Source organism: Mycolicibacterium elephantis DSM 44368, from assembly GCF_004014805.1.
GTDB lineage: Bacteria > Actinomycetota > Actinomycetes > Mycobacteriales > Mycobacteriaceae > Mycobacterium > Mycobacterium elephantis.
In genome coordinates, this window is sequence record NZ_ATDN01000003.1 from 1 (window position 1) to 112,387 (window position 112,387).

108 protein-coding genes, 5 tRNA genes, 1 other RNA gene and 2 pseudogenes (1 of these 116 cut by a window edge) are annotated in these 112,387 nt (G+C 68.3%); 48 read left to right on the plus strand and 68 right to left on the minus strand.

Annotated features, from left to right (window positions below; all coding sequences use genetic code 11):
* Window positions 1–882: 882 nt before the first annotated feature.
* From MELE44368_RS03325 to ffs, 3 genes are all read right to left on the minus strand, one after another.
* The gene (locus MELE44368_RS03325; RefSeq protein WP_128107194.1) at window positions 883–2,712 is read right to left on the minus strand and encodes a DNA polymerase III subunits gamma/tau; all 1,830 of its coding nucleotides are present in this window, start codon (window positions 2,710–2,712) and stop codon (window positions 883–885) included.
* A 10-nt stretch (window positions 2,713–2,722) separates the two neighbouring features.
* Window positions 2,723–4,012, minus strand: a complete 1,290-nt coding sequence (locus MELE44368_RS03330; protein WP_128107195.1) for an aspartate aminotransferase type Ic — start codon at window positions 4,010–4,012, stop codon at window positions 2,723–2,725.
* A gap of 30 nt (window positions 4,013–4,042) precedes the next feature.
* Window positions 4,043–4,137, minus strand: an RNA gene (ffs, locus tag MELE44368_RS03335) — signal recognition particle sRNA small type.
* Between the two features lie 69 nt (window positions 4,138–4,206).
* On the opposite strand from ffs, the gene MELE44368_RS03340 reads away from it, so the two are divergent.
* From MELE44368_RS03340 to MELE44368_RS03350, 3 genes are all read left to right on the plus strand, one after another.
* Window positions 4,207–4,292, plus strand: a tRNA-Ser gene (locus tag MELE44368_RS03340).
* Window positions 4,293–4,382: 90 nt separating this feature from the next.
* The gene (locus tag MELE44368_RS03345; RefSeq protein WP_128107196.1) at window positions 4,383–5,201 is read left to right on the plus strand and encodes a lipid uptake coordinator LucA; all 819 of its coding nucleotides are present in this window, start codon (window positions 4,383–4,385) and stop codon (window positions 5,199–5,201) included.
* Between the two features lie 28 nt (window positions 5,202–5,229).
* Window positions 5,230–6,255 (plus strand): S1C family serine protease, encoded by a 1,026-nt coding sequence (locus MELE44368_RS03350; protein WP_128107197.1) that lies wholly within the window; start codon window positions 5,230–5,232, stop codon window positions 6,253–6,255.
* A gap of 12 nt (window positions 6,256–6,267) precedes the next feature.
* Here MELE44368_RS03350 and MELE44368_RS03355 read toward each other — a convergent pair whose 3' ends face one another.
* A complete protein-coding gene (locus MELE44368_RS03355) occupies window positions 6,268–6,930 on the minus strand; it encodes a TetR/AcrR family transcriptional regulator C-terminal domain-containing protein (protein WP_128107198.1) in 663 nt (220 codons plus the stop codon).
* Window positions 6,931–7,017: 87 nt separating this feature from the next.
* Here MELE44368_RS03355 and MELE44368_RS03360 point away from each other — a divergent pair, with 87 nt between their 5' ends.
* Window positions 7,018–8,085 (plus strand): NAD(P)H-dependent amine dehydrogenase family protein, encoded by a 1,068-nt coding sequence (locus MELE44368_RS03360; RefSeq protein WP_128107199.1) that lies wholly within the window; start codon window positions 7,018–7,020, stop codon window positions 8,083–8,085.
* Window positions 8,086–8,091: 6 nt separating this feature from the next.
* Here MELE44368_RS03360 and lipL read toward each other — a convergent pair whose 3' ends face one another.
* Genes lipL through MELE44368_RS03385 form a run of 5 tightly spaced genes read right to left on the minus strand, consistent with a single transcriptional unit; the run spans window position 8,092 to window position 12,700 of the window.
* Window positions 8,092–9,369: an esterase/beta-lactamase LipL gene (lipL, locus tag MELE44368_RS03365; RefSeq protein ID WP_128107200.1), complete on the minus strand. Its 1,278-nt coding sequence runs from the start codon at window positions 9,367–9,369 to the stop codon at window positions 8,092–8,094.
* Between the two features lie 51 nt (window positions 9,370–9,420).
* Entirely contained in the window at window positions 9,421–9,867 is a 447-nt protein-coding gene (locus MELE44368_RS03370) for a hypothetical protein (protein ID WP_128107201.1), read from the minus strand.
* A gap of 33 nt (window positions 9,868–9,900) precedes the next feature.
* Complete coding sequence (ligD, locus tag MELE44368_RS03375) at window positions 9,901–10,965, minus strand: non-homologous end-joining DNA ligase (protein ID WP_128107202.1); 1,065 nt, start codon at window positions 10,963–10,965, stop codon at window positions 9,901–9,903.
* Between the two features lies 1 nt (window position 10,966).
* The gene (locus tag MELE44368_RS03380; protein ID WP_164890018.1) at window positions 10,967–12,019 is read right to left on the minus strand and encodes an ATP-dependent DNA ligase; all 1,053 of its coding nucleotides are present in this window, start codon (window positions 12,017–12,019) and stop codon (window positions 10,967–10,969) included.
* A gap of 42 nt (window positions 12,020–12,061) precedes the next feature.
* Entirely contained in the window at window positions 12,062–12,700 is a 639-nt protein-coding gene (locus tag MELE44368_RS03385) for a TetR/AcrR family transcriptional regulator (protein WP_206613668.1), read from the minus strand.
* A gap of 80 nt (window positions 12,701–12,780) precedes the next feature.
* On the opposite strand from MELE44368_RS03385, the gene MELE44368_RS03390 reads away from it, so the two are divergent.
* Genes MELE44368_RS03390 through MELE44368_RS03405 form a run of 4 tightly spaced genes read left to right on the plus strand, consistent with a single transcriptional unit; the run spans window position 12,781 to window position 15,376 of the window.
* Entirely contained in the window at window positions 12,781–13,386 is a 606-nt protein-coding gene (locus tag MELE44368_RS03390) for a VOC family protein (RefSeq protein WP_128107204.1), read from the plus strand.
* Window positions 13,383–13,799 carry a DUF1801 domain-containing protein gene (locus MELE44368_RS03395; protein ID WP_128107205.1) on the plus strand — a complete coding sequence of 139 codons (417 nt, stop codon included), beginning with the start codon at window positions 13,383–13,385 and terminating at the stop codon, window positions 13,797–13,799. The genes MELE44368_RS03390 and MELE44368_RS03395 overlap by 4 nt, the downstream gene beginning before the upstream one ends.
* 28 nt (window positions 13,800–13,827) lie before the next feature.
* Window positions 13,828–14,892 carry an ATP-dependent DNA ligase gene (locus MELE44368_RS03400; protein WP_128107206.1) on the plus strand — a complete coding sequence of 355 codons (1,065 nt, stop codon included), beginning with the start codon at window positions 13,828–13,830 and terminating at the stop codon, window positions 14,890–14,892.
* A gap of 58 nt (window positions 14,893–14,950) precedes the next feature.
* Window positions 14,951–15,376 carry a hypothetical protein gene (locus tag MELE44368_RS03405; RefSeq protein WP_128107207.1) on the plus strand — a complete coding sequence of 142 codons (426 nt, stop codon included), beginning with the start codon at window positions 14,951–14,953 and terminating at the stop codon, window positions 15,374–15,376.
* Window positions 15,377–15,460: 84 nt separating this feature from the next.
* On the opposite strand, the gene MELE44368_RS03410 is transcribed toward MELE44368_RS03405, so the two are convergent.
* The 3 genes from MELE44368_RS03410 to MELE44368_RS03420 are packed head-to-tail and all read right to left on the minus strand — an operon-like array spanning window position 15,461 to window position 18,350.
* Complete coding sequence (locus MELE44368_RS03410) at window positions 15,461–15,955, minus strand: DUF3830 family protein (protein WP_128107208.1); 495 nt, start codon at window positions 15,953–15,955, stop codon at window positions 15,461–15,463.
* Window positions 15,952–17,355, minus strand: coding sequence for an amidase (locus MELE44368_RS03415; protein WP_128107209.1), 1,404 nt, complete (start codon window positions 17,353–17,355; stop codon window positions 15,952–15,954). The genes MELE44368_RS03410 and MELE44368_RS03415 overlap by 4 nt, the downstream gene beginning before the upstream one ends.
* Window positions 17,352–18,350 (minus strand): D-2-hydroxyacid dehydrogenase, encoded by a 999-nt coding sequence (locus tag MELE44368_RS03420; protein WP_128107210.1) that lies wholly within the window; start codon window positions 18,348–18,350, stop codon window positions 17,352–17,354. The genes MELE44368_RS03415 and MELE44368_RS03420 overlap by 4 nt, the downstream gene beginning before the upstream one ends.
* 158 nt (window positions 18,351–18,508) lie before the next feature.
* Between MELE44368_RS03420 and MELE44368_RS03425 the strand changes: the two genes are divergently transcribed.
* The 3 genes from MELE44368_RS03425 to MELE44368_RS03435 all read left to right on the plus strand — a co-directional run bounded on the left by MELE44368_RS03425 (window position 18,509) and on the right by MELE44368_RS03435 (window position 20,706).
* Window positions 18,509–19,246, plus strand: coding sequence for a maleate cis-trans isomerase family protein (locus MELE44368_RS03425; protein ID WP_206613669.1), 738 nt, complete (start codon window positions 18,509–18,511; stop codon window positions 19,244–19,246).
* Between the two features lie 90 nt (window positions 19,247–19,336).
* Window positions 19,337–20,056, plus strand: coding sequence for a maleate cis-trans isomerase family protein (locus MELE44368_RS03430; RefSeq protein WP_206613670.1), 720 nt, complete (start codon window positions 19,337–19,339; stop codon window positions 20,054–20,056).
* Window positions 20,053–20,706 (plus strand): GntR family transcriptional regulator, encoded by a 654-nt coding sequence (locus tag MELE44368_RS03435; RefSeq protein WP_128107211.1) that lies wholly within the window; start codon window positions 20,053–20,055, stop codon window positions 20,704–20,706. Before MELE44368_RS03430 ends, MELE44368_RS03435 begins: the two co-directional genes overlap by 4 nt.
* 7 nt (window positions 20,707–20,713) lie before the next feature.
* Here the strand turns inward: MELE44368_RS03435 and MELE44368_RS03440 are convergent, their stop codons facing one another.
* The gene (locus MELE44368_RS03440) at window positions 20,714–22,174 is read right to left on the minus strand and encodes an NAD-dependent succinate-semialdehyde dehydrogenase (protein ID WP_128107212.1); all 1,461 of its coding nucleotides are present in this window, start codon (window positions 22,172–22,174) and stop codon (window positions 20,714–20,716) included.
* An 80-nt stretch (window positions 22,175–22,254) separates the two neighbouring features.
* Here MELE44368_RS03440 and MELE44368_RS03445 point away from each other — a divergent pair, with 80 nt between their 5' ends.
* The gene (locus MELE44368_RS03445) at window positions 22,255–23,505 is read left to right on the plus strand and encodes an aspartate aminotransferase family protein (protein WP_128107213.1); all 1,251 of its coding nucleotides are present in this window, start codon (window positions 22,255–22,257) and stop codon (window positions 23,503–23,505) included.
* A 1-nt stretch (window position 23,506) separates the two neighbouring features.
* Here MELE44368_RS03445 and MELE44368_RS03450 read toward each other — a convergent pair whose 3' ends face one another.
* The 11 genes from MELE44368_RS03450 to MELE44368_RS26535 all read right to left on the minus strand — a co-directional run bounded on the left by MELE44368_RS03450 (window position 23,507) and on the right by MELE44368_RS26535 (window position 30,258).
* Window positions 23,507–24,898, minus strand: coding sequence for an MFS transporter (locus MELE44368_RS03450; protein WP_128107214.1), 1,392 nt, complete (start codon window positions 24,896–24,898; stop codon window positions 23,507–23,509).
* A 189-nt stretch (window positions 24,899–25,087) separates the two neighbouring features.
* Window positions 25,088–25,411: a gas vesicle protein K gene (locus MELE44368_RS03455; protein ID WP_128107215.1), complete on the minus strand. Its 324-nt coding sequence runs from the start codon at window positions 25,409–25,411 to the stop codon at window positions 25,088–25,090.
* Complete coding sequence (locus MELE44368_RS03460; protein WP_128107216.1) at window positions 25,392–25,607, minus strand: gas vesicle protein; 216 nt, start codon at window positions 25,605–25,607, stop codon at window positions 25,392–25,394. The genes MELE44368_RS03455 and MELE44368_RS03460 overlap by 20 nt, the downstream gene beginning before the upstream one ends.
* Window positions 25,604–26,359, minus strand: coding sequence for a GvpL/GvpF family gas vesicle protein (locus MELE44368_RS03465; RefSeq protein ID WP_241566460.1), 756 nt, complete (start codon window positions 26,357–26,359; stop codon window positions 25,604–25,606). The genes MELE44368_RS03460 and MELE44368_RS03465 overlap by 4 nt, the downstream gene beginning before the upstream one ends.
* Before the next feature lie 10 nt (window positions 26,360–26,369).
* On the minus strand, window positions 26,370–26,753 hold the full coding sequence (gene gvpJ, locus MELE44368_RS03470) for a gas vesicle protein GvpJ (RefSeq protein WP_128107218.1): 384 nt from the start codon (window positions 26,751–26,753) through the stop codon (window positions 26,370–26,372).
* The gene (gvpO, locus tag MELE44368_RS03475) at window positions 26,750–27,073 is read right to left on the minus strand and encodes a gas vesicle protein GvpO (protein ID WP_128107219.1); all 324 of its coding nucleotides are present in this window, start codon (window positions 27,071–27,073) and stop codon (window positions 26,750–26,752) included. Before gvpO ends, gvpJ (MELE44368_RS03470) begins: the two co-directional genes overlap by 4 nt.
* Window positions 26,973–27,434, minus strand: a complete 462-nt coding sequence (locus MELE44368_RS27465) for a gas vesicle protein GvpG (protein ID WP_409366095.1) — start codon at window positions 27,432–27,434, stop codon at window positions 26,973–26,975. The genes gvpO and MELE44368_RS27465 overlap by 101 nt, the downstream gene beginning before the upstream one ends.
* Window positions 27,337–28,125: a GvpL/GvpF family gas vesicle protein gene (locus MELE44368_RS03485; protein ID WP_128107221.1), complete on the minus strand. Its 789-nt coding sequence runs from the start codon at window positions 28,123–28,125 to the stop codon at window positions 27,337–27,339. Before MELE44368_RS03485 ends, MELE44368_RS27465 begins: the two co-directional genes overlap by 98 nt.
* On the minus strand, window positions 28,122–28,529 hold the full coding sequence (gvpJ, locus tag MELE44368_RS03490; protein ID WP_128107222.1) for a gas vesicle protein GvpJ: 408 nt from the start codon (window positions 28,527–28,529) through the stop codon (window positions 28,122–28,124). The genes MELE44368_RS03485 and gvpJ (MELE44368_RS03490) overlap by 4 nt, the downstream gene beginning before the upstream one ends.
* The gene (locus MELE44368_RS03495; protein ID WP_128107328.1) at window positions 28,526–29,572 is read right to left on the minus strand and encodes an SRPBCC family protein; all 1,047 of its coding nucleotides are present in this window, start codon (window positions 29,570–29,572) and stop codon (window positions 28,526–28,528) included. The genes gvpJ (MELE44368_RS03490) and MELE44368_RS03495 overlap by 4 nt, the downstream gene beginning before the upstream one ends.
* 5 nt (window positions 29,573–29,577) lie before the next feature.
* The gene (locus tag MELE44368_RS26535; RefSeq protein ID WP_164890019.1) at window positions 29,578–30,258 is read right to left on the minus strand and encodes a hypothetical protein; all 681 of its coding nucleotides are present in this window, start codon (window positions 30,256–30,258) and stop codon (window positions 29,578–29,580) included.
* Window positions 30,259–30,738: 480 nt separating this feature from the next.
* Between MELE44368_RS26535 and MELE44368_RS03505 the strand changes: the two genes are divergently transcribed.
* Genes MELE44368_RS03505 through gluQRS form a run of 3 tightly spaced genes read left to right on the plus strand, consistent with a single transcriptional unit; the run spans window position 30,739 to window position 32,193 of the window.
* Window positions 30,739–30,948 (plus strand): hypothetical protein, encoded by a 210-nt coding sequence (locus tag MELE44368_RS03505; RefSeq protein ID WP_128107223.1) that lies wholly within the window; start codon window positions 30,739–30,741, stop codon window positions 30,946–30,948.
* A gap of 1 nt (window position 30,949) precedes the next feature.
* Entirely contained in the window at window positions 30,950–31,264 is a 315-nt protein-coding gene (locus MELE44368_RS03510; RefSeq protein WP_128107224.1) for a hypothetical protein, read from the plus strand.
* Window positions 31,265–31,317: 53 nt separating this feature from the next.
* A complete protein-coding gene (gene gluQRS, locus MELE44368_RS03515) occupies window positions 31,318–32,193 on the plus strand; it encodes a tRNA glutamyl-Q(34) synthetase GluQRS (RefSeq protein ID WP_206613672.1) in 876 nt (291 codons plus the stop codon).
* Window positions 32,194–32,314: 121 nt separating this feature from the next.
* Here gluQRS and MELE44368_RS03520 read toward each other — a convergent pair whose 3' ends face one another.
* On the minus strand, window positions 32,315–33,532 hold the full coding sequence (locus MELE44368_RS03520; protein WP_128107226.1) for a saccharopine dehydrogenase family protein: 1,218 nt from the start codon (window positions 33,530–33,532) through the stop codon (window positions 32,315–32,317).
* A gap of 113 nt (window positions 33,533–33,645) precedes the next feature.
* Window positions 33,646–34,905 (minus strand): tRNA guanosine(34) transglycosylase Tgt, encoded by a 1,260-nt coding sequence (gene tgt / locus MELE44368_RS03525; protein ID WP_128107227.1) that lies wholly within the window; start codon window positions 34,903–34,905, stop codon window positions 33,646–33,648.
* A 26-nt stretch (window positions 34,906–34,931) separates the two neighbouring features.
* Here tgt and MELE44368_RS03530 point away from each other — a divergent pair, with 26 nt between their 5' ends.
* Both MELE44368_RS03530 and MELE44368_RS03535 read left to right on the plus strand, forming a co-directional pair.
* Entirely contained in the window at window positions 34,932–35,351 is a 420-nt protein-coding gene (locus MELE44368_RS03530) for a lipoprotein LpqH (protein ID WP_128107329.1), read from the plus strand.
* Between the two features lie 147 nt (window positions 35,352–35,498).
* Window positions 35,499–35,963 (plus strand): lipoprotein LpqH, encoded by a 465-nt coding sequence (locus MELE44368_RS03535; RefSeq protein WP_128107228.1) that lies wholly within the window; start codon window positions 35,499–35,501, stop codon window positions 35,961–35,963.
* A 51-nt stretch (window positions 35,964–36,014) separates the two neighbouring features.
* On the opposite strand, the gene MELE44368_RS03540 is transcribed toward MELE44368_RS03535, so the two are convergent.
* Window positions 36,015–36,359: a DUF732 domain-containing protein gene (locus tag MELE44368_RS03540; RefSeq protein WP_128107229.1), complete on the minus strand. Its 345-nt coding sequence runs from the start codon at window positions 36,357–36,359 to the stop codon at window positions 36,015–36,017.
* A gap of 56 nt (window positions 36,360–36,415) precedes the next feature.
* Between MELE44368_RS03540 and MELE44368_RS03545 the strand changes: the two genes are divergently transcribed.
* Entirely contained in the window at window positions 36,416–36,787 is a 372-nt protein-coding gene (locus tag MELE44368_RS03545) for a hypothetical protein (protein WP_206613673.1), read from the plus strand.
* A gap of 129 nt (window positions 36,788–36,916) precedes the next feature.
* Window positions 36,917–37,378 carry an ATP-binding protein gene (locus MELE44368_RS03550; RefSeq protein WP_241566461.1) on the plus strand — a complete coding sequence of 154 codons (462 nt, stop codon included), beginning with the start codon at window positions 36,917–36,919 and terminating at the stop codon, window positions 37,376–37,378.
* Here MELE44368_RS03550 and MELE44368_RS03555 read toward each other — a convergent pair.
* The 6 genes and pseudogenes from MELE44368_RS03555 to MELE44368_RS03580 all read right to left on the minus strand — a co-directional run.
* Window positions 37,351–37,500: pseudogene (locus MELE44368_RS03555) on the minus strand (response regulator); the annotation flags it as partial. The gene MELE44368_RS03550 and the pseudogene MELE44368_RS03555 sit on opposite strands and share 28 nt — an antisense overlap.
* 51 nt (window positions 37,501–37,551) lie before the next feature.
* Window positions 37,552–39,123 (minus strand): sensor histidine kinase, encoded by a 1,572-nt coding sequence (locus MELE44368_RS03560; RefSeq protein ID WP_128107230.1) that lies wholly within the window; start codon window positions 39,121–39,123, stop codon window positions 37,552–37,554.
* Window positions 39,123–40,337 carry a PP2C family protein-serine/threonine phosphatase gene (locus MELE44368_RS03565; RefSeq protein WP_206613674.1) on the minus strand — a complete coding sequence of 405 codons (1,215 nt, stop codon included), beginning with the start codon at window positions 40,335–40,337 and terminating at the stop codon, window positions 39,123–39,125. The genes MELE44368_RS03560 and MELE44368_RS03565 overlap by 1 nt, the downstream gene beginning before the upstream one ends.
* A gap of 164 nt (window positions 40,338–40,501) precedes the next feature.
* Window positions 40,502–40,592 (minus strand) — tRNA-Ser (locus MELE44368_RS03570).
* 105 nt (window positions 40,593–40,697) lie between these two features.
* Window positions 40,698–41,150 carry a nucleoside deaminase gene (locus tag MELE44368_RS03575; RefSeq protein ID WP_128107231.1) on the minus strand — a complete coding sequence of 151 codons (453 nt, stop codon included), beginning with the start codon at window positions 41,148–41,150 and terminating at the stop codon, window positions 40,698–40,700.
* Between the two features lie 51 nt (window positions 41,151–41,201).
* The gene (locus MELE44368_RS03580; protein ID WP_128107232.1) at window positions 41,202–41,720 is read right to left on the minus strand and encodes a tRNA adenosine deaminase-associated protein; all 519 of its coding nucleotides are present in this window, start codon (window positions 41,718–41,720) and stop codon (window positions 41,202–41,204) included.
* Here MELE44368_RS03580 and MELE44368_RS03585 point away from each other — a divergent pair.
* Entirely contained in the window at window positions 41,719–42,795 is a 1,077-nt protein-coding gene (locus tag MELE44368_RS03585) for a prephenate dehydrogenase (protein WP_264032580.1), read from the plus strand. The genes MELE44368_RS03580 and MELE44368_RS03585 overlap by 2 nt on opposite strands.
* Here the strand turns inward: MELE44368_RS03585 and MELE44368_RS03590 are convergent.
* From MELE44368_RS03590 to MELE44368_RS03610, 5 genes are read right to left on the minus strand one after another with little or no spacing between them, the layout of a single operon-like run.
* Entirely contained in the window at window positions 42,737–43,336 is a 600-nt protein-coding gene (locus tag MELE44368_RS03590; protein WP_128107234.1) for a putative glycolipid-binding domain-containing protein, read from the minus strand. The genes MELE44368_RS03585 and MELE44368_RS03590 overlap by 59 nt on opposite strands.
* A gap of 4 nt (window positions 43,337–43,340) precedes the next feature.
* Window positions 43,341–44,147, minus strand: a complete 807-nt coding sequence (locus MELE44368_RS03595) for an ABC transporter permease (protein WP_409366096.1) — start codon at window positions 44,145–44,147, stop codon at window positions 43,341–43,343.
* Window positions 44,144–44,818 carry an ABC transporter permease gene (locus tag MELE44368_RS03600; protein WP_128107235.1) on the minus strand — a complete coding sequence of 225 codons (675 nt, stop codon included), beginning with the start codon at window positions 44,816–44,818 and terminating at the stop codon, window positions 44,144–44,146. Before MELE44368_RS03600 ends, MELE44368_RS03595 begins: the two co-directional genes overlap by 4 nt.
* Complete coding sequence (locus tag MELE44368_RS03605) at window positions 44,818–45,915, minus strand: ABC transporter ATP-binding protein (RefSeq protein WP_128107236.1); 1,098 nt, start codon at window positions 45,913–45,915, stop codon at window positions 44,818–44,820. Before MELE44368_RS03605 ends, MELE44368_RS03600 begins: the two co-directional genes overlap by 1 nt.
* Window positions 45,912–46,862: an ABC transporter substrate-binding protein gene (locus tag MELE44368_RS03610; protein WP_128107237.1), complete on the minus strand. Its 951-nt coding sequence runs from the start codon at window positions 46,860–46,862 to the stop codon at window positions 45,912–45,914. Before MELE44368_RS03610 ends, MELE44368_RS03605 begins: the two co-directional genes overlap by 4 nt.
* Window positions 46,863–46,947: 85 nt before the next feature.
* On the opposite strand from MELE44368_RS03610, the gene MELE44368_RS03615 reads away from it, so the two are divergent.
* Window positions 46,948–47,319, plus strand: coding sequence for a LapA family protein (locus MELE44368_RS03615; protein ID WP_128107238.1), 372 nt, complete (start codon window positions 46,948–46,950; stop codon window positions 47,317–47,319).
* Here the strand turns inward: MELE44368_RS03615 and MELE44368_RS03620 are convergent.
* From MELE44368_RS03620 to MELE44368_RS03630, 3 genes are all read right to left on the minus strand, one after another.
* A complete protein-coding gene (locus MELE44368_RS03620) occupies window positions 47,302–48,198 on the minus strand; it encodes an alpha/beta fold hydrolase (protein ID WP_241566463.1) in 897 nt (298 codons plus the stop codon). The two genes, MELE44368_RS03615 and MELE44368_RS03620, sit on opposite strands and share 18 nt — an antisense overlap.
* Window positions 48,199–48,263: 65 nt before the next feature.
* Window positions 48,264–49,301 (minus strand): phosphotransferase family protein, encoded by a 1,038-nt coding sequence (locus tag MELE44368_RS03625; RefSeq protein ID WP_128107240.1) that lies wholly within the window; start codon window positions 49,299–49,301, stop codon window positions 48,264–48,266.
* Window positions 49,302–49,346: 45 nt separating this feature from the next.
* Complete coding sequence (locus tag MELE44368_RS03630; protein WP_128107241.1) at window positions 49,347–49,955, minus strand: histidine phosphatase family protein; 609 nt, start codon at window positions 49,953–49,955, stop codon at window positions 49,347–49,349.
* Between the two features lie 17 nt (window positions 49,956–49,972).
* Between MELE44368_RS03630 and MELE44368_RS03635 the strand changes: the two genes are divergently transcribed.
* Window positions 49,973–50,743: an SDR family NAD(P)-dependent oxidoreductase gene (locus MELE44368_RS03635; protein ID WP_128107242.1), complete on the plus strand. Its 771-nt coding sequence runs from the start codon at window positions 49,973–49,975 to the stop codon at window positions 50,741–50,743.
* An 87-nt stretch (window positions 50,744–50,830) separates the two neighbouring features.
* Here MELE44368_RS03635 and MELE44368_RS03640 read toward each other — a convergent pair whose 3' ends face one another.
* On the minus strand, window positions 50,831–52,708 hold the full coding sequence (locus MELE44368_RS03640) for an alkyl/aryl-sulfatase (RefSeq protein ID WP_128107243.1): 1,878 nt from the start codon (window positions 52,706–52,708) through the stop codon (window positions 50,831–50,833).
* 51 nt (window positions 52,709–52,759) lie between these two features.
* Between MELE44368_RS03640 and MELE44368_RS03645 the strand changes: the two genes are divergently transcribed.
* On the plus strand, window positions 52,760–53,308 hold the full coding sequence (locus MELE44368_RS03645; protein ID WP_128107244.1) for a cupin domain-containing protein: 549 nt from the start codon (window positions 52,760–52,762) through the stop codon (window positions 53,306–53,308).
* Here MELE44368_RS03645 and MELE44368_RS03650 read toward each other — a convergent pair.
* The 5 genes from MELE44368_RS03650 to MELE44368_RS03670 all read right to left on the minus strand — a co-directional run bounded on the left by MELE44368_RS03650 (window position 53,305) and on the right by MELE44368_RS03670 (window position 55,498).
* On the minus strand, window positions 53,305–53,712 hold the full coding sequence (locus MELE44368_RS03650; RefSeq protein ID WP_046750734.1) for an MmcQ/YjbR family DNA-binding protein: 408 nt from the start codon (window positions 53,710–53,712) through the stop codon (window positions 53,305–53,307). The two genes, MELE44368_RS03645 and MELE44368_RS03650, sit on opposite strands and share 4 nt — an antisense overlap.
* Entirely contained in the window at window positions 53,705–54,208 is a 504-nt protein-coding gene (locus tag MELE44368_RS03655; RefSeq protein WP_064891253.1) for a metallophosphoesterase family protein, read from the minus strand. Before MELE44368_RS03655 ends, MELE44368_RS03650 begins: the two co-directional genes overlap by 8 nt.
* A 9-nt stretch (window positions 54,209–54,217) precedes the next feature.
* Entirely contained in the window at window positions 54,218–55,228 is a 1,011-nt protein-coding gene (locus tag MELE44368_RS03660) for a prenyltransferase (RefSeq protein WP_128107245.1), read from the minus strand.
* A gap of 90 nt (window positions 55,229–55,318) precedes the next feature.
* Window positions 55,319–55,391 (minus strand) — tRNA-Arg (locus MELE44368_RS03665).
* An 18-nt stretch (window positions 55,392–55,409) separates the two neighbouring features.
* Window positions 55,410–55,498 (minus strand) — tRNA-Ser (locus tag MELE44368_RS03670).
* An 83-nt stretch (window positions 55,499–55,581) separates the two neighbouring features.
* Between MELE44368_RS03670 and MELE44368_RS03675 the strand changes: the two genes are divergently transcribed.
* Window positions 55,582–56,637: a pyridoxal phosphate-dependent aminotransferase gene (locus MELE44368_RS03675; RefSeq protein WP_128107246.1), complete on the plus strand. Its 1,056-nt coding sequence runs from the start codon at window positions 55,582–55,584 to the stop codon at window positions 56,635–56,637.
* 69 nt (window positions 56,638–56,706) lie between these two features.
* Here the strand turns inward: MELE44368_RS03675 and MELE44368_RS03680 are convergent, their stop codons facing one another.
* Window positions 56,707–57,288, minus strand: a complete 582-nt coding sequence (locus tag MELE44368_RS03680) for a TIGR03086 family metal-binding protein (RefSeq protein WP_128107247.1) — start codon at window positions 57,286–57,288, stop codon at window positions 56,707–56,709.
* Between the two features lie 41 nt (window positions 57,289–57,329).
* Here MELE44368_RS03680 and MELE44368_RS03685 point away from each other — a divergent pair, with 41 nt between their 5' ends.
* Window positions 57,330–57,767, plus strand: coding sequence for a hypothetical protein (locus MELE44368_RS03685; RefSeq protein WP_128107248.1), 438 nt, complete (start codon window positions 57,330–57,332; stop codon window positions 57,765–57,767).
* Window positions 57,768–57,815: 48 nt separating this feature from the next.
* A complete protein-coding gene (locus MELE44368_RS03690) occupies window positions 57,816–58,643 on the plus strand; it encodes a crotonase/enoyl-CoA hydratase family protein (RefSeq protein WP_128107249.1) in 828 nt (275 codons plus the stop codon).
* A 160-nt stretch (window positions 58,644–58,803) separates the two neighbouring features.
* Here the strand turns inward: MELE44368_RS03690 and MELE44368_RS03695 are convergent, their stop codons facing one another.
* The 3 genes from MELE44368_RS03695 to MELE44368_RS03705 form a co-directional block, all read right to left on the minus strand.
* The gene (locus tag MELE44368_RS03695) at window positions 58,804–59,100 is read right to left on the minus strand and encodes a hypothetical protein (RefSeq protein ID WP_241566464.1); all 297 of its coding nucleotides are present in this window, start codon (window positions 59,098–59,100) and stop codon (window positions 58,804–58,806) included.
* A gap of 38 nt (window positions 59,101–59,138) precedes the next feature.
* Window positions 59,139–59,225 (minus strand) — tRNA-Ser (locus MELE44368_RS03700).
* A gap of 31 nt (window positions 59,226–59,256) precedes the next feature.
* Entirely contained in the window at window positions 59,257–59,769 is a 513-nt protein-coding gene (locus MELE44368_RS03705) for a MarR family winged helix-turn-helix transcriptional regulator (protein ID WP_128107250.1), read from the minus strand.
* A gap of 78 nt (window positions 59,770–59,847) precedes the next feature.
* Between MELE44368_RS03705 and MELE44368_RS03710 the strand changes: the two genes are divergently transcribed.
* Entirely contained in the window at window positions 59,848–60,834 is a 987-nt protein-coding gene (locus MELE44368_RS03710; protein ID WP_128107251.1) for an NAD(P)H-quinone oxidoreductase, read from the plus strand.
* Here MELE44368_RS03710 and MELE44368_RS03715 read toward each other — a convergent pair.
* The gene (locus MELE44368_RS03715) at window positions 60,826–62,022 is read right to left on the minus strand and encodes a cysteine desulfurase-like protein (protein ID WP_128107252.1); all 1,197 of its coding nucleotides are present in this window, start codon (window positions 62,020–62,022) and stop codon (window positions 60,826–60,828) included. The genes MELE44368_RS03710 and MELE44368_RS03715 overlap by 9 nt on opposite strands.
* A 385-nt stretch (window positions 62,023–62,407) precedes the next feature.
* Between MELE44368_RS03715 and MELE44368_RS03720 the strand changes: the two genes are divergently transcribed.
* From MELE44368_RS03720 to wzm, 4 genes are read left to right on the plus strand one after another with little or no spacing between them, the layout of a single operon-like run.
* A complete protein-coding gene (locus MELE44368_RS03720) occupies window positions 62,408–62,914 on the plus strand; it encodes a bacterial proteasome activator family protein (protein WP_128107253.1) in 507 nt (168 codons plus the stop codon).
* A 9-nt stretch (window positions 62,915–62,923) separates the two neighbouring features.
* Window positions 62,924–63,715 carry a galactan export ABC transporter ATP-binding subunit Wzt/RfbE gene (gene wzt, locus MELE44368_RS03725; protein WP_128107254.1) on the plus strand — a complete coding sequence of 264 codons (792 nt, stop codon included), beginning with the start codon at window positions 62,924–62,926 and terminating at the stop codon, window positions 63,713–63,715.
* A complete protein-coding gene (gene glfT1, locus MELE44368_RS03730; protein WP_128107255.1) occupies window positions 63,712–64,632 on the plus strand; it encodes a galactofuranosyltransferase GlfT1 in 921 nt (306 codons plus the stop codon). Before wzt ends, glfT1 begins: the two co-directional genes overlap by 4 nt.
* Window positions 64,629–65,459, plus strand: coding sequence for a galactan export ABC transporter permease subunit Wzm/RfbD (wzm, locus tag MELE44368_RS03735; protein WP_128107256.1), 831 nt, complete (start codon window positions 64,629–64,631; stop codon window positions 65,457–65,459). The genes glfT1 and wzm overlap by 4 nt, the downstream gene beginning before the upstream one ends.
* Window positions 65,460–65,480: 21 nt before the next feature.
* On the opposite strand, the gene MELE44368_RS03740 is transcribed toward wzm, so the two are convergent.
* Window positions 65,481–66,005 carry a methyltransferase family protein gene (locus tag MELE44368_RS03740; RefSeq protein WP_128107257.1) on the minus strand — a complete coding sequence of 175 codons (525 nt, stop codon included), beginning with the start codon at window positions 66,003–66,005 and terminating at the stop codon, window positions 65,481–65,483.
* Between the two features lie 93 nt (window positions 66,006–66,098).
* Here MELE44368_RS03740 and MELE44368_RS03745 point away from each other — a divergent pair, with 93 nt between their 5' ends.
* Window positions 66,099–66,707 (plus strand): TetR/AcrR family transcriptional regulator, encoded by a 609-nt coding sequence (locus MELE44368_RS03745; RefSeq protein ID WP_128107258.1) that lies wholly within the window; start codon window positions 66,099–66,101, stop codon window positions 66,705–66,707.
* Window positions 66,708–66,725: 18 nt separating this feature from the next.
* Window positions 66,726–67,046 (plus strand): TFIIB-type zinc ribbon-containing protein, encoded by a 321-nt coding sequence (locus MELE44368_RS03750; RefSeq protein WP_064891239.1) that lies wholly within the window; start codon window positions 66,726–66,728, stop codon window positions 67,044–67,046.
* On the opposite strand, the gene MELE44368_RS03755 is transcribed toward MELE44368_RS03750, so the two are convergent.
* Both MELE44368_RS03755 and MELE44368_RS03760 read right to left on the minus strand, forming a co-directional pair.
* A complete protein-coding gene (locus MELE44368_RS03755) occupies window positions 67,043–67,780 on the minus strand; it encodes a phosphotransferase family protein (RefSeq protein WP_128107259.1) in 738 nt (245 codons plus the stop codon). The genes MELE44368_RS03750 and MELE44368_RS03755 overlap by 4 nt on opposite strands.
* A 12-nt stretch (window positions 67,781–67,792) precedes the next feature.
* A complete protein-coding gene (locus MELE44368_RS03760; RefSeq protein ID WP_046750776.1) occupies window positions 67,793–68,251 on the minus strand; it encodes a carboxymuconolactone decarboxylase family protein in 459 nt (152 codons plus the stop codon).
* A 49-nt stretch (window positions 68,252–68,300) separates the two neighbouring features.
* On the opposite strand from MELE44368_RS03760, the gene pdxR reads away from it, so the two are divergent.
* The 12 genes from pdxR (at window position 68,301) to MELE44368_RS03820 (ending at window position 88,111) form a co-directional block, all read left to right on the plus strand.
* Window positions 68,301–69,719 carry a MocR-like pyridoxine biosynthesis transcription factor PdxR gene (pdxR, locus tag MELE44368_RS03765; RefSeq protein WP_241566465.1) on the plus strand — a complete coding sequence of 473 codons (1,419 nt, stop codon included), beginning with the start codon at window positions 68,301–68,303 and terminating at the stop codon, window positions 69,717–69,719.
* A 144-nt stretch (window positions 69,720–69,863) separates the two neighbouring features.
* Window positions 69,864–70,259, plus strand: coding sequence for a GtrA family protein (locus tag MELE44368_RS03770; RefSeq protein ID WP_128107334.1), 396 nt, complete (start codon window positions 69,864–69,866; stop codon window positions 70,257–70,259).
* Window positions 70,260–70,411: 152 nt separating this feature from the next.
* Window positions 70,412–71,773 (plus strand): decaprenylphosphoryl-beta-D-ribose oxidase, encoded by a 1,362-nt coding sequence (locus MELE44368_RS03775; RefSeq protein ID WP_128107261.1) that lies wholly within the window; start codon window positions 70,412–70,414, stop codon window positions 71,771–71,773.
* Window positions 71,774–71,786: 13 nt separating this feature from the next.
* Window positions 71,787–72,569, plus strand: coding sequence for a decaprenylphospho-beta-D-erythro-pentofuranosid-2-ulose 2-reductase (locus MELE44368_RS03780; RefSeq protein WP_128107262.1), 783 nt, complete (start codon window positions 71,787–71,789; stop codon window positions 72,567–72,569).
* A complete protein-coding gene (locus MELE44368_RS03785) occupies window positions 72,569–74,452 on the plus strand; it encodes a galactan 5-O-arabinofuranosyltransferase (RefSeq protein ID WP_128107263.1) in 1,884 nt (627 codons plus the stop codon). The genes MELE44368_RS03780 and MELE44368_RS03785 overlap by 1 nt, the downstream gene beginning before the upstream one ends.
* Window positions 74,449–77,664 (plus strand): arabinosyltransferase domain-containing protein, encoded by a 3,216-nt coding sequence (locus tag MELE44368_RS03790; RefSeq protein ID WP_128107264.1) that lies wholly within the window; start codon window positions 74,449–74,451, stop codon window positions 77,662–77,664. The genes MELE44368_RS03785 and MELE44368_RS03790 overlap by 4 nt, the downstream gene beginning before the upstream one ends.
* Window positions 77,665–77,688: 24 nt before the next feature.
* Window positions 77,689–80,973: an arabinosyltransferase domain-containing protein gene (locus MELE44368_RS03795; RefSeq protein WP_128107265.1), complete on the plus strand. Its 3,285-nt coding sequence runs from the start codon at window positions 77,689–77,691 to the stop codon at window positions 80,971–80,973.
* A complete protein-coding gene (locus MELE44368_RS03800; RefSeq protein WP_128107266.1) occupies window positions 80,970–84,179 on the plus strand; it encodes an arabinosyltransferase domain-containing protein in 3,210 nt (1,069 codons plus the stop codon). Before MELE44368_RS03795 ends, MELE44368_RS03800 begins: the two co-directional genes overlap by 4 nt.
* Window positions 84,180–84,224: 45 nt before the next feature.
* A complete protein-coding gene (locus tag MELE44368_RS03805) occupies window positions 84,225–85,133 on the plus strand; it encodes an MBL fold metallo-hydrolase (RefSeq protein WP_128107267.1) in 909 nt (302 codons plus the stop codon).
* 139 nt (window positions 85,134–85,272) lie between these two features.
* A complete protein-coding gene (folE, locus tag MELE44368_RS03810) occupies window positions 85,273–85,851 on the plus strand; it encodes a GTP cyclohydrolase I (protein ID WP_128107268.1) in 579 nt (192 codons plus the stop codon).
* The gene (locus tag MELE44368_RS03815; protein ID WP_128107269.1) at window positions 85,848–87,332 is read left to right on the plus strand and encodes an MFS transporter; all 1,485 of its coding nucleotides are present in this window, start codon (window positions 85,848–85,850) and stop codon (window positions 87,330–87,332) included. The genes folE and MELE44368_RS03815 overlap by 4 nt, the downstream gene beginning before the upstream one ends.
* Complete coding sequence (locus MELE44368_RS03820; protein ID WP_128107270.1) at window positions 87,329–88,111, plus strand: dihydrofolate reductase family protein; 783 nt, start codon at window positions 87,329–87,331, stop codon at window positions 88,109–88,111. Before MELE44368_RS03815 ends, MELE44368_RS03820 begins: the two co-directional genes overlap by 4 nt.
* Here the strand turns inward: MELE44368_RS03820 and MELE44368_RS03825 are convergent.
* The 13 genes from MELE44368_RS03825 to glf form a co-directional block, all read right to left on the minus strand.
* Complete coding sequence (locus tag MELE44368_RS03825; RefSeq protein WP_128107271.1) at window positions 88,108–89,706, minus strand: acyl-CoA carboxylase subunit beta; 1,599 nt, start codon at window positions 89,704–89,706, stop codon at window positions 88,108–88,110. The two genes, MELE44368_RS03820 and MELE44368_RS03825, sit on opposite strands and share 4 nt — an antisense overlap.
* A complete protein-coding gene (gene pks13, locus MELE44368_RS03830; RefSeq protein WP_128107272.1) occupies window positions 89,703–95,186 on the minus strand; it encodes a polyketide synthase Pks13 in 5,484 nt (1,827 codons plus the stop codon). The genes MELE44368_RS03825 and pks13 overlap by 4 nt, the downstream gene beginning before the upstream one ends.
* A gap of 19 nt (window positions 95,187–95,205) precedes the next feature.
* Window positions 95,206–97,095: a long-chain-fatty-acid--AMP ligase FadD32 gene (gene fadD32, locus MELE44368_RS03835; RefSeq protein ID WP_128107273.1), complete on the minus strand. Its 1,890-nt coding sequence runs from the start codon at window positions 97,093–97,095 to the stop codon at window positions 95,206–95,208.
* 208 nt (window positions 97,096–97,303) lie between these two features.
* Window positions 97,304–98,311, minus strand: a complete 1,008-nt coding sequence (culp6, locus tag MELE44368_RS03840) for a carboxylesterase Culp6 (RefSeq protein WP_128107274.1) — start codon at window positions 98,309–98,311, stop codon at window positions 97,304–97,306.
* Between the two features lie 18 nt (window positions 98,312–98,329).
* Window positions 98,330–98,794 carry a DUF732 domain-containing protein gene (locus MELE44368_RS03845; RefSeq protein ID WP_241566466.1) on the minus strand — a complete coding sequence of 155 codons (465 nt, stop codon included), beginning with the start codon at window positions 98,792–98,794 and terminating at the stop codon, window positions 98,330–98,332.
* A gap of 55 nt (window positions 98,795–98,849) precedes the next feature.
* On the minus strand, window positions 98,850–99,737 hold the full coding sequence (locus tag MELE44368_RS03850) for an alpha/beta hydrolase-fold protein (RefSeq protein ID WP_128107275.1): 888 nt from the start codon (window positions 99,735–99,737) through the stop codon (window positions 98,850–98,852).
* Between the two features lie 141 nt (window positions 99,738–99,878).
* Window positions 99,879–100,946, minus strand: coding sequence for an esterase family protein (locus MELE44368_RS03855; RefSeq protein WP_128107276.1), 1,068 nt, complete (start codon window positions 100,944–100,946; stop codon window positions 99,879–99,881).
* Window positions 100,947–101,075: 129 nt separating this feature from the next.
* Entirely contained in the window at window positions 101,076–102,050 is a 975-nt protein-coding gene (locus tag MELE44368_RS03860; RefSeq protein ID WP_128107277.1) for an alpha/beta hydrolase, read from the minus strand.
* A 91-nt stretch (window positions 102,051–102,141) separates the two neighbouring features.
* Entirely contained in the window at window positions 102,142–104,217 is a 2,076-nt protein-coding gene (gene zomB, locus MELE44368_RS03865) for a terminal beta-(1->2)-arabinofuranosyltransferase (RefSeq protein ID WP_308205872.1), read from the minus strand.
* Entirely contained in the window at window positions 104,195–105,157 is a 963-nt protein-coding gene (locus MELE44368_RS03870) for a decaprenyl-phosphate phosphoribosyltransferase (protein ID WP_128107279.1), read from the minus strand. The genes zomB and MELE44368_RS03870 overlap by 23 nt, the downstream gene beginning before the upstream one ends.
* Complete coding sequence (locus MELE44368_RS03875; protein ID WP_064892827.1) at window positions 105,154–105,702, minus strand: phosphatase PAP2 family protein; 549 nt, start codon at window positions 105,700–105,702, stop codon at window positions 105,154–105,156. The genes MELE44368_RS03870 and MELE44368_RS03875 overlap by 4 nt, the downstream gene beginning before the upstream one ends.
* A complete protein-coding gene (locus MELE44368_RS03880; protein ID WP_046752740.1) occupies window positions 105,695–107,617 on the minus strand; it encodes a glycosyltransferase in 1,923 nt (640 codons plus the stop codon). Before MELE44368_RS03880 ends, MELE44368_RS03875 begins: the two co-directional genes overlap by 8 nt.
* On the minus strand, window positions 107,614–108,816 hold the full coding sequence (glf, locus tag MELE44368_RS03885) for a UDP-galactopyranose mutase (RefSeq protein WP_128107280.1): 1,203 nt from the start codon (window positions 108,814–108,816) through the stop codon (window positions 107,614–107,616). Before glf ends, MELE44368_RS03880 begins: the two co-directional genes overlap by 4 nt.
* Window positions 108,817–109,035: 219 nt before the next feature.
* Between glf and MELE44368_RS03890 the strand changes: the two genes are divergently transcribed.
* The 3 genes and pseudogenes from MELE44368_RS03890 to gjpA form a co-directional block, all read left to right on the plus strand.
* On the plus strand, window positions 109,036–109,947 hold the full coding sequence (locus MELE44368_RS03890) for a hypothetical protein (protein WP_128107281.1): 912 nt from the start codon (window positions 109,036–109,038) through the stop codon (window positions 109,945–109,947).
* A 128-nt stretch (window positions 109,948–110,075) separates the two neighbouring features.
* Window positions 110,076–111,707, plus strand: coding sequence for an N-acetylmuramoyl-L-alanine amidase (locus MELE44368_RS03895; protein WP_128107282.1), 1,632 nt, complete (start codon window positions 110,076–110,078; stop codon window positions 111,705–111,707).
* Window positions 111,708–112,102: 395 nt separating this feature from the next.
* A pseudogene (gene gjpA / locus MELE44368_RS03900) lies at window positions 112,103–112,387 on the plus strand (outer membrane porin GjpA); its annotated part runs 234 nt beyond the window's last position; the annotation flags it as partial.

Here is a 112,387-nt window from a genome sequence, read left to right on the forward strand (position 1 = left end):
GCCACACGCGGACACGCGACCGCTCTTACACCACTCCACGGGACGTGACCCCACCCAAACGAGCCAATATGGAATCTTTTTCGTGATTGGTGCCCATCCACCCTCCGCGCCCCCGCTACGGAATCGCGTTGTGTCGAACAACAGTTATCTATCCCGGTACCCATCACGGCGCAGCTGAAACGGCCCGCTCACCAGCTTCAAGATCACCTCGCCCTAACGCTTCGGACCGAAGCGCAACGAGAAAACAATAAGTTCAGCCTGAACCACGTTCATATCGGTCCACGACTCAGCCCCGGTAGCCCCGGCGTGTTGCTACGGCCCAGCTCAACGGGCGTGTGCCTGAGCTGTCCGAGTTGATCATTAACGAAACGGTTGACGCCGATCGGATCGCAACCGATCCTGATAGTGGGCCAAGGGCCAACGCTCGACGAGGAAAGTATCCACCTCGCCATCTGGCGCAGGTCCGAATGGCACCAGCACCTAAACACTCGATTGAGTCGCCCCCTGTCGGATCGAGGCAGGGGGCGACGCCCTACACGGGGACGCAGGAATCCAAAATACTTGTCGGCGCAGCGAAAGACACGCGGTGAGCATTGGGCGTCTAACCGAATGACCACCGTCACAAACAGACTTCAACAACGCTGACGACAGACCGACTGGTCTGGTACGCGGCGCCGGCTGCATTGCATCCACGCCTGATGAGACGCGACCCAGCGTTCGCCGAATTAGGACACAGCCACCTGCTCTGCGGGAACGCTCTTGACTCTAACCGTTCCCTCAAAGACAATTTCGGTCACGTTTGTCTCTGCGGGAACAGCAGTACACACCAAAATCTGACCCCAGATAAAGCGTGCAGAAGTTCAGTTTCGAGCGGGGTGAGGGCTAACCGTCGATACGGCGCGCGCCCAGTTCGTTCTGCAGCAGTTCCAGCGCGGCTTCCTCGGGGTCGCGACGGGGGGTCTCGGCGGTGTCGCTGCCGGCCTCGGCCAGCATGCTCTCCTCGTCGTCGTTCGGTGGTGGCGGCGGCGGCGACGGCGACGCGGGATCGGGCTGGGCCGCGGCCGGCGCGGGAGCCGCGGCGCCCGCTTCGCAGCGGATCCTCCAGTCCACGCCGAGGACGTCTTTGAGGGCTTCCCGAATGATCTCGGAATTGCGTTGCTCGACAAGGCGTTTCGCCAGCGGCGCGGACGGGTGGCTGAGGACCAGGGTGTCGCCTTCGACGGCCAGAACCGTGGCGCCGTCGAGCATGACGTCGGTCGGGCGGCGCAGGTTGCGCACCTTCTCTCGCACCGTCGTCCACACCCGACGCACCGCGGCGGCATCCAGGCCGCCGGTCGCGGGCGGCGGGACCTCCACGACCGGATCCGACGGGGGCCGCACCGGCGGCGGCGACGCGGGCTCAGAGGTGGCCTCCGGCGCCGACGGCGGCTCCGGCGCTGATGCGGGCTCCGCTGCGGGCTCCGGCGCCCGCTGCGGCGCGGCGTGGCTCTTGCGCACGAACTGCTTGGGCGCCGACGAACTCACCGTGTCCGACGTGGGAACCGACACGTCCAGCCGCTTCTCGATGCGCTCGATGCGTTGCAGCAGAGCCGATTCCGTATCGCTGGCCGACGGCAGCAGCAGCCGCGCGCAGACCACCTCGAGCAAGAGCCGCGGGGCGGTGGCACCGCGCATCTCCCCCAGCCCGGCGTGCACCACCTCGGCGTACCGGGTCAGCGTCGCGGTGCCGATCCGCTCGGCCTGCTCGCGCATCCGATCCAGCACATCCTCCGGCCCGTCGACCACACCGCGGGCGACCGCGTCGGGTACGGCCTGCAACACGATCAGATCGCGGAAGCGTTCCAGCAGATCGCTGGCGAAGCGGCGGGGGTCGTGGCCCGCGTCGATCACCCCTTCGACGGCGCCGAACAGCGCCGCGGCGTCCCCGGCCGCCAACGCATCGACCGCGACGTCGATGAGCGCCACGTCCGTGGCACCCAGCAGCGCCAGCGCCCGCGAATAGGTGATGTGGCTGCCCGTCGCACCGGATTCGGACCCGGCCAGCAGCTGGTCCAGCACCGAGAGGGAGTCGCGGGGCGACCCGCCGCCGGCCCGGATGACCAGCGGATAGACCGCGTCGTCGACCTGGACCTGCTCCTGCTCGCAGATGCGCTCGATCAACCCGCGCATGATCCGCGGCGCCAGCAGGCGGAACGGGTAGTGGTGGGTGCGCGAGCGGATGGTCGGCAGCACCTTCTCCGGCTCGGTGGTGGCGAACACGAAGATCAGGTGCTCGGGGGGCTCCTCGACGATCTTCAGCAGCGCGTTGAAGCCCGCCGTGGTGACCATGTGCGCCTCGTCGACGATGAAGATGCGATAGCGCGACTGGGCCGGCGCGTAGAACGCGCGGTCGCGCAGCTCGCGGGTGTCGTCGACGCCGCCGTGGCTGGCCGCGTCGAGTTCGACGACGTCGACGCTGCCGGGCCCGTTCGGCGCGAGCGCCACGCACGAGTCGCACACCCCGCAGGGGGTCGGCGTCGGGCCCTGCGCGCAGTTCAGCGAGCGGGCCAGGATCCGCGCCGACGACGTCTTGCCGCAACCCCGCGGCCCGGAGAACAGATAGGCGTGGTTGATGCGCCCGGCCGCCAGCGCGGTGCACAGCGGCTCGGTGACGTGCTCCTGGCCGACGACCTCGGCGAAGGTCGCGGGCCGGTACTTGCGGTAGAGCGCCACGCTTGGCAGGCTACCCAGCCGCGCCGACAAGCGACTCGGTGGCCGCCAGCAGCGCGCAGGTGGCCAGGCCGTCGATCGCCGCACGCAGCTCAGGCTCGCTGGGGAACGTCGGCGCGATCCGAATGTTCTTGTCCTCCGGATCTTTTCGATACGGGAACGTCGCCCCGGCCTCGGTCACCGCGATGCCCGCGTCCTTGGCCAGCGCCACCGTGCGGCGAGCCGTCCCCGGCAACACGTCGAGGCTGATGAAGTAGCCGCCCCTGGGTTCGGTCCACGACGCGATCTTCGACTCACCGAGGCGGTCTTCGAGGATCTCCAGCACGGCGGCGAACTTCGGGGCCAGCAGCTGCTGATGGCGCTGCATCTGCAACCGCACCCCGTCGGCGTCGCGGAAGAACCGCAGATGCCGAAGCTGATTGACCTTGTCCGGGCCGATGGATTTCTTCCCCGCGTACTGCAGATACCAGGCGATGTTGCCCAGCGAACCGCCGAGGAAGCTGACCCCGGCGCCCGCGAAGGTGATCTTGCTCGTCGACGCGAACACCAGCGGGCGGTTCGGGTTGCCCGCGGCCTCGGCCAAGCCCAACACGTCGATGTTGCGCTCGAAGTCGTGGGTCAACGTGTGCACCGCGTACGCGTTGTCCCACATCAAGCGGAAATCGTTTGCTGCCGTGCGCATCTGAACAAGTCGACGCACCGTCTCCCAGGAGAAGGTGACGCCGGTGGGGTTGGAGTAGACGGGCACGCACCACATGCCCTTGATCGCGGGGTCGGCGGCCACGAGCTCTTCGATCAGGTCGACGTCCGGGCCGTCCTCCAGCATCGGCACCGTGATCATCTCGATGCCCAGGGTTTCGCAGATCGCGAAGTGCCGGTCATAGCCGGGTGCCGGGCACAAGAACTTGACCACCGGTTCCCTGCCCCACGGCCGCGGCGAGTCCACGCCGCCGTGCAGCATCGAGAACACCACGACGTCGTGCATCAGCTCCAGGCTGGAGTTGTTGCCCGCGATCAGGTTGGGCACGGCGATGCCGAGCAGTTCGCCGAAGATCGCCCGCAGTTCCGGCAACCCGTGCGGACCGCCGTAGTTGCGGGTATCGGTGCCGTCCCCGTCGCGGAAGGCGTCGGGTCCCGACCCGGGCAGGTCGAGCAGCCCGTTGGACAGATCGAGCTGCGCGGGTGAGGGTTTGCCGCGGGTGAGGTCTAGCTTGAGGCCCTTGGCCTGAAGCTCGGCGTAGTTGCGCTGCTGCTGTTCATGCTGTGCGACGAGATCGTCCCGGCCGAGCGACTGAAACGACACAGTGCGCCTTTCACTTCGAGCCGTGCAAAAAGAGGGGGACCCCGCGTACCCGCCAGAGCCCATTGACCCTTGCTGCCTTCCGGCCCTGGGGGAGTTCACAGGATGGACGCCACGCGGGGTCCGCAAGCGAGTCTAATACCACCGCCCCGCACAACTTGACGGCCATATGACCCAGTTCGGCTACCATGGCCCGCGGAGGATTCGCCTAGTGGCCTATGGCGCTCGCCTGGAACGCGGGTTGGGTTAATAGCCCTCGCGGGTTCAAATCCCGCATCCTCCGCACGCGGCCCGGGGTGCGACCGTGCTGGTCGCACCCCGGCCAAGAAAACACCGATCAGCGTTCAGAGCAATTGGAGCGCGTAGGAGGGGCATGAGCCGCACCATCGCGGTGATATGGCACGCGTCGTTCTCGCTCATTGCCGGTGTCCTGTACTTCTTCTTCGTCCTGCCTCGGTGGTGGGAGCTGATGGGCACCACCCCGCACACACTGGGCCTCGTGCTGCGCATCGTGGTCGGTGTGCTCGTCGGCCTGGCGGCGCTGCCGGTGGTGCTCGAGTGGGTGCGCACCAGAAAACCGGAACTGCGCACACCGGAGTTGGCGCTCAGGCTGCGGCTGTGGTCGACGGCCCTGCACGTGGTGGCCGGGGTGCTGATCCTGGGCGCGGCGATCAGCGAGATCTGGCTCTCGCTGGATACCGCGGGCGTATGGCTGTTCGGGATCTACGGCGCCGCCGTGGCGATCGCCCTGCTGGGCGTCTTCGCCTTCTATCTGGCCTATGTGGCCGAGTTGCCGCCGCCACCGCCAAAACCGCTGAAACCCAAGAAGGAACGGCCCCGCCGCGGCCGCAAGAAGGCCGAGGCGGCCGGCGACACCGATGGGGCCGATGGGGACGCGGGTGCCGATGAGGCCGATGGGGAGACCACGGACGAGGCCACCGAAGACGCTGCAGAGGAAACGTCGGAGGAAACCGAGGAGAAGCCTGCCGAGGTCACCGCGAACGAGTCGACCGCCGAGGTGTCCGCCGAAAACGACACCGCCGCAGGCGACACCTCTTCCGGCAACGAGGACGAGCCGACAGAAATCGAATCCACCAACGGTAAACGGCGCAATCGCCGGCCTTCCGGCAAATCCGAACCGTCCCGGCGTCGGCGCCGGAGACTGCGCGGCGGCGTCGCGCTGGACGATTAGCAGGACACTTTTCGGGCAATATGAGCGCATGGGCAAAAACCACGTCCGCCGCCCGCTGTCGGTGCTGCTGATCGCGCTTGCCGCCGTCTTGGCGCTGGTGGCACCGTTCAGCACGGCGACGTCCACGGCCGCGCCCGCCGACCCCCTGGCCGCAGCCGCCCAGGTCGAGCCCGCCGTGGTGCGTATCAACACCGAGATCGACTACCAGCGTGCCGTGGGCAACGGCGCGGGAATCGTGATCGATCCCAACGGCCAGGTGCTGACCAACTTCCACGTGGTGTCGGGGGCAGACCGCATCCACGCCACCGTCGGCGGCCGCACCTATCCGGCCGAGCTGGTCGGCTATGACCGCCGCCACGACGTCGCGGTGCTGCAACTGATCGGCGCCTCGGGGCTGCCCACCGCGCCGATCGGCGACTCTTCAGCCCTCGTCGGCGGTGAGCCGGTCGTCGCGCTCGGCAACGCGGCGGGCACGAACCTGCCGCTGACCCGCGAGGTCGGCACCATCACCGGGTTCGGCCGCACCGTCAACGCCGAGGACACCCTGACCGGAAGCAAGGACGAGCTGACCGGGCTGATCGAGTTCGCGGCGCCCGTCGTCGCCGGCGACTCCGGTGGCCCGGTGGTCAACGCGGCCGGGCAGGTCGTGGGCATGACCACGGCGGCGTCGGTGAACTTCGTGTTCGGACCGGGCGGCGAGGGCTATGCGATCCCGATCAACGACGCGATGGCCATCGCCGACCAGATCCGCGCACGGATCCCCTCCGAGAGCGTGCACATCGGCCCGCCGGTCCTGCTCGGTGTCGGTGTACGCACCGCACAACGCGGCCCCGGTGTGCTCATCGCCGAGGTGTTGCGAGGCGGACCCGCCGAGCGTGCGGGGCTGTACGCCGGCGACGTCCTGCTCGAGCTCGACGGCGTCCGGCTGGACTCGGCCACCACCCTCACCTACGTGCTGGACCGGCACTATCCCGGCGACGTCATCGACCTCGTCTGGCTCGACGGCAGCGGCCAGCAACGCACCGGCAAGGCCACACTCACCCCGTTGACCTGAGCGGTCCCCGTCCTAGCCGTCGCCGAGCATCCGCTCCACACCGGCGATCAACAGGCCGAGCTCGAACTCGAACTGGGTTTCGGCGTCGCGCCCGGTGGTCTGGGCCGACTCGAGCACCCGGCGCAGGGCCGGATAGGTGCCTTCCGGTTCATGTTGGAGCGCCGCGGCGGTCTCGGCGCGGTGATGATGAGCGCCCGAGGCGGTCTGCGCCGCAACGCTGTACGCCGCCGACTGCGCGATGTTGGACGCCGCCGTCAGCGCGAGGCGCGCACCGTCGGGATCCAGCCCCGCGCGCAGCAGCGTGTCGAGCAGCCGGTCGGCCAGCGACAGCGCCGCCACGGCGCTCAGACCCCGCAGCCGCGTGAAGTCGGTGGCGATCCCCACCTGGATCAGCCCGTCCCGAAACGCGACGGCGTAGGCCCGCAGCACCGTGCGCCAGTCGCCGTCGACGGGTAGCTCCACGCGCTTCAGCTCGCGCTCGAACAGGTCGAGCAGCACTAGCGCGAGCAGCCCGTCTCGATCGCCGACGTAATAGTGCAACGCCTTGCGCGTGACGCCCAGGTCGTCGGCCACGGCCTGCATGGTCAGGTTCCTGGTGGACGCCAGCCGTCGAGCCGCCGACACGATCATCTTGCGACTGAGCCGCGGTGGACGCCCCCTGGCTCGACCGCTCATCCCAGTAGCCTAAGCACCCTGGCCACGTGTTTTCGCCGGTCGGTAAAAAGCCTGCGCGGCGTCACCCGACAACCCTATGCTGTGCGAGTGCCAAACACTTCATATCGCGTCGTCCAGTGGACCACCGGCAATGTCGGAAAGAGCTCGGTGACGGCGATCGCCAAGAACCCCAACTACGAACTCGTCGGCATCTACGCGTGGTCGGACGACAAGGTCGGCAAGGACGCCGGCGACCTTGCCGGCATCGCACCCCTCGGCGTCGAGGCCACCAACGACGTCGACGAGCTGCTGGCGCTCAAGCCCGACGTCGTGGTCTACAACCCGATGTGGATCAACGTCGACGAACTCGTGCGCATCCTGTCCTCCGGGATCAACGTGGTGTCCTCCGCGTCGTTCATCACCGGACACAACCTGGGGGCCGACCGGGATCGGCTCGAGAAGGCATGCAAGAAGGGCGGTGCGACACTGTTCGGCTCCGGGGTCAGCCCGGGCTTCGCCGAGCTGCTGGCCATCGTCGCGGCCACCGCGTGCGACCGCGTCGACAAGATCACCATCGCCGAGTCCGCCGACACCACGCTCTACGACTCCCCCGACACCGAACGGCCCGTCGGCTTCGGCACCGCGATCGACGACCCGAACCTGGCCCCGATGGCCTCGAACGGAACCGCGGTGTTCGCCGAGGCCGTGCAGCTGCTCGCGGACTCGCTGGGCGTCAAGCTCGACGAGATCAAGTGCGTGGCCGAGTACGCGCAGACCACCGAGGATCTGGTGATGGCGTCGTGGACGATTCCGGCCGGTCACGTGGCGGGCGTCTACGTCCGCTGGCTGGGCCTGGTCGACGGCGAACCCCTCATCGAGGTCAGCGTGCGGTGGAAGAAGGGCCAGACGTTGGACCCCGACTGGCAGATCGACGGCGACGGCTGGAAGATCACGATCGACGGGCGTCCCACGGTCAACATGGCGGTCGGGTTCCTGCCGCCGCAGGACATGATCGAACAGGCCAAGTCGATCGAGGACTTCTTCGAGCTCGGCCACATCATGACGGCCATGCCGCCGATCCACGCGATTCCCGCCGTCGTCGCCGCCGCACCGGGTATCGCCACCTACAACGATCTGCCGCTGCCCCAGGCCCGCGGCGTCGTCCCGGCCAGATAGGGGCGGCTAGCGCCGGCCGGCACGCTTGACCACCGGATCGCGATAGCGCGCACCGTATTTGGGGACGGCGGCCGGCCCGGCGCGGCGGGCGGTGGTGATCGCGTTGCGCAACGGGCCGGCCAGGCCCGCGAACGACGCCATGTCGAACACCATCGGCGTCAAGAGCCGGTTGTGCACGAACGCGAAGGCGCTGCCGGTGTCCGGGTCGGCCCAGCCGAGCGTTCCGCCTAGACCGATATGGCCGAATCCCTTGAGCAGACCGGGAATCGGTGATTCGTGGTAGCCGAGGTGAAACGGCATCGGGACAACGATGTTCAGATCCGGCCATGGCTTGGGCTTGCCGATCAGCCCGCGCGCCAGCTCCTCGGACAGGAACTGCGTGCCGTCGATGCCTCCCCGGTTGGCGATCGCCGCGTACATCTTGGCCAACGCGCGGGCCGTCACCACCCCGTTCGCAGCGGGCACTTCGGAGTCGAGGAACGGAATATCGCCCTGGACAAGGGATTTGACGCCGGGAAAGAACATCGCACCGAAGGCTCCTGACAGCGGCAGCCCAGCCACCTTTGGCGCGACGAAGTTGAACACCGGGTTACCCCGACTGCTCTGCGGCGCCAGGATCTCGGCCACCTTGGTGGGCGCGTCGGCAGGCGGGCGGCCCAGGTGCAGTCCGTCGGTGTTGAGCGGACGCGCCACCTCCTCACGGATCAGCTCACGCATGCCGTGCCCGGTCACCGCGCGGGCCAGACCGGAAAGCAGCCAGCCGTAGGTCAGCGCATGGTAGGCGGGCCTGCCACGCAGGTAATCCGGCGCGGCGGCGGCCATCTTGGCCTCCATCACCTCGTGATCCAACAGCTCGTCCTTGGTGAGGCCGCCGGGCAGGTGTGACAGCCCCGCGCGGTGACGCAGCACGTCACGCACCGTGATGTCGCCCTTGTTGTTGGCGGCGAACGCGGGCCAGTACGTGGCGACGGGCTCGTCGTAGTCCAGCAGGCCCCGGTCGGCGAGCCGGTGGATGACGGTGGCCGTCACGCCCTTGGTCGCGGAGAACACCATCGCCCCGGTGTCGGCGGTCCACAACCGCTCGCCACGGCGGTCCGACCAGCCCGTCCAGACGTCGACGACGGGCCGGCCGTCGATGAACACCGCCAGCGCGCCGCCGCCGAACCGGCGGCCGGGGAACATCCTGGCGAAAAGCCGCATGACGGTGCCGAACCGCGGGTCCGCGGCGCCCAACACGCCACGTGGCAGCCCCTCTCTGGCGCGCAGCAGTGACGCCTTTGTCATAGGCCTAACCATGCGTCGAGAGAAGGCATCGTCGGCGCCGAACCGCGAAATTCAGCCCGCCACGTTCAACACGTTGGCGTTGAGCTGTGCCGCCGGGGGCCCCTCGAGCGTGACGTCCTTGAGGATCTGGGCCTGGTCCCTGTGCACGGTGAACTCACCCTTCTGCGGCTCGTTGCCACCGACCACCTCGTAGAACACGGTGAACGGGGTATCCGGCAGCGGGTGCAGGCCAATGTATTTCGGCTGGATCGTGTACTTGTAGATGCACCCGCCGCCGGGTTCGCACTGCTGGTCGGTGACGACGACGTCGACGTTGAACTCCATCGGGGTGGGCACCTTCGGCGACGGCGGGGCAAGCGTGGTGCGGGGCGTGGCCTGCGGCGCCGGTGTCTGCGACATGCTCCCCGTGATCACCACCGCCGCGATGCCGATGCCGCCGGCCACCATCGCCACCAGGGCCAGCGCGGCGAGCCACTTACGAAGCACCGAAACCTTCATGCGCATAGCAAACCCTGTGCGGACACGCCGCGTCTAGCGGCCCTTGACCGGGTTGCCTTCCTCGTCCCAGTTGGCGGCGACCTTCTTGCTGGGCTGCACCCGGGGCGGTTCGCCCGGCATCTTCGGATAGCTCGGCGGGTAGGGCAGGTCGCCGAGGCCGCGTTCCTCGTCGGCCTCGACCATCTCCAGCAGAGGTTGCAGGGACTGCGCGATGTCGTCGATGTCCGCCCACGGGTCGTCGCGACCGACGATCAGCTTCGGCACGGTCGCCATCGTGTAGTCGTCGGGATCCGCGTCGCGCAGGTCCGTCCACGACAACGGGGTCGACACGGTGGCGATCGGCGTCTTGCGCACCGAGTACGCCGACGCGAATGTGCGGTCGCGGGCGTTCTGGTTGTAGTCGATGAAGATTCGCTTGCCGCGTTCTTCCTTCCACCACGACGTGGTGACCGCGTCTGGCGCGCGTCGCTCCACCTCGCGTGCCAACGCGATGCCCGCCCGGCGCACCGCGATGAAATCCCAGTCCGGCTTGATTCGCAGGAACACATGCACTCCCCTGCCGCCCGACGTCTTGGGATATCCGATCAGCCCGAGTTCGTCGAGCAGCGGCTTGAGCACATCGACGGCCACCGCCGCGGCCTCGGCGAATCCCGTGCCGGGCTGGGGATCCAGGTCGACGCGCAATTCGTCGGGATGCTCGGTGTCGGGGCAGCGCACCTGCCACGGGTGAAACGTGATCGTGCTCATCTGGGCGGCCCAGACGATCGCCGCCGGGTGGGTGACCTTCAGCGCGTCGGCGGTGCGCCCGGAGGGGAACGTCACCTGGCAGGTCTCCAGATAGTCGGGATGACGCTGCGGCACCCGCTTCTGGTAGATCTCCTCACCGTCGATGCCGTCGGGAAAGCGCTGCAAATGCGTGGGCCTGTCCTTGAGCGCGGCCAGCATCGGGCCGCCCGCGACGGCCAGGTAGTAGTCGACGAGGTCGCGTTTGGTCCCCTTCTTACCGAGCTTGGGGAAGTACACCTTGTCCGGGCTGGTGAGCCGCACCTTGACCCCGTCGACATCGAGTTCTTCTGCGGCGCTGCTCTTTGCGGCCATCTCAGGACTCCAGCACGTCGTAGAGGTCGTAGTTGATCGGCACGTCGAGCTGGTCGAACGTGCAACTGCGCGGATCCCGGTCCGGGCGCCAGCGGCGGAACTTCACGGCATGCCGAAACCGCCTGCCGTGCACGGTGTTTCCTTCCATCTGGTCGTATGCGACCTCGCACACCTTCTCCGGCCGCACCGGAATCCAGCGCTTGTCGGCCGCGGAGTTCCAGCGGCTCGGGTCGCCTTCGCGCATCTCGTCGCCCTCCCGCAGCGGTTCCAGGTCGGCCAGCAGTCTGAGCCGGTCCTTGGCGGTGAAAGACGCTGCGCCGCCGACCATCTGCAGTTCACCGTCGTCGCGGTAGAGCCCGAGCAGGATCGACCCGATGCCCTCCCCGCTCTTGTGGATGCGGTAGCCCATCGCCACGCAGTCGGCGTCGCGGGCGTGTTTGACCTTCACCATCTCCCGCTTGCCGGGCAGGTACGGGCCGTCCAGCCGCTTGGCGATCACGCCGTCGAGGCCCGCGCCCTCGAACTCCTCGAGCCAGCGCGCGCCGACCTCGGGATCCTCGGTGGTGCCGGTGACGTGGCACCACTGCTTGGAGCGCACCGCTTCCGACAACGCCTCGCGGCGCACCCGAAACGGCTCCTTCATCAGCGACGAGTCGCCGGTGGCCAGCGCGTCGAAGCCGATGAAGTGCGCGGGCGTCTGCTCGGCGAGCATCTTGATGCGGCTGGCCGCGGGGTGCACGCGTTGCGAGAGCGACTCCCAGTCCAGCCGCGTCCGCTCGTCGATGTCACGGGGCACCACGATCTCGCCGTCGAGGACGCACCGTTGCACCAGTTCGTCACGCAGCGCCTCGACCAGTTCCGGGAAGTAGCGGCCGAGATCCTTGCCGTTGCGCGAGTGCAGCACCACCTCGTCGCCGTCGCGGAACACCAGCGCCCGAAACCCGTCCCACTTGGGTTCGTAGGACCAGACCCCGGCCTCGTCGGGAACTTTGGCCTGCGCCTTGGCCAGCATCGGCTCGATCGGCGGCAGCACGGGAAGGTCCACCTGCTCCATTATTGCGTCCACACCCCTTCAGACCGCCGACGACGAGCAATGTCATCGCGCTCGGTCGAGGAGACAGTCGCCGAGCGTCTCGGTGAGCCATCGTTCGTACCGCTTCGGCGACCAGCCTCGTTCGACGACGAGCAGCCGGTAGACGTCCGGAGACATCAGGGTGTAGATGATGTCGCCGGCGTCGCGCTGGCGCAGACCGGGCCGCAGCGTGCCGACCCGTTCCAGCGCGTGCGCCAACTGCCCCTGACCGGCGCGGCGTTGCCGGTTCAGGTCGTCGCGCAGGGCAGCCACCTCCGAATCGGAGCTCGCCGCGCTGACGAGGATTTCGTAGATCGGCGCGGTTCGAGCGTTTACCTCGGCGGCGACCGCGACGAAGCCCGCCACCTGGCTTTTCGGGTCCGAATCGGCGACCGCGGTTTGAACCTGCGGGCGTTCCGGCAACGCCACAGGTTGGTCGTCCCCGGCGATCGACACGTCGAGGATCGCCTTCAGGATGCCGCGCTTGGAGGAGAACAGCCGGTACACGGTGGCCTGCGGGACGTCGGCGGCGGCGCTGATGGCCTCGATCGTGGTGGCCCCGTAGCCGCGGTCGACGAACAGGGTGCGGGCGGCGTCGATGACCGCGGCCCGCGCCAGGCGGGTCCTGGCCTGTCCGGGTCTGTCGGCGGGTCGGGTCGGCACGGATTGAGTCTATTACTCTCGAATTGAGAGTGCTACTCTCAATTCATGACCGCCGCTCCCCGATCGGAAGGACGCAGAACATGACAGGCATCGAATCGGTCACGCTGGAAACCCCCGACCCCGCAACGCTCGACGCCTTCCACAAAGCGGCGTTCGGTCCGGATCTGCCGGTGCGCGCACGTGTCGGAGACGCGGCGACCAACGGCTTCCGCGGGTTCACGCTCTCGCTGGTGGTCGCGCAACCGTCCACTGTCGACGCCTTCGTCGACGCCGCCCTGCAGGCCGGCGCAACCGAACTCAAGGCGCCCAAGAAGTCGCTGTGGGGCTACGGCGGCAGCGTCACCGGGCCCGACGGCACGATCTGGACCGTCGCGTCGTCGTCGAAGAAGGACCGTGGCCCCGCCGACCACCGGATCGACGAGTTCATCCTGCAACTCGGCGTCGACGACGTCGCCGCCAGCAAGCGCTTCTACGTCGAGCGCGGGTTGCAGGTCGCAAAGAGCTTCGGGCGCAAGTACGTTTCGTTCACATCGGGTCCGGTCATCCTCGCGCTGTTGAATCGCGGTGCGCTGGCCAAGAACGCCGGCGTGGCCCCGGAGGGCAGCGGATCGCACCGTATCGTCGTCAACAGCCCGGCGGGCGACTTCACCGACCCGGACGGGTTCACCTGGGAGGCCGGCCGATGACCGAACGCGACAAGCCGAAACTGCTCTCGGGCGGCAACCCGCAGATCCCCAAGGGTGAGGGCGACGGCCCGGTGCAGGACTACATCGCGGCGATGCCCGGCTGGAAGCGCGAGGTCGGGAAACGCCTCGACGCGCTCATCGAGCGCACGGTGCCCGACGTGCACAAGGCCGTGAAATGGAACCAGCCGTTCTACGGCCACAAAGGCGAAGGCTGGTTCCTCTCGTTTCGCTGCTACACGAACTACGTGCAGATGGCGTTCTTCAAGGGCGCGTCGCTGGATCCCGTGCCGCCGAAGGCCTCCAAGCACCAGGAGGTGCGCTACCTCGACATCCGCGAGGACGACGAGTTCGACGAGGACCAACTCCGGTCGTGGATCGAACAGGCCAGCAAGCTGCCCGGCGAAAAGATGTGACGCGTCGCGACCCTGGACAATGGCAGCGATGAAGCTGCCCGTGATGCCGCCGGTGCGGCCGATGCTGGCCAAATCGGTGGACACGATTCCGCCCGACGCGTCCTACGAGCCGAAGTGGGACGGGTTCCGGTCGATCTGCTTTCGCGACGGCGCCGAGGTCGAGTTCGGCAGCCGCAACGAACGGCCGATGACACGCTACTTCCCCGAACTGGTCGCGGCGGCCATCGCGGAACTGCCGCCGCGATCCGTCATCGACGGCGAGATCGTTGTCGCGACCGACCACGGCCTCGACTTCGAGGCGCTGCAGCAGCGCATCCACCCGGCGGCCAGCCGCGTCCAGATGCTCGCCGAGCAGACGCCGGCGTCGTTCATCGCGTTCGACCTGCTCGCCCTTGGCGACGACGACTACACCGAGCGCCCGTTCACCGAACGCCGCGCCGCCCTCACCGAAGCGCTGGCCGGCTCGGGGCCGTCGTTTCACCTCACGCCGGTGACCACCGACCTGGCCACCGCACATCGCTGGTTCGACGAGTTCGAGGGCGCCGGTCTCGACGGCGTCATCGCCAAACCGCCTGACCTGACGTACCAGCCCGACAAGCGGGTGATGTTCAAGATCAAGCACACGCGCACCGCCGACTGCGTGGTCGCCGGTTACCGCGTTCACAAGTCGGGTGCGGACGCGATCGGCTCGCTGCTGCTTGGCCTCTACAAGGATGACGGCACGCTGGCCTCCGTCGGCGTCATCGGCGCGTTCCCGATGGCCACCCGGCGGCAGTTGTTCTCCGAATTGCAGCCGCTGGTAACCACATTCGAGGAACATCCGTGGAACTGGGCCGCGCACATGGCCGGTGACCGCACCCCGCGCCGCAATGAGGGCTCGCGGTGGAACGCCGGCAAGGACCTGTCCTTCGTTCCGCTGCGGCCCGAGCGGGTGGTGGAGGTCCGCTATGACCACATGGAGGGTGAACGGTTCCGCCACACCGCTCAGTTCAACCGCTGGCGCCCCGACCGCGACCCGCGCTCGTGCACCTACGACCAACTCGAAGTCCCGGTGAAGTTCCGCCTCGACGACATCGTTCCGGGGCTCGGCTGACCGAAGCACTTTCGTCAACTCGGCGATGTCCGCGTGCAAGACGTGTGATGCTGCCCGCATGGTGATCACACGTGCGATGACCGCCGCGGTGGCGCTCACCGGCGTCGCCGTCGGGTTGGCGAGCCCCGCATGGGCGGACGGGCGACTTGACGGCGAATACCAGTTCGTCAACGGCCCCACGACGAACACGTGGGCGATCACCACGCAGTGCAATTTCGAAGGTCTTTGCGGCGGAACAATTTCCAGTTCCACCGGGATGATCGCTCAGATCCGTAAGCAGGCCGACGGTCCGTGGACCATCGAACGCCACGACGTCTTCAACGGACGTCCGTGCGCGGACGGCAGCACCGGACCCGCCGATCTGACGTACTCGTTCGATCCGGCGACCTTGGCGGGCAGCCTGCGCTACACGTGGGAACCCGGAACATGCGGCGACCCCAACCCCGGGGAGAGCGAAGTACCGATCAGCCTTCAGCCGCTGTAGTCGGGCGGGGTTCGGGCCGCGAGTGTGCGAACCGATACGCTCCGCCCGGCGACTCGCGTATGAAACCGCACGCTGGGCGGGGAGTCAGGCGCGCGCGAAGCTCAGCGTTTCCCCGCGCACCCCGCCCATCCACAGGTCCTGGCAGGCCGCGGCCATCTCGTCGAGTCCCTCGATGACGGCGCCGAACACGTTGCCCGGTACCCAGCCCTGGTCGCCGTTGATCAGCAGGTTGTTGCGGCCGTAGAACAACGCGAGGTCGACGATCGCGCCGGTGGTCCCGGTGCCGGTGGTGTTCTCGTAGCCGTAGGCGGGGTTGCCGAGCTGGTCTGAGTCGAACGAGAACCAGCACAGGTCGCCGGGAATCGGCGTCACCGTGGTGTTCTCCTTACCGGGGTCGGGCGCGAAAGTCGGTAGCAGCGTGTAGATCTCGTTGCGGGCGTACTTTCCGTGGAACACCTGGGCCGACAGGGGCAGCGCATCCCACACCGCCGCGCAGGTTCGTGGCGCCGCCCCGTCGAGCAGCCGGGCCACGCAGCTGACGCCTCGCTTGTCCAGGGACACGGTGATCAGCCTGCTCATCGAACTCCTTGTGCGATCAGTTCGGGTGTGCGCCGGTGCCAGTCGGTGGCCGCCTCGTACGCGCGGCCGACCCGCAGCACCATCGCATCCGCGTGCCGGGGCCCCACGATCTGCAGCCCGACGGGCAGTCCGGCGGAGGTGAAGCCGCACGGCAGGCTGAGCGCGGGCTGCTGGGTCATGTTGAACGGATAGGTGTACGGGGTCCAGCTCGCCCAGTCCGGTGACGGCCACCCGTCGGGTACGTCGCGGCCGGCGGCGAACGCGGGCAGCGGCAGGGTCGGCGTGATGAGCACGTCGTAGCGCTGGTGGAACCGGCCCATCAACTCGCCCAGGCGCATGCGCACGGCCGTCGCGTCGAGATAGTCCGACGCCGAGAACGTCGCCCCCGCCGCCGCGACCCGCCGCAACCCCGGGTCCACCCGGTCATCGACCGCATCGCCGTAGGCCTCCAACACCTTCGCCGCCCCCGAGAACCACAGGATGTGAAAGGCCTCCAGCGGGTCGGCGAACCCGGGGTCCACCTCCTCGACCCGCGCGCCGACGTCGGCCAGCACGGTCGCCGCGGCCCGCACGGGGGCGTCGACCTCGGGGTCGTTGCGCACGAAACCGAGGGTGGGCGAGAACGCCACCCGCAGGCCCGCGACACCGTCGTCGAGGCCGGTCAGAAACGACTCCGACGGGGTCGGCATCGCCGCCCAGTCACGCGCGTCGAACCCGGTGATCACATCCATCAGCGCCGCGGTGTCGGCCACGGTGCGCGTCATCGGGCCGGGGTGGGCCAGGGTGCCGAACGGGCTGGGCGGAAAGGCGGGGATCAACCCGTACGTCGGCTTCAGCGCGACGGTCCCGGTGAACCCCGCCGGGATGCGCACCGAGCCGCCTGCGTCGGTGCCGACCGACCACACCCCCATGCCGAGCGCGACCGCGGCCGCGCTGCCGCCGCTCGAGCCGCCTGCCGTCGTGGCGGGATCCCACGGGTTGCGGGTCACCCCGTATCGCGGCGAGTCGGTGACGCCCTTCCACGAGTACTCCGGCGTGGTCGTCTTGCCGAGCAGCACCGCGCCCGTCTCGCGCAACCGCGCGACGCTCGGCGCGTCCTCCTCCCACGGGCCGGCGTCATCGATGAGCCAGCTGCCGCGCAACGTCGGCCAGCCCCGGGTCCACAGCGCGTCCTTGATCGATGTCGGCACCCCGTCGCCGGGACCCAGCGGCCGCCCGGCATGCCAGCGCGCCTCGGACGCCTTGGCCGCCGCCAACGCCCCTTCGGCGTCGACGAGCACGAACGCGTTCACCGCGTCGTCGTGAGATTCGATGGCGGCCAACGCCTCTCGGGTCGCCTCCACCGGCGAGATCGTTCCGGCCCGGTAGCCCTGCACCAGCTCGAGCGCGGTGGGAATCATCGCGCACCACCCCGGCCCGATGTCGCCGGCCTTCCGGCTCCGGACGGCACGTAGCCGAGCTTCTTGTCCACCACGTTGTGCAGCGGCTCGCCGACCAGCCAGCGGCGCAGGTTGCCCAGGAACTGCTCGGCCAGCGTGTCGCGCCAGCCGACCACATCACCGGACATGTGGGGGGTGATGGTCACGTTCGGGGCTTCCCACAACGGATGGTCCGCAGGCAGCGGCTCGGTGTCGAACACGTCCAACGTCGCGCCGCCGATTCGGTTGCGGGCCAACGCGTCCAGCAACGCCGACTCGACGACCATCGGGCCGCGGGCGATGTTCACCAGATGCGCGTCGGGCTTCATCGCGTCCAGCACCGCCGCGTCGACCAGCCCGCGCGTCGAGTCGGTGAGCGGCGCCGCGAGCACCAGGTGATCGCACCACCCGACCTCGGCGGCCAGATCGGCGCTGGCCACCACCTCACCGAAGTCGGGATCGGCGTCGGCCGCCACCCGGCCCGCGCCGCGCACTCGCATGCCCGCCGCGCGCAGCAGCCGCGCGATCTCGCGGGCGATCGAACCGGTGCCGACGACGAGCGCACAGGTGCCGGCGATGCCGCGTGTCTCGCGGTGCCGCCACTGCCGGTCGCATTGCAGCGCGTAGCTGGTGCGGCTGTCCTTGGCGTGGGCGAGCACCGCGCCGAGCACGTACTCGGCGATCGGACGGTCGAAGACGCCGCACGCGTTGGTGACCACCACGTCGGAGTCGCGAAGCTCCGGGAAGTCAGGGCACAGCAGCGTGTCCACCCCGGCCGCGGTGACGTGGATCCACTCCAGGCTGTCCGCCCGCGGCCAGACGTCGCGCAACGCGGTGGAAAAGTAGTCCCACAGCAGCAGCACCCGCGCCCCGCGGACCGCGTCGGGAAGGTCGGCGGCGGTGCAGAACCGGAACTGGACGCCGACATCGGCGAGCGCGGGGCGGTCGGCCTCGTCGGCGCACAGGACTGCGACCACCGGCGCCTCAGAATGGGTCCTGACCTGGTCAGATGATCCGTACCGTCCCGCGGGGGGAACGCTCTCGCGGGAGGTCGGCACGCCCCGAGGCTAAGGACACGCCGTATGATTGTCAACAATCTGTTGCTGGATGGGCGTTCTGGCCTCACACTGTGGAAATGACGCTCGGGGAAGTGGTGCCGCCCCCACCATTGCAGCAGGTCGGCATAGGTGTTGTGACGCCGTATGACTTCGCCCTGGACCGCGAATTGTGGCGCTGGGTGCCCGACGATGTCAGCCTCTACGTGACCCGGCTCCGATACGCGCCGTTGCCGGTGACCGTCGACATGGCCGTGCACGTCTCGGACGCGGACAACGTCGTCGCCGGCGCCGCCAACGTGCTCGCGGTCTCGCCGATCGTGACCGCCTACGCGTGCACGGCAGGCAGCTTCGTCAAGGGCATGGCCGGGGAGGCCGCGCTCGTCGCGGCGATGCAGGCGGCCGGCGCCCCGGCCGCGGTGACCACGAGCGGTTCCATGCTGGCCGCGCTGAAGCACCTCGGCGTCCACCGCGTCGCGACGGTCACCCCGTACACCGCGGACCTGACCATCGGGCTGACCAGCTACCTCATGGAGGCCGGGCTGGAGGTGGTCGCGACCTCCGGGCTCGGCTTGACCTCGAAGATCTGGGCGGTGCCCTACGAGCAGACCGCCGAACTCGTCCGCAGCACCAACGTGGCCGAGGCCGAGGCGATCGTCATCAGTTGCACCAACCTGCCGACCTATGACCTGATCGCCCCGCTTGAAGCCGAACTGCAGAAGCCGGTGGTGACCGCGAACCAGGTGACCATGTGGGCGGCCCTGCGGGTGGCCGGGCGCAAAGCCGTGGGCCCCGGCCAGCGCCTGCTTGAGGCGTAACGAATCCGCTTCGACCGAGAAACCGGCAAAGTACGGACAACGGCGGTTGTTAGCATTGTCGACAATCTGCCCATCGACCGAGGGTTCTGTATGGCTACCGTAGGACTGCTCTACCCGGGGCACAGCGCCGAAGACGACTTCGCGACGCTGGAGGCCCGGGCCGCCGGCGAGGTCCGCCTCCCGGTGGTCATCACCTCCGTCGGCGAGGACGCCCACCGGGTGGACGCGCTGCTGGACCTCGGCAGCACCGAACGTCTCGCCGACGGCGTCAGAGCGCTCTCCTGGTCCCGCCCGCAGGCGGTGATGTGGGCATGCACCTCGGGCAGCTTCGTCTTCGGCCCGGCGGGCGCACGGCAGCAGGCCGCGAAAGTCGCCGCGGCGGCCGGTGTTCCGGCGTCGTCGACGTCCATCGCGTTCGTCGACGCGCTGCGTCACCTCGACATCCGGCGCGTCGCCATCGCCGCGTCATACCCGCACGACGTCGCCGAGCACTTCGTCGAGTTCCTGTCCGCCGACGGCGTCGACGTCGTCGCGATGGGCAGCCACGGCATCATCACCGCCGCCGAGGTCGGCACCCTGACACCGGAACAGGTGATCCAGATGGTCACCGCCGCCGACCATCCCGACGCGCAGGCCGTCCTCATCCCCGACACCGCGATGCACACGCTGGCGATCATCGACCGTCTCGAGGCCGCCGTCGGCAAGACGGTGCTCACCGCCAACCAGGTCACGGTCTGGAAGGGACTTCAACTCGCCGGCGGGGTGCCGGTGATTCCCGGGATGGGCCGGCTGTTCGAGGAGGCCCGGTGACCGAGTTCATCGCTCCCGTCGAACAGGAGTCGACGCCCAGCATCGTCGCCGACAAGCTGCGCCAGGCGATCGCGCACGGCGAACTGGCGCCGGGCACCCAGCTGGGCGAGGCGGACCTAGCCCGCAAGTTGGGCGTCAGCCGCGGGCCGCTGCGCGAGGGCATGCAGCGGTTGACCCAGGAGGGGCTGCTCATCGCGATCCGCAACCGCGGTGTGTTCGTCATCGAGATGACCCCCCAAGAGGCCTCCGACATGTATCTGGCCCGCGAGGCGATCGAACGCGCGGCCACCCGCCGGATCCTCCAGCGCGACTACGCCGCCGCCGGGGACGAGCTGTTGGCCATCGTCGAGGAGATGGCCGAGGCCACCGACGTCGAGGAGGGCAGCGAGGCCGACATCCGCTTCCACGAGCGCCTGGTCGAGCTGGCCGAGAGCCCACGGCTGTCGCGGATGCACCAGACCTACCTCGTCGAGACGCGGATGTGCGTGCATGCACTGGCCGACACCTACGACAACCCGAACGACCGGGTGGTGGAGCATCAGGCGCTGGCGAGCGCGATCAGGTCGGGCGACGTGCAATTGTCCGACAAGCTGCTGATCGCCCACATGGAGGACGCGGTCGACCGCCTGATCGCGCGGCTCGCCCGCTAGTTCGCGGCTACTTCAGCGCCACGCCGATGTACTTGATCTCCAGGAACTCGTCGATCCCGACGGCGCCACCCTCGCGACCGAGCCCGGACTGCTTGACGCCGCCGAACGGCGCGGCGGGGTTGGACACCACGCCCTGGTTCAGGCCGACCATCCCGGTCTCGAGCGCCTCGGCGACCCGCAGCGCGCGCCGCAGGTCGTTGGTGAACACGTAGGCCACCAGGCCGTATTCGGTGTCGTTGGCGGCGGCGATCACCTCGTCCTCGGACTCGAACGGGGTGAGCGGGGCGACCGGGCCGAAGATCTCCTCGTGGGCCATCTCGGCGTCGCGCGGAACGTCGGTGAGCACCGTCGGCGTGTAGAAGAAGCCCGCCCCGCCCAGCGCCGATCCGCCTGTCAGCACCCGCGCACCGCGCCCGACCGCGTCGTCGACCAGCGAGGTCACCTTGCGCAGCGCGGCCGCGTCGATCAGCGGGCCGACCTGAACGCCGTCCTCGGTGCCGGGTCCCACGGTCAGCGACCGCATGCGGTCGGCCAGCCGGCGCCCGAACTCGTCGATCACCGACGCGTGCACGTAGATCCGGTTGGCCGCCGTGCAGGCCTCCCCCATGTTGCGCATCTTGGCCGCGACGGCGCCGTCGACGGCTTCGTCGAGGTCCGCGTCGGCGAACACGATGAACGGCGCGTTGCCGCCCAGTTCCATCGAGGTCCGCAGCACCTTCTGCGCGCACTGCTCCAGCAGCACCCGGCCCACCCGGGTGGAGCCGGTGAACGACAGCTTGCGGGCCAACCCGGAGCGGATCATCGGCTCCATGACGCCGCCGGCGTCCAGCGTCGTCACGCAGTTGACCGCGCCGGCGGGCACGCCGACCTCCTCGAGGATGCCCATCAGCGCCAGCATCGACAGCGGCGTCTGGTGGGCGGGCTTGATGACGCTGGCGCAGCCGGCGGCGATCGCGGGCCCCAACTTGCGGGTCCCCATCGCCATCGGGAAGTTCCACGGCGTGACGAGCAGGCACGGCCCGACCGGCTGACGGGCGATCAGGAACCGGGCACCTCCGGCGGGCGCGGTCTGATAGCCGCCGTCGATGCGGGTGGCCTCCTCGGCGAAGTGCCGGAAGAACTCGGCGGCATAAGCGATCTCGCCGCGGGCCTCGGCCAGCGGTTTGCCCATCTCCAGCGTCATCAGCAACGCCAGGTCGTCGGCGCGCGCGTGCAACAGGTCGAAGGCACCCATCAACATGTCGGCGCGCGCCCGCGGCGGGGTCGCGGCGAACTCCGCCTGGGCGTCGACGGCGGCCTGCAACGCGGCCATCCCGTCGGCCGGGTCGGCGTCGGCGACCGCGCACAGCGTCTCGCCGGTGGCGGGGTCGACGACGTCGAACGTGGCGCGCTCGGCGGCGTCGAGCCATTTGCCGCCGATGAACAGTCGCTTGTCGACGGCGTCGATCACGGTTTGCAGCGCGGTCACTCCAATTCCCTTCGCCCCGGCGGTCCGACGGATAGTCTGATTGTCGACAATCTACGGCAATCTACGCTAGGGGACGTGGCGTGGCGGAACTCTCGCAAATTCTCAAACAGGCCACCGGGGTGCTCGCCGCGCGCGGCGAGGGCGCGCAGCTGTTCGACGAGCAGGGCCGCCGCTATCTGGACTTCACCGCCGGTATCGGCGTGACCAGCACTGGTCACTGCCACCCGCGGGTGGTGGAGGCCGCCCAGCGCCAGGTGGCCACCTTGATCCACGGCCAGTACACGACCGTCATGCACCGGCCCCTGCTCACGCTCGTCGAGCGGTTGGGTGAGGTGCTGCCCGCGGGCCTGGACCGGGTGTTCTTCGCCAACTCGGGCAGCGAGGCCGTCGAGGCGGCGCTGCGGCTGGCGCGGCAGGCCACCGGCCGCCCCAACGTCATCGTGTTCCACGGCGGCTTTCACGGGCGCACCGTGGCCGCGGCATCGATGACGACGTCGGGCACCCGGTTCCGGTCCGGGTTCGCGCCGTTGATGGCCGGTGTGCACGTCGCGCCGTTCCCCGACCCGACCCACTTCGGCTGGCCCGTCGAGCAGGCGACCGACTTCGCGCTGGCCCAACTCGACTACGTGCTGCAGACGTTGAGCGCACCGGCCGACACCGCCGCGTTCGTCGTCGAACCGGTACTCGGTGAGGGCGGCTACGTCCCGGCCAACGAACGGTTCTTCGCCGGTCTGCGCGAACGCGCGGACGCGCACGGCATCCTGCTGGTGGTCGACGAGGTGCAGACCGGGTTCGGCCGCACCGGCCGGTTCTGGGGCGGGGAGCACTTCGACGCACGGCCGGACATCCTCGTCACCGCCAAGGGATTGGCGTCGGGCTTTCCGCTGTCGGGCATCGCGGCGTCGTCGGCGCTGATGGAGAAGGCCTGGCCCGGCTCGCAGGGCGGCACCTACGGCGCCAACGCCGTGGCCTGCGCCGCGGCGGTGGCCACCCTCGATGTGATCGAAGACGAGCAGCTGGTGCGCAACGCCGACGAGCGCGGCGCGCAGTTGCGTGAGGCGCTGCGCACCATCGCCGACAAGTACGACGTCATCACCGACGTGCGCGGTCTGGGTCTGATGATCGGTGTCGAATTCCGCGACGCCGCAGGCAAACCCGATGGAGCGACGGCGGTGGCCGTCGCGCAGGAGGCGGCGCGGCGCGGGCTGCTGCTGCTGACGTGCGGCGCGTGGGGACAGGTGGTGCGGTTCATTCCGGCGCTGGTGGTCTCGGCCGACGAGGTCGACGAGGCGGCCGGGATCTGGTCCGACGCGGTGGGCGCCGTCCTGTAGGTCAGGCGGGGGCCGGCTCCCGGTCGTAGTCGACGGGCGGCGGCGCCTCGGGGGTGCCGGGGATCTCCGTACCGCCGATCGGACAGCGCGCGGTCTCGGGCAGCTTGAGCAGCGCGAGCGCGCCGATCACGCAGGCGCCCATCACGTAGAACGCCGGCATCAGGTTGTTGCCAGTCTGCAAGACCATCCAGTCGTTCACCGCGGGCGCGGTGCCGCCGAAGATCGCTGTCGACACGTTGTAGGCGATCGCGAACCCCGCGTACCGCACCTGGGTCGGGAACATCGCGGGGAACGTCGCCGAGATGGTCGCCAACTGGGGCACGTAGAGCAGGCCCAGCACGGCGAAGCCGATCACGGCGCCCCACACCCCGGTGGACATCAGCATGAACATCGGCACGACCATGACCAACAGCCCGACCAGCGATATCCACCACAACGGCTTGCGCCCGATCCGGTCCGACGCCAGACCGGCGAACGGCAGGAACACCATCATCGAGAGCATCCCGATGATCGGCACGATCAGTGACATGTCGGTGGACAGCCCGATCGAGGTCTCCAGATAGGTCGGCATGTAGGTCAGCAGCGTGTAGTTCACGACGTTGAGCGCCACCACCAGACCGCCCAACCGCAGGATCGGTCCCCAGTACTGGGCGAGCAGGTCCTTGAACTCGGCCGCGTAGCCGCCCTCCTTCTTCTCCTCGATTTCCAGCTCCTGGAAGACCGGGGTCTCCTCCAGCCGGGTGCGCAGATAGAGGCCGATGAGGCCCAAGGGCGCGGCGATCAGGAACGGCATCCGCCAGCCCCACACCGCCATCTGGTCGTCGCTGAGCACCAACGAGAACCCGAGCATCATCAGCGCGCCGGCCGAGAAGCCCGCCAGCGTGCCGAACTCCAGGAAGCTGCCGAGCATCCCGCGGCGACGTGCGGGCGCGTACTCGGCCATGAAGGTGGCCGCGCCGCCGTACTCGCCGCCGGTGGAGAAGCCCTGAATCATCCGCAGCACCACCATGAGTGCCGGCGCCCACAGCCCGATTGCGCCATACGACGGCACCAGGCCGACGCACAGCGTGGCCCCCGCCATCAGCAGGATGGTGATGGCCAGCACCTGCTTGCGGCCGAACCGGTCACCCAGAGGTCCCCAGAAGAACCCGCCGAGTGGGCGCACCAGGAAGGACACCGCGAACGTCATCAGGGCGAGCAGCGTGGCGGTGCCGCCTTCACCGGGGAAGATGGCCGCCGAGATGTAGGTGACGCCGTAGGCGTAGAGGCCGTAGTCGAACCATTCCGTCGCGTTGCCGATGGCCGACGCCGCGATCGCCTTGCGGACGACGCCGGCGGGTTGCTCCTTTTCGGCTGCCGGGTGCTCTGGACTGGGCGAACCTTGGGGATCCACCTACGGGCCTCCTCACGTCCGTCGGGTACGACCCCGGGACGCGTAACGACGGCGAGCGCGGGGCAGGACGTACTTCTCGGTGCATGGGCAAAATACCCGCCCCTGCCAACAAATATCCGCACAACGGTATCCGCACAACGGCAAAGGGCGAGGGCAGCGACGCTCCGCTCCGCCGGCCGTCGAGCGCGGTCAGGCCGGGTCGGTGGGCAGCAATGGTCCGAGCGGCCCAAGGTCGATGTTGAGATCCTCGGGCGTGAGGCCGAAATGCTCACGGAGTTCGGTCATCTTCTCCCCCAAGAGCATCAACGTGGTCCCGATGCGTTCGATCTGCTCGTCGGTCAGGGTTCCCTCATCGACCCGGCGAATGGCCTGCCGTTCCATCAGCTGGCGCAACAACTCGACCAACGTGAGCACCAGGCTGACCAGGCCGCGTTCGACGTCGGCGGGATCGGAGTTGATACGCCGTCGCGGTGCCGGTACCTCGCCGCCGGCCTCAGAACCCGTCGAATCCATTTCCGGTGTTCTCCTCGGCCGATATCAACGCGCCGACGGAGGAGACGAGCGTCCGCAGCGAGATGACGACCATGTCCACGTCGGCGATGGACAGCACGACCTCACCGGTGATCACGACACCCCCGGCGAGCACGCGATCGAGCAGGTCGACAAGCGCGATGCGCCGATCGTCCTGCCAGGGCGAGACCTCGGTCATCCGGGCACCGGTTCGCCAGCGAATGAATACGGCGGCCACGGTCCTGTCGTCTCCACAGACAACTTGTCCGTCGACATCACCAGTGCGGCCGCGGTTTCACGGAACAGTCCAACCGCGTCGGAGTCGACGAGATAGGTGCCGTTGAGCACGATCATGTCGTCCCTGCCCGACAGAACGCGGGCCGGCGGTGGTTTGCGCCTTCCGTCGACGGCGTGGCGCATCAGCATGCCGTGGATACGCTCGGCTTCGACGGCCGCGAGCCGATAGGCCTCCTCACGCGACACCAGCGCTTGCCTACGACGCATCAAATATGCTGTACCCGAAAGCTTTTCAGTAGCATCATGGTCACTGTCCGTCGTGCCCAGCCGCTTCGGGTCGCCGTACACCTTCACCCCGACCTCGAGGCGCCCACACAACCGTTCCAACGTCGCCTCGAAGTCGAGACGTCGGTGGATCAACATCTCACGGACCCGCGACCCGTCGCGGTAGACGGTCGCCATCCGCACCGGGATGACCGAGCCGGATCGGGCGACCGCACTGATCACCGCGTCGTGTGCACGGGCTTTCTGCGCGACCCAGTCGAGGTCCTCGAGATTGCGGCTCAGCGCATCCTTGCCGAACTCGTCGAGGTCGACGGTGCCCACAACGGCAGCGAGGTCATCGGCGGACACCACGTGCACCGGCTCATCGGCGACACCGCGCAGGCCGCCGATGCAACCCTCGGCGCGTTCGCGATGGGTTACGGCGTACACCCAGACACCATCAGTCCCCATCCTCGAAGCCCTCATACTCCACGGATCGCGCTTCCACCGCCCGGCGTTGGCCGTTGCCCTGCTCTAGCCGCTCGATGCGCGCCCGAAGCTTCTCGTTCTCCAATTGCAGCTGAGACTTCTTGCCGGTCAACCAGGGATCGTTCTCCCACCAGTCGATGCCGACCTGCTTGGCGGTGTCGAGGGAAGCCACCACCAGCCGTAGCTTGATGGTCAGGAGCTCGATGTCGAGCAGGTTCACCTGGATGTCCCCCGCGATCACGATTCCCTTGTCCAGCACCCGCTCCAGGATGTCGCCGAGATTCGCCGACTGCGGGTTCGCGACCGCGCCGCCTCCAGAGCCTCGCGGTACCAGGCTGTCGTCGCCGAGCGTCACGCGCCGTTACCTCCGTCTCGGGTCTGGCCCCGCAGATATCGCCGGGTGCGACGGAAACCGAGCAGTTCGCCGCCGGCGTCCAACTCGACTTCGTAAAGGGCCAAGACATCGGCGGAGGACGGGATCCGGCGGTCCTCGATGACTTCGAACTCGACCACCCAGCCGTCGATATCGGTCGCCTCCACTGAGGTCATGGCCGCCGGTTCCCTGCCGTTGAGTTCACTGATGAATTCCCGGGCCGCTTCGGCGGCGTCCCGGGCACTCAACGGCGAGTGGCCCTTGCGCCCTTCGCTTGTTCGTGCACGGCTGCCCTGGGCCATCGTCCTCACCCGTCTTCCTCAGGGCCGGACCGACATCCGGTCTGACCCGCATTTTCAGGATCTGCTCCTGTGCCGCGTGTTCTTCCTCAGCCGAGATCTCGTCCCGCTCACGCGCCTCTTCGAGCTCCTCCAACTGTCGGCGGGTCCTTGCCGGATCGTGCAGCTCCGAATCGACGCGTCGCTGGATCAGCTCACCAAGCGACACCACGCCCCGGACCGGAATCAGCGGCCAAAGTAGAAGTCCCGAAACAAGTCCCACGGCGTCACCCCGTCTCCGCACGAGTGACGACGAAGTCGTAGGCCGCCAGTGGTCCCAGCAGTCGCAGCTGCACCCGTCCTCGCCACTGCTCGACCAGCTCATCCAGCGTGTCCTGCAGCTTGGCTTCGTCCTCCAGAGCGGCCAAGAGGGCTACGCTCACCGCATCGAGTTCGTGCGTGGGCTGGCGGACGTTGAGCTGCTTGGCGATACCGTCGAGCGCCTCGATCGCGATGTCCGTATCGGCGTGCCGCTTCGATTCGATCGCGTTGACCACGAGCTCGCCCAGCGCCATCCGAGCCTGACGCGACGCATCCTCCGAAAGCCCGGCGATGTCACCTCGGAGTTGTTGCGCCTCTGAGCTTTCCGAGATCACCTCGTGCAGGATTGCGTCTTCCTCATAGCGCCCCTTCACGATGTATTCGGCATGTCCTTCGAGAGCCCGCAGGGCCTCGGCGAACTCGTCGTGGTTCTGTTCGAGGAGCTCTTCGGCAACCGACTCCTCGTCGGTCATCACGGCTCCGAACCGCATCGGCAACACAGGCGCCACCGAGGCAGTGCCGTCGAGCAGCCGGGCGTGCGCCTGCAGGCATTCGGGCTTGCCCAGCGCTTGATCCGTGGGGACCGGGCTGACGAGCGCGGCGATATCTCCCTTGCGGATCACCTTGACCTTCGCCGGCGGATCGCCGATTCCCACGGCGTCGCTTTCGACTTCCACGTCGGCAGGGACGATTCCGTAGACATAGACACCCAAGGACACCTGCGCCTCACCGGAATCCTTGTCTCGAACCATCATTGCCCCCTTGTCTGCGCCCGGCGGGGTGCCCGATCGCGCTCGGCGGAAGAATCGCCCAGCAGGTCGCCGAGCTTCTCACCGGCCGCCTCGAGCGCACCCTTGGTCTTGTGCTCGGCACCCCCCTCGGTGAGCTCACCGACCAGATCGGTCAGGCCCGCCTTGGCGTCCTGCTGTGAGATGTCGAGCCGATTCACGGCTTCGGCGAAGCGCATGTAGGTATCCACACTGGCGACCACGACTCGGGCGTCGATGGTCAGCAATTCGATGCCGACCAGTGACACCCGGACGTAGGCGTCGATCACCAGGCCCTTGTCCAGGATGGTGTCGATGACGTCGGCCAGGCTGCTCGAGCTCGGGCCGCCGGCATCGCCGCCGCCCCCTGCGGGCTGGATCGCGGTGGTCATGACCGTGCCGCCTTCCTCGGCGATGTCCGACGCTGGCCGGTCTCCGAGCGTGCGGCGCCGGAACGACTCGTGGCGGCCCGGCCCCGGCCGGCCTGTGCCGTCCGCGAGCGGTCCGGCTTGGACTCGCCGGACCCACTGCGGTCTGCCGCCTTTCGGCGCCGAGCTTCGGGCTTCGACTTCGGCTCTTCGTTGTCCGACTGGTCCGGGGAGACCACCTCACCATCGCGGATCTCGCCGCGCCAGCCTTCGAGCTCGTCGGGATGCAGGATGGTGTCGGTCATGACATGGCGCTGGAAATGCTTCAGCTCGAGCCGTATTCGTCTTCCCGGTGCCCTCCATAGATTGCCGGTCTTCTCGAAGAAGCCCTGCGGGTGATACTCGAGCACCACGATGATGCGTGTGAGATCGGGCGCAAGTTCATGGAAAGTGACCGCCCCGTCCACATAGCCCTTGTCACCCTTGGACCTCCACACGATCCGGTCGTTCGGTACCTGCTCGACGATGGTGGACTCCCAGGTCCGGTGTGAAAGGAACACCTGAGCCTTCCATCGCAGCTTCTCGTCGGAAACCTGCTCGACCTGCTCGACCTTCTTCATGAACTTCGGGAAGTCGGCGAATTGAGTCCACTGCTCGTAGGCCACGTCGATCGGGACGCCGACCTCGATCTGCTCCACGATGTTGGTGACCTTCAGCTTCTGGCCGCCACCCTTTCCGCCCTTGCCGGTCACCGCGGCGGTAAGCGACCCCGCCGCGTCCTTCACCGAGTCCTTCACCTTTCCCGCCGCGCCGCCGACGCCTGCCTTCAGCGCGCTCTTGACCGGTGAGGCAAGGCCGTCCTTCCCGGTGACCGCCGACAACAGGCCGCCGCCGTTCTGGGCGTAGTCGGTCAGCCGACCGGAGGCCTCGCTGAGACGCCCGGATACGGAGTTCACCGCCCGGTCAGTCATGGACCCTGCCAGCCGTTGCAACGATTCCTGCAGGGGGCCAGCGCTATTCGGCGTCGGCTGCGCCCGTCCGGTGTTTCTCTTCGTCTGTGTCGCCATTTCGATCACCGCCCCCTGCGCACCGGGGCGCGCTTCGCTGCGGTCCTGCCGCGCCGAGAGGATGCACCCGGTGCCTGGCCGTTGCTGTCGGACGGCGCCCGTCGCGTGCGTCTCGTCACGCCTCGCGAGCTCGCCACCCGGCGCGTGGCTCGCCGTCGGGGCTCGTCGTCCAGCTCCTCGTCGGCATCCTCGCCGTCGAGATCGGCGTCGTCGTCATCGAGATCGGCGTCGTCGTCGTCGAGATCTTCTTCGAGATCCTCGCCGTCGAGGTCCTCTTCATCGGCGTCCAATCTGTCGTCGTCGTAGGTGTCCTCGTAGCTCTCGTCGTCGTAGTTGTCGTCGTAGCTGTCCTCGGCCGCATCGCCGTCGTCAGCGCCGCGCCTCCGACGCCCGTTGAGCACTCCGGTTGCAGAGCTCAGGTTGCGAGCCGCGGATCCGGCGGTTCGTCCGACCTCCTCGGTCGGCACCACACCCTGCAGCCGATCGTTGAGGGCATCGACTCGACTGGTCGCCGCAGTCATCGCGGCCGTCCTCGCGGCGGTCAGCACCTCGCCGCGAAGCTGGCTCGAGAGGTCGTGGATCTGATCGGAGACGCCCAGTGAAGCAACCCCTCGCGAGACCAGTTGGCCTGGCGCCGGAAGTTTGCCAGTCAGACCCGCTCCCGCCAGCATCAAGGCGATCCGCATCTTCCGCGTCCTGCCCAAGAAGTAACCCGCCCCGATAGCGAGCGCTACCTTTGCTCCATTCGCCATGATCCGTTCCTCTCCGATTGAAGCCAGTTAGCCTTAGTCAGCGCACGCTGTTGGTCTTCTCCGTGTCTCCCCCAGGACCGCGGCTGTTGGTTAGGTGGAGATTTACCCGCCAACTCGGCTATCCACTCCTAAATCCGCATTTCAACAGGATTTTTTTCGGGGCAGTCAGTATGCAAACCGCATACGGTAGCCAAATCGACGTCGTGACCGATGTCACGGCACTGGCGTCGAGCGTTGTCACATTCGCTTAGCTACTTAGCCAGCTTTATCTAATCGACAGTGATGACAAAAATTCGCTGAAATCGCCTTTAAGTGACGCCGCAACGGGTAGTCCCTCGGTAACGAGGAGCGGGCCCGGAAGCGTGCCCCTTCCGCTTTGCTGGCATCGATCCTCAGGTGTAGAGGAGGGCCATCGTGCAAGTACTCAATCGCTTGGTCGGCGTGGTGCTCGGAATCCTAGGGGCGGTACTCGGCGTGGTGCTCGGTGTCGTCGCGGCCCTGGTGTGGGTCGTCGGCGGCGTGCTCTGCGTGACGATCATCCTCATCCCACTGGGCATCCCCGTCTTGAAACTGGGTTCGCGTCTGTTCAGCCTGGCCGGCGACATGATGCACGTCGGAGGCTGAGATGAGATTCGTCCGTGGCCTTCTCGGCGCACTGCTGTGGATAGTGGGAGCGTTGCTGGGGCTGGTCGGCATCGTGTTGTGTGTGTCGATCATCCTGCTTCCGCTCGGCATTCCGCTGGTGGCCTTCGCAGGACGGCTGATGACCCGGGCCGGGTCGTTGATGCTGCCTCGCGCGGTCGCCCATCCGGTGGAGGAGACAGCGAAGAGATTGAAGACGACTCGGCGAGAAGCCGTCTCCAGTACGTCCGATGCTGCCGCCGACGTCGGCAAGAAAGCCCGCAGGACCGCTCGCAAGGCACGTAAGCGCGTTGCCTGAGCTGGCGAAGGGCCGACCGACAGAACTTGGGCTGGGGGAGTTAGATTCCGGTGATGAACGCTGGCAGGTTCGCACCGAGCCCGTCGGCCGACCTCCACATCGGTAACCTGCGCACGGCAGTCCTCGCCTGGTTGTTCGCGCGCTCGACGGGGCGGCGTTTCGTGATGCGCGTCGAGGACCTCGATGACCGGACCTCCGCCGACATCGCCGAACGGCAACTGGCCGACCTGGCGGCGATCGGGCTGACCTGGGACGGTCCGACCGAGTGGCAGTCCGAGCACACGCAGCGGTACGACGACGTCGTCGCCGAGCTGGACGCCCGCGGCCTGCTGTACGAATGCTTCTGCAGCAGACGGGATATCGCCCAAGCGCCGCGCGCTCCGCACGCTCCGCAGGGGGCCTATCCGGGTACCTGCCGCGACCTCACCGTGGCCCAGCGTGAGGCCCGCCGCGAGGAGACAGGCCGCCCGCCGGCGCTGCGGCTGCGCACCGACGAGATCGCCTACACCGTCGAGGATGTGCTGCATGGCCGCTACACCGGCATCATCGACGACTTCGTGGTGCGACGGGGAGACGGCGTCGCGGCCTACAACCTGGCGGTGGTGGTCGACGACGCCGCGCAGGGCATTGATCAAGTGGTGCGCGGCGACGACCTGTTGCCGTCCTCGCCGCGCCAGGCGTATCTGGCCCGGCTGCTCGGCTACCCCGAGCCGACGTATGCCCATGTGCCGCTTGTGCTCAACGAGGACGGCGCACGGCTGGCCAAGCGCGACGGCGCGGTGACGCTGGCCGAGATCGGCGTGGACCGTGCGCTGGCGCAGATCGCGGGGTCGTTGGGTTGGCCGACGGCGACCGACCTCGAGTCGCTGCTGGAGGTGTTCGACCCGGCGCGGCTGCCGCGGCACCCGTGGATCTACCGCCCGAAGTGACCCCGCTCTCGGCGCTCTCTCGGCGCTCTCTTGGCGCTCTCTTGGCGCTCTCTTGGCGCGAACGTGGGTTACCCGCACGCGATCGTCGCTCACAGCGTGCGGCGACCCCACATTCGCGGCGTCAGCTTCGCGGCGGAAGTTCTTGTTGTCCCCACGGGGAGCCGTATGCGGTCAACAACTCCAGAAACGGCGCCGCGTCGAAGGCCTCCGGGCCCAGCACGCCGGTGCCGCTCCAGGTGCCGTCGGCCAGAAGTTCCAGCGCGACAACGGGGTTGATCGCCGTCTGCCAGACCACGCACTGGTGGCCGTACTCGGCCATCGACCACTCGTTGTCGACAACGTGATACAGGTACGTCGATCGCGGGTCGCCGTCCTTACCGGTGCCGGTGACCCACACCCCCGCGCAGGTCTTGCCGCGCATCTTCGGGCCGAGCGTGGCCGGGTCGGGCAGGCAGGCCGCGACCACGTCGCGGGGGCTCACCTCGACTGGCCCCACCATCACCTTCTCGGTGCCGTCCAGGCCGAGCTTGTGCAGCGTCTTGAGCACGCCGATGAACTCCTCTCCGAGGCCGTACTTGAACGTCGCCCGCCGGCAGTTGATCCAACGCGGCATCAGCAGTACCTCTTCGTGCTCGACGTTGACGCACTCGACGGGGCCGATGCCGTCGGGGAAGTCGAAAACCTCAGGCTCGCTGAAGGGCTCGGTGGTGAACCAGCCGCGCTCGGCCTCCCAGATCACGGGCGGGTTCAGGCACTCCTCGATGGTGGTCCAGATCGAGAACGACGGGGCGAAGTCGTAGCCGTCGACGGTGAGGTTCGACCCGTCGCGGGTGCCGAGTTCGTCGATGTCGGAGAACAGGTGGTCGGCCGCGTAGCGCGCGAAGACATCGGACAGTCCCGGCTCCACGCCGATGCCGACCAGGGCGAGCCGGCCCGCGTCGCGCCACCGGGTGTCCTGCGCGAACTGTTCGTCGCCGAGTTTGACGCCGGTCTTTCCGAACGGCTGCTCGGGATGGTGCTGCGACAGGCTCATGGCCATGTCGAGGTAGTCCGCGCCGGCCGCGAGTGCGCCGGTGAAGATCGGCATGACGAACCGGGGGTCGACGGCGTTCATCACGTGCGTGATGTCATGGCGCGCGGCGAGATCGGCCACGGCGTCGGAACTCGAGGCGTCGATCCGTCCGGCGGTGAACCGTGGGTCGGCGACCGCGTCGACGGCCTGCCGGGCGCGGGCCTCGTCGTAGTCGCAGACGACGACCCGGTCGAAGAAGTCGCGCCGCGTCGCGATCGAGCAGAACGCCGCGCCCACCCCACCCGCGCCGACCAGCAGCACTCTCATGGGCTGACGGTACGCGACGGCTGGCCGTCACGCCTGGCGAGCGCCGGCGCCGAGATCGACGAAAAGGCGGATTCCACTAGCACTTTCCCGCCCGTCTGTCCCTTTGGGCGTACTCACGCTTGGGCGTAGTAGCGGCCCAGCACGTGCGCGCGCAGTTCGTCGAACTCCCCCGCCCGGATCGCCGCGCGGATCTGGTCGACCAGCCGCACGATGAACCGCTCGTTGTGGATGGTGCACAGCGTCGCCGACAGCAGCTCCTTGGCCTTGAACAGGTGATGCAGATAGGCCCGGGTGTAGTGCGCACAGGTGTAGCAGTCGCACTCGGCGTCGATCGGGCCGAAGTCGCGGCGGTAGCGCGAGTTGGTGACGTTGAACCGTCCGGTCGCCGAGTACACCGCGGCATTGCGCGCCACCCGCGACGGCGACACGCAGTCGAAGGTGTCCGCGCCCGCGGCGACGGTGGCGAACAGGTCGTCGGGTTCGCTGATGCCGAGCATGTGGCGGGGCTTGTCGGGAGGCAGTTCGCTGCTCACCCACCCGACGATGGTGGCCAGGTTCTGCTTCTCCAGCGCCCCGCCGATACCGTAGCCGTCGAACCCGACGCCGTCGTCGTCGACGATCGTCGTCAACCCTCGGGCTGCCTGGCGCCGCAGGTCCTCGTACTGGGCGCCCTGCACGACACCGAACAATGCCTGCGGCGGCCTGTGTCGATCGGCGGCCGTCAGCCGGCGGTGTTCGGCCAGGCAGCGCACCGCCCAGGCGTGCGTGCGCCGCACCGACTGCTCCTGATAGCCGCGGGTGTTGACCAGGGTCGTCAGCTCGTCGAACGCGAAGATGATGTCGGCGCCCAGCCGGTGCTGGATCCCGATCGACAGCTCCGGCGTGAATCGATGGGTGGACCCGTCCAGATGCGACCGGAACGTCACGCCGTCGTCGTCGACGGCGGCCAGCCGCTCCTTGCCCTCGGCGATGATGTCGTCGGCCTGCACCCGTTCGGTGTCCATCGCGAGCACCTTGCGGAACCCGGCGCCCAGCGACAGCACCTGAAACCCGCCGCTGTCGGTGAACGTCGGGCCGGGCCAGTTCATGAACGCCCCCAGCCCGCCCGCCTCGGCGACGATGTCGGGCCCCGGCTGCAGGTACAGGTGATAGGCGTTGGCCAGGATGGCCTGCGCCCCGAGTTCTTTCATGGCTTCAGGCAGCACCGCCTTGACGGTGGCCTGGGTGCCGACGGGGATGAACGCCGGGGTGTGGATGTCGCCGTGCGGGGTCCGGATCGTCCCCGCCCGGCCGAACCGGCCCGGCAGCTCGGCGTCGACGGTGAAGAAGCGCGCCGACGAGTCGTTCGGACAGGCAGTATTCGGCGCGGTCACGCCGTAGATTCTGCACTGTGAGATTCCTGTGCCTTGCCGGTGCGGCCCTGCTGCTCGCCGGATGTTCGTCGAACCCGCCGGAGTATCAGCCGGGTCCAGGTGAATTGGTCGCGGGCACGGCCGAGATCGAGGTCAACGGCCAACAGGCCGAAACCACCACCGCCGTGCAGTGCGACACGACCGGCCCGCTGACCACGATCACCACCGGCGACCAGACATCGGGTGTCACGGTGATGGTGTCCAACGAAGACGAGCTGACCGCCGAGAACGTCAGCATCAACGATGTCGGCGGCTTCACCGGCAGCTACAACGCCGGGCTGGGTGATGCCGCCGAGGTCAGCATGACCGGCCGCACCTACCACATCAGCGGTACCGCCGACGGATTCGAGACCGCCAACCCGAGTTTCCGGGTGCCCGGCACCTTCGCGATCAAGGTGGCCTGCTAACCGCAGCACTGGTGTCGCTGCAGGTCAACCGTCGACGCCGGCGGGTTTTTTCGGCAAAACCCAGTGATCGCGCTGGTGCTGCCGCCCATACTGACCGAGATGATCCGCCGATCTTGACGGGTCACGACAACACAAAAGGAGACTGTCGTGAAGGTTGGGTTCCTGGTTGCCGTCAGTGGTGCGGCGATCGTCATCGCGGGGCTTTCCGGTTGCGGCTCGGGCGACAACAAGTCCGAGACCACGGGTGAGACGTCGACCGCCGCGGCGGCCGAGGGCAAGACGACCGTCACCATCGATGGACAGGACCAAGAGGTCCAGGGCACCGTCGTGTGCAGTTCCATGGGCGGCAACACCAACATCGCGATCGGCGATGCGACCACCGGCATCGGCGCGGTGGTCAGCGAAGGCGATTCGCCGGCGGTTCAGTCAGTGGGTCTGGGCAATGTCAACGGTGTGACGCTCGGCTACCAGTCGGGCACCGGTCAGGGTGAAGCCAAGGTGGAGAAGGACGGCGACACCTACAAGATCAGCGGAACCGCGACGGGGGTGGACATGGCCAACCCGATGCAGCCGGTGAACAAGCCGTTCGAGATCGAGGTCACCTGCCCGTAGGCACGTACCACCGAAACGGCGGCGTCCCGGCGGGGCGCCGCCGTTTTGTCATCAGGCGGGCAGGGTGTAGCCGGCCGCGGACTGACGCAGCTGCCAGACCTGTGCCGGGCACAGTTCGTTGACGGCCTGGTTGATCAGGTAGGCGCCCTGGTAGTAGTCCGTGGTGTGGAAGTCGGCCTTGACCTGGTCGACGAGTTGGCCGTAGCTCATGTCGGCGGCGACTCGGTCGCAGATGGTGTTGCCGTATCCGATGGCGGCCTCCGCGTTGGGGAAGTTGTACCCGGGCCGCACGTGCACGTTGACGAGGTAGGCGACGACGTCGGCGTCGGCGGTAGGCGCGACGGCCATGGCGGCTGCGGCTCCTGCGGTGGCGATGGCGGCGATGGCGAGCTTCATGGGTAGTGAGCCTATTCCGATCCCGCGAATCGTGTCCTGCACATACGCTAACCCCCATGAGGCTGATGGCTGCAGTGGCGATGGCGTGCGGGTTCGTGGCGGCACCGTTGATGAGTGCGCCGACGGCTCCGGCGTTACCCCGAGTCTGTGACGGCGCCGATTGCGTGCCGTATGTCGATCACACCGCCGTCAAAGGCGAGCACTGCGTACAGAACACCCGATACAACTTCGGCATGGACGCCGCGGGCAACACGCTGGCGTGCAGCTCGCGCAGCGTCTGGATCGAGTCACCGCCGCTGGTGGGGGTGCGGCCGATCCGGCTGGCCTGCGGCGAGGACAAGGGCGTCGCGCAGTCCCCCGACGGAGTTCCGCTCAGCTGCATCGGCGGCGCGTGGACCTCTGACTACAGCGTGCCGTTCTACCGCTGAGGTTCAGTAGGCGCGCGCGTAGGCGAGCACGCCCACATCGGCATCGGCCTTTCATCCCGAGGTATCGAAATCGACAGCGCACGCGTGGCCGACGTGAGTTATCGGCCCAAGGCGGGTACAACCACGGGCGTGGAGATCGATGCGCGGCGCCGGCGGGCGCGTCCACTGCGGATGAAGGTGCCGGCGACCGCGGATCAACTGGCCGATATCAGGCGCCGACTGTTCGATTGGCTCGAACCGCTCGGGGTGTCAAGCACCGTCGCCGCCGACATCGTGCTCGCCGTCAACGAGGCGTGCACCAACTGCATCGAACATGCCTACCGAGGCACCAAGCCGGGCCAGATGGAGATCGAGGCGGCGGTGGGCCGCGATTCCCGCGGCGAGCAGATCGCGGTCTGCGTCGCGGACTTCGGAACATGGCGCACCCCGCCCAGCGAACCCACCACCAGGGGGCGTGGCCTTCCGATCATCTCCGCGATCAGTGACGGCGTGGACCTCGAGCGCACGTCGGTAGGCACCACGGTGCGCATCGAGTTCGCACTGGCCGGGGCCGGCGACGCGGTTCAGCGGCCGGGCAGCCGGACCACCTGAACGAAGAACTGGTCGATCTGGCGCACCGCCTTCATGAACTGATCGAGGTCGACGGGCTTGGTGACGTAGGCGTTCGCGTGCAGGTTGAAGTCCAGCAGGATCAGGTCCGGTCGCGGCGCGTCCTGAATCGTCTTCGACGAGCAGCACGTCGATGGCGCGACCTTCGTCGGTGGTCATTCGGTGGTTCCTTCCGCGGTGGCCGCGACGGGCTCGTCGGCGGTGATGGGAATGGTGAAGCGAAACCGCGCTCCGCCGGTGAAGGAGGTGTCGATCCAGATGCTGCCCCCGTGGTGCTCGACGATCTTCTTGGACAACGCGAGCCCGATGCCGGTGCCCGTGTAGGCGTCGCGGCCGTGCAACCGCTGAAAGATCACGAACACCTTGTCCGCGAACTCCGCCGGGATACCGATCCCGTTGTCGGACACCGTGATCAGCCACGTGCCGTCGCGCTCGTCGGCGCCCTTCTCGCAGTCGACCACGATGCGGGGAGTGAGCCCTTCACGCTGAAACTTCACCGCGTTGCTGATCAGGTTCTGCCACAACATGGTGAGCAGTGTCGGGTCCCCGGTGAGGCGCGGGAGCGGCTCACCGCTGCGTTCAATCTGAGTGCCGGATTCCTCGATGACGGTGGACAGGTTGCCGAGCGCGGCGTCCAGCGTGTCGCCCAACTCCACCTCGTCGGAAACCGTGTTGAGCCGGCCCACCCGTGAGAACGCGAGCAGATCGTTGATCAACACCTGCATCCGCTGTGCGCCGTCGACGGCGAACCCGATGTACTCCATGCCGCGTTCGTCGAGCTTGTCGCGGTAGCGCATCTCCAGAAGCTGGCAGAACGCGGCCACCTTGCGCAGCGGCTCCTGCAGGTCGTGGGACGCGACGTAGGCGAACTGCTCGAGTTCGGCGTTGGACCGTTGCAGATCGAGTGCCTGCTCTGCCAGCTGCGCCCGCGCCGACCGGGTGCTCTCCAGTTCGGTGATGATCCGCTGGCGCATGTCTTCGACATCGGCGGCGATGGCCCGGATGTCGCGTGGCCCGCGCGGCACGATCGTCTCGTCGAAGTTGCCACTGGTGATCACCCGGCATGAGCGCGCAAGCGCATCCAGCGGGCGGGTGACCGCCGCGCGGACCAGCAGGGCCAGCACGATCGTCGTCGCGAAGATCACCGCCACCACCGCGGCCAGGATCGCGTCCCGCCATCCCCGCATCCGCTCGATCGCCTCGACGGCGTCCTCGCGGGTCTGCGACAGGTGCTGGTTCTGCGTTTCGAACAGCCCTCGAATCACGTCGAACTGCGCCTTGCCACGCTCGGCCAGCACGGCGTCCGGCACGTTCTGTGTGCCGGGTCGCACGCCGGTGATCAGCGGCTCGGCATAGGACGAACGCCAGGCCGCTGCGGCCTGCTCGACGGCGCCGAGGTCGGCGACCAGCTCGGTGTGGTTTCCCAGATATCTGCGAATCTCTTGTGCCGCAGCATGTTCGGCGTTCTGCCCGGCGTAGTAGGGGTCGAGGAACCGGGGGTCGCCGGCGATCGCGTAGCCGCGCACCGCGGTCTCCTGATCCCGCAGCGCCGCCTGCAACTGGTACGCCGCGATGCGCGCGGGCTGGATCTCGGCGGTCAGTCGCCGGGACGCGTCATCGGTCCGGTCCAGCAGCAACACGACGCCGATCGCGCCGCCGAGTACCACGATGCCCAGAATCGACAGCACCAGGTTCTGCCAGCCCTGAACCGTTGGCTGCCATCTCATCACGTCGCCGTGCGTGCGACCCGCACGACCGCGATGTCGTCGCTGATGCCGCCGACGGACTGCGCACGCCGCTCCACGTCGTCGATCAGCGCGCTGACGAACTCGGCGGCCGGCAACTTCGCGTAGGACCGTGCCAGCTGCAGTAGGCCGTCCTCGCCCAGGCGTTCCCTGCCGCGCCCGGAGCGTCCCTCGAACAGCCCGTCGGTGAGCAGCACCAGCCCGTGGCCGTCGGGCAGTTCGAAGCGGTTCAGCGGCCACTCGTGGCCGTTGAGGCCCAGCGCGGACCCGCACGCGGGTTCGAGCCACTCGACCGTGTCCGGGCCGTGCAACAACATGCCGGGGTGGCCGGCCGACACCACGTCGAAACCCAGCCCGTCGGGCTCGATCGCGACGGACAGCACGGTCGCGAAGATGCTGGCGCCGGGCCGTTCGGTGCTCAGGATCCGTTCGAGCTGGCGCATCCGCTCGTTGCCGCGCAGCCCGGCGAACGTCAACGCGCGCCACCCGATCCGCAGCGCCACCCCCAGGGCGGCCTCGTCGGGGCCGTGGCCCGCGACGTCGCCGACCATGACGTGCACGGTGCGGTCCGACGTCTGGATGAAGTCGTAGAAGTCACCGCCCAGCAGCGCGTGCTGACGGCTGGGCCGGTACTGGGCGACGATGTCTACCCCGGGCTGGTCCATCAGCAGCGGTGAGGGCAGCAACCCGCGTTCCAGGCGGGCGTTCTCCATGGCACGCAGTTCGCTGGCGTGCAGTTCGACGGCGGTCAGCTCGGCGCGCTTCCGTTCCATCGCGTACAGCAGGGCGCGGTGCAGCGCCTCGGGTTCGACGCGCCCCTTGACCAGGTAGTCCTGGGCCCCGGCGGCCAACGCCGACACCCCGAAATGTTCGTCGTTCAGCCCGGTCAGCACGACGATCGGCACCGTGACGTCATGCTCGGCGATCTGGTCCAGCGCCTTGATGCCGTCGGCGTCGGGCAGGTTGAGGTCGAGCAGCACGCAGTCGGGCCGGTGCACGGCGATTTCCTGTCCGGCCTGCTCGATTGAACTGGCCCAGGTCAGTTCGATGGAGGCATCGGCGTCGTTGACCAGTTCCTCAACCAGCACCGCGTCGGCGCGGTCGTCCTCGACCAGCAACACCGAGAACGGCCGGCTACTGCCGCTCTTGGGCATCACCTGCCCACCCGCTGACTCGGGTTCATACAGCGCACGCATCGGTAACCAGGCCTCCCACGTAGGTCACCGTGGTCGTCCTGACCCTTCTTTAGTGACGTTTTCGACAATAGCGGGCGTATCCACCGCACGCCGAAGTTACGGGCGCGCAGCCCAATTTTCTCGACATAAGCGTCAACATCGTGCGCTTCGGTGTGGAGAAACGTTGGCGGTGGCGGAGGGATTTGAACCCTCGGACGGGGGTTACCCGTCACACGCTTTCGAGGCGTGCTCCTTAGGCCGCTCGGACACGCCACCGCGTTGCAGCTTACCGGGCACCCGCCCCGCTGATCCAATCGCTAGTGCGGCGTTGTTGTGTTCGCGCAAGCGCTCATCGCTGCCTTCGGCTCTTCGCGCAAGCGCTCATCGCTGCCGCGCGAAGAACTCCTCCAGCGGGGCCGCGCACTCGTCGGCCAGCACACCCCCGCGCACCTGCGGGCGGTGTGTCAGCCGCCGGTCGCGGACCACGTCCCACAGCGAGCCGACCGCCCCGGTCTTGGGTTCCCACGCCCCGAACACCAGCCGCGCCACCCGCGCCATCACCAGCGCTCCCGCGCACATCGTGCAGGGTTCGACGGTGACCGCGAGCGTGGTGCCCTCCAGCCGCCACCCGTCGCCGAGCGCCTGGGCCGCCGCGCGCATCGCAAGGATCTCGGCGTGCGCGGTGGGGTCGCCCAGCGCCTCGCGGGCGTTGGCCGCACGCGCCAACTCGGTGCCGTCGGCCGCGACGATCACCGCGCCGATCGGCACGTCGCGGGGTCCGGCGCCGCGGGCGGCGTCCAGCGCGTCGCGGATGAGCTGCTCGTCCGTCCTCATGGTTTGTGTGCGTTCACGAGCGGTGGGCGCAACAACACGCACACAAATCGCCTATCGGCCAAGGCGCTCGAGCACCTTCGACAGCTCGTCGGCGAACCCCATCTCCCGCGCGATCCGGCCCAACTGCTCGTCGGCGTAGAGGTCGGTCTCGTCGAGGATCACACTGAGCACCGCGTCGGGCAGGCCGACGTCGGACAGCAGGCCCAGGTCGCCTTCCTCGAACGGTTCGGCCTCGTCGAGATCCTCCGGACCGATATCGGCGTCCAGTTCCTCCAGCACCTCGGCGGCGATGTCGTAGTCCAGCGCCGCGGTCGCGTCCGACAGCAGCAACCGGGTGCCGGCAGGGGCGGGCCGCACGATCACGAAGAACTCGTCGTCGATGTCGAGCAGCCCGAAGACCGCTCCGGCACTGCGTATTTCACGAAGCTCGGTCTCGGCGGCGGCCAGGCTGGTCAATGCCGCACGGCGCATCGGTGCGCAACGCCACTTGCCGTCCTCGCGCACCACCGCCACCCCGAACCCGTCGGGCATGTCGGCCTGCTCCTGCGCCGGCGCACGCTGTGCTCCCATGTCGGCCTACGGTAGTCGCCGACCAGGCCATTTACCAGGACATCAGCCGGAGCCTGAGGTCGGCCGATGGCGCAGGATGTGGAAACCTGAAGGGATGACGAAGACGCCCGTTTGTGTGGTCGGCCTGGGATTGATCGGCGGCTCCGTGATGCGCGCCGCCGCGGCCGCCGGGCGGGAGGTCTTCGGCTACAACCGCTCGCTGGAGTCCGTTTCGGCCGCCAGGGCCGACGGCTACGACGCCACCGACGACATCGACGAAGCGCTGTCCCGGGCCGCCGACCGCAACGCCTTGGTGGTGCTGGCCGTTCCGGTCCCGGCACTGCCGCTGATGTTGGGCCACGTGCGCGACCTCGCCCCCGAATGCCCACTGACCGACGTCACCAGCGTGAAAAGCGCTGTGCTGCAAGCGGTCCAGAACTTCGGGCTGTTGGAGCGCTTCGTCGGCGGCCATCCGATGGCGGGGACCGCGCACTCCGGATGGGCCGCGGGCGACGCCCGGATGTTCGTCGACGCGCCGTGGGTGGTCAGCGTGGACGACCATGTCCAGCCCGGCATCTGGGCCGAGGTGATGGCGCTGGCGCTGGACTGCGGCGCGTTCGTCGTGCCCGCCCGCTCCGACGAACACGACGCCGCGGCCGCCACCATCTCGCACCTGCCGCACCTGCTCGCCGAGGCGCTGGCCGTCACCGCCGGTGAGGTGCCGCTGGCGTTCGCGCTGGCCGCGGGGTCTTTCCGCGACGGCACCCGCGTGGCGGCCACCGCGCCCGATCTGGTGCGCGCGATGTGTGAGGCCAATGCCGATCAGCTCGTCCCGGTGCTTGAGCGCTCGCTTGAGCTGCTGAACCATGCGCGCGACGCGCTGGTGGCGCAGCGCCCGCTGAGCGATCTGATCGAGGCAGGGCACGCCGCCCGCGTGCGCTACGACAGCTTCAGCCGACCCGAGATCGTCACGATCGCCGTCGGGGAGGAGAACTGGCGTGAGGAACTCGCCGCCGCGGGACGCGCGGGCGGGGTGATCAGATCCGCTCTGCCAGTCCTGGGTAGTCGAGGGGAAAGCCCTCGGCGTCGACGGTGATCGTGGTGTCGGCGACCGGTGAGTGCAGCTTGATGCCGTCGGCGGCGCTGCTGTAGCTGATCACCGCCGAGTCCACGGACACCTCCGGCAGCCGCACGTACACCACCGGGCAGGTGATCGAGTCCGAGCGCTGGTGCAACCCGGTGCGACGGATGGGCAGCGCGTTGAAGAACGGGCTGTAGACCACGTCGACGTCGAGTGCGCCGTCGAACGCCGAGCGGGTCGATCGGCCGGTGTGATCCTGCACCAGCCACATGTTCTCTTCATCGCGGGCGATCGACAGTTGGCGTTCGCGCTCGGCGAGGGTGACGGTCAGTGAGAGCCGGTTGGTGGCCCCCGACTCGTCGGTGACCAGGTTGTAGGAGGCCGAGAACGCCGGATGCGAAGACGTCGCGGCGGCGACGATCCTGCCGTAGGCCTTGATCCGGTTGCCTGCCAACTGCACCCGTACCGATTCCATGCGAGTCACATCGTGCGACCGCCATGTCAGAATCGCCGGCCATGCGCTCTGGGTCGCACCGGGGCTGCCTGCGTCGCTCATCCCTCTACCGTAAGCGACGGGTCTCCGCGCCCGTACCGCGACTCCGACGTGCCGGCCGCGGTGGGCGTGCGCGCGTGCGGCCCTGGGATTCGAGCAGGATCTCGTCGTCGAGGAACGGCTGCGGCATGCGCCCGAACCTGCGCAGCCGGCCGGTGCCCGGCACCGACGCCCACACCGCGAACGCCAGGGCGGCATCGAGGATCAGCGCCAGCGCGGTGACCATCAACGCCCCGACCAGCGCGATGTGGAACTGGCGCACCTTGATGCCGTCGATCAGGTAGCGGCCCAGGCCGCCGAGGCTGGCGTAGGCGGCGACCGTCGCGGTCGCGACGATCTGCAGCGTGGCGGTGCGCAGCCCCCCCAGGATCAGCGGCAGCGCGTTGGGCACCTCGACGCCCAGCAGGACCCGCGTCTCGGTCATGCCCATCGAGCGCGCGGCGTCGACGACCGTACGGTCCACGTTGGCGACGCCGGCGTAGGTGCCGGCCAGCAGCGGCGGGATGCCCAGCAGCATCAGCGCCACGGTCGGGCCGACCAACCCGAGGCCCCACAGCAGCACGCCGAGCAGCAGCACGCCCAGCGTCGGCAGCGCGCGCAGCGCGTTGACCCCGGTGACGACGACGAAGGTGCCCCGCCCGGTGTGCCCGATGAGCAGCCCGATAGGCACCGCGATCATGGCCGAGAAGACGACCGCCAACACGGTGTACTGAAGATGCTCGCCGATGCGGGCGGCAAGGCCGGCGGGCCCGCCCCAGTTGGCGGCCGTGAAGATGAACGACAGCGCCTCGGAGAGAAAGGTCATCGGGCTCATCCGGCGGCCACCTTGATGCGGTCCGCCCTGCTGAGGCGCGCGGCGCGGGTCCACGGGGTCGCCGCCCTGCCCGCGAGCAGGATGAGCGTGTCGACGACGACCGCCAGCACGAAGATCGCGATGATGCCCGCGATGATCTGATCGCTCTTGTTGGCCTGATAGCCCTCGGTGAACCAGGTGCCCAACCCGCCGATGCCGATCACGGAGCCCACCGACACCATCGAGATGTTGGTCACCGCGATGACGCGAAGGCTGGCCACCAGCACCGGAATCGACAGCGGCAGTTCGACTTTGAGCATCCGGGTCAGCGGCCGGTAGCCGACGGCGGTGGCGGCGTCGCGCACCGGCCCGGGTACCGCGTCGAGCGCTTCGGGCACGGCGCGCACCAGCAACGCGCAGGTGTAGAGCGTCAGCGCGACGATGACGTTGGCCTCGTCGAGGATCCGGGTCGGGATGATCAACGGCAACACCACGAACAGCGCCAGCGACGGAATGGTGAAGATGATGCTCGCCGTGACCGTCGTCAGCCTGCGCAGGTGGGTGGTGCGCTGCACCAGCGCGCCGAGCGGCACGGCGATCAACAGGCCAAGCACGATCGGGATCAGCGACAGCCGCACGTGGATGACCGTCAGCTCCCACGCCGTGTCCAGGTGCGTGAGCAGGTAACGCATCAACCGTTCCTCTGCTGCTTGAGCGCGGCCAGCACGTCGTCGGCGAGCACCCCGCCGATCGGCTTACCGTCGGCGTCGACGGCCACCCCGATCCCCGACGGCGCCGACAACGCGGCATCGAGAGCCTGGCGCAGAGAACCGTTGGGGGTGAACAGCGATCCGCCCGCGGTGGTGCTGTCGTAGAGCGAGCCGCCGTTGCGGTGCTGTTCGACTCCGTCGGCGTCGATCCACGCATACGGGGTACCGTCGGGCTTTCGCACCAGCACCCAGTCGTCCGGGCCGAGGGCAAGGGTGTCGATCTCCGGTTCGGCGACGGATCTGATGTCGTGCAGCGGAAGGCCGCTGGAGTGGCGGAACTGCAGGCCGCGGTAGCCGCGGTCGGCCCCGATGAACCCGGCGACGAAATCGTTGGCCGGATTGGACAGCAGCCGCGCCGGCGCGTCGTACTGCTGCAGCACCCCGCCGCGGCCGAACACCGCCACCTTCTCGCCGATCTTGATGGCCTCGTCGATGTCGTGGGTGACGAACACGATGGTTTTGTGCAATTCGTTTTGCAGGCGCAGGATTTCGGTCTGCAGTTCCTCACGCACCACGGGGTCGACGGCGCTGAACGGCTCGTCCATCAGCAGGATCGGCGGGTCGGCGGCCAGCGCACGGGCCACGCCGACGCGCTGTTGCTGCCCGCCGGACAGCTGGGCGGGATAGCGGTTGGCCAACGCGGGATCCAGGCCGACGCGTTCCAGCACCGCCAGCGCGGCTTTGCGTGCCGAGCGCCGGGATTCGCCTTTGAGCACCGGCACCGTCGCGACGTTGTCGATGACGCGCTGGTGCGGCATCAGCCCGGCGCTCTGGATGACATAACCGATGCCGAGGCGCAGCTTCACCGGATCGACGGTGCTGACGTCGTCGCCGTTCACGGTGAGCGTTCCCGATGTCGGCTCGATCATCCGGTTGATCATCCGCATCGAGGTGGTCTTGCCGCAGCCCGACGGCCCGACGAACACCGCGAGCGTGCCGGTCGGCACCTGCAGGTTGAGGTCGTCGACGGCGACGGTGCCGTCGGGATAGCGCTTGGTGACGGAGTCGAAGACGATCATCGGGTCACCGGTTTGTCGAACCCGTTGTCCTCTACCCACTTTCGCGCCGCTTCGTCGGGGTCGACGCCTGCGTTGCCCTCGACCGCGCTGTTCATCTCGATGAGCGCCTCGGTGGTCAGCTTGGCCGATACGGCGTCGAGCACGGTCTTGAGCTCGTCGGACATCTTCTGCGATGCGACGAGCGGCATGACGTTGGCGGCCGGGAAGTTGTTCTTCGGATCCTCGAGCACCACAAGGTCGTTCTGCGGAATCGCCGGTGAGGTGCTGAAGATGTTGGCGGCCGTCACCGTGCCGTCGACCAGCGCGCGCACGGTCGCCGGCCCGCCGCCGTCGCTGATCGAGACGAAGTTGGCCGGCGGGATGTCGACGCCGTAGTTCTTCTTCAGCCCCGGCAGCCCTTCGGCGCGGTCGAGGAACTCCGACGGTCCCCCGAACTTGATCTCGTCGGAGTGCGGCGCGAGATCGCCGATGGTCGTGAGGTTCCATCGCTCCGCGGTTGCGCGGGTGACGGCGACGGTGTCCTTGTCCTCGGCCTGCGACGGCGGCAGCATCGACAGGTCGCCTGGAAGCGCCCGCAGCAGCGCCAATTCGATCGCGTCGGGTGCCGTCACCGTCGACGTCGGGTCGAAGTAGTTCAACAGGTTGCCGGTGTATTCGGGGATCAGGTCGATCGAGTGGTCCCGCACCGCGGGGATGTAGGTTTCGCGGCTGCCGATGCCGAACTGGCGAGACACCGTGAAGCCGTTGGCTTCCAACGCCTGCGCGTAGATCTCGGCGAGGATCTTGCTCTCAGGGAAGTCCGCGGACCCGACGGCGATCGTCTTCAGGTCGCCGGACACGCTTCCGCCGCCGAGCGGATTCGAGCTGCCGCATGCGGTGCTCACCAACCCGAACAGCAGCGCCACCACGGCCAAACTCCACCCGCCGGCATGACCCTTGGCGCCCATATCCTGAGTCCTTTCGGCGTGCTCGTCTGGCCGACACTATCGACTGGTGGTTTCATTCGCCGCGGGAAAGGGTCAAGATGGACCCATGACCAGCGATCCCGCGCAGCCGCCCGGCCCTGCTGCTGAGGAACCCTCGAGGGGAACTCCGCCCGAGCCGACCGGGACCGCCGGCGAGTATCTTCTGCACCCGGAGTCCGCGGTCAAATTCACCCGGGCTGCGGCGCTGTGGTCGGCGCTGATCGCCGGGTTCGTGATCCTGATCGTGCTGCTGGTGTTCATCATGCAGAACACCGACTCGACCACCATCAACTTCTTCGTGTGGGAGTGGAATCTGCCTGTGGGCGTGGCGATTCTGCTGGCCGCGGTGTGCGGCGGGCTGTTGGCCGTCGCGATCGGCACCGCCCGGATGGTGCAGTTGCGCCGAGCCGCGAAGAGGAACCTAAGCTCCCGCAGCTGATCTGCGGACTTGATCTGCCACCACATCCGGGTGGCTGTACGGGACCATGTGGCTGCCGTCGACCGTGATCAGCTCGGAGTTGGGCAGGTCAGCGGCCAGCCGCCGAGCATGGTCGAAGTCGACGAGCTGATCGCCTTCCGCGCCGATGATCACCGAGGGCACCTCGATCTGCGGCACGTTCTCGTCGACCCAGCGCGCGGTGTCGTCGAACTCCAGCTGGTCGGACGCCAGCGCGGCGAGGTTACCCGGCGTCATCGTCACCGACAGCAGCCGCTGCTCGTAACCGGGATCGACAGGCTCCGGATCGAACGCGTGGCCCGCCCCGGCGGTTGCCGACACCTTCCTGATCACGTTGCCCGCGGTGGCGTCGAGCACGGGGCGGATGACGGGCAGTTGGCTGAACCGGATGAAGCGGGCCTGCATCAGGTCTGGAGTGGACGAGCGGAGCCCCCCGGCGCCGGGCGCCACCAGCACCATGCCGGCGACGTCCTGCGGATACCGACGCGCGACGCCCAGCGCGAGCGTGCCCCCGAACGAGTGCCCGACCAGAATCGCCGGAGCGAGGTCGAGCCGCGTCAACATCTCGTGCACCAGATCGATCTGCTCCTGATAGGGCAGCCAACCGCCCTGCGACCAGCCGAATCCCGGGCGGTCGAACGAAACCACATGCAGGCCTTGTAGTTTCGGCATCACCGGGTCGAAGTCCTTGTGGGTGCCGGGAAGCCCGTGGATCAGTACCATCGGAACACCCTGGCCGGGCTGCTCGACGTAGTGAATGTCCTTGCCGCGCAAGCTGAGATACTGGCCGTCGGCCGCCGGCATCGCCGGCATCCGTGCCCAGGTGTGGTTGAGCACCGCCACCGCGACGAGCAGAACCATTAACGAGAAGACGCAGAGGGGTGCGATCCGACGCCCCTTCGCCCTCTTCTGCGTCTGCTCGGCCATCAGGTGTTCAGCGTCTTGAGGCCCTCGGCGATCAGCGGGCCGACCGCTTCGTCCACCCGGTCGGCGTCGTCGGCGACACCGCCGCCCATGCGGGCGCGAAAGGCGATGCCCGCGGCGATGATCGCCACCTTGAAGCAGCCCAGCGCCATGTAGAAGTTCCAGTTGTCCAGCGACTGGCCCGACGCCACCGCGTACCGGTTGGCCAGGTCGTCGACGTCCGGCATCAGCGGCGACGCCCACGCCGAGCTGGCGTGGATGACGTTGAACATCGGATGGCGGTACACGCACATCAGCGCCGCGTCGCTGATCGGGTCACCGAGCGTCGACATCTCCCAATCCAGCACGGCCAGCACCTTGGTGGGGTCGTGGACGTCGAGCATCGTGTTGTCGATGCGGTAGTCGCCGTGCACGATCGCGCTGCGGCTCTGCGGCGGGACCGCCTCGGCGAGCGCGCTGTGCAGGCGCCGCACGTCGGCGTCGCACGGATCGTTCTCCCGACGCACGAGTTCCCACTGGCCGCCCCAGCGCCGGACCTGGCGTTCGAGGTACCCGCTGGGCTTGCCGAAATCGCCGAGGCCCACCGCGTCGGGGTCGACCGCGTGCAGGTCGGCGAGCACCTTGATCAGCGCGTCCACGCAGTCGCTGATCGTGTCCTCATCGCCGAGCGCCTCGAGCTCCTCGGCGTAGCGCACCACCCGGCCCTCTACGTACTCGACCATCTGGAACGGCGCGCCCAGCACGGTGTCGTCGTCGCTCATCGTCACCGCCCTGGCGACCGGGACCGGGGTGTCGGCCAGCGCGGCGACCACCCGGTACTCGCGGGCCATGTCGTGCGCCGACGGGGTCAACCCGTGCAGCGGCGGCCGGCGCAGCACCCACTTCGACGCGTCGTCGCGCACCAGAAACGTCAGGTTCGACCGCCCGCCGGCGATCAGCTCGGCGCGCAGCTCACCGGCGCGCGGAATGCCGACCGCGCGCAGATGGCGGTCGAGGGCCTCGAGGTCCAGCCCCTCGGGGGACGTGGGTGGTGTAGTCACGGCATTTGTCTACCACCTGCCTGGACGGGCGGTTCGCGCAAGCGCTCACCACCGCTGATTTCGCGGCAGCAGATCCCATACGTGTTCGGTGCCGTTGACCGAGGCCACGTACATCGGTCCCTTGCGCGACGACAACAGCCGGGTGACGCCCGCATAGTCGACGCTGACGCACAGCACCTTCTCGGTGCGCAGGATCAAGTGCAACAGCCCGTTGATCACGCCGCCGTGGGTGAACACCGCGACGGTGTCCTCGTGGTCGCCCGTCGCCACCAGGTCCTGGATGGCCGCGTCGATGCGGTCCTTGAACGCTTCTTCGTCCACGCTGCTGGGCAGGTGGCCGCTGGCCAGCCGGGCCATCTCCTCGGGGTACTCGGCGGCGATCTGCTCGATCGGGATGTAGTGCGGCAGGTCGCGGTCGTATTCGGCCAGCCGCGCGTCGATCTCGACCGGCAGGTCGAGCGTGTCGGCGACCGGTTGCGCGGTCTGGACGGCGCGTCGCTGTGGGCTGCTGATCAGGCGGGTGATCGGGAACCGGTCGAGCGCGTCGGGCAGCCTCGCGGCCTGTTTGATCCCCTCCTCGCAGAGGTCGGGATCGGAGCCCTGCCCGGGTTCACTGCGGTGCGGCAACGCATGCCGGATGAGTAGCAACTGCACCGTGACACCATAGGGCCATGACTTCTCGCGGGTACGCCGACGAACTCTTCGACCTGACGGATCGGGTGGTGTTGATCACCGGCGGCAGCCGCGGGCTGGGCCGGGAGATGGCGTTCGCGGCCGCGCGCTGCGGCGCCGACGTCATCATCGCCAGCCGCAAGTACGACGCGTGCGTGGCCACCGCCGAGGAGATCACCGCGGCGACGGGCCGCAAGGCCTTCCCCTACCAGGTGCACGTCGGGCACTGGGATGAGCTCGACGGGCTCGTCGACGCGTCCTATGAGCAGTTCGGCAAGGTGGACGTGCTGATCAACAACGCGGGCATGTCGCCGCTGTACGAGTCGCTGAGCTCGGTCACCGAGAAGCTGTTCGACTCGGTGATCAACCTCAACCTCAAGGGTCCGTTCCGGTTGTCGGCCCTGGTCGGCGAACGGATGGTCGCTGACGGCGGCGGGTCGATCATCAACGTCAGCTCCAGCGGATCGCGCCGCCCGCAGCCGGCGCAGTTGCCCTACTCGGCCGCCAAGGCCGGCCTGAACGCGCTGACCGAGGGCCTGGCGCTGGCGTTCGGGCCGACGGTGCGGGTCAACACGCTGATGCCCGGGCCTTTCCTCACCGATATCAGCAAGGCCTGGGACATCCCGGCGATGGAGAAGGGGGCGCAGCACTTCGCGCTGCAGCGGCTCGGCCGGCCGTCCGAGATCGTCGGCGCTGCGTTGTATCTGGCCTCCGACGCGTCGAGCTACACGTCCGGGTCGATCATCCGCGTCGACGGCGGCATCCCCTAGTTTCCTGGCGCGGCGCCGCGAAATAGCATTCCGGGTCGCGATTCGCCGTCGACCGCAGCCTGGAATGCTATTTCGCGCACAACCCGGCTACGGCGTGATGATGTTGAAGGCCGGGTCCGGGCGGTCGACGGCGGCCAGCAGCGACGTCAGCACCGCGGTGTCACCGGTGACGTCCAGCCCGGGTGAGGCGTCGTCGCCGGCGGCGAGCGCCAACAGCCGCAACGTGTCGGCGACCCGAACGCCGGCCTGCGCGGTGGCCGCGTCGGCGGGCACCTGACGGTGCACCAGCACCCCGTTACGCAGGGTCAGCCGGTAGTTGGCGCCGGTGTCGAGGAACGTCACGTCGACGGCGATGTCGAGATCCCATGCGCGCGGCCCGTTTACGCTGATCGCGAGGATGTCGAAGATCTGCTCCGGGGTCAGCTGCGCCAGCAGCGTCGGCGCCGACGGCTGGGTGGCGGTGCCGAAGTTGCCGTCGCGCAGTTCGAGGGCTCCGGACAGGAAGAAGTTGCGCCACACGGCGTTCTCCGCGCCGTAGGCCAGTTGTTCCAGCGTGTCGGCGTAGAGTTCGCGGGCCTGGCGGTGGTTCTCGTCGGTGAAGATGGCGTGGTCGAGAAGTGTTGCCGCCCAGCGGAAGTCACCCCCGTCAAACGCGGCCTGCGCGAGCTCGACGACGCGGTCGATCCCGCCCATCGCCTCGACGTAGCGGGGCCCGATCGCCTCGGGCGGATGCGGCCACAGCCGCCCCGGGTTACCGTCGAACCAGCCCATGTAGCGCTGGTAGACCGCCTTGACGTTGTGGCTGACCGAGCCGTAGTAGCCGTGGGTGTGCCAGGCCTTGTGCAGCGCGGGCGGCATCTGGAACCGCTCGGCGATCTCCGCGCCGGTGTACCCCTGGTTGAGCAGCCGCAGCGTCTGGTCGTGCAGGTAGGCGTACAGATCCCGTTGCACGGACAGAAAGTCGACGATGCGGTCGCGCCCCCACGTCGGCCAGTGATGCGAGGCGAACACCACATCGGTGCGGTCGGCGAACCTGTCGATCGCCTCGGTGAGGTAGCCGGCCCACACGTGCGGGTCGCGCACCAGCGCGCCGCGCAGGGTCAACAGGTTGTGCAGGTTGTGCGTGGCGTTCTCGGCCATGCACAGCGCGCGGTAGCGCGGGAAGTAGAAGTGCATCTCGGCGGGCGCCTCGGTGCCCGGCGCCATCTGGAACTCGATCTCGACACCGTCGAAGGTGTGCGTCTCGCCGGTGCGGGTGATGTCGATCGTCGGCACGATCAACGCGACCTCACCGGTCGAGGTGCGTTGCCCCAGACCGCAGCCCACCTGGCCCTGCACACCGATCGGTAGTTGTGTGCCGTACATGTAGGTGGCGCGCCGGGCCATCGCCGTTCCGGCGTACACGTTCTCCTGTACGGCGTGTTCGGTGAAGCCTTCGGGTGCGATGATCGCGACCCTGCCCGCGTCGACGTCGGCCTGTGTGGTCACGCCGAGGACGCCGCCGAAATGGTCGACGTGGCTGTGGGTGTAGATGACAGCGCTGACGGCACGATCACCGCGGTGCGCGCGGTACAGCGCCAGAGCGGCGGCGGCGGTTTCGGTGCTGATCAACGGGTCGATGACGATGACGCCGGTGTCGCCCTCGATGAAGCTGATGTTGGACAGGTCGAATCCGCGCACCTGATAGATGCCCTCGACGACTTCGTACAGCCCTTGCTTGGCGCACAACTGGCTCTGCCGCCACAGGCTGGGATGCACGGACGGCGGGGCGTCGCCGTCCAGGAACGCGTAGGCGTCGTTGTCCCACACCACCCTGCCGTCGGCCGCCTTGATGACGCAGGGGCTCAGCGCCGCAAGAAATCCGCGGTCGGCGTCGTCGAAGTCCGCGGTGTCCTCGAAGGGCAGCTCGTCGAAGTGTTCGCGGTGTGCCGATTCGATGACCGCGGACGGCGGCTTCTGATCCATGTCGCCACGATATGCACCCGCGGGTGGACGCGGAGGTGGTTCACTGCACGCATGGAGATACGTCGAGTGGTGACCGGACATGATGCGGCCGGAAAGTCGGTGTTTGTCAGCGACGAGGCAGTGCGGCCGGCAAGACCGACGTTGATGCCCGGGGCCGAGTTCCACCAGTTGTGGGGCGGCGACACGGCCCCTGAGTTCCCCGACGACGGCTCGATGCCGCAGTGGCACAGCTACTTTCCGCCCATCGGCGGGTTTCGGTTCGCGATGCTGACCCTTCCGCCGTCGAGCGACACCCACGAGGCGGGCCCGCTCGATATGGAGAAGGGCATGGCGGAGATCGAGGACATGCTGCCGGGGATGCTGGGCTACATGGATCCGTCGGATCCCGGTATGCACACGACCGACACGATCGACTTCGAGGTGGTACTGGAGGGCACCGTCGTGCTCGAACTCGACGACGGCGCCGAGGTGACGTTGCGTGCGGGCGACACCGTCGTGCAGAACGGCACCAGGCATCGCTGGAAGAACCCCGGTGACACCCCCGCGCGGATGGCCGTGTTCATCTGCGGCGCCGCGCACGCCAACGTGACCCGCCCTTAGTGTTCGGCCAGCCAGCGGTCGGCGCGTCGCTTGGATGCCCGCGACAGCCAGGCGTCCTGGATGAGCTCGGTCAGCTCGACACGGCCGATCTCGCCTAATCGGCTGGCGCGCACCAGAACCGAGAGATGCCCGTCGAACCGGTCGGTGGTGAAGAACGGCGAGTTCGGGTCCTGGATCAGCGCCAGCTTGTCGGCCTCCGACTCCACCCAGATCATGATCACGTCGGGATAGCGGTCACCGGTCTCCGGATCCGCGGCGTCGGGTTGCGGGGTGCGGAAGAACACGAACGACTTGCCGCCGACCTGGTAGATCGGGTTGCCCTTCGGCCCTTCGATGCGGGTGGTGTGCGGCATTCCCGCAGCGATCTCGTGGACGTCGGCCACCCGCGCAGGCCGGTCACGCATGGCGGTCGAGCGGGTGCAGCAGCACGTCGGACAGCGCGCCGTTGGCGACGGTCGCGGTCATGTAGGTGCAGAACGGTTGGCGGCGACGGTCGGTGGGCGAGCCTGGATTCAGCAGGCGCAGACCGGTTTTCGCGGTGGTGTCCCACGGGATGTGGCTGTGGCCGAAAACCAGCACATCGGTGTAGGGGTACTGTTTGGCCATCCGGGCTTCGCGGCCGGTGGCCGCGCCCGTCTCGTGCACGACGGTGAAGCGCAGCCCGCCGAGCTGGGCGTCGGCGCGTTCGGGAAGGCGCCTGCGCAACTCGGCGTCGTCGTTGTTGCCCCAGCACGCGACCAGTCGCTTGGCGCGGGCCTCGAGCGTGTCGAGCAGCGAGACGTCCACCCAATCGCCCGCGTGCACCACGACGTCGGCTTTCGACACTTCGTCCCACACGCGGTCGGGCAGGTCGCGGGCCCGCTTCGGAACATGGGTATCTGCAATCAGCAGGAGCCGCACGCCTCCAAGTTAGACGACCCGCAGCACGGCGCCGATCGCCAGGCCGAGGACGAGCAGCGCGCCGGCCAACCGGACATGAACCCAGGCCAGCGCGGCGTACCACAGCGGCCACACCGGGAAGTTGGGCGGCGGCTCGTCGGGCGGCGGGCGACGGAAGTAGGGCCACAGCTTGACCAGTCGCGGCAGGGCGAGCACGACCAGCAGCGCCGGCCAGGGCATCGCACCGAGGGCCACCGCGACCGCGACCAGGACGTAGAAGCCCACCAGCATCACGAGGGTGGCGGTGCGGGCGCGGTCGGCGCCGAGGATCACCGGCAGCGTGCGGATGCCGCGGGGTTCGTCGTACGGGATCTTGTCGATGTGCTTGCCCATCAGCACGGTCGTGCACAGCAGGCCGTACGGGATCGAGGCCAGCACGATGTCCCAACCCACGGAGCCGACGGCGGAGTAGTAGGTTCCGCAAACCATCAGCGGGCCCCACACGACGAGCACGTCGGGCTCGCCGAGGCCGCGCTTTTTCAGCCGCAGGGGCGGCGCGGTGTAGGCGACGCTGAGTACGAAGCCGGCCAGCCCGAACGCGAGCACCGGCCAGCCGCGCGCCCAGGTGAGCACGACGAGGATCGCGAGGTCGGCGAGGTTCACCGCGAGGATCGCCGCCACCAGGGTGCGCTTGCTGACCAGACCGGACAGCACCGGATGCGGCGCGTACAACGCCCGCGGATAGCTCGCCTCGTCCAGGCCCGTGCTGGTGTCGTAGAGGTCGTTCATCAGGTTGTTGGCGATGTGCGCCAGCACGATTCCGACGATGGCCAGGGTGAGCCAGCGCCAGTCCAGCCCGGGTTCGCCGACGGCGAGCAGCGCCGCGACCAGCCCGGCGAACAACGTCATCGGCAAAACCGCCGCGCGGGTGACGACGAGCCAGCGGGTGACGAAATCGATGCGCCCGTCCGGCGGCGGGTTGGTGGTGCGCAGCGCGTACATCCAGGAACTCAGCCGGGAACGCGACCTGACCTCGGTCATTTGTCGATGGTAACGCGCACCGAGATAGCACCCCGGGTTGCCGAGAGGACACTGCAACAGCCTTGGCTGCTATCTCGCGCCAAAAGAAAGCGCGCCCGAAGGGATTCGAACCCCTAACCTTCTGATCCGTAGTCAGATGCTCTATCCGTTGAGCTACGGGCGCATGTGTTCAGTTGTTCAGCGGAGGCGAGAGGATTTGAACCTCCGGTCCGCTGTTAGGCGGACAACTCATTAGCAGTGAGCCCCATTCGGCCGCTCTGGCACGCCTCCTGACGTTTACCGCCGATCCGACAGAGTACACAGCCGTGACAGCGGGAGGCAAAGTGCAGGTGAGTGCCCCATAGACTGGTCCGGTGACTGTCCGGCTGCGTCCCGAGCTCGCTGACCTTCCCGCGTACACCCCGGGCAGGACGGTACCGGGCGCGATCAAGATCGCCAGCAACGAGACGGTGCACGGGCCGCTGCCGAGCGTTCGCGCGGCCATCGAGAAGGCCACCGACTCGATCAACCGCTACCCCGACAACGGCTACGTCGCGCTCAGGGAGCGGCTCGCCGAGCACGTCGGCTTCTCGCCCGAGCACATCTCCGTCGGCTGCGGGTCGGTGAGCCTGTGCCAGCAGCTGATCCAGATCACCTCGTCCGTCGGCGACGAGGTGCTCTACGGCTGGCGCAGCTTCGAGATCTACCCCCTGCAGGTGCGCACCGCGGGGGCCACCCCGGTGCAGGTGCCGCTGACCGAGCACACCTTCGACCTCGACGCGATGCTGGCCGCGATCACCGACCGCACCCGACTGATCTTCGTGTGCAACCCGAACAACCCGACCAGCACGGTCGTCGACCCCGACAAGCTGGCCCGCTTCGTCGCGGCGGTGCCGCCGCACATCCTGATCGCCATCGACGAGGCCTACGTCGAGTACATCCGCGAGCCGATGCTGCCCGACAGCTTCGGACTGGTCCGTGCGCACCGCAACGTCGTTGTGCTGCGAACGTTTTCGAAGGCCTACGGGCTGGCGGGGCTGCGCGTCGGATACGCCGTCGGCGATCCCGACATCATCACCGCGCTGGGCAAGGTGTACGTGCCGTTCACCGCGACCTCCGTCTCGCAGGCCGCGGCCATCGCCTCGCTGGACGCCGCCGAGGAACTACTGGCCCGCACCGACGCCGTCGTCGCCGAACGCGCCCGGGTGACGCAGACGCTGCGCGACGCCGGCTACCTGGTGCCGCCGTCGCAAGCCAACTTCGTGTGGCTGCCGCTTCCCGGCCGGGCCCAGGAGTTCGCCGCCGCGTCAGCCGACAATCGCATCATCGTGCGGCCCTACGGCGAGGACGGGGTACGCGTCACCGTCGCATCTCCGCAGGAAAACGACGCGTTCCTGGACTTCGCCCAGCGTTGGCGGGCATCGACCTGACCGCGATTTCTACCGCGGGGCCGCTGCGCCGCGGGCGATTTCCGACCGTGGCGCAGAAATCGACGACCTTTAGCCCGGCCGCCTGCCGCTGAACGCGACCAACCGATCCAACGCGGGCGCGTCCGCGGGTATTTCGACAGGGTCGTCGAAGCCGGCCCTGGTGCGGCCCTGCGGCGTGATCGTCTTCTGCGCCAGGCCCAGCACGTAATCCGCCAGCGACTCCGGCGCACTCACCTCGCGGCCGACGGCCATCCCGAAATCCCAGGCATGCACCAGGAATTCAAGCGACAGGATGCCCGCCATCATCTTCGCGGGCACCTCGTTGGAGCCGAACGGCACAGTGCCCTCCAGACCGCGGCGTTGCCACGCATCCAACGTCGGCCGGGCGGCTTGCACGACCTGCTGCTCCACCGAGTCGTCGGGGTCGCGGTCGGGGAACTGCGCGCCGGCCGCGGCGCCGATCATCGTGATCGAGTTCATCAGGTGATCGGTCAGCGCGGCGACGTCGAACTCCCGGCACGGGGTCTGCTTGTGCAGGTCATCGGCGGCGATGCCATGCAGCACGTGCTGCAGTACCGCGAACGTCTTCTCGGCGCTGCGCAGTTCGTCGGTGGGCGGGGAATCGGGTCCTGGGCGCAGGTCGTCGGGCATGTGTTTCACGCTACGTCGCGAGTGCGCATATCGTTGCGCAGATGAAGACGCATGTGCGGTTGACGGCCGCGGCGCTGATCCTGATCGGCGTGACGACGGCGTGCCAGCGCACCACCGAAGGCACCGTCGCGCAAACCACCGAACCGGGACCGCCGATCACCGCCCCCACCCGCCCGCCGTCGACCGGACTGCCCGGCTTGCCCGGTCTTCCCTCGATCCCGCAGCTCCCGCTGCCTGGCCGCAACACCGACGTCCCCCAGGTCCCGCCGCCGCCGAACGCGCTCACGATGACGTGCAAGGAGTTCAACGGTTTGGACGAGGCCAAGCGGCTTGCCGTGATCCGCGAGATCCTCAACCAGAAGAACAACCCGCTCGGCCCCGACGGCGAGGCGATCGGCCAGATCCTCGTCGAAGCGGCGTGTCAGTTCCTGCCCTCGGCGACGGTGAACGACGTCCTGCTGGGTGGCGGCCCGCCGTAATCGGGTCTTCGCGCAAGCGCTCATTCGCGAGTCGCTAGCCTTCTGCCCATGGGCGATACATATGAATCAGTCACCATCGACATCAAGGATCACGTCGCGACGGTGACGTTGATCGGTCCCGGCAAGGGCAACGCCATGGGGCCCGCATTCTGGGCGGAGATGCCGGAGGTGTTCGCCAAGCTCGACGCCGACCGCGACGTGCGGGCGATCGTGCTCACCGGGTCGGGCAAGAACTTCAGCTACGGCCTCGACGTGCCCGCAATGGGGGGCTCGCTATCCGGGGTGGTGGCGGCCGAGGGCGCGTCGGCCAGGCCGCGAGCGGACTTTCACGCCACGGTGCTGCGGATGCAGGGCTCGATCAACGCGGTCGCGGACTGCCGCACCCCGACGATCGCGTCCGTGCACGGCTGGTGCATCGGTGGTGGCGTGGACCTGATCTCGGCCGTCGACATCCGCTACGCCAGCGCGGACGCGAAGTTCTCGGTGCGTGAGATCAAGCTGGCGATGGTCGCCGACGTCGGCAGCCTGGCCCGGCTGCCGTTCATCCTCAACGACGGGCACCTGCGCGAACTGGCCTTGACGGGCAGGGACATCGACGCCGCTCGGGCCGAGAAGATCGGCTTGGTCAACGACGTCTACGAGGACGCGGAGGCGTCGCTGGCTGCTGCGCATGCGACCGCGGCCGAGATCGCCGCCAACCCGCCGTTGACGGCGGCCGGGATCAAGGACGTGCTCGATCAGCAGCGCTACGCACGCGTCACGGAGAGCCTGCGCTACGTGGCGGCGTGGAACGCGGCCTTCCTGCCGTCGAAGGACCTCACCGAGGGCATCAGCGCGACGTTCGAGAAGCGCCCGCCGAACTTCACCGGGGACTAGATAGCACCAGCCAGCCAGCGCGCAGCCAGCCAGCTTGCGCGCGAGCCAGCCAGCTTGCGCGCGAGCCAGCCAGCCTGCGCGCGAACGTTCCTTACCACTCGAAATTCCGGCGATTTTTCGAGCGGTAAGGAACGTTCGCGCGGAAGTTCACCGCGGAAGTTCACCGCGGAAGTTGGCTGATCGTGTGCAGCGCCCAGTGCAAGGTCGCGAACGCGAGCGCGGGAACCCGCCAGGTCCGCCACCGCACCGCCGCCAACAGCATCAGGCCCTGCGGCACTTCGAACGACGCGTTGTCGAAGATGTAGTGGTCGTTGCGGATTCCGAAGTTCCCGAGCGTGTCGAAGAACGCCCCGGGCGCGAACAACATGAACAGCCCGATGCCCAGCGCGTAGATACCGAACACCGCGAGGGTCACCTCGACGAACCCGACCGTGGTGCGGATCGGCGACGTCGTCATGGGTCCACGCTAGTTCGCGACGCGCCTGTGCGGGGCCGCGGTGGCGGAGGGATTTGAACCCCCGGACGGTGTTAGCCGTCTCTCGCTTTCAAGGCGAGTGCATTAGGCCGCTCTGCCACGCCACCGCCGACAAGCGTACGGGTTGGCAAGTGGCGGTTACACCCGGCCGAGCCTGGCCGGCGGCGACCCGGCCTTGAGCGCGACGCTGATGCGCCGGCAGTTCTCCCCCATCGCGGCGACCTGCGGGCGGGTGAGCCGCCCCAGGAAGTGCAAGCGCACGCCCTCGCCATAGGTTTTCAACGCCTCACGCACGGCGGCGCGACCTTCATCGGTGATGGTGGCCAGCACGCCACGGCCGTCGTCGGGGCTGGCGCCGCGGCGCACCAGACCCTGCAACTCCAGGCGCCGGATCTGTCGGGTCACTCGGCTCGGAAGCGACATCAGGTTCTCGGCCAGATCCCCCATGCGCGACGAGCCTGTCGCGGACTTGTCCAGGATGTCGAGCAGTCGAACGTCGTTCAGCGTCAGGTGGTGCGCATCCACCAGCGACCGGTTCAGCGTTGCGTACAACCTCAGCGCCGAGTCGAGAAAGTTTTGCCAGGAGCGCTGTTCGGCGATGTCCAAGCCCGGCATGTCGCTGGCCGTACGTCTGCCGATGATCCCCTCCATGCCGTAATAGTAAACACTTGCGATATTGCTGGGAAGGTATCGGCGTTACTGTTTTCCCAGCGTAGTAGCGTTATTTGAATGCATGCTGTCTTGGCCGGAGCCGAAGGTCGACTGACCTGGCACGAAATACCCGATATCGAGGCCGGTGACGGCCAGGTCCTGGTGAAGGTCGACACCGCCGGGGTCAACCGCGCCGACCTTCTTCAGGCGGCCGGCAAGTATCCGCCCCCGCCGGGCGCCAGCGAGATCCTCGGCCTCGAGGTGTCGGGAACCATCGCCGCCGTCGGCGACGGCGTCACCGAATGGTCCGTCGGACAACAGGTCTGCGCTTTGCTGGCGGGGGGCGGTTACGCGGAGTACGTCGCCGTTCCGGCCGGACAGGTCATGCCGGTTCCGGCCGGGGTGAGCCTGCACCACGCCGCGGCGCTGCCCGAGGCCGCCTGCACGGTCTGGTCCAACCTGGTGATGACGGCCGGCCTCCAGTCCGGCCACCTGCTGCTCGTCCACGGCGGCGGCAGCGGGATCGGTACGCACGCCGTCCAGGTGGGTCGCGCGCTGGGGTGCCGGGTGGCGGTGACGGCGGGATCGCGCAACAAGTTGGACCTGTGCGCCGAGCTGGGCGCCGAGATCACCATCAACTACCGCGACGAGGATTTCGTCGAGCGGATCCGCGCCGAGTCCGACGGCGCCGACGTGATCCTCGACATCATGGGTGCGGCCTATCTCGACCGCAACGTCGACGCGCTCGCTCCGGACGGCCGGCTGGTGATCATCGGCATGCAGGGCGGCGTCAAGGGCGAGCTGAACATCGGCAAGCTGCTGGCCAAACGCGGCGGCGTGTTCGCCACCGCACTGCGGGCCCGCCCGGTCAGCGGCCGCGGCAGCAAGAGCGAGATCGTCCGCGAGGTGGTCGCCAACGTCTGGCCGATGGTCGAAAGCGGGCAGGTGCGCCCGATCATCGGCGCCGAGTTCCCGATTCAGCAGGCCGGCGCCGCGCACGAGATGCTGGCGTCCGGTGACGTCGCCGGCAAGATCCTGCTGCGGGTCGACGAGGGCTCAACCTAGAGAGGCCAACGCCCGCACCAGCTGATCGACTTCGGCCATCGTGGTGTAGTGCGCCAGCCCGATGGTGACCGCACCGCCGATGTCGTTGACCCCGATGACATCCAGCACCCGGGAGCTGGCGTTGGAGATGGCCAGGATGCCGTTGTCGGCCAGCCGCTGCACCACCCGCTCGGCGGGCACGTCGTTGACCACGAAGCTGAGCACCGGTATCCGGACTTCTGGACGGCCGATGACCATGACGGCCGGCAGCGAGCGCAGCGACGCCAGCAGGTAGTCGAACAGGCGGTCCATGTACAGGGCCGCGGACTGCATTGAGACAGTGAGTCTTTCGCGGCGGGTGCCGCTCGCCGACTCGTCGAGGGTGGCCAGATAGTCGATGCTGGCGACGACGCCGGCGAGCAGGCCGAACTGGTGGGTGCCGATCTCGAGCCGCGCCGGCCCGGTGGCGTTGGAGTTCAACGACACCGGATGGAACGAGTCGATCATCGACGGGTCCCGGAACACCAGCGCGCCGATCGGCGGCCCGCCCCACGCGACCGCGTTGACGGCCACCACGTCGGCGTCGATCTCGTCGATGTCGATCAACCGGTACGGCGCGGCCGCCGAATGGTCGACGACCACCAGCGCGTCGAGATCGTGCGCGAGCTTGGTCACCGCCCGCAGATCGGTCACCGTGCCCACCGTCGAGGAGGCGGAGGTGATCGCGACCAGCCGAGTCGGGCGGGTGACCAGGCTCTCCCACTGCCAGCTCGGCAGTTCTCCGGTCTCGATGTCGACCTCGGCCCACTTGGCCTTGGCTCCGTAGCGGTTCGCCGCGCGCAGCCACGGCGCGATGTTGGCCTCGTCGTCCAGGCGGGTCACCACGATCTCGTAGCCCAGCCCGACGCGCGACGACGACGCGTCGGCCAGCGATGTCATCAGCACCGCGCGATCAGGACCCAGCACCACCCCGCGGGGATCGGCGTTGACGAGGTCCGCCACCGCCTGGCGCGCCGCGTTGAGCACCGCGGCGCTGCGCTGAGCGGCCGGGTGCGGGCCCAGCGGCGTCGGCATCGAACCGCGAAAGGCGGTGGACACGGCCCGACCGACGGTGTCGGGCAGCAGCATGCCGTGTTGGGCGTTGAGGTGCACCCACCCGTCGCCCAGGGACGGATGCAGGCCCCGCACCCGGGCGACGTCGTATGCCATGCCAGCCCACCTTTGAGCGTGTGTGAAATCACATCCGACACGAATTTCGGCCGATGCGCCCCGACCCACCATGCCGGGCCGGGTCGTCTGCGTCGCCATAGTAGTCCAGTCAGCTTCCGGTGCGGAGTGCTAATTGTGTTGTTGTTGCCCACATCTCACGCACTGGTCTCCGTCTCGCAACCTCAAGCTGCTCACCGGTGTATTTTGGCGACAGCGACGTCCGCAATCCCGTTTGCTGCGGCGGTCACCGCCGGCGCTGGGTCCGGCGCAAACCCGCGGTGCGCGGGCGCACCGTGGCCGAAGGGCTAGTGTCGCCAGATAAGTTACGAACGGCGCGAACCGCCCAGCAACCAATACGACGGCCATTACAGGGAACTTCACGGAGATGACCACCAGTAGCGACGACGACAACATCGAAATCATCCGCCGCGACTCCGAGGGTGATGAGCAGGAGTCCGACGGCAAACCGCTGACCGACCTCGTCGAGCAGCCGGCGAAGGTGATGCGGATCGGCACCATGATCAAGCAGCTGCTCGAGGAGGTGCGGGCCGCTCCGCTGGACGAGGCCAGCCGCAACCGGCTGCGCGAGATTCACCGGACCAGCATCATCGAGCTCGAGGACGGCCTGGCGCCGGAGCTGCGGGAAGAGCTCGAGCGGCTGACGCTGCCGTTCACCGACGAGGCGGTGCCCTCCGACGCCGAGCTGCGGGTCGCGCAGGCGCAGCTGGTCGGCTGGCTGGAGGGCTTGTTCCACGGCATTCAGACCGCGCTGTTCGCCCAGCAGATGGCGGCGCGTCACCAGCTCGAGCAGATGCGTCAGGGCGCGCTGCCACCCGGAGTGGCCGGCCCGGCTGGACCGCGCGGCGGGCACGGCACCGGGCAGTACCTGTAGGAGCCGGTATTGGTCCCGCGTATCGAGACCCGCAATGCGTGGGTGGAGTTTCCCATCTTCGACGCCAAGTCGCGCTCGCTGAAGAAGACGTTTCTCGGCAAGGCGGGCGGCGCGATCGGGCGCAACGACTCCAACGTCGTCGTCATCGAGGCGCTGCGCGACATCACGATGTCGCTGGAACTGGGTGACCGCGTCGGGCTGGTGGGACACAACGGCGCGGGCAAGTCGACGCTGCTGCGGCTGCTGTCGGGGATCTACGAACCCACTCGCGGCGTCGCGACGGTGACGGGCCGGGTGGCACCGGTGTTCGACCTCGGTGTCGGAATGGATCCCGAGATCTCGGGGTTCGAGAACATCATCATTCGCGGGTTGTTCCTGGGCCAGACGCGCAAACAGATGCTGGCCAAGGTCGACGAGATCGCCGAGTTCACCGAGTTGGGCGACTACCTGTCGATGCCGCTGCGGACCTACTCCACCGGTATGCGAGTGCGGTTGGCGATGGGCGTGGTGACCAGCATCGACCCCGAGATCCTGCTGCTCGACGAGGGCATCGGCGCGGTGGACGCCGAGTTCTTGAAGAAGGCCCAGACGCGGCTGGCCGACCTGGTCGAACGCTCGGGCATCCTGGTCTTCGCCAGCCACTCCAACGAGTTTCTGGCCCGGTTGTGCAACACCGCAATGTGGATCGACCACGGCACCGTCAGGATGACCGGCGGCATCGAGGACGTCGTCCGCGCCTACGAGGGCGAGGACGCCGCCCGGCACGTCCGCGAGGTGCTCGAGGAGACCCGGTCCGGATGACCGGTTCGAACGGCGCCGGGGGGACCGTCTGCGCGGTGGTGGTCACCCATCAGCGCGTCGACGAGCTGGCCAAGTCGCTGGAGACGGTGACGGCCCAGACCCGCGCGCCCGACCACCTGATCGTCGTCGACAACGACAACGACACCCGGGTGGCCGAACTGGTGGCCGGCCAGCCGGTGCCGACGACCTACCTGGGCTCGCGTCGAAACCTCGGCGGCGCAGGCGGTTTCGCGTTGGGGATGCTGCATGCGCTGGCGCTCGGCGCCGACTGGGTGTGGCTGGCCGACGACGACGGTCGGCCCGCGGACTCCGAGGTGCTGGGCACGCTGCTGGCGTGCGCGGCCAGGCACGGGCTGGCTGAGGTGTCGCCGATGGTGTGCGACCTCGACGACCCTGCGCGCCTGGCGTTTCCGTTGCGCCGCGGCGTTGCGTGGCGACGCCGGGTCGAGGAGTTGCGCACCGACCCCGGCCAGGACCTGCTGCCCGGCTACGCCTCGTTGTTCAACGGTGCGTTGTTCGCCGGGTCGACGCTGGAGGCCGTCGGGGTACCGGATCTGCGGTTGTTCGTCCGCGGCGACGAAACCGAATTGCACCGCAGGCTGGTGCGTTCCGGCCTGCCGTTCGGCACCTGCCTGGACGCGGTGTACCTGCATCCACAGGGCGGCGACGAGTTCAAGCCCATCCTCGGCGGCCGGATGCACACGCAGTATCCGGAAAGCGCTGTCAAACGTTTCTATACCTACCGCAACCGTGGATACCTGCAGTCGCAGCCCGGCCTTCGTCGGCTGCTGTTCCAGGAGTGGGCGCGGTTCGGCTGGTACTTCCTGGTGTCGCGACGCGATCCCGCAGGGCTGTGGGAGTGGATCCGGTTGCGGCGCTTGGGCCGTAAAGAAAGGTTCGGGAGGCCACCACCGTGACGTTCACCGACGCCGCTGCGCAGTCGAAGACTTTCGGCCGCGCGTGGGGCGACCTTGTCGCCGGCTTCGCCAAGCATGAGCTGTGGCTGCACCTGGGCTGGCAGGACATCAAACAGCGGTACCGCCGTTCGGTGCTGGGCCCGTTCTGGATCACGATCGCCACTGGCGCCACCGCGGTCGCCATGGGACTGTTGTACTCGAAGTTGTTCAAACTTGAACTGTCCGAACATCTTCCGTACGTCACGCTCGGGCTGATCATCTGGAACATGATCAACGCGTCGATCCTCGAGGGCGCGGAGGTGTTCATCGCCAACGAGGGTCTGATCAAACAACTCCCGACCCCGTTGTCGGTGCACGTGTATCGACTGGTGTGGCGGCAGATGATCCTGTTCGGCCACAACATGATCATCTTCGTGATCATCGCGATCATCTATCCCAAACCGTGGTCCTGGACTGCGCTGGCCGTGATTCCGGCGATGGCCCTGATCGTGGCGAACTGTGTGTGGGTGTCGCTGTGCTTCGGCATCCTGGCCACCCGCTACCGCGACATCAGCCCGCTGCTGGTCAGCCTGGTGCAACTGCTGTTCTTCATGACGCCGATCATCTGGAACGAGTCCACCCTGCAGCAGCAGGATGCCGCGGACTACCTCAGGATCGTCGAGCTGAACCCGCTGCTGCACTATCTCGACATCGTCCGCGCCCCATTACTCGGCGCCGACCAGGAGCTGCATCACTGGGTGGTGGTGATCGTGTTGACGGTGGTCGGCTGGATCCTGGCCGCCATCGCGATGCGCCAGTACCGCGCCCGCGTCGCCTACTGGGTGTAGCAACGGTTTCACGTTCCGCGGCTAGCGCTCGGCGAAGGAGGGCTCCCACGCCGTGACGCGCGGGATCCAGCGCGGCACATGCCTGCGGTACACGGCGTAGTCCTGGCCGAAGCGGCGGCGCAGGTGCGGTTCTTCGACGAACCGGATCGCGATCAGCACCGCAGTGAAGAAGAACACGAACCAGCCGAACAGCCACGGCGAAGCCCAGGCGACGGCCGTGCCGAGCTGGATGCAGAACACCGCCGTCATCATCGGATTGCGCACATGCCGGTACGGGCCGGTGACAACCAGGTTGACCGGCGACCCGATGGCCAGGGTGCCCTCGCCCACACGGTCGAACAACACCACGGTCCACCCCAGCATGAAGAGCCCGAACGCGATCAGCAGCCCACCGACGATCGCCATCAGAACCCCCAGGGCGCTGTCGAGATCGGGTGCCCCGAGACCGGTCGCCACCGCGATCAGCGCGGGAATGAAAATCGTCATCGTTGCCGGTGCGACCAGGACCGAGAGCAGGTGCCGCCACCAGAGCCGTCGCTTCGCCATTGCCGAACCCTCCTTCTTCAACAGTTGCTGAAGAACGACGCTACGCCCCGACCCCGGCAGAGGTCAACACGTGTTGAAGTACGCTTTCCCGTTATGGCGGAGACCCGCAGGACCGGCCGCTGGCGCACTGGTCAGCAGAACAAGCAGCGCATCCTCGAGGTGGCGCGCGAGCACTTCCGGAGGGGCTACGACCACGCCACCGTGCGCGGCATCGCCGGCGACGCCGGGGTCGACGTCGCGATGGTTTACTACTTCTTCGGCAACAAGGAAGGCCTGTTCAACGCGGCCGTCATCGACATCCCCGAACATCCGCTGCACCAGCTGGCGACCTTGCTCGACGACGGGCCCGAGCAAGTCGGCGCCCGTCTGGTCCGCCGGTTCGTCGAGCGCTGGGACGAGGGCGACACCTTCGAACCGCTGTTGACCGTGTGGCGGTCGGCCGCCGATCAGCCCCGAGCCAGAAAGCTGCTGTACGACACCCTGGCCGGACCGGTCGCGCAACGGGTCGCCACGGAGTTCGGCGTCGACGATGCGGTGCTGCGGGTGGAACTGGTGACCGTGCACCTGATGGGGCTGGCATTCGCGCGGTATCAGCTGCGGATCGAGCCGATCACGTCGGTCGACGTCGACACGCTGGTGGCCTGGATCGGCCCGACCGTGCAGCGGTATCTGACCGGTTCGATCGCGGAACCAGACCGCTGATCGCGCCGTTGTGCACCTATGAGTATTCCGCCATACGAACCGCCGCAGGCCCCGCCGCCCGCCAGCGGTGCCACCACCCTGCGGTGCCCGAAGTGCGCGGGCATGATGAAGACCTACGAGCGCAACGGCATCCACCTGGAGCAGTGCGACACCTGTCGCGGCATCTTCCTCGACTTCGGTGAACTCGAGGCGCTCACCCAGTTGGAGAACCGGTTCGTGCAGGCGCCGCCGCCACCACCTCCGCCGCAGCCCGGTTACGGCTACGGCCCCGGCTGGGGGCACCGCGGCAACAAGTACTACCGCAGACAGGGCTTCGGCAGGCTGTTCTTCTCCAGCTAGCGCATCCGCGCACACGCATCGCGCAGCAGTTCGTCCTCCGGGTGATAGGCGGCGGCGCAGATGACCGCGGTGCGCGCGACCGGTTCGAGCACCGGCCACGGATCGCCGTCTGGCACCGCCGGCCCGCCCGCCCCGCGATAGGCGTCGAGAAACGTCGCCCAGTCGTCGTCGGGGATCAGCCCCGCCGCCCAGAAGCCGGCCGGCCGGGCCAGATCCCACGCCGGGTCACCGACACCCATGTCGTCGACGTCGATCAGCAGCCACGGCCGGTCAGGGGCGCGACGCCCGAGTTGGCCGAGATGCCAGTCGCCGTGCACCAGCGTCGCCGGCCGATCGGCCGATCCGGCGCGCCAGGAGACGTCGGGCAGTCCGGCCGCGGCGCGCCGGACGGTGAGATCGGCGGAACGCCGCAGCGTTCGACGGAGCCGCTGCGGCCATCCGTGGGGCGGCAGCCGGCGGGGCACGGTTTCGCGATGCAGCGCCGCGAGTAGCCGGCCGGCGTCCGGCCACGGAAGGCAATCCGGTTCTGGGACAACGGTTTGCACCCGGGGCCATCGGGTGCGCCAGCGGGTGCCGACGCGTTCGGGCGCGGTGTCCAGCGGCGAGAGCACCGAGTCCGACTGCGCGGCCAGGGCCAGCCGCGCGGCCAGCTGCCGCGGGTCGGTTTCCGGCCGGTGCAGCTTGTAGACCACGTCACCCTCGAAGGTGATCTGCGCACCGGAGCGGGTCTGCACCCCTCGACGGTATTACCGCTTCGGTACCCGAAGGCGGGTGGTCACGCCGATGCGGTTCCACGCGTTGATGGTGAGCGCCATCGCGATCACCTGGGCCAGTTCACGTTCGGAGAACACCGCCGCCGCCCTGGCGTACACCTCGTCGGAGACATTCCGACGGGTGAGGTCGGTGATCTCCTCGGTCAACGCCAGCGCGGCCTGCTCCTGTTCGGTGTAGACGCCCTCGGCCTCCTCCCACGCCGGCAGCAGCGTGAGCTTCTGCTCGGGGATGCCGCGCTTGCGCGCGTCGGCGGTGTGCATGTCGAGGCAGAACGCGCAGTGGTTCATCTGCGACGCGCGGATCTTGATCAGCTCGGCCAGGTCCGGATCGATGTCCTTGGCCGCGGCGCTGTTCAGCACGAGCATCGCCTCGTACACCTCCGGCGACACCTCGTTCAGGTTGATACGACGAACTTTCTCGATGGTGGTCATGTCCTCCACGCTAGTGCGTAAAGGCCCACCTACATGGTTCAATAACGAAGTGGTTTCATGGGCCAATACCGGTACCCGCGACCTTCACCTGGACCTGGGACAGGCCATCACCCCGGGCATGCGGGGGGCGCGGGAGTTGCTGCTCACGGCGCTGCGTGACGCGGTACGCAACGGGCGGCTGGCGCCCGGCACGATGTTGCCGCCGTCGCGCAGCCTGGCCGTCGATCTCGGGCTTGCCCGCAACACCGTCGCCGAGGCCTACGCCCAACTGGTCGCCGAAGGCTGGCTGGCCTCCCGGCAGGGCGCGGGCACTTGGGTGGTCGGCGCGCCGGGGGCGCAGGCGCCTGCCCGGCAGCGCGGCGCGCGGGTCGTGCCGAGGCACAACCTGATGCCCGGTTCGCCCGACGTCGCGGAATTTCCGCGCAACGAATGGGTCGCGTCGACGCGTCGGGCGCTGGGCGCGGCGCCGACCGAGGCGTTGCGGATGGGCGATCCGCGCGGACGGCCGGAACTGCGCGAAGCGCTGGCCGAGTATCTGGCGCGGGTGCGCGGGGTTCGCACCTCGCCGGAGTCGATCGTGATCTGTGCCGGCGTCCGCCACGGCGTGGAGATCCTGACCCGGGTGTTTCGCGGAGACCGCCCGATCGCCGTAGAAGCCTACGGGCTGTTCATCTTTCGCGATGTCATCGCGGCGATGGGGATGGCCACGGCGCCGATCGGCGTTGACGAGCACGGCGCGCTCGTCGGTGAACTCGACGCGCTCGACGCGCCCGCAGTGCTGCTCACCCCGGCGCATCACAGCCCGTTCGGCATGCCGCTGCATCCGTCGCGGCGCATGGCGGTGGTCGACTGGGCGCAACGCACCGACGGCTACATCTTCGACGACGACTACGACGGCGAATTCCGCTACGACCGCCAGCCCGTGGGCGCGCTGCAGGGTCTGTGCCCGGAGCGGGTGGTGTACCTCGGCTCGGCGAGCAAGAGCTTGTCGCCGGCGTTGCGACTGGGCTGGATGTCGTTGCCCGCCGCGCTCATCGAGCCGGCCATCGCCGCGGCAGGCGGATCCCAGTTCTACGTCGACTCGGTCTCGCAGCTGACGATGGCCGACTTCATCGCCAGCGGCGGATACGACAAGCACATCCGGCGCATGCGCCTGCGCTACCGGCGCCGCCGCGACGCGCTGGTCGAGGCGCTGCAGCCGTTTCGCATCACTGTCCGCGGCCTCAACGCAGGGCTCAACCTGCTGCTGGGCCTACCCGACGGTGCCGAACCGGAGGTGCTGCGCCGCGCGAGCGACGCCGGTATCGCGCTGGAGGGGCTGTCGCTGATGCGTCACCCAATCGCCGGACCGGACGTGGCGCGGCCCGACGGCGTCATCGTCGGGTTCGGCACCCCCGCCGAGCACGCGTTCCCCGCGGCGGTACGGGCCCTGTGCGACGTGCTGGAGTCGAGCGGGCTGCGGCGCTGACGCGCGGCGGATCGAGCCGACCGTGCGGTTTCGTCCGCGACACGCCGAGCCGGGCGGATGAGACCGCACAATCGCGGCTGCCCAGGGCTGTGCCGATCCGCGAGCACGGCCGCGCCGTAAGCTGCTGCGGTGGCCGAGCCCCCTATGCAGCCGACCCTGACGCTGGGCACCCAGATGTGGCGGTTCATTGTCACCGGTGGTTTCTCGGCGATCGTCGACTTCGGTCTGTACGTGGTTCTGCTCATGGTCGGGCTGCACGTGAACGTGGCCAAGACCATCGGCTTCATCGCGGGCACGACGACCGCGTACCTGATCAACCGGCGCTGGACGTTTCAGGCGCCGCCCAGCACCGCGCGCTTCATCGCGGTGTGCGCGCTCTACACGGTGACCTACGCGGCGCAGGTGGGCATCAACTACCTGCTCTACATGGCGTGGGACGACAAACCGTGGCGGGTGCCCGTCGCGTTCGTCATCGCCCAGGGCACCGCGACGGTGATCAACTTCGTCGTCCAGCGCGCGGTGATCTTCCGGCTGCGCTGAGGCGGCGCCCCACCTGCGGATCGAGACTGCGCACAGATCGCGATTTCGCGTGATTTCGCGATCTGTGCGCAGTCTCGGCGCCGGCACCAATGCGAAGTGGTGGGCTTTTCGGCTGAACAGGGACGGGCGGGCCGCACGGTACCCTCGTCACGATGTTCGAGACCACCACGCAGCGCCTGACCGGGTGGGGCCGCACCGCCCCGTCGGTGGCCCAGGTGTTGTCGACGCCGGATGTCGAGGTCATCGCGCAAGCGGTGGCGACGACGGGCCAGCGCGGTGTCATCGCCCGGGGGCTTGGCCGCTCCTACGGCGACAACGCCCAGAACGGCGGCGGCCTGGTGATCGACATGACCGCGCTGAACCGGATCCACTCCATCGTCGCCGAAACCCGCATGGTCGACGTCGACGCGGGCGTGAGCTTGGACACGCTGATGAAGGCGGCGTTGCCGTTCGGGCTGTGGGTGCCGGTGCTTCCGGGCACCAGGCAGGTCACCGTCGGCGGGGCGATCGCCTGTGACATCCACGGCAAGAACCATCACAGCGCGGGCAGTTTCGGCAACCACGTCCGCTCAATCGACCTGCTGACCGCCGACGGTGAGATCCGATCGCTGACGCCCGACGGGCCCGACAGCGAACTGTTCTGGGCGACCGTCGGCGGAAACGGTTTGACCGGCATCATCCTGCGCGCCACGATCGAGATGACGCCGACGGAGACCGCGTATTTCATCGCCGACGGCGACGTCACCGCAAGCCTGGACGAGACGATCGAATTCCACAGCGACGGCAGCGAGGACAACTACACCTACTCCAGCGCGTGGTTCGACGCGATCAGCCCGCCGCCGAAGCTGGGCAGGGCGGCGATCTCCCGCGGCTCGCTGGCCCGGCTGGACCAGCTACCGGCCAAGCTGCAGCGCAATCCGCTGAAATTCGATGCGCCGCAACTACTTACGTTTCCCGACATCTTTCCCAACGGCCTGGCCAACAAGTACACGTTCGGGCCGATCGGGGAGCTGTGGTACCGCAAGTCGGGTACCTACCGCGGCAAGATCCAGAACCTCACGCAGTTCTATCACCCGCTGGACATGCTCGGCGAATGGAACCGCGCCTACGGGCGCGCGGGCTTCACCCAGTACCAGTTCGTGGTGCCCACCCAGGCGGTCGACGAGTTCAAGCGGATCATCGTCGATATCCAGCGCTCCGGGCACTATTCTTTCCTCAACGTGTTCAAGCTGTTCGGGCCGGGAAACCAAGCGCCGCTGAGCTTCCCGATCCCCGGCTGGAACGTCTGCGTGGACTTCCCGGTCAAACCGGGACTGGGCGAGTTCCTGAACAGCCTCGACCGGCGGGTGCTGGAGTTCGGCGGCCGGCTCTACACCGCCAAGGATTCCCGCACCACCGCCGAGACTTTTCACGCCATGTACCCGCGAATCGACGAGTGGATCTCCGTGCGCCGCAAGGTCGATCCCGAAGGTGTGTTCGCATCCGACATGGCCCGACGTTTGGAGCTGCTGTAAATGGTGCGCACTCATGGTCATTGACGCGGTGGGCAACCCCCAGACCATCCTGCTGCTCGGCGGCACGTCCGAGATCGGGCTGGCCATCTGCGAGCGCTATCTGCGCGATGCGCCGGCACGCATCATCCTGGCCGAACTGCCCGGCCACCCGCGCCTGGAGGCCGCCGTCGCACAGCTCGAGGCCGCAGGCGCCAAGTCTGTCGAGGTGCTCGATTTCGACGCCCTCGACACCGAAAGCCACCCCAGGGTGATCGACGCGGCGTGGCGCGGCGGTGATGTCGACGTCGCGATCGTGGCGTTCGGTCTGCTCGGCGACGCCGAGGAGCTGTGGCAGAACCAGCGCAAGGCCGTGCAGATCGCCGGAATCAACTACACCGCAGCGGTTTCGGTGGGCGTGCTGATCGGCGAGAAGATGCGCGCGCAGGGCTTCGGCCGCATCATCGCGATGAGCTCGGCGGCCGGAGAGCGGGTGCGCCGGTCCAACTTCGTGTACGGCTCCACCAAGGCCGGCCTCGACGGGTTCTACCTCGGGCTCGGCGAGGCGTTGCGCGAGTACGGTGTTCAGGTGTTGGTCATCCGGCCCGGCCAGGTGCGCACCCGCACCACCATCGAGCACTGGAAGGCCACCGGCACCAAGGAAGCACCGTTCACCGTCGACAAGGAAGACGTCGCCGAACTGGCGGTCACCGCATCAGCCAAGGGCAAGGAACTGGTATGGGCACCGGGGGTGTTCAGGTACGTGATGATGGTGTTGCGGCACATCCCCCGCCCCATCTTCCGCAAGCTCCCCATCTGATGCGCGGCGCACTGGCCACGCCGATGAAGGTCATCGGTCAGCTGGCGGGCGCCGCGGCCGTGGCGATCGTCATCGCGGTGGTCTCGCTGATCGCGATATCGCGGGTCGACTGGCCGGCGTACAACTCGTCGAATCAGCTGCATGCGCTGACCACCGTCGGCCAAGTCGGTTGTCTGGCAGGGCTGTTCGCGTCGGGCTGGGTGTGGCGGCGCGGCAGGCGGTGGCTGGCGTGGATCGGTGCGACGGGGTTTCTGTCGGCGTTCTCGGTCGTCACGCTGGCGATGCCGCTGGGCGCCACCAAGCTTTACCTGCACGGCATCTCGGTCGACCAGCAGTTCCGCACCGAGTACCTGACCCGGTTCACCGACACCGCCGCGTTGCACGACATGACCTACTACGGTCTGCCGCCGTTCTATCCGCCGGGCTGGTTCTGGATCGGTGGGCGGCTCGCCGACCTGACCGGCATCCCCGGCTGGGAGATGTTCAAACCGTGGGCGATCATCTCCATCACCGTCGCGATCACCGCCGCGTTCGTGTTGTGGGCCGCGATGATTCGCTTCGAGTACGCGCTGATCGTCGCGACGGCCACCGCCGCGGCGACGCTCGCCTACGCACCGGCCGAACCGTACGCCGCCATGATCACCGCGCTGCTGCCGCCGGTGTTCGTGCTGGCCTGGTCGGGGCTGCGGGGCGCGACCAGGGGAGGTGGCTGGGCCGCGGTGATCGGCGTCGGCATCTTCCTCGGCGTCACCGCGCTGTTCTACACCCTGCTGTTCGTGTTCGCCGCGTTCACGTTGGCGATCATGGCTTTCGTCCTGGCGGTCGCGCGTCGCCGCGTCGAACCGCTGCTGCGGCTGGTCGCCATCGGCGCGCTCTCCGGCGCCATCGCGCTGATCGGCTGGGGCCCGTGGCTGGCCGCCGCGATCAAGGGTGAGCCCGCCGATTCGGGCACCGCCCAGCACTATCTGCCGTCGGTGGGCGCGGAGCTCGAGTTCCCGATGCTGCACTTCACGCTGCTGGGCGCGCTGTGCATGCTGGGCACGCTGTGGCTGGTGTGGCGGGCCCGGTCGTCCACCCGCGCCGGCGCGCTGGCGATCGCCGTGCTGGCCGTCTACGCCTGGTCGCTGCTATCGATGCTGACCACCCTGGCCGGCACCACGCTGCTGTCGTTCCGGCTCAACCCGACGCTGACCGTGCTGCTGGCCGCCGCGGGCGCGTTCGGCTTCCTGGAGGTCGCCCGCGCCGCGGCGGCCCGGGCGAAACCCGAGAACACCAAGCGCGTCGTCGCCGCGGCCGCCACCATCGGCGCCATCGGCGCGGTGACCTACAGCCAGGACATCCCCGATGTGCTGCGCCCCGACATCGCCGTGGCCTACACCGACACCGACGGCTACGGACAACGTGCCGACCGGCGGCCGCCGGGCTCGGAGCGCTACTACCGCGAGATCGACGCGAAGATCCGCGAAGTGACCGGCCTGCCGCGCGACGAGACCGTGGTGATGACCGCCGACTACAGCTTCCTGTCGTACTACCCCTACTACGGGTTCCAGGGGCTGACGTCGCACTACGCCAACCCCCTCGCACAGTTCGAGAAGCGCGCCGAGGCGATCGAGGGCTGGGCCATGCTCACCGACGCCGACGAGTTCATCGAGTCGCTCGACCGGCTGCCGTGGAAGCCGCCGACGGTGTTCCTGATGCGCCGCGGCGCCGACGACACCTACACGCTGCGGCTGGCCTCCGACGTCTACCCCAACCAGCCCAACGTGCGCCGCTACCACGTCGCCCTCGACGAGGCCCTGTTCGACGATCCGCGCTTCGACGTCGCTGAGATCGGACCGTTCGTGCTGGCCATCCGCCTGCCCAATTACGATCAAGCCCCGTGACTGGCCAAGTCGGGGCGAACCATCGGACCGCGCGGCTGATCGCCGTCGTCGCCGGTCTGCTCGGCGCGGCGCTGGCGATCGCGACCCCGCTGCTGCCGGTCAAGCAGACCACCGCGGAGCTGAACTGGCCCCAGGACGGCGTGCTGCAGAGCGTCAACGCGCCGCTGATCGGGTACGTGGCGACCGATCTGACGATCACCGTGCCGTGCCGCGCGGCCGCCGGGCTGGCCGGTCCGGACAACGAGGGCCGCACGGTGTTGTTGTCGACGGTGCCCAAGCAGGCGCCCAAGGCCGTCGACCGCGGCCTGCTCATCGAGCGGGTCAACAGCGACCTGCTCGTCATCGTGCGCAACACCCCGGTGGTCAGCGCGCCCATGGCCCAGGTGCTCAGCCCGCAGTGCGAACGCCTGGTCTTCACCGCGCACGCCGACAAGGTCACCGGCGAGTTCGTGGGCTTGGTCAAGGGACCCGACAGCGACGACCCCGGCGCGCCGCTGAGCGGGGAACGCGGCGGCTACGACTTCCGCCCGCAGATCGTCGGCGTCTTCACCGACCTTTCCGGGCCCGCGCCGCCCGGCCTGGAGTTCTCGGCCACCGTCGACTCGCGCTACAGCAGTTCACCGACGCTGCTGAAGCTGCTGGTGATGATCCTCGGCGTCGCGATGACGATCATCGCGCTCGGCGCCCTGCACGTGCTCGACACCGCCGACGGCCGCAAGGTCAAGCGCTTCCTGCCGCCGCGCTGGTGGTCGTTCCGGCCGCTGGACGGGGTGGTCACCGCGGTGCTGGTGTGGTGGCACTTCGTCGGCGCCAACACCGCCGACGACGGCTACATCCTCACCATGGCCAGGGTGTCGGAGCACGCCGGCTACATGGCCAACTACTACCGCTGGTTCGGCACCCCCGAGGCCCCGTTCGGCTGGTACTACGACCTGCTGGCGCTGTGGTCACACGTCAGCACCCACAGCGTGTGGATGCGGCTGCCCACCCTGGTGATGGCACTGGTCTGCTGGTGGCTGATCAGCCGCGAGGTGATCCCGCGCCTCGGCAACGCCGTCAAGACCAGCGGCGCCGCGGCGTGGACGGCCGCGGGCCTGTTCCTGGCGTTCTGGCTGCCCCTGAACAACGGGCTGCGCCCCGAGCCGATCATCGCGCTCGGCATCCTGCTCACCTGGTGCTCGGTGGAACGCGGGGTGGCCACCAGCCGGCTGCTGCCGGTGGCGGTCGCGATCATCATCGGCGCGCTGACGCTGTTCTCCGGGCCGACGGGCATCGCCGCGGTCGGCGCACTGCTGGTCGCCGTGGGGCCGCTGAAGACGATCGTGGCGGCCCACACCTCGCGGTTCGGCTACCTGGCGCTGCTGGCGCCGATCCTGGCCGCGGCCACGGTGACGATCATCTTGATCTTCCGCGACCAGACGCTGATCGGCGAGTTGCAGGCCAGCACGTTCAAGTCGGCTGTGGGGCCCAGCCTGTCCTGGTTCGACGAACACATCCGCTACTCACGGCTGTTCACCAGCAGCCCCGACGGTTCGGTGGCCCGCCGGTTCGCGGTACTGACACTGCTGCTGGCGCTGGCCATCTCGGTGGCGATGGCGTTGCGTAAGTTCAGGATTCCCGGCACCGCGCTCGGCCCGAGCCGGCGCATCGTGGGCATCACGATCATCTCGTTCCTGGCGTTGATGTTCACCCCGACCAAGTGGACCCACCACTTCGGGGTGTTCGCCGGGCTGGCCGGATCGCTGGGCGCACTGGCCGCCGTCGCCGTCGGCGCCGCGGCGATGCGCTCGCGGCGCAACCGGTCGGTGTTCACCGCGGCCGTGCTGTTCGTCACGGCGCTGTCGTTCGCCACGGTCAACGGCTGGTGGTATGTCTCCAATTTCGGTGTGCCGTGGTCGAATGCGTTCCCGGAGTGGAAGTTCGGCTTCACCACCATCCTGCTCGGGTTCTCGGTGATCGCGCTGTTGGTGGCGGCCTGGTTCCACTTCTCCGGCCGTGACCAGGCGCCGCCCGGCGAACCGCGCGGCTGGCAGCGAATCGTGCAGGCGCCGTTGGCGATCGCCACCTGGGCGCTGGTGGCGTTCGAGGTGCTGTCGCTGACGCTGGCGATGATCGGCCAGTATCCGGCGTGGAGCGTGGGCCGGTCCAACCTCGAGGCGCTGACCGGCAAGACGTGCGGTATGGCCGAAGACGTGCTCGTCGAGCAGGACGCCAACGCAGGCATGCTGGCGCCGGTCGACAGCACGATCGCCGACGCGCTCGGCGCGGGCACCTCGGAGGGCTTCGGCCCCAACGGAATTCCGTCTGACCTGTCCGCCGACGAGGTGATGGGCGGTCCTGGCACCGCGACCAACTTCGCCGACAGCCCCGAGAGCGACGACGCCGGCTCCGAGTCCGGCACCGAAGGCGGCACCACCGCCGCGGCGGGAATCAACGGGTCACGCGCGCGGCTGCCGTTCGAGCTGGACCCGGCCACCACCCCGGTGATGGGCAGCTGGCGCAGCGGCACGCAACAGCCGGCGTCGCTGCGCTCGGCGTGGTACCGGCTGCCGTCCCGGGACCAGGCCGGTCCCCTGCTGGTGGTGTCGGCGGCCGGGCGCTTCGATCCGGGCGAGGTCGTCGTGCAGTGGGGCACCGACGACCAGGCCGACAGCGACGAGGCGGCGGGCAGCGTCGCGATGGGCGACGTCGGCGCCTCCCCGGCCTGGCGCAACCTGCGGGTGCCGCTGGATGCCATTCCCGACGACGCCACCCGGGTGCGGCTGGTCGCCACCGACGACGACCTCAACCCCGAGCACTGGATCGCGATCACCCCGCCGCGCATCGCCGAACTGCGCACCCTGCAGGACGTCGTCGGGTCCACCGACCCGGTGCTGCTGGACTGGCTGGTGGGCATGGCGTTCCCCTGCCAGCGGCCGTTCGACCACCAATACGGCGTCATCGAGGTGCCGAAGTGGCGGATCATGCCCGACCGGTTCGGCGCCGAGGCCAACTCGCCGGTGATGGACAACCTCGGCGGCGGCCCGCTCGGCATCACCGAGCTGCTGGTGCGCGCCACCACGGTGCCGTCGTACATGTCCGACGACTGGTTGCGCGACTGGGGCGCCCTGCAGAAGCTGACCCCCTACTATCCGGACGCGGAGCCGGCACGCATCGACCTCGGCTCGGCGACGCGTAGCGGGCTGTGGAGCCCGGCGCCGCTGCGTCATTAGTTTCGTCGCCTACCATCGACCCTCGTGCCCAGCGACCCCGCCCACCGTCTCGCGCGCCTGATCGCGGCCGTCGCGGGCATCGCGGGAGTGTTGCTGTGCGGGGTGGCGCCGCTGCTGCCGGTGAATCAGACCACCGCCACCATCCTGTGGCCGCAAGCCTCGGGCCCCGACGGACTCGTCACCGACATCACCGCCCCGTTGGTGTCGGGTGCGCCGCTCGCGCTCGACATCTCGGTCCCCTGCCAGGCCGTCGCGACCCTGCCCGACGACGGCGGGCTGGTCATCTCCACCGTGCCGCCCGCAGGCATCGACGCCAGCCGCAACGGGCTGTTCGTCCGGGCCACCGCCGACGTCGTCGTCGTCGCGGTGCGTGACTCGGTCGCCGCGGTCGCCCCTCGGCCCGCGGTGGAGTCCGGGGCGTGCGACACCTTGCACGTCTGGGCCGACCCCGGCCAGGTCGGCGCCGACTTCGTCGGCATCCCCGGCGCCGCCGGCACGCTCGCCGCCGACAAGAAGCCGCAGGTCGCCGGGGTGTTCACCGAGCTGGAGGTGACGGCACAGGAAGGGTTGTCGGCACGCATCGACGTCGACACCCGCTTTATCAGCTCCCCGACCACCCTCAAGCTGGCCGTGATGGTGCTCGGCGTGCTCTGCGTGCTCGCGTCGATCGTGGCGCTGGCGGTACTGGACCGCCGCTCCGGTCGTCGGGTGCCCCGCGGATGGCGACGGTTCTGGCGGGTCGGGTTCTGGCATTGGGTGGCCGACGTAGGCGTGATCGGCACGCTGCTGCTCTGGCACCTGATCGGGGCGATCTCCTCCGACGACGGCTACAACCTGACGATCGCGCGCGTGGCGGACGAGGCGGGCTACACCGTGAACTACTTCCGCTACTTCGGCGCCACGGAGGCCCCGTTCGACTGGTATCAGTCGGTGCTGGCACAGCTGGCCGCGGTCAGCACGGCGGGGGTGTGGATGCGGCTGCCCGCGACGGCCGCCGCGGTGGGCACCTGGCTGCTGATCAGCCGCTGCGTGCTGCCGCGGCTGGGCCCCGGCACCGCGGGGTTGGCGGGCAACCGGGTGGCGGTGTGGACGGCCGGTGCGGTGTTCCTGGCCGCGTGGCTGCCGTTCAACAACGGGCTGCGGCCCGAACCGCTCATCGCGTTCGGCGTGGTCGCGGCCTGGGTCCTGGTCGAGAACGCCATCGGCACCCGGCGGCTGTGGCCGGCGGCGCTGGCCGTGGTCGTGGCGGTGTTCAGCGTGACGCTGGCCCCGCAGGGCCTGATCGCGCTGGCGCCGCTGCTCGTCGGTGCCCGCGCGATCGCCCGGTCCATCCAGGCGCGGCGCCCGGTGGACGGCCTGCTGGCCCCGCTAGCCGCGTTGGCGGCGTCGGCCGCGTTGATCTTCGTCGTGGTCTTCCGGGATCAGACGCTGGCCACCGTCGCGGAGGCGGCCCGCATCAAGTACAAGGTCGGCCCGACCATCGCGTGGTATCAGGAGTTCCTGCGCTACTACTTCCTCACCGTCGAGGACAGCGTCGACTCGTCGCTGACCCGCCGCTTCGCCGTGCTGGTGATGATGCTGTGTCTGTTCGGCATGCTCGCGGTGCTGCTGCGCCGCAGCCGGGTGCCGGGGATGGCGCGGGGCCCGGTGTGGCGGTTGATCGGGGTGACGGCGGTCGGGCTGCTGCTGCTGACCTTCACGCCGACGAAGTGGGCGGTGCAGTTCGGGGTGTTCGCGGGCCTGGCGGGCGCGCTCGGGGCCGTCACCGCGTTCGCGTTCGCCCGGGTCGGGCTGCACAGCCGCCGCAACCTGGCGCTGTACGTCACCGCGCTGCTGTTCGTATTGGCTTGGGCCACATCGGGTATCAACGGCTGGTTCTATGTCGGCAACTACGGGGTGCCGTGGTTCGACAAGCAGCCGGTGCTGGCCGGTATCCCGGTGTTGATGATCTTCCTGGTCCTGGCGATCGCGACCGGCCTGCTGTCGGCGTGGTTGCACTTCCGCATCGACTACGCCGGGCACACCGAGGTCGCCGACACCCGCCGCAACCGGGTGCTGGCCTCCACGCCGTTGCTGGTGGTGGCGGTCATCATGGTGGTGCTCGAGGTCGGTTCGATGGCCAAGGGCGCCGTGCAGCGCTATCCCGTCTACACCACCGCCAAGGCGAACCTGGCGGCATTGACGTCCGGACTTTCGGAGACAAGCTGCGCGATGGCCGACGACGTGCTGGTGGAGCGCGACACCAATGCCGGTCTGCTGGAGCCGGTTCCGGGTCAGCGGTTCGGTCGCTACGGCCCACTCGGCGGCGAGGATCCGGTCGGATTCGACCCCAACGGCGTCAGCGACACGCTCGAACCCGCGGAACCGGTCACCGCCAACCCCGGGCTGGTCAACTCCGACGGCTCGCCGAACGAGCCCAACGTCGGCATCGGCTACGCCGCGGGCACCGGCGGCGGATACGGCCCCGAGGGCATCAACGGGTCACGGGTGTTCCTGCCGTTCGGGCTCGACCCCGCTCGCACTCCGGTGATGGGCAGCTACGACCAGAACGATGTCGCCGCCAAGGTCACCTCGGCGTGGTACCAGCTGCCGTTCAATGCCGGTGAGCGACCTTCCGATCGGCCGCTGGTGACCGTCGCGGCGGCCGGTGCCATCTGGTACTACGAGGAGGACGGTTCGTTCAACTACGGGCAGTCGCTGAAGCTGCAGTGGGGCATTCACCGCCCCGACGGCAGCTACGAGGCGCTCAACGAGGTGCAGCCGATCGACATCTTCCCCCAGAAGGCCTGGCGCAACTTGCGATTCCCGTTGTCGTGGGCGCCGCCGGAGGCCAATGTCGCGCGGATCGTCGCCGACGATCCGAACCTGTCCGAGGATCAGTGGTTCGCGTTCACGCCGCCGCGGGTCCCGGTGCTCGAGACCGCCCAGCAGTTCCTGGGCTCGCAGACCCCGGTGCTGATGGACATCGCGACGGCCGCGAACTTCCCGTGCCAGCGCCCGTTCTCGCAGCACCTCGGGATCGCCGAACTGCCCGAGTACCGCATCCTGCCCAACTTCAAGCAGGTGGTGTCCTCGTCGAACATGTGGCAGTCGGCGCAGGACGGCGGCCCGTTCCTGTTCATCCAGGCGTTGCTGCGCACCTCGACGATTCCGTCGTATCTGCGCGATGACTGGTACCGCGACTGGGGTTCGATCGAACGTTACGACCGGGTGGTGCCCGCGTCGGAGGCGCCCGATGCCGCCGTCGAACAGGGCACGCAACGCGTCTTCGGATGGAGCCGCAACGGACCGATCAGGGCCCTGCCATGACCGCGACCCTGGCCCGTGACGTCGGCCGTGACGTCAAGATCGCCCGCTGGGTGGCGACCGTCGCCGGCCTGCTCGGCTTCGTGCTGTCGCTCGCCACGCCGCTGCTGCCGGTGGTGCAGACCACGGCGACGTTGAACTGGCCCCAACACGGTCAGGTCAACAACGTGACGGCGCCGCTGATCTCGCTGACCCCGGTGTCGATGACCGCGACGGTGCCGTGCGAGGTGATCCGTTCGATGCCGCCGTCGGGCGGACTGGTGTTCGGCACCGCGCCGCCCGACGGTAAGCAGGCCAGGCTGCAGTCGCTGTTCGTCGACGTGACCGAGGACCGGGTCGACATCACCGACCGCAACGTCGTGGTGGCCAGTGTGCCTCGCGCGCAAGCGGAGTCGGACGCCTGCCAGCGCATCGAGATCACCTCGACCGAAGCGGGCACGTTCGCGACGTTCGTCGGGCTGACCAAGGCCGACGGGTCCGAACAGCGCAGCGGATTCGCCGACCCGAACCTGCGCCCCCAGATCGTCGGCGTCTTCACCGAGTTGACCGGGCCGGCACCGCCCGGGTTGACCGTGTCGGCCACGATCGACACCCGGTTCTCCTCGAAGCCAACACCTTTGAAGCTGGCCGCGATGGTGCTGGCGATCCTCTCCACCGTGATCGCGCTGCTGGCGTTGTGGCGGCTGGACCGCCTCGACGGGCGGCGGATGCACCGGTTGATCCCGCAGCGGTGGCGCACCTTCACCGCCACCGATGTCACCGTCGTCGGCGGGTTCCTGGTGTGGCACGTCATCGGGGCCAACTCGTCGGACGACGGCTACATCCTCGGCATGGCCCGCGTCGCCGGGCACGCCGGCTACATGTCGAACTACTTCCGCTGGTTCGGCAGCCCCGAGGACCCGTTCGGCTGGTACTACAACCTGCTGGCGATGATGACCGGCGTCAGCGACGCCAGCATCTGGATCCGGCTGCCCGACCTGGTGTGCGGAATCGTCTGCTGGCTCTTGCTGTCTCGGGAAGTGCTGCCCCGGCTGGGCCCGACGGTGGCGGCCAGCAAGCCCGCGCTGTGGGCGGCCGGCCTGGTGCTGCTGGCGGCATGGATGCCGTTCAACAACGGCCTGCGTCCCGAGGGGCAGATCGCCACCGGCGCGCTGATCACCTACGTGCTGATCGAACGCGCGATCATCTCGGGCCGATTGACGCCCGCCGCGTTGGCGACGCTGACCGCGGCGTTCACGCTCGGCATTCAGCCGACCGGGCTGATCGCGGTCGCCGCGCTGCTCGCGGGCGGCCGCCCGATCCTGCGAATCCTGGTGCGGCGCCGTCGTCTCGTCGGCACCTGGCCGCTGGTCGCGCCGATTCTGGCCGCGGGCACCATCATCCTGACGGTCGTCTTCTTCGACCAGACCCTCGCGACCGTGCTCGAGGCGACCAGGATCCGCACGGACGTCGGGCCGAACCAGGAGTGGTACACCGAGAACCTGCGGTACTACTACCTGATCCTGCCGACGGTCGACGGGTCGCTGTCGCGGCGGTTCGGGTTCCTGATCACCGCGCTGTCGCTGTTCGTGTCGATGTTCATCATGATGCGCCGCAAGCGAATTCCCGGTGTGGCGCGGGGCCCGGCCTGGCGGTTGATGGGCGTCATCTTCGGCACGATCTTCTTCCTGATGTTCACCCCGACCAAGTGGGTGCACCACTTCGGGTTGTTCGCCGCGGTGGGCGCGGCCATGGCGGCGTTGGCGACGGTGCTGGTGTCGCCCGCGGTGCTGCGCTGGTCGCGCAACCGGATGGCGGTGCTGGCCGCGGTGTTCTTCCTGCTGGCGCTGTGCTTCGCCACCACCAACGGCTGGTGGTACGTGTCGAGTTTCGGGGTGCCGTTCAACAACGACATGCCCGCGATCGGCGGGGTCACGATCAGCACGATCTTCTTCGCGCTGTTCGCGATCACCGCGCTGTACGCGATGTGGCTGCACTTCGCGCCCCGCGACCGCGGCGAGGGCCGCATCGCGCGGGCGTTGACCGCCGCGCCGATCCCGGTCACCGCCGGGTTCATGGTGGTGGTGTTCGTCGGTTCGATGCTGGTGGGTGCGATCCGCCAGTACCCCACCTACTCCAACGCCTGGGCGAACCTGCGGGCCTTCGTCGGCGGCTGCGGGCTGGCCGACGACGTGCTGGTCGAACCCGATCCCAACGAAGGGTTCCTGACCCCGCTGCCCGGCGACTACGGCCCGCTGGGCCCGCTGGGCGGCGTCGACCCGGTGGGATTCACCCCGGATGGAGTGCCGGAAAAGATTGTCGCGGAAGCGATCCGGGTGAACCTGCCGATGCCAGGTACCGACTACGACTGGGACCACCCCACCGAGCTCGACACTCCCGGCGTCAACGGCTCGACGGTGCCGCTGCCGTATCAGCTCGACCCGGCAAGGGTGCCGCTGGCCGGCAGTTACGTGACCGGCCCGCAGCAGGAGAGCAGGTTGACGTCGGCATGGTACGAGCTGCCGCCACCGAACGACGCGCATCCGCTGGTGGTCGTCACCGCCGCGGGCACCATCACCGGCGACAGCGTGTTCAACGCGCGCACCGAGGGCGAGACCGTCGAACTCGAGTACGCGGTCGCGGGCCCGGACGGCAGCCCGGTGCCGGCGGGCCGGCTGGTGCCCTACGACCTCGGCCCCATCCCGTCGTGGCGCAATCTGCGATTCCCCCGCGCCGACATCCCCGACGACGCGGTCGCGGTCCGCATTGTGGCCGAGGACGTTTCGCTGACGCCGGGTGACTGGGTGGCCGTGACCCCGCCGCGGGTGCCGGAGCTGCGGTCGGTCCAGGAGTACGTCGGCTCCGAGCAGCCGGTGCTGATGGACTGGGCGGTCGGGCTGGCGTTCCCGTGTCAGCAGCCGATGCTGCACGCCAACGGCGTCACCGACATCCCCAAGTTCCGGATCACGCCGGATTACAACGCCAAACGCAAGGACACCGACACCTGGCAGGACGGCCTCAACGGCGGGCTGCTCGGCGTGACGGATCTGCTGTTGCGCGCGCACGTGATGGCGACGTACCTGTCGAAGGACTGGGGCCGCGACTGGGGCTCGCTGCGCAAGTTCGAGCCCACGCCCGATGCACGCACGGCCGAACCGGCCGAACTCGAACTGGGCACCACCACACACAGCGGGCTGTACTCGCCTGGCCACATCCGGATCAAGCCGTAGGTTCTGCCGACGTTGCGCACGCTCGCGGTCATCTAGCCTGAGGCCGTGGATCAGCTACGGCTCGGCAACGCGACGCTCACCCGCGTCATCGAGTGGCAGGTCGACGATCTTCCCACCGAGGTGTTCCCGCACACCCCCGCCGAGGCCTGGCAGGAACACGCCGACGAGTTCTCGCCGACGTTCTGGACCGACACCGGATGGCGCATCGCCCTGCAGGTGTGGGTAATCGAGGTCGATGGGCTGACCGTGCTCGTCGACACCGGCGCGGGCAACGGCAAGTCGCGACCACGGATGGCCGTGCTCGACAACCTGCAAACCGACTTCCTTCGGACGCTTTCGGCCGCCGGGTTCGACCCCGGCGACGTCGACGTCGTCGTCAACACCCATCTGCACTTCGACCATGTCGGCTGGAACACCATGCGCGACGGTGACACCTGGGTGCCGACCTTCCCCAACGCCCGATATCTGGTACCGGAGGCGGACTATCGGCATTTCGCACCGGACGGACCGGTGCAGACGTCATCGCCGAGCACCGAAGACGAGGCGTCGGCGCAGCGACACGTCCGAACGGTGTTCGCGGACAGCGTTTCTCCTGTCGAGAACCAGATCGAGCTGTGGTCTGACGATCATCAACTCGGCGAGTCGTTGTGGCTGAGCCCGGCACCGGGCCATACCCCTGGCTCGTCGGTGGTGTGGCTTGAAGCCGGTAGATCCGCGGTGTTCGTCGGGGACCTGACCCACTGCCCCATCCAGATCGCCCGGCCCGGGGATCCCTGCGGGTGGGACGAGGACTTCGAGGCCGCCGCCGTGACGCGCCGTCGGATCCTCACCGAGGCGTCACGGCGTCGTGCTGCGGTCATCCCCGCGCACTATCCGGGGCACGGCGGTGCGACGGTCGTCGCGCGCGGAGATGCCTTCCTGGTCGACGACTGGCTCGAACTGCCGCCGATCTGAGCGCGTCTTTCGATACGCGGGCCGTCGGCGATTCTGCAAAAGGAGTGACGCTGACGCAAAAGCTCTGCTAATAGTTTGGCTATACCAGCGCATTTCTTTTGCAGAATAGCGCCATTCCAGGGCGCGCCGAGGGGGCGTAATGTCGCAGTCGCCGCAAGCGTCACGCACCGCCAATGGCAAAGTCGCGCGAGGGAAATTACTCGACCGAAAGGCCGTCGAGCCCGCCATTTTCGATTTGCTTCTCGCGATCGGAGAAGATCCTCCCCAAGAGACATGGGGCGGCGTGTACTGCGGTCACGACGACATACGCACGGCGATTTTCGATGAACAACACGGCGAGCTCGTACCGATTAAGCAAATTCCGACGCACTCGACGTGCGAACATCACCTGGTTTCATTCCAAAGTGTCGCCCATGTTGGCTATCTTCCGGACGAGGATGAGCGGATAACCGACCGGTCGAAAATTGCACGGTTGGTCGATTTTCACGCCAGACGTCCACAGGCGCAAGAACGGCTCACCGGACAACGCGTTGACGCGATTGAGACCAATTCGAATACCCGCGCTGTCATTGTCGTCGTGGAGGCCGAGCACGTGTGCATGCCGATGCCCGGCGTGCGAAAACCGGGATCCGTCCTGACGACCTCCGCGGTCCGCGGTCAGTTCAGAACCGATGCGGCGCCGCGGGCTGAAGCGCTGCGTCTGCTGTCAAGCAAATGACTTCGGCGCCGAATCCGCCCTGGCCGGCGTGCAGTCAGCCGTTCGGCGCGGTGTGGGCGATGATGGTCGGCTTCTTCCTGATCGTCGTCGACTCGACCGTCGTCGCGGTGGGCAACCCGGTCATCAAACAGGAGTTCGCCGCCACCTACGAGGCGGTCATCTGGGCGACCAGCGCCTACCTGCTGATGTTTGCCGTCCTGCTGCTGGTGGGCGGACGGCTCGGGGACCGGTTCGGTCCGAAGAATGTCTACCTGGCCGGCTTGGCGCTCTTCACCGCGGCCTCGCTGTGGTGCGGCATGTCCGGCTCCATCGGCATGTTGATCGCCGGACGGGTCGCCCAGGGCGTCGGGGCCGCGCTGCTGACGCCGCAGACGTTGTCCGTGGTGACCCGTACCTTTCCTGCCGAGCGGCGCGGTGTCGCGATGAGTATCTGGGGCGCGACCGCAGCGATCGGCATGTTCGTTGGCCCGCTGGCCGGCGGTCTTCTGGTGGACGGACTGGGCTGGCGGTGGATCTTTTTCCTCAACGTCCCGGTCGGCGTGCTGGGAATTCTGCTTGCGCGGCGGCTGGTTCCCGCGCTGCCGGGCCGACGACACCGCTTCGACGTGGTCGGCGTGCTGTTGTCCATGGCAGGGATCGGACTGATCGTGTTCGGTGTGCAGGAGGGCCGAAACTACGACTGGGGGCACTGGATTTGGGGCTGCCTCGTCGGTGGGCTCCTCCTCCTTGCGGTGTTCGTGATCTGGCAATCGGTTCAGCGCCACGAGCCGCTGGTCCCCCTGAAGTTGTTCGGCCACCGCGACTTCAGCCTTGCCAACGCCGGTATCGGGCTGACCAGCTTCGCGGTGGCCGCATTCGTCGTTCCGCTGATGTTCTACCTGCAAGAGGTGCGCGGGATGTCCGCCACACACGCGGCGTTGGTGACGGTGCCGCTGGCCATCGCGACCGGCGTTCTGGCCCCCATCGCGGGCAGGCTCGTCGACCGTGCCCATCCGCGCGCTGTCGTCGGGCCGGGCTTCGCGGCGATGACCGTCGCGCTGGTCTGGCTGTCGTTGGAGATGGACCCGGCCACCCCCATCTGGCGGTTGCTCTTACCGCTCACGGTGATCGGCGCCGCAGGTGCGTTCACGTGGGAACCGTTGGCCGCGATAGCCTCCCGTACGCTTCCATCCGATCTGGCAGGCGCCGGCTCAGCCGTGTACAACACGACCCGGCAGGTGGGCGCGGTGCTCAGCAGCGCCAGCATCGTCGCAGTGATGACGGCGCTGCTTGACCCCCACCTCGGTGACGGCGCGGGGAAGATCTCCGGCCCGCTCAAAGAGTCCTTCGCCGGCGCGATGGCTCAGTCGATGCTCCTGCCGGCCTTCGCCGCGGGACTGGGTGCGATCACCACGCTCTTCTTCGTCGCCCATCCGCACGCGCCGCGACGGCTCACGACGGTGAAAGGACAACCGGAGTTGAATGCGAGCACCGCGCCATGACCACACTTGCCGGGATCGGCCATCCGGCCGTCCACGAGCCCGAATCGCTCACCGACGACGCGTTGCGCGACCTTCTCGCCTATCCCGGCCCGCTGACTCGTCCCCGGCTCCGCGCGAACTTCATCGTCAGCGTGGACGGGGCCGTGACGCTCGACGGCGCCGGCCGAAAGTTGGGGACGGACACGGACCGCCGGGTGTTCAAACGGTTGCGTGAAGTCGCCGACGTCGTCCTTGTCGGCGCCACCACCGCGGCGTCCAAACCCTACGCCGACATCCAGGTGGCCGGGGACGCGCGCCCGTGGCGACTCTCACACGGCCTGTCGCCGGGGCTGCGGTTGGCGGTGGTGTCCAGCCGCGCCGTGATCCCACCGCAGCTGCTGCACGATCCCGCCCAGCGACCGATTGTGTTCGTCGCCTCCGGTGCACCGAGCGGGGCGACACGAGCTCTGTGCGCGGCCGGAGCGATCGTACGGGAGTTGCCGGACGGCGAGATCGCCTCTGGCGCAATCCGCGACGGCCTGGGCGAACTGGGGCTGAACCGAGTTCTGGTCGAGGGTGGTCCCACCCTGTTCTCCCAGCTGGTCGCCGCCGATGAGATCGACGAGCTGTGTCTCACCACCAGCCCCATGGTGGTGGCCGGACCGGCTCACCGGATCGCTGCGACACCGGAGCATGTCCAGCTTCGGATGCAGCGCAAAGACATCCTGCTCGGCGGCGACGGCACCATCATCGTCCGATGGGTTCGCGCCGGTCTCGAGGCGCGAGCACGGAAGGGTTAGATCGGCGTCAGGCCGTGCTTACGCTGTACCCGCTGAATCTGCTTGTCACGCAGTAGGTTCAGCGACTTACGCAGTAACAGCCGGGTCTCGTGCGGCTGGATCACCGCGTCGATGAAGCCCCGCTCGGCGGCGATCCACGGCGTCGCCATGTTCAGGTTGTAGCCCTCGATGAAGTCGGCCCGGATCTTCTGCGCCTCAGGCGTGTTCGGGTCCGGGAACCGCTTCATGATCAGCTGCGCGGCGCCTTCGGCGCCGATCACCGCGATGCGGGCGGTGGGCCACGCGAAGTTCAGGTCGGCAGAGAGCTGCTTGGACCCCATCACCGCGTACGCGCCGCCATAGGACTTGCGGATCGTGATCGTCACCTTCGGCACGTCGGCCTCGACGACCGCGTTGAGGAACCGGCCGCCGCGCTTGATGATGCCGCCCTTCTCCTGCTCCACACCGGGCAGAAAGCCGGGGGTGTCCACCACGAAAACCAGTGGCAGGTTGTAGGAGTCGCAGAACCGGATGAACCGCGCGGCCTTGTCGGAGGCTTCGTTGTCGATCGCGCCGGACAAGTGCATCGGCTGGTTGGCGATCACCCCGACCGGACGTCCGTCGACACGGGCGAACGCGGTGATGATCGCCGGGCCCTGCTGCTCGGCGACGTCGAAAACGTCACCGTCATCGAAGATCCGCAGCAGGATCTCGTGCATGTCGTAGGCCATGTTGTCGCTGTCCGGCACGATCGAGTCGAGTTCGTAGTCGTGCGGGGTGATTTCAGGTTCCAGCCCGGGGTTGACGATCGGCGGGTCGTCAAAGGTGTTGGCGGGCAGGAAACTCAGATAGTCGCGGACGTACTGGAACGCCGCAGCCTCGTCCTCGACCACCTGGTGGATGTTGCCGTAGCGGGCTTGCGCGTCGGCGCCGCCGAGCTCGTCGAGCGACACGTCCTCGCCGGTGACGTCCTTGATGACGTCGGGGCCGGTGACGAACATGTAGCCCTGATCGCGCACCGCGACCACAAGATCGGTCTGGATCGGCGAATACACCGCGCCGCCTGCGCACTTGCCGAGAATGATGGAGATCTCGGGCACCAGGCCGCGCAGCAGCTCGTGACGCCGGCCCAACTCGGCGTACCACGCCAGCGACGTCACCGCGTCCTGGATGCGGGCCCCGGCGGAGTCGTTGATGCCGATGATCGGGCAGCCGACCATCGCCACCCACTCCATCAGCTTGGCGACCTTGCGGCCGAACATCTCGCCGACCGAACCCTGAAAGACCGTCTGGTCGTGGCTGAACACGCCGACCGGCCTGCCGTTGATCCGGCCGTGCCCGGTCACCACGCCGTCGCCGAACAGTGCGTTCGGGTCACCCGGCGTCTTGCACAGCGCGCCGATCTCGAGGAAGCTCCCCGGGTCGAGCAGCGCGTGGATCCTTTCGCGGGCACTCGGAATGCCCTTCTTCGCCCGCTTGGCGACCGCCTTCTCCCCCGCGGGTTCCTTGGCCTGCTCCAGCTTCTCGCGCAGCTCGGCGAGCAGTTCGGCGGTGGTCTTGGTGCGGGTGGGCGGGAGAGATTCCGTGCGGGTGGGCGGAATCGATTCCGTGGTCACTTGGCCTGCTTCTCCTCAGACTCGATCCGGCTGATCGCCTCGCTCATGTGCGCGCCGACCTTCGCAATGTACGGCTCGTCGATCGCCTGGATGTGCTCGCCCCCGATCGGTACGACCTCCAGCTCGGAAACGAACTCGCCCCAGCCGCCGTCGGGCGCCCGCGTCGCGTACCGCGGCTCGAAGTAGATGGCGTCGTCGTGGTAGCGGTCGGCCATGTACAGCGTCACCTTGCCGTCGTAGGGCCGGATCTCGGCGGTGTCGATGGCCCGCTGATCCAGATACGACGTGCGCTGATGCTCGATGATGCCGCCTGGGATCTGCACCCCGCTCTGTCTCACCACGTCGAGGACGAACCTCACCTGGCCCTCGTCGTCGAGCTTCTCGAGTTCCTCGTAGGGGATCTCGGGGATCTCGACGTTGAAGGTGCGCTCGGCGAAGCGGGCGTAGCGATCCCAGCGGGCGCGGGTCTCTTCCTTGGTCTGCGGGATCTCCTCACCCGGGCGCACCGCGTCGATCAGCCCGACGAAGCGGACGTCGGCGCCGGCCTCCTTGAGCCCGATCGCACACGCGTAGGCCAGCACCCCGCCCAGCGACCAGCCGGCCAGCATGAACGGTTTGTCCCCGTTGAGCTCCAACAGTTTCGGCACGTATTCGCGGGCGCGCTCCTCGATCGAGCCCTCCACCCGCTCGATGCCGTACATCGGGGTGTCCGCCGGCAGCCGCTTGAGCAGCGGCTCGTACACCACCGTCGATCCGCCCGCCGCGTGGAACACGAACACCGGGATCCGGTCCGAGCCTTCCTTCGGCGCGCGCAGGGTGCGCACGAACCCGTCGACCTTGCCGCCTTCGAGGTACTCGCGGACGGTGGTGGCCAGCTCCTCGATGGTCTTGGCCGCGCGTACGTCGTCGACGGTGACGGTGCCCTCGTCGACGCGTTCGGTCAGCCGCTCGGCGATCTTGGTCGCGGTCGCGTCGTCGATCGCGGGCAGGTCGTTGAAGATGCCGCCCGGCGACTTGCCGGTGACGATGGCCCACGTCGCGAACGTGACGCGTTCGGCGGCGTCGCGCGGTGGCACGTCGGCGCCCAGCGCCTCGGTGACCGCCTCCTGGGTGAGCACCTTGGTGGCGGCGGCGACGGCCGACTGCGACGGGCCGTCACCCTGGGGTCCGCTCGGATCCGTCGGCGGCGGCGGAATGTCCGGGCCGGACGGATCCGTCGGGGGCGGCGGAATGTCCGGGCCGCTCGGAGCGGCACCGGCCGGGACATCGGATGCGGGAGCGGCACCGGCCGGGACATCGGATTCCGTCGCCGTGCCCGCGCTGGTCACCTCCGAGGCGACGCCGGTCTTCTCGGCCAGCACCTGCTCGAGTTCGGCGACGGTCGTCGCGCCGCCCATCAACTCGGCCTGCTCGGCGGCGATCTCCTCGGCGGTCTGGGCCTTCTGGTGCTCGGCGAGCTGGTCGACCTCGTCGCGGTGCTCGATCGCGTACTGGATCAGCTTCTCGACCGCGTACAGGTTGGCGTCGCGCACCGCGGTCAGCTGGATCGGCGGCAGGTCGAAGTCGTACTCGACGCGGTTCTTGATCCGCACGGCCATCAGCGAGTCCAGCCCGAGCTCGATCAGCGGCACCTCCCAGGGCAGGTCCTCGGGCTCGTAGCCCATGGCGCCGCCGACTATCGCGCCCAGCCGGTCGTGGATGGTCTCACCGGAGTCCGGCGACCACTTGGCGAAGCCGGCGGCCAGTCCCGCGCCCGCGGTCAGGTTGTCCTGCAGGATCTCCGCGGTCTCTTCCTCGGGCTCCTCGGCGGGTGCAGCCGAAACCTGTTGCGCGACAGCCGCACCCGTGGCCACCGCCACCGGCAGCGCGCCGACCGCGCCGTCGCGGCTGACCACCGCGTCGTACACCAGCGTGAACGACTCGTCGATGCGCGCGTGCACCTGCACGCTCGCCCCTCCGGGATGGCGGGTCAGCGTGGTCACGAGCCGGGCGCCCTCGCCGGGCACCGCACGCTGTTCGGACGCCACCAGCTTGGCATCCGGAAGCACCTGCACCGCAGCGGCTTTCACCAGCGCCGCAAGATCCGGTTCGCCCTTGGGCGAGAACTCCCAGACGTGGCGTCCGTCGGGCATCGCGACGTGGTTGCCCGGCATGATCATCGAGCTGTCGCCGGTGAACCGCGCCTCCAGCCAGTGCGGCTTGCGCCGGAACCGGGTGGGCGGGATGTTGGCGTACTCGCCGCGGGGGAACAGAGTCCAGATGTCCAGGTCGTGTCCGTGCACGTAGAGCTGGGCCATCGCGGCGACCATCGAGTCGACCTCGTCCTGCTTGCGCGCCAGCGTCGCGATCAGCTGGGCGTCGTGCAGACCGGCCGCCGCCGTGGTGAGGCCGACCTGCATGAGCGCGACCGGGTTCGGCGCGAGCTCGAGGAACGTGGTGTGGCCGTTGTCGACGGCGTTGCGGATGCCGTGGGTGAAGTAGACGCTGTGCCGCAGCCCCTTCTTCCAGTAGTCCACATCGTGAAGCACCTCGCCGGGCCGGAAGTACTTGCCCTCGTGCACCGTCGCGAAGTAACCGATCTGGATCGGCTGCGGTTGGATGCCGACGAGTTCGGCGGCCAGCTCACCGAGCAGCGGGTCCATCTGCGAGGTGTGGCTGGCGCCCTTGGTCTGGAACTTGCGGGCGAACTTGCCCTCGGACTCGGCGCGGGCGATGATCGCGTCGACCTGCTCGGGCGGGCCGCCGATCACGGTCTGGGTGGGCGCGGCGTACACGCACACCTCGAGGTCGGAGAAATCGGAGAACACCGTCTCGATCTCCTCGGCCGAGTATTCGACCAGGGCCATCAGCCGGATCCACTCGCCGAACAGCATGGCCTCGCCCTCACCCATCAGATGCGAGCGCGAACAGATGGTGCGGGTGGCGTCCTCCAGCGAGAGACCGCCGGCGAAGTACGCCGCAGCGGCCTCACCGAGCGACTGGCCCACCACCGCAGCGGGTTTGGCTCCGTGATGCTTGAGCAGCTCGCCGAGCGCGATCTGGATCGCGAAGATGGTGATCTGCGTGGTCTCGATGCCGTAGTCCTGCGAATCGTCGAGGATCAGCTCGACGATCGAGTAGCCACGCTCGTCCTGCACGTAGGCGTCGACCTTGTTGATCCACTCGGCGAACACGTCGTTGCGCAGGTACAGGTTCTTGGCCATCTTGCGGTGCTGGGCACCGAATCCGGCGAGCACCCAGACCGGTCCGTTGGTGACGGGTCCGTCGGCGCTGTACACGTTGGGGTTCTGCTTGCCCTCGGCCACCGCGCGCAGCCCCTTGACGGCCTCGTCGTGGTCGCGGGCCAGCACCACCGCGCGCGACCGGCCGTGGTTGCGCCGCGACAGGGCACGGCCGATCGACTCCAGGGACGACGCGCGTCCTTCCGGGCTGTCGATCCAGTCGGCCAGTTCCGCGGCGGTGGCCTTCTTCCGCGAGGTCAGAAAGCCCGAGACCGCCAGCGGCACAACGGGGGTCGGTTGCTCACCCGACTCGAGTTCCTCGCGCGCGATCGCGAGCAGTCGCAACGCCTCGTCGGTCAGCCCGGGCAGTTCCGGCTCGTCGTCGGCGACCTGCGCCGGCCGGTCCAGACCGTCATCGTCGTCATCATCGTCGGAGTCTGATTCTCTTCGCGCAAGCGGCTCATCGATGAACTCGCCGTACTCGTCCATCCGCACGCCGCCCACATAGACGGCGTTGGCCTCCGACGGCTTCGGCTTCTCGGGTTCGGGTTCCGGCTTGGGTTCGGGCTCAACGAGATCGGACGGCAGTACCTCGCGCAGCACCAGGTGCGCGTTGGCGCCGCCGAAGCCGAACCCGGACACCCCGGTGATGGCGCGTCCGCTGTAGCGGGGCCAGTCGGTGACGGTGTCGGCCACCTTCAGGTGCACCCCGTCGAAGTCGATGTAGGGGTTGGGCCCGGCGTAGTTGATCGACGGCGGGATCTTGTTGTTGCGCAACGCCAGCGCCATCTTGGCCAGGCTGGCCGCGCCCGCCGCCGACTCGAGGTGTCCGACGTTGGATTTCACGGCGCCCAGCAGTGCGGGCTTGTCGGCGGTGCGTCCCCTGCCGACGACACGTCCCAGCGCGTCGGCCTCGATCGGGTCACCGAGGATGGTGCCGGTGCCGTGCGCCTCGATGTAGTCGACGTCGCGCGGGTTGATGCCGGCGTCCTTGTATGCCTTGCGCAACACCTCGGCCTGCGCGTCCGGGTTGGGCGCGAGCAGGCCGTTGGACCGCCCGTCGTGGTTGACGGCGCTGCCCGCGATGACGGCGATGATGTCGTCGCCGTCGCGGCGCGCGTCGCCGAGTCGCTTGAGCACCAGCATGCCGCCGCCCTCGGAGCGGGCGTAGCCGTCGGCATCGGCGGAGAAGGACTTGATCCGGCCGTCCGGCGCCAGCACCCCGCCGACCTCGTCGAAACCGACGGTGACCAGCGGCGTGATCAACGCGTTGACACCGCCGACGATCGCGACGTCGGCCTCGCCCGAGCGCAGCGCCTGCACGCCCTGGTGCGCGGCGACCAGCGAGCTCGAGCACGCCGTGTCGACGGCCACCGACGGGCCGCGGAAGTCGTAGAAGTAGGACACCCGGTTGGCGATGATCGAGCTGGCCGTGCCGGTGATCGCATACGGGTGCGCGACCGACGGGTCCGACATCGCCAGGAAGCTGTAGTCGTTCAGCGAGCTGCCGATGTAGACGCCGACATTCGCCCCGCGCAGGCTCGACGCCGGGATGCGGGCGTGTTCGAGTGCCTCCCAGGTCAATTCGAGCGCCATCCGCTGCTGCGGATCGATGTTGTCGGCCTCCATCTTCGACAGTGCGAAGAACTCGGCGTCAAAGCCCTTGATGTCGGACAGGTAGCCGCCGCGGGTGCGCGCCTTGGCCACGCGTTCGGCGATGCGCGGTTCGCCGAGGAACTCCTCCCAACGGCCCTCGGGCAGGTCGGTGATCGCGTCGCGGCCCTCCAGCAGCGCCTCCCACGTCTCCTCCGGGGTGTTCATATCGCCGGGGAAGCGAGTGGCGATGCCGACGATGGCGATGTTGGCGACGTCCTCGTCGACATCGCGGGTCCAGTCCTCGTCGTCGGAGCCTTCGGCCGGCTCGGGCTCGCCCTCGATGATCACCGTCGCCAACGACTCGATCGTCGGATGCCGGAACGCCACCGTCGCGGTCAGCGTGACACCGGTGAGGTCCTCGATGTCGCTGGCCATCGCGACCGCGTCGCGCGACGACAACCCCAGCTCCACCATCGGGGTGGAGTCGTTGATCGCGTCCGGCGACTGGCCGGTGGCGTTGGCGATCCAGTTGCGCAGCCAGGTGCGCATCTCGGCCACCGTCATGTCGGTCTTGGCCGGCGTGAGCGGCTTTTCGGGTGCCAGTTGGAATTCCGGTGTCGCGTCGGAGCCCGTGGGCTGCGAGTCGTCTTGTGTATCAGCCATGTTCAGCGGAAGTCAGCCGTCAGTCGGTTTCGTCGGGGAAGGCGTTGGGGATCTTGCCGCTGCGCAGGCTGCCGTCCAGATAGGCGGCGCGGCAGGCGCGCCGGCCGATCTTGCCGCTGGAGGTGCGTGGGATGGCGCCCGCCGCCGTCAGCAGCACGTCGCGCACCGTGACACCGTGGCGCACGGCGATCGCGGCGCGGATGTCGTCGGCGATCGGGCCCATGTCGAGCTTGTGCGCACCCGGCGCGCGCTCGCCGACGATCACCAACTGCTCCGAGGTGTCGTCGGGGTCGCGCTTGAGACCGGAGTGGGCGTTCTCGAACACCTCGTCGGGCAGCTGGTTCGCCGGCACCGAGAACGCGGCGACGAACCCGGTGCGCAGCGCCTTGGTCGCTTCCTGCGCCGAGTACTCGAGGTCCTGCGGGTAATGGTTGCGCCCGTCGATGATCACCAGATCCTTTGTGCGCCCGGTGATGTAGAGCTCACCGTTGTGATAGGCACCGAGGTCACCGGTGCGCACCCACGTGGCGTCGTCGGGGGCCCCTTCGGCGTGCGACGGGTTGGTGCGCGACTTCAGGATGTTCTGGAACGTGGCCACCGTCTCCTCGGGCTTGCCCCAGTACCCGGTGCCCATGTTCTGGCCGCTGATCCAGACCTCGCCGATCTGACCGTCGGGCAGTTCGGTGGCGGTGTCGTTGTCGACGATGACGGCCCATTCGGCCAGGCCGACCTTGCCCGCGCCGGCCTGCGCCACGGCCTTCGGTGAGTCCGCGGGCACCTCGACGAAGCGGTGGTTGTTCAGCTCGTCGCGGTCGACATGGGTGATGGTCGGTTCGGCGTCCATCGGCGTGGTCGACACGAACAGGGTCGCCTCGGCCAGGCCGTAGGAGGGCTTGATCGCCTTGGGCTGGAATCCGAACGGGCCGAAAGCCTCGTTGAACCGCCGCACGGTGGCCGCCGAGATCGGCTCGCTGCCGTTGAGGATGCACTTGACGTTGGACAGGTCCAGCGGCGGCTCGCCCTCTTTCGGCACCCCGCGGGCCGCGGCGTGGTCGAACGCGAAGTTCGGGGCCACCGAGATGGTCCCGCCGGTGTCGCCCTCCTTGCGGGCGAGTTCGCGGATCCAGCGGCCGGGACGGCGCACGAACGCCGCCGGCGTCATGAACGTGACGTAGTGCCCGATCATCGGCGACAGCAGCACGGTGATCAGGCCCATGTCGTGGAAGAACGGCAGCCAGGAGACACCGCGGTCACCCTCTTCGCCATCGAGCGCCTCGATCACCTGCACCACGTTGGTGGCCAGGTTCAGGTGGGTGATCTGCACGCCGGTCGGGATGCGCGTCGAGCCCGAGGTGTACTGCAGGTAGGCGATGGTGTGTTCGTCGACGTCGACGGGTTCCCAGGTGGCGCCGACCTCGTCGGGCACCGCGTCGACGGCGATGACGCGCGGACGCTGGTTGGCGGGGCGGGTGCGGAAGAACTTGCGCACCCCTTCGGCGGCCTCGGTGGTGGTCAGGATCGCCGACGGCTCGCAGTCGTCGAGCACGGCGTGCAGGCGGCCCACGTGTCCCGGTTCGTTCGGGTCGAACAGCGGCACGGCGATGCGGCCGGAATACAGCGTGCCGAAGAACGCGACGAGATAGTCCAGGCTCTGCGGGCACAGGATCGCGACCCGGTCACCGGGCTGGGTGACCTGCTGCAGCCGGGCGCCGACGGCGCGGTTGCGGGCGCCGAAGTCGGCCCAGTGCAGATCGCGCGCGACGCCGTCGCGTTCGGTGGAGAAGTCCAGGAACCGGTAGGCGAGCTTGTCTCCACGCACCTTGGCCCATCGTTCGACGTGCTTGACCAAGCTGCCGTTGTCCGGGAACTTGATCAGTCCGTCTTTGATGAACGGGTTGTGGAAGGCCATCCTTTTACTCCTGTCAAGAACCACTCGCATCGGCGCCTTGCTCACGCCACCCCACGAGACCCCAAACCCTCAGATCGTAGCGGGTGGTAGCCCCGCGTCACGTGGGCGCTCTGAGGTGCGTGTTCCGGCGTGCCGACGCTTGCTGGTCTTAGTTATTTCTTAATGTTAGGCGTTCGCCTGTCCCTCGCCAAATCCGTCCGGTCACAGGTCAGCCATGTTTCGGGTGCGGAGCGTTATCGATCACATCCCGCGCCCAATTCAGGGTCCACTGCGTGGAGGACATGCCGTTGACGTTCCAATACTCCGGTGAGGCATACATCGCGTGGATGGGCTGCCCGGCCCCGCCGCTGAGCACTTCCAGCGTCTTGGGCAGCTGGGTGATGTTGAACGCCGACTTCGGTGCCGAGCAGATCAGGTCGCCGTGCGCGCAGATCTCGTAGGTGCGGTCGTTGAGCAGACCGAACCCGCCGGGGCGAGGTCCCGTCATGTCCAGGCCGAACTCGTTGAGCAACGGGATCTCGTCGAGGGTGATCTCGGCGCCTACCCCTCCAGGACTGGGGCCGACGTCCTGGCCGACGCCGGTCTGGCGGCGGCCGTCGGCGATCAAGGCCACCCCGAGCACCAGGTCCTCGTCGACCGGCCCGCGGCCGTTGCCGACGTCGCTGGCGATGTCACCGGCGATCACCGCGCCCTGCGAGAACCCGATCAGCACGTAGCTGGTCAGCGGGCAGCGCTCGTTCATGTCGGCCATGGCCTTCACGGTGTTGTGAAAACCCTCGGCGCGGCTGTCGTTGTAGGACATCTGGTTGTCCGACGAGAACGGGTTGTGGAACTGCGCCGTGTAGGGCACGGTGTACACCTCGAGGCGGTCCGTGCCGAACTCTGCGCGGATCGGGTTGGTCACGTTGAGCAGCAACGCCATCGGGAACTGCGCCGGGTTGAAGGGGTCCATCTGCGGTGAGGACTCCCAGGTGCCGGGAATCGAGATCAGCTGGACGTCCGGGCAGCTGGCGTCCTGAAACTCCGGGCGCGGCTTCTTCGGCGGCACCACCACACCCGGCGGCGCCGTGGTGGGCGGCACGGCGCCCGGCGGTGTCTCCGGCGCGCGCTGCCACACCCACACCATGACCGCGATCAGCACCACCACGAGCGCCACCGCCCCGGCCGCGATGAGCGCGAGGATGCGATGGCGTTTCCGCCGATTGGTCTTGGCCATGGATGTTTCGGGCTCCCGCTAGCAGAGTCGTTGTGTCGCGATGCGAATGTAGCGGGCGGTGGCCGCGTCGACCTCCGCGGCCGACGGTGGTGTCGCGGACAGTGGGTCGCTGCCGGCGTCGCTGCGTACCAGCGGGTGGACGATGTCCCAGATCGCCTGCTCGCCGTGTTTGGCCGCACGGGCCTGGCACACGTAAGAGCCGATGTTCAACGCCATCAGGTCGCTGGACGGTTTCACCCCCGCGGCGGAGAGCGCGTCGAGGTAGGCGCGTTGCCGGTCCGTCACGACCAGGGCGTTCGATTTGCCGCCGGCAGCCGGCGGCCCCGGTGGCGCCGCCCCGGCGTGGCCGTGCACCGTCGCGGTCTCCGGGTCGGGCTGGCTGAGCGCGATCACACCGTCGCCCGAACATCCGGCCAGCAACACGGTCGCGGAAGCCAGCATCGCCTGCGCCGCACGCGCCGTCCACAGTCCCGCTCGTTGCACGCCTCCAAGGTACCGGTCGCTTCGGGCCGGACCCGGCAGCCGCGGCAACCTTCGGCTACCGGATCGTGGTGACCAGCTCGTTGGTCATCGCGGCCAGCTGTGCGCTCCAGCTGCCCCAGTCATGGTTGCCGGAGGTGGGGAAGTCGAAGTGGCCGTTCTTGCCGCCCACCGAGCGATAGTGCTGATAGAACTCGCGGTTGGTGCCCTGCGCGATGTCGCAGTAGCCGATCATCGCGGCCGGATCGGTGCAGCCACCGGCGGGGGGGCTGAACACCCAGAGCCGGGTGTTGTTGTCGGCGAGCAGCTGCACGTGCACGTTCGGCGAATGCCACTTCCACCGGCCCAACTGTGGCAAGCCCCACATGTTGCGGGTGTCGACGCCGCCGTACTGAGCCAGGCCCGCGGTGATGGCGCCGTCGACCCCGGTGCGTTCGGGGGTCAGAAAGCCCGACAGCGAACCGGCGAAGCGGTAGCGGTCCGGATGGAAGGTGGCCATCGCCATCGCGCCGTAGCCGCCCTGCGCGGCGCCGACGATGCCGTGTCCGCTGGGGGCAAGCCCCTTGTTGGCGGCCAGCCAGTTCGGCAGCTCATCGGCCAGGAACGTCTCCCACTGCTTGCTGCCGTCCTGCTCCCAGTTGGTGTACATGCTCCATGCGCCGCCGGCCGGGGCAGCTACGGAGATGCCCTTGCCGGCCAGGGTGTTCATCGCGTTGCCCGCCGTCACCCAGTTGCTCACGTCGGGTGCGGCGTTGAAGGCGTCGAGTAGGACGACGGCGTGCGGGCCGCCCGCCAGAAACGAGACCGGGATGTCGCGGCCCATCGCCGCCGACGGCACCAAGAGCATCTCGACGTCGGCCTTGGCGTCGGGCGCCACGGATGTACCGGCGGTCCACATGCCCAGGGTCAGCGCCGCCGTCAGGATTCCTCGGAACAATGCACGCATCAACTACGCCACCTCACGTTCGTCTGATGTCCCCGCGCGAGGTAGTCAATCACACCGGCAGGATGGACCCGCCCGAAATGGCTGACGGCGGCGACCCGCAGGGGATCGCCGCCGTCGACTACGTGTTGCCGAAGCAGCCGTTCAGTTACCGGTCTCCGCGGCCGCCGGGGCCGCCGCCTCGGTGTCGACCGGAGTGGTCGGCTGCGGGGTGGCACCCAGCACCCGCTGGATGTCCGGCTTCATCTGCTGCAGCTGCTGACCCCAGTACGGCCAGTCATGCGTGCCGCCCGACGGGAAGTTGAACACACCGTTCTTACCGCCGGCCGCCAGGTATTCCTCCTGGAACGTCTCGTTGGTCCGCAGCGTGAAGCTCTCGAGGAACTTCGCGTTGAAGTTGTCGCCTGCCAGCCGGCCGTTGATCTCGGCGGGCTTGCCGTTGCCGCAGAACACCCAGATGCGGGTGTTGTTGGCGACCAGCTTGTCGATGTTGACCATCGGGTCGTTGCGCTTCCACGCGTTGTTCGGGTCCTCGGTGCGACCCCACATGTCGTTGGCGTCATAGCCGCCCGCGTCGCCCATCGACATGTTGACCAGCATCGGCCACCAGCCCTCGGACAGGTTCAGGAAGCCCGACAGGGATGCGGCGTACTGGAACTGCTGCGGGTAGTAGATCGCCAGCGTCAGCGCGGCCGAACCGGCCATCGACAGACCCACGGCCGCGTTGCGGTTGGGATCCACGCTCTTGTTGGCGGCCAGGTAGGCGGGCAGCTCCTGGGTCAGGAACGTCTCCCACTTGTAGGTCTGGCAACCATTGTTGCCGCAGGCCGGCTGGTACCAGTCGCTGTAGAAGCTGGACTGGCCGCCGACGGGCATGATCACGGCCAGGCCGGAGTCCAGGTACCACTCGAACGCGGCGGTCTCGATGTCCCAGCCGTTGAAGTCGTCGCGGGCGCGCAGCCCGTCGAGAAGGTAGACACCCGGTGCGTTCGGCCCGCCGTTCTGGAACTGCACCTTGATGTCGCGTCCCATCCCCGCGGACGGAACCATCAGGTACTCGACCGGCAGGCCCGGACGAGAGAAGGCCTCAGCTGTCGCCGAGCCTCCGACGGCGCTGACGAAACCGGGCAACACGGCTGCCGCGAGCGCCGCAACCGTGAGCCGGCGCGGCAGTGTGCTCGCCGCACGCCGGATCTTGCCAACGAACTTCATGCTTGTTCTATCCCATCTGTCGTATGCCGCACGCGGATGATGCCCCTCAGGCCGTGCCGCGTTGCTCGTGCAGTCAACCACACCTTGCTGTGATCCTTCTATTTCGCAGGTATCGTGCCTGGTCACTCCTTAACCGTTGAGGGTCGCGATCAGGTCAGGCTTCAGCGCCTGAAGCTGTTCAGCCCAGTACGGCCAGGCGTGATTTCCGGCCGGTGGGAAATGGAAGGTCGCGTTGGAGCCGCCGGCCGCCAGATAGGCCGCCTGGAAGTCCCTGTTGCTCTTCAGCGCCATCGCTTCGAGGCTGTGAGCAGCGAATACCTGGTTGGCGTCGGCGTTCACGTCGAGCGGGGTGACGCCGCCGGGCGCACAGTAGATCCACAGCCTGGTGTTGTTGGCGACCAGCTTGCCGACCTGCACCAGCGGGTCGTTGCGCCGCCACGCCCCGTCCCACGGTGCGCCCCACATGTTGTCGACGTTGTAGCCGCCCGCATCGAGCATCGCCACCCGGATGGCCTGCTGCATGAACGGCGCCGACGGGTTCAGAAACCCGGACAGCGATGCGGCGTAACGGAATTGCGCCGGATGGAAGGCCGCCAGGATCAGCGCCGCGCTGCCCGACATCGACACCCCGACCACGCCGTTGCCGGTGGTGGAGATCTGCTTGTTCGCCGCCAGCCACTGGGGCAGCTCACTGGCCAGGAACGTCTCCCATTTATAGGTATAGGGCTGGTTGTTGAAGCTCGACGGCGAATACCAGTCGGTGTAGAAGCTGGACTGGCCGCCGACCGGCATCACGGTGGCGACACCGGAGTCCAGAAACCACTCGAACGCGGGGGTTTCGATGTCCCAGCCGTTGTAGTCGTCGCGGGCGCGAAGACCGTCGAGCAGATAGACCGCCTTGTCGCCGCCCGGTTGGAACTGGACGCGCACGTTGCGCCCCATCGCGGTCGAGTACACGTCCAGGTACTCGACGGGCAGGCCGGGCCGAGAGAACGCGTTCGCGCTCGGTTCCGCGTCGACCGCCGCGGTGAGACCGGGCAGCACGACGAAGGCCGCCGTGGTCGCCAACGCGCGGCGAAGCCAGGTTCGCACAGGTCTCACCATCCGTTTCGGGTTTTCGGCGCCGCACGAAAGGCGCTCTGCGACAGGTGTATCGCGCTGACAGGGTGTGGTGTTACCGGGAGATCGCCGACGGCTAGGGCCCCGTTGCCGGCATGCCGGTGTAAGGGGGCGCCGTGGACTCGGGCACCTCCAGCCCACATCGAACCAGCTCGTAGAGCGGCACCCGATCGATCCGGTACTGCGTGAACTGGTAGGCGTGCAGCAGGTTCGACAGGAAGCGCCGCGGCCCCATCGGTCCGCGGATCGAGTTCAGCATCGCGTCGGTGGCGGGACATTCCAATGCCGCCTCGGCCTGGGCCACCCAGTCTTCGTCGAGGTAGGCCGGAATCCACGGCGACGTCTTCAGGAACGGCCCCTCGGCCACCGCCCAATCCGGGAACAGGTTCTTGTCGTGGCCGATGCGGCCGTCCTCGAGCCGGTCGGAGTGCGCGGCCAACGGATTCGCCAGGCCGATCTGGTCGATGACCCGCACGTCGAGGCCGACGTTCATACCGAGCATGCCGAGGTTGGTGAAAAAGACCGTGTGGGGCGGCTTTTGGTCCCTCACCTCGGGTGGGGCGTCCGGCGGCGGCGGTATCGCGGGCACCACATCCCACTGGTCGTAGTTGCCGGCAGGCAGCAGCAGCGCGCCTTCAGGGGTGTTGTTCAGCGCCCGCAGCACCGCCCGCATCCGCGGATAGTCGAGATAGTCGGCGGCGGTGAGCGGATGCGCATGACCGGTGGCCTGGCTGTAGAACCGCCGTTCGTCGACGATGCCGGTGTAGGTGACCCGGGTGGCGTCGGCGCCCATCCCGCCGGAGTTGGCCGCCCACAATGCCCAACCGGCGACCGCGACCCACAGCACACCCGTGGCGCCGACGAACAGATACCCTGCGCCGCGGGCCATTCGGGTGGTGTCCGGCAGCACGACCGGGATCACCGCCATCGGCAGCAGCATGCAGAACACCGGCGTGAGCAGGACGCGGCCGTGCATGAAGTCGCCGCCCTGGCGGATCCAGTACACCGCCTGCAGCAGGCCGCTGACGACGAAGAAGATCACCACCGCTGCGGGGCTCTGCACCATCCGGGCCAGCCGTCCGTAACCGGGCGCGGGGGCGCGGTGCGTCCACCACGGCCGCCCGCGGGTCACCAACACCACGGCCGCCAACCCGGCGAGCAGAATCGCCGGCGCCCACAGCAGGTAGGGCTGATTGAAGTTGGCCAGGTAGGTGAATCCCTGCGCCCATTTGGATCCCGACGCCTCTTTGGCCAGCGCGGTACCCGGAAAGATCAGCGCGTAGTAGCCCATCCGGAAGATCTGGTACAGCACCGGGACAAGGCCGCCGGCGAGCACGATCAGCGCGCGTCGACGCCGGTCGCGGGCGGCGACCAACATCATCACCAGCGCGCCGCCGCCGATCAGCGCCAGCTCGGGCCGCACCAGCACGCTCAACCCCGCGACGAAAGCCAGTGTGCCGTCGAAGAACCCGCTGACCGCATGCCGTTGCCGCGGGTCGGAAGACGCCGCGCCGAGCGGTTGCCTGCGGATGCTCGGCGCCCCAGCACGCGGCGGCGGCCGCTGCGCCGAGCGGTTGGCGTGCATCGCCTGCGACCAGCACACCATCATCCACCACAGCAAGCCCAGATAGGCCAGCACCAAACCGTTTTCGAGCCCGGAGGTGGCGAAGTCACGGGCGGGTGGAAGCGCGATGTAGACCAGCACGCCTGCGGGCAACATCAACGCGCGCCTGCCCTGCAGGCTGGGCGCGTACAACCGGCCGGCGCCCAGCATCGCCAGCACCACCCCGGCGACGCTGAGCACGAGCGCGAGAACGAGCACCACGTACTCCATCCGCACCGGCCCGCCGATCAGCGCGCCGACGTAAACCAGATACGTCCACAGGGTCGAGGTGTTGGCCTCCACCCGCTCGCCGGCGTTGAACACTGGGCCGTTGCCCGCCAACAGGTTTCGTACCGTGCGCAGCACGATGAGACCATCGTCGGCGATCCAGCGCCGCTCCCAGGCGCCCCAGGTGAACAACCCGGCGACGACGAGCACGCTGGCCCACAGGCTGAACCGGACGGTTCTGTCGTAGACGAACCGCGGTCCGCGCGCCACCAGGCGCGCGACCGTCAGGGTGAGCTGGTCAACTGAGGAATACGGCGGCACCCAGGGTTCCGATCCACGCGACGGCCAGCAGCTGCAACACCCGGTCCTTCAACGCGATCTCCTCGGGCTCACCGGCGAGGCCACCGTCGACGTCGACGGCATAGCGCAGGATCGCGATCGTGAACGGAATCATCGACACGACGAACCACGATGTTCCGCCGGTGCCGTCCCGCTCGAATGCCCACAACCCGTAACACAACACCAGCGCGGTGGCCGACAGCGTCCACACGAACCGCAGGTAGGAACTGGTGTAGCTCTCCAGTGACTTTCGGATCTTGGCGCCGGTGCGCTCGGCGAGCTGAAGCTCCGCGTAGCGTTTGCCGGCCGCCATGAACAACGAGCCGAACGCCATCATCAGCAGGAACCATTGCGACAGCGGCACATCCGCGGCCACACCGCCGGCGATCGCACGGATCAAGAAGCCGGACGACACGATGCAGATGTCGATGACCGGCTGGTGCTTGAGGCCGAAGCAGTAGGCCAGCTGGATGCCGACGTAGATCGCCATCACCAGCGCCAGGTTGGGCGTCACCAGCCAGGAGATGGCCAGCGATCCCGCGATCAACGTCACCGCGAGGGCATAGGCGAGCCACTCGGGCACCACCCCCGCCGCGATCGGGCGGTACCTCTTGGTCGGGTGGGCGCGATCGGCTTCCACGTCGCGGGCGTCGTTGATGAGGTAGACCGCCGATGCGGCCAGGCTGAACACCGCGAACGCCAACAGGACCCGGACCAGGACTTCGCGGTAGTCGTAGGCGTAGCGGTCATCGCCGAGAGCGGCGAGCGGCGCGGCGAAGACCAGGACGTTCTTCACCCACTGCCGGGGCCGGACGGCCTTGACGAGGCCGGTCATCAGGTTGCGTGGCGGACCCTTACCCGGGGCGGGGTCGTCGCTGTACTGCGGTGCGCCCACTGTGCTGCTTTCCTTCGAGATGCTCATCGGTCCCCTTCCATTCGGTCGGCGACCGTGCTGACCGCCTCCGCGACGGCTGCGCCGACGACGACGCCGGTGAGGACGTCGGTCGGGTAATGCACGCCGAGCACCAACCGCGACAACGCCATCGGCGGCACCAGAAGCGCAGGCAGCGGCAGCCCGGTGGCCCGCGCCAACAGCAGTGCCGCCGCGGTGGTGGACGTCGCGTGCGCCGAAGGGAAGCTCAGCCGGCTCGGCGTCGCGACGTTCACCGCGATCGACGGATGGTGCGGGCGTTCGCGCCGCACCAGTCGCTTGATCAGCACCGCCGCCGCGTGCGCGAGAAACGCGCCGGTGCCCGCGGCCAGCCACAGGCGCCGGCGGCGCGGTGCGAGCAGCGCACCCAGGCCCGCGACGGCCAGCCAGCCCAGGCTGTGCTCCCCGAAGTGGCTCAGCGCCCGCGCACCGGTCAGCACACCGGGGCGCCGGGCCACGGCACGCTGAACCGCCACCAGCACGGCCTCTTCGCCGCGTGGCGGTGCCACGGTGTCGCCAACCAGAGGGTCAGGCATGCGCCGACGTCTCGAGCAGCACCGACTCCCACTTCTCCTTGCTGGTGAGCATCGGCAGGGCGTCGCGGTAGACCTTGCGCATGCGGTCGAACTTGCGGGCGATCCGAAGTTGGCGCCGCAGCGACTGACGAAGCAGCGCAAACATTTTGGCGCGGTCCCGCTGGCGGAACACCACGCCACGGCCGTCCGCGGTGGTGACGGTGACCCCGTCGACCACACACAGCGAGAACCACCTGGCGTCCTGCGTGGCGACGTTGACCTGGGGGCGGCGGTGGTGTTGCGGGTCGTGCGGTTTGAGCTGGTGGACCACACCCCGGGCCAGCCGCGTCGAGATCGACACCGGGTTGGTGGGGATCTTCACCTTCTTGCGCCGCTTGTCCGAGGGCGGTGGAAGTGCGGTGGCGCCGGGCAGCACCACCGCGTCGGGAAACTCCTGGCGCATCTTGCGCACGTCGGGCAGCGCCGACTCCAGGATCGAGAAGAGATGCTCGGGGCCGGCCAGAAAGTCGTCCATCGCCTTGTTCTGGATGGCGACGGTCGAGTACTCAAGGCACAGAAGGTGTTTCATCGTCGCCTTGAAGTGGCTGGCCAGCAGCCCGTAGATGTTGCCGTCCCAGTGCAGGGCCGCGACCACCAGTCGGTTGCGCAGATGGAAGTACGCCTGCCAGTCGATGGCGTCGTCCTTGTCGCTCCACGCCATGTGCCAGATCGCCGCGCCCGGCAGCGTCACGGTGCCGTAGCCGTGCTCGGCGGCGCGCAACCCGTAGTCGGCGTCGTCCCATTTGATGAACAACGGCAGCGGCTGACCGAGTTCCTCGGCGACCTGCCGCGGGATCATGCACATCCACCAGCCGTTGTAGTCGACGTCGATGCGGCGGTGCAGCAGCTTGCTTCGCGGCTCGTCTTCGTCGCTGAGCGGGAACTTCGCGAAGTTGTGGTCGTACTCGGTGTTGACGGCGTTGGTCCACATGAAGTTCTCTTGGGCGACCATCTCCCCCATCACGTGCAGGTGCGAAGGCTCCTGCAGGTTGAGCATCTGACCGCCGACCAGGGTGGGCGCCTTGGCGAACCGGTTCATCGCCAGAGCCCGCAGGATCGAGTCGGGCTCGATGCGGATGTCGTCGTCCATGAACAGGATCTGTTCGCAGTCGGTGTTTTTCAGCGCCTCGTACATCACCCGGCTGTAGCCGCCGGAGCCACCGAGGTTCGGCTGGTTGTGGATCGACAACCGGTTGCCCAGCGCCGCGGCGGCGTCGGCGAAACCGGGGTGATCCTTGACCTTGTTGGTGCCCTGGTCGGAGACGATGACCGCGCCGATCACCTCGTCCACCAACGGATCTGCGGTCAGAGCGGACAAGGCGTTCACGCAGTCGGCCGGCCGGTTGAACGTCGGGATGCCGACCGCGACGTTGGCGCGGCCCGGCGCGGGTTGCGGGGCGTACCAGCCGGCGTGGTGCAGCGTGGTGCTGTTGTTGGTGGTGACGTCGAACCAGATCCAGCCGCCGTCCTCGAACGGGGTCAGGTCGATCTCGAACTCGACGGCGGCGTGCTCGCCGCTGAACGGGGCACCACCCACGGTGATCCGGGCGCCGGTGGCCTTCGAGCGGTACACGTCCACGCGTCCGCTGCCCGTCAGCTCGAGGCGCAATACCACCGTGTCCAGCGTCGACCAGCGCCGCCAGTAACTGGCCGGAAACGCGTTGAAGTACGTCGCGAACGACACCTCCGATTCGGCACCGATCTCGAGGGTGGTGCGACTCGGCGCGTGCGCGCGACGCGCGTTCGTGGTCGATTCCTCTATATAGAGCTTGCGGACGTCGAGCGGTTCACCCGGGCGCGGCGAGATGATGCGCGCCAGCAGGCTGACGGCCCTGGATTCTCCTGACTCGAGCGCGCCGGACGGAATGTCACTCATGCGCTGCTACTTTCTGTGCCGTTGCTCAGTGGCGCGCCGTCCCGCAGGTGCGGCGCGAGGATGTTGTCGTACATGCTCAGCGCGCTGGCGATGGCCATGTGCATGTCCAGGTACTGGTAGGTGCCCAGCCGGCCGCCGAACAACACTTTCGCAGAAGCGGTTTCGGCCTTGGCCCTGGCCCGGTACGCGGCCAGCAACGCGCGGTCGGTTTCGGTGTTGATCGGGTAGTAGGGCTCGTCATCGTCGTCGGCGAACCGGGAGAACTCGCGCATGATGACGGTCTTGTCGGTGGGATAGTCCCGCTCGGGGTGGAAGTGCCGGAACTCGTGGATCCGGGTGTAGGGCACGTCGAGGTCGTTGTAGTTCATCACCGAAGTGCCCTGGAAATCGCCGGTCTGCAGCACCTCGAGCTCGAAATCCAGGGTGCGCCAACCTAATCGACCCTCGGCGTAGTCGAAGTAGCGGTCCAGCGGCCCGGTGTACACGACCGGTGCGTCGGGGTTGGCGGACCGCAATTCGTCGCGCACGTCGAACCAGTCGGTGTCCAGCCGCACCTCGATGCGGTCGTCGGCGGCCATGTTCTCCAGCCACTTCGTGTAGCCGTTGACCGGCAGGCCCTCGTAGGTGTCGTTGAAGTAGCGGTTGTTGAAGGTGTACCGCACCGGCAGCCGGGTGATGTTGGAGGCGGGCAGCTCCTTGGGGTCGGTCTGCCACTGCTTGGCGGTGTAACCCTTGAAGAACGCCTCGTAGAGCGGGCGGCCGATCAGGCTGATCGCCTTCTCCTCGAAGTTCTGCGCGTCCTCGGTCTTGATCTCGGCGGCCTGCTCGGCGATCAGCGCACGGGCCTCGTCGGGCGTGAAGTAGCGGCCGAAGAACTGGCAGACCAGACCGAGCCCCATCGGCAGGGGGTAGGCCTGCCCGTTGTACAGGCCGAACACGCGGTGCTGATATCCGGTGAAGTCGGTGAACTGGCGCACGTAGTCCCACACCTTCTTGTTGGAGGTGTGGAAGAGGTGCGCGCCGTACTTGTGCACCTCGATGCCGGTCTGCGGCTCGGGCTCGGAGTAGGCGTTACCGCCGATGTGCGGGCGACGCTCGATCACCAGCACGCGTTTGTCCAGCTGGGTCGCCACGCGCTCGGCAACCGTCAGGCCGAAAAATCCGGAACCGACGACAAGTAGGTCATAGCGAGCTGTCATCGACGGCAAGGGTATCCGAACACGCGTACCCCGCCCGAATCCGACAAGGCTGTGGCGGACGGCAGAAGGTTGCGATCGGCTCACGATTCCGCATCGTCACTTTTGCCTCAGTAGTCACATCAGTAACGTCGTTCACGTCGGTTCTCGGCCGACAGCGCGAGACCTGGGTTGTTCACAAGATCACCTACCCGACGTAGTCCATATATTGAGGAGACTTCCGTGCCGAACCGCCGCCGACGCAGGCTTTCCACAGCCACGAGCGCAGTCGTGGCCCTGGCAGTCGCGAGTCCAGCCGCAGTCATCGCCGTGACCGATCTGGCCGCGAGCACCGAACCCGCGCCCCAGCATCGTGAATTCGTGCAGGCCGCGTTGATCACCGACCTGCCCGGCGAGCTGATGTCCGCCCTGTCACAGGGGCTGTCGCAGTTCGGCATCAACCTGCCCCCGATGCCGACGGGCCTGCTCACTGGCACCGGATCCACCACGCCGCCGTCCCTGACGTCGCCCGGGCTGACCTCACCCGGACTGACGTCGCCCGCGCTGACCTCACCCGGGCTGACCACACCCGGGCTGACCACCCCGGGACTCACGGGGCCCAGCCTGGATGTTCCCAGCGCGACCGTGCCCGGCGCGAGCCTGCCCGGGGCGACCGGCCCGGCCCTCACCGACCCGGCGCTGGCCGACCCGTCGTTGACCAATCCCGCGCTCACCACGCCGGGGCTGACCGACCCGGGCGCACTGACCAGCCCGACGGCCACGACGCCCGGCCTCACCACGCCGGATCTGACCGCGCCCGGGCTGTCGACCCCGCCCGCCCTGACCGATCCCGCGCTGGCCACCCCGGTCTCCACCGGGCTGACCAGCGAGGTTCCGATCTCGGCGCCGATCGGGCTGGACCCCGCCGCGGGTACCTACCCAATCCTGGGTGACCCGAGCCTGGCGGCGATGCCGGCGACCGCCCCGGCCAGCGGCGGCATCATCGGCGACCTGACCAGCATGGCCAACCAGCTGGGCGCCGGAGAGGCGATCGATCTGCTCAAGGGCATGGTGATGCCCGCGATCATGTCGGCCGTCAAGCCACCGGCACCGCCGGTCCCGGGTCCCGGTCCCGCACCGGTCCCCACGCCCTGACCCTGTCCCGAACGGCACCGCAGAAGCCCAGCCGCGGCTCTGCGGTGCCGTTGCAGGGCGGTCACTTTCCGGCCAATCAGGCCGTGTCGAAACATTAGTAACAACTGGCACTTACGTAACATCGGTCTGTGCCGTGCCGCCGTCCCGTGCCGTCGTTGCTGTTCACCGCTGTCGCGGCGACAGCCGTCATGCTGCCGATGGCGATCTACGGCCTGCCCGGCGGCGACGACGACCGCCCGCCCGCCCTCGAGGCGCCCAAGATGGCGCAGCAACCGCTGACCGATCTCGGCGGCGGCGAGACGATCCGAGAGATCCACCAGGACACGCCGTTCGCGATGGTCGCGCTCACCGCATCCGATCTCACCGGCACCTCGGCGCGGGTGCGGGCCAAGAAGGCCGACGGCACATGGGGGCCGTGGTACGACGTCGAACCCCTCGAGGGGGTCGGCCCTGACGGACCCGACGCCGCCGGTCCGCGAGGCACCGAACCGGTGTTCGTCGGGCGCACCACGACGGTGCAGATCGCGGTCACCCGACCCCAGGGCGCCGCACCCACCCCGGCCGAGCAGGTGGCCGACGCGGACCGCCCGGAGTTGGGTTATGTGCCCGCCAACGTCGAGCAACCGTTCGGGCAGAACCTCAACGCGGTGCTGATCAGCCCGCCGCAGGCCCCGGTGGACAACCTGCCGCTGCCGTCGGCGGTGAACAGCCCCGGCGTGCCGCCGGTCGTCATCAACCGGGCGCAGTGGGGCGCCGACGAATCGATGCGGTGCGGAGAACCGCGGTACGACAACGGAATCCGGGCCGGCATCGTGCATCACACCGCGGGCAGCAACGAGTACGCACCCGAGGACTCCGCCGGCATCGTGCGGTCGATCTACGAGTACCACACCCGAACGTTGGGCTGGTGCGACATCGCGTACAACGCGCTGGTCGACAAGTACGGCCAGGTGTTCGAGGGTCGCGCCGGCGGCATCACCCGGCCCGTCGAGGGGGCCCACACCGGCGGGTTCAACCGCGACACCTGGGGCGTGGCGATGATGGGCAACTTCGACGCGGTTCCGCCCACCCCGATCCAGTTGGGCACGACGGGCCGCCTGCTGGGTTGGCGCATGGGCATGGACCACATCGACCCCAAGGGCACCGTGGTGCTGGCCTCGGCCGGCAGTTCGTTCGCCAAGTTCCCGTTCGGGTCCGCCCCGACGCTGCCCGCGATCTTCACCCACCGCGACGTCGGCATCACGGAGTGCCCCGGCAACGCGGCCTACGCGCTGATGGACCAGATCCGGGAGATCGCAGCGCGATTCAACAGTCCACCGGGGCCCGCCGATCTGGTGGACATGCTGCGCGGCGGTGCGATCTTCGCCCGCTGGGAGGCGATGGGCGGACCCAACAGCCCGTTGGGCCACCCGACGTCACCGGAGGCCTCCGGGCAGGACGGCATCCGGTATGCGACGTTCGAACGCGGCGCCATGTACTGGTCGCCTGACACGGGCGCTCAGCCGCTCACCGGGGAGATCTACAAGGCCTGGGGGTCGCTGGGCTTCGAGCGCGGAGCGCTGGGCCTGCCGACCAGCGGCGAGATCCACGAGCCGCTGTGGATCGTGCAGAACTTCCAGCACGGCACGCTCAACTTCGACCGCGAGACGGGCGGAGTGACGCGGGTGGTCGACGGCATCGCGGTCGACCTGCCGTCGAACTACGTCGACCATGCGCCTACCCAGCTGGAGCGGTTCACCCGTCCGATCAGCCCCACCTGAGTCATCCGATTGACTCGCTTTCATCGGGTGCCGTCCTCGGGAGAGCCACCTGACGCCTGGGCGACAAAGCCGAACCCTTCTTGATCGGGCCCCTGCGGTCAGCTCGGCTGCCGTGCAATGGCGGCCAGTTACAACCCCTTGCAGCCGTGGCTGGAGGCGTTCCAAACGGCATCTGCCAGTGCCACCCAGATCGGCGACACCTTCTCCCAGGCCCCCGCCGTGCTGCTGCAACAGATCCTGGCGAACCAGGCCGGTTACCTGAGTGAGGTGCTGAAGAACCCGGGCAGCATCGGCACGGTCCTCGGGCAGATGGTGGCCAACGTGCAGGCCGCGTTCACCGCCGCCACCCTGCTCGGCATCGATGCCAGCATCAACCTTTTCCGAGTCAGGAATCGCTCGACGGGTGGCACTCGATCCTGTTGCAGTCGATTCCCAAGTTGCTGCGGGAGGGTACCCCGCCGCAGGCAGTGGCGGTGGTCAAGGAACTCCTCAACGTTCTCTCCTCCCCGGTCAGTGGCATCGTGCTCGGGTTTGCCGGCCCGGTGATCAGTCCCGTGGTGGCGGTGGTGAACAGCGTGCACAGCATCGTCAGCGCGCTGGTCGCGGGAGACTTCGCGACCGCTATGCAGGGCGTCATCAACATCCCCGCCGACATCGTGGGTGCGGTACTCAACGGCGCC

Bases quoted from the DNA above. Each gene is read 5' to 3' on its own strand.
- MELE44368_RS03870 (WP_128107279.1), bottom strand. From the start codon at position 105,157: ATGAGCATCTCGAAGGAAAGCAGCACAGTGGGCGCACCGCAGTACAGC.
- MELE44368_RS03355 (WP_128107198.1), bottom strand. From the start codon at position 6,930: ATGAGCGGTCGAGCCAGGGGGCGTCCACCGCGGCTCAGTCGCAAGATG.
- MELE44368_RS03720 (WP_128107253.1), top strand. From the start codon at position 62,408: ATGACCACCAGTAGCGACGACGACAACATCGAAATCATCCGCCGCGAC.
- MELE44368_RS03600 (WP_128107235.1), bottom strand. From the start codon at position 44,818: ATGCGTTACCTGCTCACGCACCTGGACACGGCGTGGGAGCTGACGGTC.
- MELE44368_RS03520 (WP_128107226.1), bottom strand. From the start codon at position 33,532: ATGAGAGTGCTGCTGGTCGGCGCGGGTGGGGTGGGCGCGGCGTTCTGC.
- MELE44368_RS03775 (WP_128107261.1), top strand. From the start codon at position 70,412: ATGTTCGAGACCACCACGCAGCGCCTGACCGGGTGGGGCCGCACCGCC.
- MELE44368_RS03820 (WP_128107270.1), top strand. From the start codon at position 87,329: ATGACCACACTTGCCGGGATCGGCCATCCGGCCGTCCACGAGCCCGAA.
- MELE44368_RS03710 (WP_128107251.1), top strand. From the start codon at position 59,848: ATGCATGCTGTCTTGGCCGGAGCCGAAGGTCGACTGACCTGGCACGAA.
- MELE44368_RS03740 (WP_128107257.1), bottom strand. From the start codon at position 66,005: ATGGCGAAGCGACGGCTCTGGTGGCGGCACCTGCTCTCGGTCCTGGTC.
- ligD (WP_128107202.1), bottom strand. From the start codon at position 10,965: ATGGCCGCAAAGAGCAGCGCCGCAGAAGAACTCGATGTCGACGGGGTC.
- MELE44368_RS03410 (WP_128107208.1), bottom strand. From the start codon at position 15,955: ATGAGCAGGCTGATCACCGTGTCCCTGGACAAGCGAGGCGTCAGCTGC.
- MELE44368_RS03875 (WP_064892827.1), bottom strand. From the start codon at position 105,702: ATGCCTGACCCTCTGGTTGGCGACACCGTGGCACCGCCACGCGGCGAA.
- MELE44368_RS27465 (WP_409366095.1), bottom strand. From the start codon at position 27,434: ATGAGCTGGTCGAGCAGTGGCGAGGACGGGTGCAGCTGCGACTGCTGG.
- MELE44368_RS03565 (WP_206613674.1), bottom strand. From the start codon at position 40,337: ATGCGTGCGCTGTATGAACCCGAGTCAGCGGGTGGGCAGGTGATGCCC.
- MELE44368_RS03350 (WP_128107197.1), top strand. From the start codon at position 5,230: ATGGGCAAAAACCACGTCCGCCGCCCGCTGTCGGTGCTGCTGATCGCG.
- MELE44368_RS03610 (WP_128107237.1), bottom strand. From the start codon at position 46,862: ATGGGCGCCAAGGGTCATGCCGGCGGGTGGAGTTTGGCCGTGGTGGCG.
- MELE44368_RS03640 (WP_128107243.1), bottom strand. From the start codon at position 52,708: ATGGATCAGAAGCCGCCGTCCGCGGTCATCGAATCGGCACACCGCGAA.
- MELE44368_RS03780 (WP_128107262.1), top strand. From the start codon at position 71,787: ATGGTCATTGACGCGGTGGGCAACCCCCAGACCATCCTGCTGCTCGGC.
- MELE44368_RS03425 (WP_206613669.1), top strand. From the start codon at position 18,509: ATGACGCTCGGGGAAGTGGTGCCGCCCCCACCATTGCAGCAGGTCGGC.
- glfT1 (WP_128107255.1), top strand. From the start codon at position 63,712: ATGACCGGTTCGAACGGCGCCGGGGGGACCGTCTGCGCGGTGGTGGTC.
- MELE44368_RS03585 (WP_264032580.1), top strand. From the start codon at position 41,719: ATGTCGGCCTACGGTAGTCGCCGACCAGGCCATTTACCAGGACATCAG.
- MELE44368_RS03650 (WP_046750734.1), bottom strand. From the start codon at position 53,712: ATGCGTGACCGGCCTGCGCGGGTGGCCGACGTCCACGAGATCGCTGCG.
- MELE44368_RS03635 (WP_128107242.1), top strand. From the start codon at position 49,973: ATGACTTCTCGCGGGTACGCCGACGAACTCTTCGACCTGACGGATCGG.
- culp6 (WP_128107274.1), bottom strand. From the start codon at position 98,311: ATGGCCAAGACCAATCGGCGGAAACGCCATCGCATCCTCGCGCTCATC.
- MELE44368_RS03390 (WP_128107204.1), top strand. From the start codon at position 12,781: ATGACAGGCATCGAATCGGTCACGCTGGAAACCCCCGACCCCGCAACG.
- MELE44368_RS03620 (WP_241566463.1), bottom strand. From the start codon at position 48,198: ATGGTTCTGCTCGTCGCGGTGGCGGTGCTCAACCACACCTGGGCACGG.
- MELE44368_RS03510 (WP_128107224.1), top strand. From the start codon at position 30,950: ATGAGATTCGTCCGTGGCCTTCTCGGCGCACTGCTGTGGATAGTGGGA.
- MELE44368_RS03680 (WP_128107247.1), bottom strand. From the start codon at position 57,288: ATGCCCGACGACCTGCGCCCAGGACCCGATTCCCCGCCCACCGACGAA.
- MELE44368_RS03590 (WP_128107234.1), bottom strand. From the start codon at position 43,336: ATGAGCGACGCAGGCAGCCCCGGTGCGACCCAGAGCGCATGGCCGGCG.
- MELE44368_RS03575 (WP_128107231.1), bottom strand. From the start codon at position 41,150: ATGAGGACGGACGAGCAGCTCATCCGCGACGCGCTGGACGCCGCCCGC.
- MELE44368_RS03660 (WP_128107245.1), bottom strand. From the start codon at position 55,228: ATGACCGAGGTCAGGTCGCGTTCCCGGCTGAGTTCCTGGATGTACGCG.
- MELE44368_RS03705 (WP_128107250.1), bottom strand. From the start codon at position 59,769: ATGGAGGGGATCATCGGCAGACGTACGGCCAGCGACATGCCGGGCTTG.
- MELE44368_RS03370 (WP_128107201.1), bottom strand. From the start codon at position 9,867: ATGAAGGTTTCGGTGCTTCGTAAGTGGCTCGCCGCGCTGGCCCTGGTG.
- MELE44368_RS03595 (WP_409366096.1), bottom strand. From the start codon at position 44,147: ATGAGCCCGATGACCTTTCTCTCCGAGGCGCTGTCGTTCATCTTCACG.
- MELE44368_RS03455 (WP_128107215.1), bottom strand. From the start codon at position 25,411: ATGGATTCGACGGGTTCTGAGGCCGGCGGCGAGGTACCGGCACCGCGA.
- MELE44368_RS03880 (WP_046752740.1), bottom strand. From the start codon at position 107,617: ATGAGTGACATTCCGTCCGGCGCGCTCGAGTCAGGAGAATCCAGGGCC.
- MELE44368_RS03395 (WP_128107205.1), top strand. From the start codon at position 13,383: ATGACCGAACGCGACAAGCCGAAACTGCTCTCGGGCGGCAACCCGCAG.
- MELE44368_RS03485 (WP_128107221.1), bottom strand. From the start codon at position 28,125: ATGATGGTTCGAGACAAGGATTCCGGTGAGGCGCAGGTGTCCTTGGGT.
- MELE44368_RS03815 (WP_128107269.1), top strand. From the start codon at position 85,848: ATGACTTCGGCGCCGAATCCGCCCTGGCCGGCGTGCAGTCAGCCGTTC.
- MELE44368_RS03545 (WP_206613673.1), top strand. From the start codon at position 36,416: ATGAGGCTGATGGCTGCAGTGGCGATGGCGTGCGGGTTCGTGGCGGCA.
- MELE44368_RS03495 (WP_128107328.1), bottom strand. From the start codon at position 29,572: ATGGCGACACAGACGAAGAGAAACACCGGACGGGCGCAGCCGACGCCG.
- MELE44368_RS03405 (WP_128107207.1), top strand. From the start codon at position 14,951: ATGGTGATCACACGTGCGATGACCGCCGCGGTGGCGCTCACCGGCGTC.
- MELE44368_RS03460 (WP_128107216.1), bottom strand. From the start codon at position 25,607: ATGACCGAGGTCTCGCCCTGGCAGGACGATCGGCGCATCGCGCTTGTC.
- MELE44368_RS03615 (WP_128107238.1), top strand. From the start codon at position 46,948: ATGACCAGCGATCCCGCGCAGCCGCCCGGCCCTGCTGCTGAGGAACCC.
- MELE44368_RS03850 (WP_128107275.1), bottom strand. From the start codon at position 99,737: ATGCGTGCATTGTTCCGAGGAATCCTGACGGCGGCGCTGACCCTGGGC.
- pks13 (WP_128107272.1), bottom strand. From the start codon at position 95,186: ATGGCTGATACACAAGACGACTCGCAGCCCACGGGCTCCGACGCGACA.
- MELE44368_RS03800 (WP_128107266.1), top strand. From the start codon at position 80,970: ATGACCGCGACCCTGGCCCGTGACGTCGGCCGTGACGTCAAGATCGCC.
- fadD32 (WP_128107273.1), bottom strand. From the start codon at position 97,095: ATGGCCTTCCACAACCCGTTCATCAAAGACGGACTGATCAAGTTCCCG.
- MELE44368_RS03560 (WP_128107230.1), bottom strand. From the start codon at position 39,123: ATGAGATGGCAGCCAACGGTTCAGGGCTGGCAGAACCTGGTGCTGTCG.
- MELE44368_RS03750 (WP_064891239.1), top strand. From the start codon at position 66,726: ATGAGTATTCCGCCATACGAACCGCCGCAGGCCCCGCCGCCCGCCAGC.
- MELE44368_RS03860 (WP_128107277.1), bottom strand. From the start codon at position 102,050: ATGGTGAGACCTGTGCGAACCTGGCTTCGCCGCGCGTTGGCGACCACG.
- gvpJ (WP_128107222.1), bottom strand. From the start codon at position 28,529: ATGACCACCGCGATCCAGCCCGCAGGGGGCGGCGGCGATGCCGGCGGC.
- MELE44368_RS26535 (WP_164890019.1), bottom strand. From the start codon at position 30,258: ATGCGGATCGCCTTGATGCTGGCGGGAGCGGGTCTGACTGGCAAACTT.
- MELE44368_RS03685 (WP_128107248.1), top strand. From the start codon at position 57,330: ATGAAGACGCATGTGCGGTTGACGGCCGCGGCGCTGATCCTGATCGGC.
- MELE44368_RS03345 (WP_128107196.1), top strand. From the start codon at position 4,383: ATGAGCCGCACCATCGCGGTGATATGGCACGCGTCGTTCTCGCTCATT.
- MELE44368_RS03715 (WP_128107252.1), bottom strand. From the start codon at position 62,022: ATGGCATACGACGTCGCCCGGGTGCGGGGCCTGCATCCGTCCCTGGGC.
- MELE44368_RS03785 (WP_128107263.1), top strand. From the start codon at position 72,569: ATGCGCGGCGCACTGGCCACGCCGATGAAGGTCATCGGTCAGCTGGCG.
- gvpO (WP_128107219.1), bottom strand. From the start codon at position 27,073: ATGGCCCAGGGCAGCCGTGCACGAACAAGCGAAGGGCGCAAGGGCCAC.
- MELE44368_RS03770 (WP_128107334.1), top strand. From the start codon at position 69,864: ATGCAGCCGACCCTGACGCTGGGCACCCAGATGTGGCGGTTCATTGTC.
- MELE44368_RS03415 (WP_128107209.1), bottom strand. From the start codon at position 17,355: ATGATTCCCACCGCGCTCGAGCTGGTGCAGGGCTACCGGGCCGGAACG.
- MELE44368_RS03400 (WP_128107206.1), top strand. From the start codon at position 13,828: ATGAAGCTGCCCGTGATGCCGCCGGTGCGGCCGATGCTGGCCAAATCG.
- MELE44368_RS03645 (WP_128107244.1), top strand. From the start codon at position 52,760: ATGGAGATACGTCGAGTGGTGACCGGACATGATGCGGCCGGAAAGTCG.
- MELE44368_RS03430 (WP_206613670.1), top strand. From the start codon at position 19,337: ATGGCTACCGTAGGACTGCTCTACCCGGGGCACAGCGCCGAAGACGAC.
- folE (WP_128107268.1), top strand. From the start codon at position 85,273: ATGTCGCAGTCGCCGCAAGCGTCACGCACCGCCAATGGCAAAGTCGCG.
- MELE44368_RS03695 (WP_241566464.1), bottom strand. From the start codon at position 59,100: ATGACGACGTCGCCGATCCGCACCACGGTCGGGTTCGTCGAGGTGACC.
- gluQRS (WP_206613672.1), top strand. From the start codon at position 31,318: ATGAACGCTGGCAGGTTCGCACCGAGCCCGTCGGCCGACCTCCACATC.
- MELE44368_RS03855 (WP_128107276.1), bottom strand. From the start codon at position 100,946: ATGAAGTTCGTTGGCAAGATCCGGCGTGCGGCGAGCACACTGCCGCGC.
- MELE44368_RS03745 (WP_128107258.1), top strand. From the start codon at position 66,099: ATGGCGGAGACCCGCAGGACCGGCCGCTGGCGCACTGGTCAGCAGAAC.
- glf (WP_128107280.1), bottom strand. From the start codon at position 108,816: ATGACAGCTCGCTATGACCTACTTGTCGTCGGTTCCGGATTTTTCGGC.
- MELE44368_RS03605 (WP_128107236.1), bottom strand. From the start codon at position 45,915: ATGATCGTCTTCGACTCCGTCACCAAGCGCTATCCCGACGGCACCGTC.
- MELE44368_RS03580 (WP_128107232.1), bottom strand. From the start codon at position 41,720: ATGGGAGCACAGCGTGCGCCGGCGCAGGAGCAGGCCGACATGCCCGAC.
- MELE44368_RS03690 (WP_128107249.1), top strand. From the start codon at position 57,816: ATGGGCGATACATATGAATCAGTCACCATCGACATCAAGGATCACGTC.
- lipL (WP_128107200.1), bottom strand. From the start codon at position 9,369: ATGACAAAGGCGTCACTGCTGCGCGCCAGAGAGGGGCTGCCACGTGGC.
- MELE44368_RS03540 (WP_128107229.1), bottom strand. From the start codon at position 36,359: ATGAAGCTCGCCATCGCCGCCATCGCCACCGCAGGAGCCGCAGCCGCC.
- MELE44368_RS03380 (WP_164890018.1), bottom strand. From the start codon at position 12,019: ATGGAGCAGGTGGACCTTCCCGTGCTGCCGCCGATCGAGCCGATGCTG.
- MELE44368_RS03760 (WP_046750776.1), bottom strand. From the start codon at position 68,251: ATGACCACCATCGAGAAAGTTCGTCGTATCAACCTGAACGAGGTGTCG.